Origin of the sequence: Nonomuraea sp. NPDC046570, from assembly GCF_040645915.1 — a bacterium.
Classification (GTDB): Bacteria; Actinomycetota; Actinomycetes; order Streptosporangiales; family Streptosporangiaceae; genus Nonomuraea.
Genome location: NZ_JBEYZF010000004.1, coordinates 284,041 through 398,098, shown reverse-complemented (window position 1 = coordinate 398,098; position 114,058 = coordinate 284,041). Strand labels below are relative to the sequence as shown.

The 114,058-nt window shown below is 71.6% G+C and carries 103 protein-coding genes and 1 pseudogene (2 of these 104 running past the window's edge); 64 read left to right on the top strand and 40 right to left on the bottom strand.

The annotated features are described in order from the left end of the window. On the bottom strand, positions 1-1,180 hold the 5' portion of the coding sequence (locus ABZ911_RS10095) for a hypothetical protein (RefSeq protein WP_358053993.1). It extends 26 nt beyond the left edge of the window; 1,180 of the gene's 1,206 nt are visible here — the first part of the coding sequence; it begins with the start codon at positions 1,178-1,180; its stop codon lies off the left edge, out of view. A gap of 74 nt (positions 1,181-1,254) precedes the next feature. Between ABZ911_RS10095 and ABZ911_RS10090 the strand changes: the two genes are divergently transcribed. Together ABZ911_RS10090 and ABZ911_RS10085 are read left to right on the top strand one after the other, a co-directional pair. Beyond that, positions 1,255-2,397 (top strand): DegT/DnrJ/EryC1/StrS family aminotransferase, encoded by a 1,143-nt coding sequence (locus ABZ911_RS10090; RefSeq protein ID WP_358053991.1) that lies wholly within the window; start codon positions 1,255-1,257, stop codon positions 2,395-2,397. Positions 2,398-2,591: 194 nt separating this feature from the next. Further along, positions 2,592-3,458 carry a sugar ABC transporter permease gene (locus ABZ911_RS10085; protein ID WP_358053989.1) on the top strand — a complete coding sequence of 289 codons (867 nt, stop codon included), beginning with the start codon at positions 2,592-2,594 and terminating at the stop codon, positions 3,456-3,458. Here the strand turns inward: ABZ911_RS10085 and ABZ911_RS10080 are convergent. Then, positions 3,409-4,685: pseudogene (locus ABZ911_RS10080) on the bottom strand (RNA-guided endonuclease TnpB family protein). The gene ABZ911_RS10085 and the pseudogene ABZ911_RS10080 sit on opposite strands and share 50 nt — an antisense overlap. A 119-nt stretch (positions 4,686-4,804) precedes the next feature. On the opposite strand from ABZ911_RS10080, the gene ABZ911_RS10075 reads away from it, so the two are divergent. Both ABZ911_RS10075 and ABZ911_RS10070 read left to right on the top strand, forming a co-directional pair. Then, positions 4,805-5,668 carry a carbohydrate ABC transporter permease gene (locus tag ABZ911_RS10075; RefSeq protein ID WP_358053987.1) on the top strand — a complete coding sequence of 288 codons (864 nt, stop codon included), beginning with the start codon at positions 4,805-4,807 and terminating at the stop codon, positions 5,666-5,668. Between the two features lie 72 nt (positions 5,669-5,740). Continuing rightward, complete coding sequence (locus ABZ911_RS10070) at positions 5,741-6,622, top strand: dihydrodipicolinate synthase family protein (protein ID WP_358053985.1); 882 nt, start codon at positions 5,741-5,743, stop codon at positions 6,620-6,622. 59 nt (positions 6,623-6,681) lie between these two features. Here the strand turns inward: ABZ911_RS10070 and ABZ911_RS10065 are convergent, their stop codons facing one another. The 3 genes from ABZ911_RS10065 to ABZ911_RS10055 all read right to left on the bottom strand — a co-directional run bounded on the left by ABZ911_RS10065 (position 6,682) and on the right by ABZ911_RS10055 (position 9,153). Next, positions 6,682-7,125, bottom strand: coding sequence for a hypothetical protein (locus tag ABZ911_RS10065; protein WP_358053983.1), 444 nt, complete (start codon positions 7,123-7,125; stop codon positions 6,682-6,684). Between the two features lie 562 nt (positions 7,126-7,687). Next, on the bottom strand, positions 7,688-8,410 hold the full coding sequence (locus ABZ911_RS10060) for an amidohydrolase family protein (RefSeq protein ID WP_358053981.1): 723 nt from the start codon (positions 8,408-8,410) through the stop codon (positions 7,688-7,690). Then, positions 8,407-9,153 carry a hypothetical protein gene (locus ABZ911_RS10055; RefSeq protein ID WP_358053979.1) on the bottom strand — a complete coding sequence of 249 codons (747 nt, stop codon included), beginning with the start codon at positions 9,151-9,153 and terminating at the stop codon, positions 8,407-8,409. The genes ABZ911_RS10060 and ABZ911_RS10055 overlap by 4 nt, the downstream gene beginning before the upstream one ends. A 214-nt stretch (positions 9,154-9,367) precedes the next feature. Here ABZ911_RS10055 and ABZ911_RS10050 point away from each other — a divergent pair, with 214 nt between their 5' ends. The 4 genes from ABZ911_RS10050 to ABZ911_RS10035 all read left to right on the top strand — a co-directional run bounded on the left by ABZ911_RS10050 (position 9,368) and on the right by ABZ911_RS10035 (position 12,814). Then, entirely contained in the window at positions 9,368-10,102 is a 735-nt protein-coding gene (locus ABZ911_RS10050; protein ID WP_358053977.1) for an amidohydrolase family protein, read from the top strand. Further along, complete coding sequence (locus tag ABZ911_RS10045) at positions 10,099-10,833, top strand: amidohydrolase family protein (RefSeq protein ID WP_358053975.1); 735 nt, start codon at positions 10,099-10,101, stop codon at positions 10,831-10,833. Before ABZ911_RS10050 ends, ABZ911_RS10045 begins: the two co-directional genes overlap by 4 nt. After that, complete coding sequence (locus ABZ911_RS10040; protein ID WP_358053973.1) at positions 10,830-11,999, top strand: DegT/DnrJ/EryC1/StrS family aminotransferase; 1,170 nt, start codon at positions 10,830-10,832, stop codon at positions 11,997-11,999. The genes ABZ911_RS10045 and ABZ911_RS10040 overlap by 4 nt, the downstream gene beginning before the upstream one ends. Before the next feature lie 131 nt (positions 12,000-12,130). Continuing rightward, entirely contained in the window at positions 12,131-12,814 is a 684-nt protein-coding gene (locus tag ABZ911_RS10035; RefSeq protein WP_358053971.1) for a histidine phosphatase family protein, read from the top strand. Here ABZ911_RS10035 and ABZ911_RS10030 read toward each other — a convergent pair. Further along, positions 12,811-13,368, bottom strand: coding sequence for a hypothetical protein (locus ABZ911_RS10030; protein ID WP_358053969.1), 558 nt, complete (start codon positions 13,366-13,368; stop codon positions 12,811-12,813). The two genes, ABZ911_RS10035 and ABZ911_RS10030, sit on opposite strands and share 4 nt — an antisense overlap. Positions 13,369-13,509: 141 nt before the next feature. On the opposite strand from ABZ911_RS10030, the gene ABZ911_RS10025 reads away from it, so the two are divergent. Further along, a complete protein-coding gene (locus tag ABZ911_RS10025; RefSeq protein ID WP_358053967.1) occupies positions 13,510-14,670 on the top strand; it encodes a CoA transferase in 1,161 nt (386 codons plus the stop codon). 70 nt (positions 14,671-14,740) lie between these two features. Continuing rightward, on the top strand, positions 14,741-16,231 hold the full coding sequence (locus ABZ911_RS10020; RefSeq protein WP_358053965.1) for a carboxyl transferase domain-containing protein: 1,491 nt from the start codon (positions 14,741-14,743) through the stop codon (positions 16,229-16,231). A gap of 3 nt (positions 16,232-16,234) precedes the next feature. Here ABZ911_RS10020 and ABZ911_RS10015 read toward each other — a convergent pair whose 3' ends face one another. The 6 genes from ABZ911_RS10015 to ABZ911_RS09990 form a co-directional block, all read right to left on the bottom strand. Further along, a complete protein-coding gene (locus ABZ911_RS10015) occupies positions 16,235-17,029 on the bottom strand; it encodes a hypothetical protein (RefSeq protein ID WP_358053964.1) in 795 nt (264 codons plus the stop codon). A 120-nt stretch (positions 17,030-17,149) separates the two neighbouring features. Beyond that, the gene (locus tag ABZ911_RS10010; RefSeq protein ID WP_358053962.1) at positions 17,150-17,545 is read right to left on the bottom strand and encodes a hypothetical protein; all 396 of its coding nucleotides are present in this window, start codon (positions 17,543-17,545) and stop codon (positions 17,150-17,152) included. After that, positions 17,542-17,991, bottom strand: a complete 450-nt coding sequence (locus tag ABZ911_RS10005) for a hypothetical protein (RefSeq protein WP_358053960.1) — start codon at positions 17,989-17,991, stop codon at positions 17,542-17,544. The genes ABZ911_RS10010 and ABZ911_RS10005 overlap by 4 nt, the downstream gene beginning before the upstream one ends. A gap of 10 nt (positions 17,992-18,001) precedes the next feature. Next, on the bottom strand, positions 18,002-18,793 hold the full coding sequence (locus tag ABZ911_RS10000; RefSeq protein ID WP_358053958.1) for a carbon-nitrogen hydrolase family protein: 792 nt from the start codon (positions 18,791-18,793) through the stop codon (positions 18,002-18,004). After that, entirely contained in the window at positions 18,790-19,695 is a 906-nt protein-coding gene (locus ABZ911_RS09995) for a DUF418 domain-containing protein (RefSeq protein ID WP_358053957.1), read from the bottom strand. Before ABZ911_RS09995 ends, ABZ911_RS10000 begins: the two co-directional genes overlap by 4 nt. After that, positions 19,683-21,401 (bottom strand): alpha/beta hydrolase, encoded by a 1,719-nt coding sequence (locus ABZ911_RS09990; RefSeq protein WP_358053955.1) that lies wholly within the window; start codon positions 21,399-21,401, stop codon positions 19,683-19,685. The genes ABZ911_RS09995 and ABZ911_RS09990 overlap by 13 nt, the downstream gene beginning before the upstream one ends. Before the next feature lie 25 nt (positions 21,402-21,426). Between ABZ911_RS09990 and ABZ911_RS09985 the strand changes: the two genes are divergently transcribed. Next, positions 21,427-22,602, top strand: a complete 1,176-nt coding sequence (locus tag ABZ911_RS09985; RefSeq protein WP_358053953.1) for a pyridoxal phosphate-dependent aminotransferase — start codon at positions 21,427-21,429, stop codon at positions 22,600-22,602. On the opposite strand, the gene ABZ911_RS09980 is transcribed toward ABZ911_RS09985, so the two are convergent. Continuing rightward, positions 22,599-23,543, bottom strand: a complete 945-nt coding sequence (locus ABZ911_RS09980; RefSeq protein WP_358053952.1) for a LysR substrate-binding domain-containing protein — start codon at positions 23,541-23,543, stop codon at positions 22,599-22,601. The two genes, ABZ911_RS09985 and ABZ911_RS09980, sit on opposite strands and share 4 nt — an antisense overlap. Positions 23,544-23,639: 96 nt before the next feature. On the opposite strand from ABZ911_RS09980, the gene ABZ911_RS09975 reads away from it, so the two are divergent. Together ABZ911_RS09975 and ABZ911_RS09970 are read left to right on the top strand one after the other, a co-directional pair. Continuing rightward, on the top strand, positions 23,640-24,191 hold the full coding sequence (locus ABZ911_RS09975; protein ID WP_358053950.1) for a peroxiredoxin: 552 nt from the start codon (positions 23,640-23,642) through the stop codon (positions 24,189-24,191). After that, entirely contained in the window at positions 24,188-24,724 is a 537-nt protein-coding gene (locus ABZ911_RS09970; protein ID WP_358053948.1) for a carboxymuconolactone decarboxylase family protein, read from the top strand. The genes ABZ911_RS09975 and ABZ911_RS09970 overlap by 4 nt, the downstream gene beginning before the upstream one ends. A 56-nt stretch (positions 24,725-24,780) precedes the next feature. On the opposite strand, the gene ABZ911_RS09965 is transcribed toward ABZ911_RS09970, so the two are convergent. After that, the gene (locus ABZ911_RS09965; RefSeq protein ID WP_358053946.1) at positions 24,781-26,289 is read right to left on the bottom strand and encodes an MDR family MFS transporter; all 1,509 of its coding nucleotides are present in this window, start codon (positions 26,287-26,289) and stop codon (positions 24,781-24,783) included. A gap of 81 nt (positions 26,290-26,370) precedes the next feature. Between ABZ911_RS09965 and ABZ911_RS09960 the strand changes: the two genes are divergently transcribed. The 4 genes from ABZ911_RS09960 to ABZ911_RS09945 all read left to right on the top strand — a co-directional run bounded on the left by ABZ911_RS09960 (position 26,371) and on the right by ABZ911_RS09945 (position 29,659). Continuing rightward, complete coding sequence (locus ABZ911_RS09960) at positions 26,371-26,934, top strand: TetR family transcriptional regulator (protein WP_358053944.1); 564 nt, start codon at positions 26,371-26,373, stop codon at positions 26,932-26,934. 135 nt (positions 26,935-27,069) lie between these two features. Then, positions 27,070-27,978, top strand: coding sequence for a carbamate kinase (gene arcC, locus ABZ911_RS09955; RefSeq protein ID WP_358053942.1), 909 nt, complete (start codon positions 27,070-27,072; stop codon positions 27,976-27,978). Further along, complete coding sequence (locus ABZ911_RS09950) at positions 27,979-29,070, top strand: ring-opening amidohydrolase (protein WP_358053940.1); 1,092 nt, start codon at positions 27,979-27,981, stop codon at positions 29,068-29,070. A gap of 52 nt (positions 29,071-29,122) precedes the next feature. Beyond that, positions 29,123-29,659, top strand: a complete 537-nt coding sequence (locus tag ABZ911_RS09945; protein ID WP_358053938.1) for an SseB family protein — start codon at positions 29,123-29,125, stop codon at positions 29,657-29,659. Here the strand turns inward: ABZ911_RS09945 and ABZ911_RS09940 are convergent. The 3 genes from ABZ911_RS09940 to ABZ911_RS09930 are packed head-to-tail and all read right to left on the bottom strand — an operon-like array spanning position 29,656 to position 33,926. Further along, a complete protein-coding gene (locus tag ABZ911_RS09940; RefSeq protein WP_358053936.1) occupies positions 29,656-30,243 on the bottom strand; it encodes a TetR/AcrR family transcriptional regulator in 588 nt (195 codons plus the stop codon). The genes ABZ911_RS09945 and ABZ911_RS09940 overlap by 4 nt on opposite strands. Before the next feature lie 9 nt (positions 30,244-30,252). Further along, entirely contained in the window at positions 30,253-32,553 is a 2,301-nt protein-coding gene (locus ABZ911_RS09935) for a PEP/pyruvate-binding domain-containing protein (RefSeq protein ID WP_358053934.1), read from the bottom strand. Continuing rightward, on the bottom strand, positions 32,550-33,926 hold the full coding sequence (locus tag ABZ911_RS09930) for an MFS transporter (protein ID WP_358053932.1): 1,377 nt from the start codon (positions 33,924-33,926) through the stop codon (positions 32,550-32,552). Before ABZ911_RS09930 ends, ABZ911_RS09935 begins: the two co-directional genes overlap by 4 nt. 148 nt (positions 33,927-34,074) lie before the next feature. Between ABZ911_RS09930 and ABZ911_RS09925 the strand changes: the two genes are divergently transcribed. The 7 genes from ABZ911_RS09925 to ABZ911_RS09895 all read left to right on the top strand — a co-directional run bounded on the left by ABZ911_RS09925 (position 34,075) and on the right by ABZ911_RS09895 (position 40,157). Next, a complete protein-coding gene (locus ABZ911_RS09925) occupies positions 34,075-34,722 on the top strand; it encodes an A24 family peptidase (RefSeq protein ID WP_358054027.1) in 648 nt (215 codons plus the stop codon). 48 nt (positions 34,723-34,770) lie between these two features. After that, the gene (aroC, locus tag ABZ911_RS09920; protein WP_358053930.1) at positions 34,771-35,952 is read left to right on the top strand and encodes a chorismate synthase; all 1,182 of its coding nucleotides are present in this window, start codon (positions 34,771-34,773) and stop codon (positions 35,950-35,952) included. Further along, positions 35,952-36,452 (top strand): shikimate kinase, encoded by a 501-nt coding sequence (locus ABZ911_RS09915; RefSeq protein WP_358053928.1) that lies wholly within the window; start codon positions 35,952-35,954, stop codon positions 36,450-36,452. Before aroC ends, ABZ911_RS09915 begins: the two co-directional genes overlap by 1 nt. Then, positions 36,445-37,533 (top strand): 3-dehydroquinate synthase, encoded by a 1,089-nt coding sequence (aroB, locus tag ABZ911_RS09910; RefSeq protein ID WP_358053926.1) that lies wholly within the window; start codon positions 36,445-36,447, stop codon positions 37,531-37,533. The genes ABZ911_RS09915 and aroB overlap by 8 nt, the downstream gene beginning before the upstream one ends. Beyond that, complete coding sequence (gene aroQ, locus ABZ911_RS09905) at positions 37,530-37,961, top strand: type II 3-dehydroquinate dehydratase (protein ID WP_358053924.1); 432 nt, start codon at positions 37,530-37,532, stop codon at positions 37,959-37,961. The genes aroB and aroQ overlap by 4 nt, the downstream gene beginning before the upstream one ends. A gap of 1 nt (position 37,962) precedes the next feature. Continuing rightward, entirely contained in the window at positions 37,963-38,721 is a 759-nt protein-coding gene (locus ABZ911_RS09900; protein WP_358053922.1) for an SGNH/GDSL hydrolase family protein, read from the top strand. Between the two features lie 218 nt (positions 38,722-38,939). Further along, the gene (locus tag ABZ911_RS09895) at positions 38,940-40,157 is read left to right on the top strand and encodes an MFS transporter (RefSeq protein WP_358053920.1); all 1,218 of its coding nucleotides are present in this window, start codon (positions 38,940-38,942) and stop codon (positions 40,155-40,157) included. A gap of 84 nt (positions 40,158-40,241) precedes the next feature. On the opposite strand, the gene ABZ911_RS09890 is transcribed toward ABZ911_RS09895, so the two are convergent. Both ABZ911_RS09890 and ABZ911_RS09885 read right to left on the bottom strand, forming a co-directional pair. Beyond that, the gene (locus ABZ911_RS09890) at positions 40,242-43,547 is read right to left on the bottom strand and encodes a BTAD domain-containing putative transcriptional regulator (protein WP_358053918.1); all 3,306 of its coding nucleotides are present in this window, start codon (positions 43,545-43,547) and stop codon (positions 40,242-40,244) included. A 181-nt stretch (positions 43,548-43,728) separates the two neighbouring features. Then, positions 43,729-45,804, bottom strand: coding sequence for an ATP-dependent DNA helicase (locus ABZ911_RS09885; RefSeq protein ID WP_358053916.1), 2,076 nt, complete (start codon positions 45,802-45,804; stop codon positions 43,729-43,731). 196 nt (positions 45,805-46,000) lie between these two features. Here ABZ911_RS09885 and ABZ911_RS09880 point away from each other — a divergent pair, with 196 nt between their 5' ends. From ABZ911_RS09880 to ABZ911_RS09870, 3 genes are all read left to right on the top strand, one after another. Then, positions 46,001-47,098, top strand: coding sequence for a hypothetical protein (locus ABZ911_RS09880; protein WP_358053914.1), 1,098 nt, complete (start codon positions 46,001-46,003; stop codon positions 47,096-47,098). A gap of 139 nt (positions 47,099-47,237) precedes the next feature. After that, positions 47,238-47,390, top strand: coding sequence for a hypothetical protein (locus ABZ911_RS09875; protein WP_358053912.1), 153 nt, complete (start codon positions 47,238-47,240; stop codon positions 47,388-47,390). Beyond that, complete coding sequence (locus ABZ911_RS09870) at positions 47,387-48,952, top strand: Na+/H+ antiporter (RefSeq protein WP_358053910.1); 1,566 nt, start codon at positions 47,387-47,389, stop codon at positions 48,950-48,952. Before ABZ911_RS09875 ends, ABZ911_RS09870 begins: the two co-directional genes overlap by 4 nt. Position 48,953: 1 nt before the next feature. Here ABZ911_RS09870 and ABZ911_RS09865 read toward each other — a convergent pair whose 3' ends face one another. Further along, positions 48,954-49,211, bottom strand: coding sequence for a UBP-type zinc finger domain-containing protein (locus ABZ911_RS09865; protein ID WP_358053908.1), 258 nt, complete (start codon positions 49,209-49,211; stop codon positions 48,954-48,956). Between the two features lie 121 nt (positions 49,212-49,332). Between ABZ911_RS09865 and ABZ911_RS09860 the strand changes: the two genes are divergently transcribed. From ABZ911_RS09860 to ABZ911_RS09830, 7 genes are read left to right on the top strand one after another with little or no spacing between them, the layout of a single operon-like run. Further along, a complete protein-coding gene (locus tag ABZ911_RS09860; RefSeq protein WP_358053906.1) occupies positions 49,333-50,118 on the top strand; it encodes an ABC transporter ATP-binding protein in 786 nt (261 codons plus the stop codon). Beyond that, positions 50,106-50,870, top strand: coding sequence for an ABC transporter ATP-binding protein (locus ABZ911_RS09855; protein ID WP_358053904.1), 765 nt, complete (start codon positions 50,106-50,108; stop codon positions 50,868-50,870). Before ABZ911_RS09860 ends, ABZ911_RS09855 begins: the two co-directional genes overlap by 13 nt. Further along, positions 50,867-52,714 (top strand): AMP-binding protein, encoded by a 1,848-nt coding sequence (locus tag ABZ911_RS09850; protein ID WP_358053902.1) that lies wholly within the window; start codon positions 50,867-50,869, stop codon positions 52,712-52,714. Before ABZ911_RS09855 ends, ABZ911_RS09850 begins: the two co-directional genes overlap by 4 nt. After that, the gene (locus ABZ911_RS09845; protein ID WP_358053900.1) at positions 52,711-53,598 is read left to right on the top strand and encodes a branched-chain amino acid ABC transporter permease; all 888 of its coding nucleotides are present in this window, start codon (positions 52,711-52,713) and stop codon (positions 53,596-53,598) included. Before ABZ911_RS09850 ends, ABZ911_RS09845 begins: the two co-directional genes overlap by 4 nt. Continuing rightward, complete coding sequence (locus tag ABZ911_RS09840; protein WP_358053898.1) at positions 53,595-54,734, top strand: branched-chain amino acid ABC transporter permease; 1,140 nt, start codon at positions 53,595-53,597, stop codon at positions 54,732-54,734. Before ABZ911_RS09845 ends, ABZ911_RS09840 begins: the two co-directional genes overlap by 4 nt. Before the next feature lie 12 nt (positions 54,735-54,746). Further along, positions 54,747-56,033, top strand: a complete 1,287-nt coding sequence (locus ABZ911_RS09835) for an ABC transporter substrate-binding protein (protein WP_358053896.1) — start codon at positions 54,747-54,749, stop codon at positions 56,031-56,033. A gap of 38 nt (positions 56,034-56,071) precedes the next feature. Further along, positions 56,072-56,458, top strand: coding sequence for a hypothetical protein (locus tag ABZ911_RS09830; RefSeq protein WP_358053894.1), 387 nt, complete (start codon positions 56,072-56,074; stop codon positions 56,456-56,458). A 4-nt stretch (positions 56,459-56,462) separates the two neighbouring features. Here ABZ911_RS09830 and ABZ911_RS09825 read toward each other — a convergent pair whose 3' ends face one another. Both ABZ911_RS09825 and ABZ911_RS09820 read right to left on the bottom strand, forming a co-directional pair. Then, complete coding sequence (locus ABZ911_RS09825; protein ID WP_358053892.1) at positions 56,463-57,869, bottom strand: extracellular solute-binding protein; 1,407 nt, start codon at positions 57,867-57,869, stop codon at positions 56,463-56,465. After that, on the bottom strand, positions 57,869-59,734 hold the full coding sequence (locus tag ABZ911_RS09820) for a hypothetical protein (RefSeq protein WP_358053891.1): 1,866 nt from the start codon (positions 59,732-59,734) through the stop codon (positions 57,869-57,871). Before ABZ911_RS09820 ends, ABZ911_RS09825 begins: the two co-directional genes overlap by 1 nt. A 97-nt stretch (positions 59,735-59,831) precedes the next feature. Between ABZ911_RS09820 and ABZ911_RS09815 the strand changes: the two genes are divergently transcribed. The 3 genes from ABZ911_RS09815 (at position 59,832) to ABZ911_RS09805 (ending at position 60,872) form a co-directional block, all read left to right on the top strand. Next, on the top strand, positions 59,832-60,167 hold the full coding sequence (locus ABZ911_RS09815; protein WP_358053889.1) for a DUF202 domain-containing protein: 336 nt from the start codon (positions 59,832-59,834) through the stop codon (positions 60,165-60,167). A 1-nt stretch (position 60,168) separates the two neighbouring features. Next, positions 60,169-60,504: a DUF202 domain-containing protein gene (locus ABZ911_RS09810; protein ID WP_358053887.1), complete on the top strand. Its 336-nt coding sequence runs from the start codon at positions 60,169-60,171 to the stop codon at positions 60,502-60,504. A 62-nt stretch (positions 60,505-60,566) separates the two neighbouring features. Then, positions 60,567-60,872 carry a hypothetical protein gene (locus ABZ911_RS09805; protein WP_358053886.1) on the top strand — a complete coding sequence of 102 codons (306 nt, stop codon included), beginning with the start codon at positions 60,567-60,569 and terminating at the stop codon, positions 60,870-60,872. Positions 60,873-60,935: 63 nt separating this feature from the next. Here the strand turns inward: ABZ911_RS09805 and ABZ911_RS09800 are convergent, their stop codons facing one another. Both ABZ911_RS09800 and ABZ911_RS09795 read right to left on the bottom strand, forming a co-directional pair. Continuing rightward, positions 60,936-62,768: an ABC transporter ATP-binding protein gene (locus tag ABZ911_RS09800; protein WP_358053884.1), complete on the bottom strand. Its 1,833-nt coding sequence runs from the start codon at positions 62,766-62,768 to the stop codon at positions 60,936-60,938. Beyond that, a complete protein-coding gene (locus ABZ911_RS09795; protein ID WP_358053882.1) occupies positions 62,765-64,555 on the bottom strand; it encodes an ABC transporter ATP-binding protein in 1,791 nt (596 codons plus the stop codon). The genes ABZ911_RS09800 and ABZ911_RS09795 overlap by 4 nt, the downstream gene beginning before the upstream one ends. 84 nt (positions 64,556-64,639) lie before the next feature. Between ABZ911_RS09795 and ABZ911_RS09790 the strand changes: the two genes are divergently transcribed. After that, positions 64,640-66,085, top strand: a complete 1,446-nt coding sequence (locus ABZ911_RS09790; protein ID WP_358053881.1) for a pyridoxal-dependent decarboxylase — start codon at positions 64,640-64,642, stop codon at positions 66,083-66,085. 54 nt (positions 66,086-66,139) lie between these two features. On the opposite strand, the gene ABZ911_RS09785 is transcribed toward ABZ911_RS09790, so the two are convergent. Beyond that, entirely contained in the window at positions 66,140-67,258 is a 1,119-nt protein-coding gene (locus ABZ911_RS09785; RefSeq protein ID WP_358053879.1) for a ferritin-like domain-containing protein, read from the bottom strand. Between the two features lie 81 nt (positions 67,259-67,339). On the opposite strand from ABZ911_RS09785, the gene ABZ911_RS09780 reads away from it, so the two are divergent. Then, positions 67,340-67,987: a TetR/AcrR family transcriptional regulator C-terminal domain-containing protein gene (locus tag ABZ911_RS09780; protein ID WP_358053877.1), complete on the top strand. Its 648-nt coding sequence runs from the start codon at positions 67,340-67,342 to the stop codon at positions 67,985-67,987. A 45-nt stretch (positions 67,988-68,032) separates the two neighbouring features. Here the strand turns inward: ABZ911_RS09780 and ABZ911_RS09775 are convergent, their stop codons facing one another. Beyond that, complete coding sequence (locus tag ABZ911_RS09775) at positions 68,033-68,548, bottom strand: transglycosylase SLT domain-containing protein (protein ID WP_358053875.1); 516 nt, start codon at positions 68,546-68,548, stop codon at positions 68,033-68,035. Positions 68,549-68,960: 412 nt separating this feature from the next. Here ABZ911_RS09775 and ABZ911_RS09770 point away from each other — a divergent pair, with 412 nt between their 5' ends. Beyond that, positions 68,961-69,449 carry a glutathione peroxidase gene (locus tag ABZ911_RS09770; RefSeq protein WP_358053873.1) on the top strand — a complete coding sequence of 163 codons (489 nt, stop codon included), beginning with the start codon at positions 68,961-68,963 and terminating at the stop codon, positions 69,447-69,449. Here ABZ911_RS09770 and ABZ911_RS09765 read toward each other — a convergent pair. Both ABZ911_RS09765 and ABZ911_RS09760 read right to left on the bottom strand, forming a co-directional pair. Then, complete coding sequence (locus ABZ911_RS09765; protein ID WP_358053871.1) at positions 69,446-71,404, bottom strand: protein kinase; 1,959 nt, start codon at positions 71,402-71,404, stop codon at positions 69,446-69,448. The two genes, ABZ911_RS09770 and ABZ911_RS09765, sit on opposite strands and share 4 nt — an antisense overlap. 64 nt (positions 71,405-71,468) lie before the next feature. Next, positions 71,469-72,521, bottom strand: coding sequence for a LacI family DNA-binding transcriptional regulator (locus ABZ911_RS09760; protein WP_358053869.1), 1,053 nt, complete (start codon positions 72,519-72,521; stop codon positions 71,469-71,471). Positions 72,522-72,682: 161 nt separating this feature from the next. Between ABZ911_RS09760 and ugpC the strand changes: the two genes are divergently transcribed. Further along, on the top strand, positions 72,683-73,900 hold the full coding sequence (gene ugpC, locus ABZ911_RS09755) for a sn-glycerol-3-phosphate ABC transporter ATP-binding protein UgpC (protein WP_358053867.1): 1,218 nt from the start codon (positions 72,683-72,685) through the stop codon (positions 73,898-73,900). Positions 73,901-74,058: 158 nt separating this feature from the next. Here ugpC and ABZ911_RS09750 read toward each other — a convergent pair whose 3' ends face one another. After that, complete coding sequence (locus ABZ911_RS09750; protein WP_358053866.1) at positions 74,059-74,811, bottom strand: SDR family oxidoreductase; 753 nt, start codon at positions 74,809-74,811, stop codon at positions 74,059-74,061. A gap of 54 nt (positions 74,812-74,865) precedes the next feature. Between ABZ911_RS09750 and ABZ911_RS09745 the strand changes: the two genes are divergently transcribed. Continuing rightward, positions 74,866-75,321 (top strand): flavodoxin, encoded by a 456-nt coding sequence (locus tag ABZ911_RS09745; protein WP_358053864.1) that lies wholly within the window; start codon positions 74,866-74,868, stop codon positions 75,319-75,321. Here the strand turns inward: ABZ911_RS09745 and ABZ911_RS09740 are convergent. Beyond that, entirely contained in the window at positions 75,308-75,694 is a 387-nt protein-coding gene (locus tag ABZ911_RS09740; RefSeq protein WP_358053862.1) for a carboxymuconolactone decarboxylase family protein, read from the bottom strand. The two genes, ABZ911_RS09745 and ABZ911_RS09740, sit on opposite strands and share 14 nt — an antisense overlap. A 274-nt stretch (positions 75,695-75,968) precedes the next feature. Here ABZ911_RS09740 and ABZ911_RS09735 point away from each other — a divergent pair, with 274 nt between their 5' ends. The 3 genes from ABZ911_RS09735 (at position 75,969) to ABZ911_RS09725 (ending at position 79,987) form a co-directional block, all read left to right on the top strand. Continuing rightward, entirely contained in the window at positions 75,969-76,244 is a 276-nt protein-coding gene (locus tag ABZ911_RS09735) for a helix-turn-helix domain-containing protein (protein WP_358053860.1), read from the top strand. Positions 76,245-76,512: 268 nt separating this feature from the next. Continuing rightward, a complete protein-coding gene (locus ABZ911_RS09730) occupies positions 76,513-77,208 on the top strand; it encodes a hypothetical protein (protein WP_358053858.1) in 696 nt (231 codons plus the stop codon). Positions 77,209-77,218: 10 nt separating this feature from the next. Next, the gene (locus ABZ911_RS09725; protein WP_358053856.1) at positions 77,219-79,987 is read left to right on the top strand and encodes an AAA family ATPase; all 2,769 of its coding nucleotides are present in this window, start codon (positions 77,219-77,221) and stop codon (positions 79,985-79,987) included. An 88-nt stretch (positions 79,988-80,075) separates the two neighbouring features. On the opposite strand, the gene ABZ911_RS09720 is transcribed toward ABZ911_RS09725, so the two are convergent. Beyond that, positions 80,076-80,834: an SDR family oxidoreductase gene (locus tag ABZ911_RS09720; protein WP_358053854.1), complete on the bottom strand. Its 759-nt coding sequence runs from the start codon at positions 80,832-80,834 to the stop codon at positions 80,076-80,078. 192 nt (positions 80,835-81,026) lie between these two features. Between ABZ911_RS09720 and lysS the strand changes: the two genes are divergently transcribed. The 11 genes from lysS to glnII all read left to right on the top strand — a co-directional run bounded on the left by lysS (position 81,027) and on the right by glnII (position 93,448). Next, on the top strand, positions 81,027-82,715 hold the full coding sequence (lysS, locus tag ABZ911_RS09715) for a lysine--tRNA ligase (RefSeq protein WP_358053852.1): 1,689 nt from the start codon (positions 81,027-81,029) through the stop codon (positions 82,713-82,715). Between the two features lie 32 nt (positions 82,716-82,747). After that, positions 82,748-83,230 (top strand): hypothetical protein, encoded by a 483-nt coding sequence (locus ABZ911_RS09710; RefSeq protein ID WP_358053850.1) that lies wholly within the window; start codon positions 82,748-82,750, stop codon positions 83,228-83,230. A 22-nt stretch (positions 83,231-83,252) separates the two neighbouring features. Then, positions 83,253-84,335, top strand: coding sequence for a hypothetical protein (locus tag ABZ911_RS09705; protein WP_358053849.1), 1,083 nt, complete (start codon positions 83,253-83,255; stop codon positions 84,333-84,335). A gap of 245 nt (positions 84,336-84,580) precedes the next feature. Next, on the top strand, positions 84,581-84,901 hold the full coding sequence (locus tag ABZ911_RS09700) for a hypothetical protein (RefSeq protein ID WP_358053847.1): 321 nt from the start codon (positions 84,581-84,583) through the stop codon (positions 84,899-84,901). Further along, complete coding sequence (locus ABZ911_RS09695) at positions 84,895-86,124, top strand: adenosylhomocysteinase (protein WP_358053845.1); 1,230 nt, start codon at positions 84,895-84,897, stop codon at positions 86,122-86,124. The genes ABZ911_RS09700 and ABZ911_RS09695 overlap by 7 nt, the downstream gene beginning before the upstream one ends. Next, the gene (locus tag ABZ911_RS09690) at positions 86,121-87,746 is read left to right on the top strand and encodes an ABC transporter ATP-binding protein (protein WP_358053843.1); all 1,626 of its coding nucleotides are present in this window, start codon (positions 86,121-86,123) and stop codon (positions 87,744-87,746) included. Before ABZ911_RS09695 ends, ABZ911_RS09690 begins: the two co-directional genes overlap by 4 nt. Further along, positions 87,743-88,312, top strand: coding sequence for an ECF transporter S component (locus ABZ911_RS09685; protein ID WP_358053841.1), 570 nt, complete (start codon positions 87,743-87,745; stop codon positions 88,310-88,312). Before ABZ911_RS09690 ends, ABZ911_RS09685 begins: the two co-directional genes overlap by 4 nt. A gap of 3 nt (positions 88,313-88,315) precedes the next feature. Further along, positions 88,316-89,137 (top strand): energy-coupling factor transporter transmembrane component T, encoded by an 822-nt coding sequence (locus ABZ911_RS09680; protein ID WP_358053839.1) that lies wholly within the window; start codon positions 88,316-88,318, stop codon positions 89,135-89,137. Further along, positions 89,134-90,396 carry an amidohydrolase family protein gene (locus ABZ911_RS09675; RefSeq protein WP_358053837.1) on the top strand — a complete coding sequence of 421 codons (1,263 nt, stop codon included), beginning with the start codon at positions 89,134-89,136 and terminating at the stop codon, positions 90,394-90,396. The genes ABZ911_RS09680 and ABZ911_RS09675 overlap by 4 nt, the downstream gene beginning before the upstream one ends. A gap of 49 nt (positions 90,397-90,445) precedes the next feature. After that, entirely contained in the window at positions 90,446-92,344 is a 1,899-nt protein-coding gene (locus ABZ911_RS09670; RefSeq protein WP_358053835.1) for a nitrate- and nitrite sensing domain-containing protein, read from the top strand. 84 nt (positions 92,345-92,428) lie between these two features. After that, on the top strand, positions 92,429-93,448 hold the full coding sequence (gene glnII, locus ABZ911_RS09665) for a glutamine synthetase (protein WP_358053833.1): 1,020 nt from the start codon (positions 92,429-92,431) through the stop codon (positions 93,446-93,448). A gap of 4 nt (positions 93,449-93,452) precedes the next feature. Here the strand turns inward: glnII and ABZ911_RS09660 are convergent, their stop codons facing one another. From ABZ911_RS09660 to ABZ911_RS09645, 4 genes are all read right to left on the bottom strand, one after another. Next, on the bottom strand, positions 93,453-95,462 hold the full coding sequence (locus tag ABZ911_RS09660; protein WP_358053831.1) for a CehA/McbA family metallohydrolase: 2,010 nt from the start codon (positions 95,460-95,462) through the stop codon (positions 93,453-93,455). Positions 95,463-95,618: 156 nt separating this feature from the next. Further along, positions 95,619-97,154, bottom strand: a complete 1,536-nt coding sequence (locus ABZ911_RS09655; RefSeq protein ID WP_358053829.1) for an aldehyde dehydrogenase family protein — start codon at positions 97,152-97,154, stop codon at positions 95,619-95,621. 95 nt (positions 97,155-97,249) lie between these two features. After that, positions 97,250-97,576, bottom strand: coding sequence for a hypothetical protein (locus ABZ911_RS09650; RefSeq protein WP_358053827.1), 327 nt, complete (start codon positions 97,574-97,576; stop codon positions 97,250-97,252). A 170-nt stretch (positions 97,577-97,746) separates the two neighbouring features. Continuing rightward, entirely contained in the window at positions 97,747-99,099 is a 1,353-nt protein-coding gene (locus ABZ911_RS09645) for a hypothetical protein (RefSeq protein WP_358053825.1), read from the bottom strand. Between the two features lie 663 nt (positions 99,100-99,762). Between ABZ911_RS09645 and ABZ911_RS09640 the strand changes: the two genes are divergently transcribed. Continuing rightward, on the top strand, positions 99,763-99,891 hold the full coding sequence (locus ABZ911_RS09640; protein ID WP_358053823.1) for a hypothetical protein: 129 nt from the start codon (positions 99,763-99,765) through the stop codon (positions 99,889-99,891). Positions 99,892-100,294: 403 nt separating this feature from the next. On the opposite strand, the gene ABZ911_RS09635 is transcribed toward ABZ911_RS09640, so the two are convergent. From ABZ911_RS09635 to ABZ911_RS09620, 4 genes are all read right to left on the bottom strand, one after another. Continuing rightward, the gene (locus ABZ911_RS09635) at positions 100,295-100,834 is read right to left on the bottom strand and encodes a cupin domain-containing protein (RefSeq protein WP_358053821.1); all 540 of its coding nucleotides are present in this window, start codon (positions 100,832-100,834) and stop codon (positions 100,295-100,297) included. Between the two features lie 87 nt (positions 100,835-100,921). After that, complete coding sequence (locus tag ABZ911_RS09630) at positions 100,922-101,731, bottom strand: carbohydrate ABC transporter permease (RefSeq protein WP_358053819.1); 810 nt, start codon at positions 101,729-101,731, stop codon at positions 100,922-100,924. Further along, positions 101,728-102,582, bottom strand: a complete 855-nt coding sequence (locus tag ABZ911_RS09625) for a sugar ABC transporter permease (RefSeq protein ID WP_358053817.1) — start codon at positions 102,580-102,582, stop codon at positions 101,728-101,730. Before ABZ911_RS09625 ends, ABZ911_RS09630 begins: the two co-directional genes overlap by 4 nt. Then, entirely contained in the window at positions 102,579-103,883 is a 1,305-nt protein-coding gene (locus ABZ911_RS09620) for a sugar ABC transporter substrate-binding protein (RefSeq protein WP_358053815.1), read from the bottom strand. Before ABZ911_RS09620 ends, ABZ911_RS09625 begins: the two co-directional genes overlap by 4 nt. Before the next feature lie 127 nt (positions 103,884-104,010). Here ABZ911_RS09620 and ABZ911_RS09615 point away from each other — a divergent pair, with 127 nt between their 5' ends. The 5 genes from ABZ911_RS09615 to ABZ911_RS09595 are packed head-to-tail and all read left to right on the top strand — an operon-like array spanning position 104,011 to position 111,093. Further along, complete coding sequence (locus ABZ911_RS09615) at positions 104,011-105,336, top strand: SWIM zinc finger family protein (protein WP_358053813.1); 1,326 nt, start codon at positions 104,011-104,013, stop codon at positions 105,334-105,336. Continuing rightward, a complete protein-coding gene (locus tag ABZ911_RS09610; RefSeq protein WP_358053811.1) occupies positions 105,333-106,679 on the top strand; it encodes a DUF5691 domain-containing protein in 1,347 nt (448 codons plus the stop codon). The genes ABZ911_RS09615 and ABZ911_RS09610 overlap by 4 nt, the downstream gene beginning before the upstream one ends. Beyond that, on the top strand, positions 106,676-107,740 hold the full coding sequence (locus ABZ911_RS09605) for an AAA family ATPase (protein ID WP_358053809.1): 1,065 nt from the start codon (positions 106,676-106,678) through the stop codon (positions 107,738-107,740). The genes ABZ911_RS09610 and ABZ911_RS09605 overlap by 4 nt, the downstream gene beginning before the upstream one ends. A 1-nt stretch (position 107,741) precedes the next feature. Beyond that, positions 107,742-109,970: a DUF5682 family protein gene (locus ABZ911_RS09600; protein WP_358053807.1), complete on the top strand. Its 2,229-nt coding sequence runs from the start codon at positions 107,742-107,744 to the stop codon at positions 109,968-109,970. Continuing rightward, positions 109,963-111,093 (top strand): VWA domain-containing protein, encoded by a 1,131-nt coding sequence (locus ABZ911_RS09595; RefSeq protein WP_358053805.1) that lies wholly within the window; start codon positions 109,963-109,965, stop codon positions 111,091-111,093. Before ABZ911_RS09600 ends, ABZ911_RS09595 begins: the two co-directional genes overlap by 8 nt. Before the next feature lie 3 nt (positions 111,094-111,096). Here ABZ911_RS09595 and ABZ911_RS09590 read toward each other — a convergent pair whose 3' ends face one another. Beyond that, positions 111,097-112,536, bottom strand: a complete 1,440-nt coding sequence (locus ABZ911_RS09590) for a DHA2 family efflux MFS transporter permease subunit (protein ID WP_358053803.1) — start codon at positions 112,534-112,536, stop codon at positions 111,097-111,099. A gap of 104 nt (positions 112,537-112,640) precedes the next feature. Here ABZ911_RS09590 and ABZ911_RS09585 point away from each other — a divergent pair, with 104 nt between their 5' ends. Together ABZ911_RS09585 and ABZ911_RS09580 are read left to right on the top strand one after the other, a co-directional pair. Further along, a complete protein-coding gene (locus tag ABZ911_RS09585) occupies positions 112,641-113,375 on the top strand; it encodes a TetR/AcrR family transcriptional regulator (protein WP_358053801.1) in 735 nt (244 codons plus the stop codon). 120 nt (positions 113,376-113,495) lie between these two features. After that, positions 113,496-114,058, top strand: partial view of an enolase C-terminal domain-like protein gene (locus ABZ911_RS09580; protein WP_358053799.1) — the 5' portion only. It continues 442 nt past the right edge of the window; the window shows 563 of its 1,005 coding nt (coding positions 1-563); its start codon is at positions 113,496-113,498; its stop codon lies off the right edge, out of view.

Below are 114,058 nucleotides of genomic sequence, written 5' to 3'. Positions count from 1 at the left end.
GCGGCCGGCCGCTGGATCCGCTGGTCAGGTTGCCGGTCCGCTCGGCCAGGCCGGCCAGCTCCAGGCGGTGCAGCATGCGGCGGGCCGTACGCTGCTGGACCGCGAGCCGTTCGGCGATCTCCCGGGTGGTCAGCGGCTCGCCGCCGGCCACGTCGCGGGCCTCCAGCAGCTTCTGCAGCGTCGGCACCGACAGCCCGACCCGCCGGGCGAGGACGGACAGGTTCTGCTCGCCCGCGGGCGTCGTGGTCACCGACTCCAGCACGATGTCGGTGTCGGCGCGCAGCGACAGCACCGCGGCGACGTCCCCGATGCGGCGGGCCCTGGCCAGCGCGCGGCGGGCCAGGCTCTCCGCCTCGGCCGCGCTGCGGCCCAGTCCGAAACCGACCCGCACCACCCGGTTGTGGCCGGCCAGACGGGCCAGCATGGGCAGGCCGGAGAAGCCGCCGGTCGCGTCGTACAGCGGGCCGCGGGTGGTGACCAGCAGGTGCGTGCCGCCGCGGAAGGCCGCGACGGTGCCGCCGAGCGCGGTGGCCTCGCGCAGCAGTCCCTCCTCGCTCTCCACCTCGACCAGCCCGAGCGCGATCTGCGCGTCCTCCTGGGCCTGGCCCTCGGCGGTCAGCAGGAGCTGGCGCAGCGCCACCCGCACCGAGTGCACCGACGGCACCAGGCGCAGTACCTGCATCTCGCCGCGCAGCGACTCGTGCACCGAGCTCAGGCAGGTGATCACGGTGTGCGTGGGGCCCCGGCGGTGGAAGGAGACCGCCTTGGCGGAGGTCATCTCGGGGCGGTAGGGGAGCGTGCGCACGTCATCGGCGGGCAGGCCCGCCTCGGTGAAGGTGGCGACCACGTCGGCGGTGGACAGCGTGTCGATGGACAGGCGGGTGACGTCGCGGCCCTGGTGCTGGAGCCGTACCAGGGCGCTGAGCAGTGTCGCGCCGGAGTAGTCGACGAACGCGGCCGGGCGGGTCAGCGCGTCCGCGTCACGGGCCAGCATGTACGGCACTATGCCGGTGAACAGCCAGCCCTCGACGGCGGTGGCGTGCGCCTCCACGATCGACGGCGCCTGCGACTCGTGGTCGTAGTCGAGGCGCAGTGCGCTGACCCCCGGCTGCTCCTCGCAGGTGGCGGCGACGTCGTCGACCAGATCGTGCGGTCCGACGACACCGATGACGATTCCCACCCACGCCTCCTTCTCTCTTATTACGGTCAAGACCGCAATCTTACCTTGTGAGGTGCTCGATGAAATTCCCTGGCATGGCCGAACCCGAAGGCCGCACGCTCGGTGACGAGGAGGTGGCCGCCGCCGAGCGGGTGATCCGCTCGGGCATGCTGAGCTCGGTCTGGGGCACCGAGGCCCGCGCGCTCGAACGCGAGATGGCCGACCTGTACGGCTCCCGCCACGCGATCACGTGCAGCTCCGGCACCGCGGCACTCCATCTGTCGGTCGTCGCGGCCGCGCCGGACCCCGGAGACGAGATCATCACTTCTCCGATCACGGACTTCGGGACGGTCGCCCCCATCTTGGCGCAGAACGCGGTTCCTGTCTTCGCCGATGTGGACCCGGCCGACGGCAATCTGGACCCGGACGCGGTCGCCGGGCTGATCGGACCGAGAACCCGGGCGATCATGGCCGTGCACCTGTTCGGCGCCCCCGCCCGGGTGGACGCGCTGCGCGAGCTGGCCGACCGGCACGGGCTCGCGCTCATCGAGGACTGCGCCCAGGCGTGGCTGACCGAGCTGCCCGGCGGACGCCTGGCCGGGACGGTAGGCGAGGTGGGCTGCTTCAGCCTGCAGCAGTGGAAGCACATCACCTGCGGCGACGGCGGCGTGGTGATCACCGACGACGACGTGCTGGCCCGCCGGATGCGGCTGTTCGCCGACAAGGGCTGGGACCGGGCCATCGGGCGTTCGCACGAGAGCCTCGGCCTCAACTACCGGATGACCGACCTGCACGCCGCGGTGGCCCGTGCCCAGCTCGCCAAGCTGGCCGGGGTGGTGGCCGCGCGCCGCCGTACCGCCGAACGGCTGCTCGCGGCGCTGAAGGGCGTCGAAGGGGTACGGCTGCCGCGCCCCGAGGGCCACGCCTGGTGGCTGTTCCCGCTGGTCCTGCCCGGTGGCGACGCGCCTGAGCTGGCGGCGCACCTGAGCGCGGCGGGCATCCCGGCGCGCATGGGCTACCTGCGCGAGACGCTCAACCACGCGCCGATCTGGCAGGGCCCGATCTACGGGACCTCGCGCTACCCGCTGGAGGGGGCGGAGGGGCCCACGCTGGCCTGCCCCGAGGCCGAGCGCCTGGTCGCGAACACGCTCGTGGTGATCGACTGGAACGAGAACTACACCGACGAGCACGTGGACCTGGTCGCCGCCGCGGTGCTGGACTACCGCGCGAAGCGTTGACGGCGCATCGGTCATGGGATTACGGTACAGGCCCATATTTCGGCGCCGGCCCTCTCTCGTTACGGTCATGTATCAGGCATTGACCCTTCGTCGGCCAGGTCGCTAGGTTTCGGTCTGGACCGGTATTACAGCGCCGGATGATGTTCTGGGGAGGTCGCCCGCGCGTCCTCCCCGCTCTCTTGAAAGGCTGAACTGTGCGACACCGGTTGCGGGACCCCGTCACGGGGCTGCTGTTCGTCCTGCCGATGCTCGTGCTCTTCGCGATCTTCCGGTTCGTGCCCTCACTGGGCGCGGCGGGCCTGAGCCTGACGGACTACCAGATCAGCGGCGAGTGGAGCTTCGTCGGCGCGGACAACTACGCCAGGCTCTTCCAGGATCCGATCTTCATGGGCGCCCTGCGCGTCACCGTGGTGTACGTGGCGATCTACGTCCCGCTCACCGTGCTCGTCGCCCTCGGCACCGCGCTGCTGCTCAACTCCGTGATCTTCATGAAGGGCCTGTTCCGGGGCATGCTGTTCCTGCCCTACGTGACGAGCTTCGTGTTCGCCGGCGTCATCTGGCGCTGGATCTACGACTTCGACGGCCTGCTGAACGGGCTGCTCGCCAAGCTCGACCTGGGGCCGGTCGGCTTCCTCGACGACACCGCGCTCGTCCTGCCCTCCCTGGCCGTCGTCCAGGTGTGGAAGGGCTTCGGGTACTCGATGCTCATCCTGCTCGCCGGGCTGAAGTCGATCCCCTCCTCCTACCTGGAGGCCGCCCGGGTGGACGGCGCCAACGCCTGGCAGCGCTTCCGGAGCATCGTGCTGCCGCTGCTGCGCCCCGCCCTGTTCTTCGTCCTGGTCATCGAGACCATCGGGGCCTTCCAGACCTTCGACATGATCTACGTGATGACCGGCGGCGGCCCGTCCAGAGCCAGCTACAACCTCGTCTACGCGCTGTACGACCAGGGCTTCAAGTTCTTCAACATGGGCTACGCGGCGACGATCGGCATCGTGCTGTTCGTCCTCGTCTTCATCGTCTCGATGATCCAGCGCCGCCTGCTCGATCGGAGCTCAACTTGACATTCTCCCCCTCGTGAACGAGGGGGATTCCCACGGTCGCCCGTGAAGTTTCCTGTTTCATCGCCGGTCGCCCGCCAGAGAGGACTCTGTGTGAGGTCTTACACCAGCTCCGCAGGCGTTTCGCCTCTCCGCCAGCCCAGCGGCGAGGATGTTCTTGGCCGCGTTCACGTCCCGGTCGTGGACCGCGCCGCAGGCGCACTGCCACGAGCGGACGTTCAACGGCAACGTGTCCTGCGGGATCCCGCAGGCCGAGCACAGCTTGGAGGAGGGGAACCATCGGTCGATCACGATCAGCTCCCGCCCGTACCAGGCTGTCTTGTACTCCAGCATGCCGCGCAGTTCCCGCCAGGATGCGTCCGAGATGGCGCGCGCCAGGCAGCGGTTCTGCACCATGTTGCGCACAGCGAGGTCTTCGATCACGACCGTTTGGTTCTCACGGACGAGCCGGGTACTGACCTTGTGCAGATGATCACGTCGGCGATCGGTGATCCGCGCGTACACACGGGCCACCTTCAGCCGGGCCTTGACCCGGTTCGCCGAACCTTTCTCTTTGCGGGCGAGCGCGCGCTGAGCCTTGGCCAGGTTGCGCCGGCCTGCCCGCTCATGCCGAGGGTTGACGATCTTCTCCCCGCTCGACAGCGTGACCAGCGCGGTGATGCCCGCGTCCACCCCGACCGCCCGCTCAACCGGATCCAGCGGGCGGATCGAGTCCTCGCACAAGATGGACACGAACCAGCGCCCCGCCGTATCCCTCGACACCGTCACCGTGGACGGCTGTGCCCCCTCGGGAAGCGCCCGCGACCACACGATGTCCAGCGGCCCCTCCATCTTCGCCAAAGTGAGCTCGCCGTCGCGGTACTTGAACGCCGAGCGGGTGTACTCCGCCGAAGCACGCGACTTCTTGCGGGACTTGAAGGTCGGATACTTCGCGCGCTTGGCGAAGAAGTTCGCGAACGCCGCCTGCAGATGCCGCAGCGCCTGCTGCAGCGGGACCGACGACACCTCGTTCAGGAACGCGAGCTCCTCGCCACGTTTCCACGCGGTGAGCGCGGCCGAGGACTGCACGTAGGAGACACGACGGCCATCCAACCTGTAGGCGCGAGCGCGCTCCTCCAACGCCCTGTTGTAAACCAGGCGGACGCAACCGAACGTCCGGGCAAGCTCGCAAGCCTGCTCAGGGGTCGGGTAGAAGCGGTACTTGAATGCCCGCTTCACGCACTGTGCCACGCCTCATGTTCTAACGCACGATCGATTCAGCGCGCGCGTGTTCGATCCAAGACATGCGGCTCGCCGCCGCGATTCCTCCCCCGCCTGAAGGCAGGGGTATCCACGCTTCAGGAGTTTCGATGACGCTGACCGCCACCCGGACGGTCGCCAAGGCCGCCGACCCGTCCGGCAGGCGCCGCCGTACCGGGCGGCAGTGGCCGCTCGCGGCGCTGCTCGGGGTCGTCTCGCTGCTGACCGTCAGCCCGTTCCTGGTGATGCTCGTGCTGGCGATGAGCCCGCCGCGCAAGCCCACCGTCCCACAGCAGTGGCCGGACTCGCTCACGCTCGACAACTTCGCGCAGACGCTGGCGGCGGCCGGGTTCCTCGACTGGACGATCAACTCGCTGATCTACGCCGGCGTCTCGGTGGTCATCATCCTGCTGACCGCCTCCATGGCCGGGTACGCCTTCGCCAAGAAGCGCTTCCCCGGCAGGGACGCGCTCATGTGGGCGTTCCTGGCCACCATGATGGTGCCCTTCCAGGCCACCCTGATCCCGCTGTTCGTACTGGTGGCGGACATGGACGGCCTGGACACCTTCTGGGGGATGATCGTCCCCACACTGGCCAACTCCCAGGCGGTCTTCCTGATGCGGCAGTTCATCAAGGACCTGCCCGACGAGCTGTTCGAGGCGGCCAAGGTGGACGGCGCCTCCGAGTGGCGCATCTACCTGCAGATCGTGGTGCCGCTGACCAAGCCCATCCTGGCCACCCTCGGCGTGTTCGTCTTCCTGTGGCACTGGAACGACTTCCTGTGGCCGCTGGTCGTGGCGCAGAGCGACGAGATGCGGACGCTGACCGTGGGCCTGACCACGCTGAAGGGCGAGGAGCACCCGCTGGCCATGGTGATGGCCTCCGCGGCCGTCTCGGTCGTGCCCTGCCTGATCGTGTTCTTCCTGCTGCAGCGCTACCTCGTCAACAGCATCGCGATGACGGGCCTGAAGTGACCGTCGCCGCCGTCTGCTTGAGCGCCCCGGGCGGTCGGGTGGCTTCGGGACGATACCCCCTAATCTGGGTCGATGGCACTTGACGCACGAGCCGCCCGCCTGCGTGACAGGCTGCGCGGCACCCTGATCGCGGCCCCCGCCACCCCCATGACGGCGACCGGGGAGGTGGACCTCGACCTGCTCTCCCGCTACTTCGCCGGGCTGGTGGCCGACGGCGCCGACGGCCTCGCCGTCCTGGCCCACACCGGCAGAGGACCCTTCCTGCCCCCGGAGACCAGGGCCGCCGTCATCGAGCGCGCGGTCGCCCTCGGCGTCCCCGTGATCGCCGGAGTGGGCGGCTCGGCGGTCGAGGAGGCCCAGGTGGCGGCCGAGCTGGGGGCCGACGGGGTGCTCGTGTTCCCCGCCGAGGGGGATCGGGTGGCCGGGCACGAGGCGGTCTGGGAGGCGGCGGGGCTGCCGATGATCGCTTTCGACCTGTACACGATGCCGTGCCCGCCCGCCGTACTCAGGAAGATCGTGGATCATCCCGGGGTGGCCGGGCTCAAGACCGCGCTGCTGGCGGACGCCATGGGCTGCCAGGAGACGATCGCCATCACCCGCCAGGCCGGGAAGCTGGCGATCACGGGGGAGGACCGGATGTTCGGCCCGTCGCTCCTGTGGGGCGCCGAGGCGGCGCTGGTGGGCATCGCGGCGGCGGCCGTGGAGGTGACCAAGGACGTGCTGCGCGCCTTCGCCGGCAGCGACCTGCGCCGCTTCGACCAGGCCTCGGCGAGGCTCGACCGGCTCGCGGAGCAGACGTTCACCGCCCCGATGGAGGGCTACGTGCAGCGCATGCTCTGGGTGGCCGCCGACGAGGGCCGCATCCCCGAATCCCACGCCTTCGACCTGTACGGCCCGCCCCTCGAGGCCAGGCGGCCGGTCGAGGCCGTCATCACGGCAGTTCAGGAGCGCTGACCCCCGGCCGTCCTGGGGTCAGGTCTGGGCGTGCCGGGCGATGGTCCGCTCGATGGCGGTCAGGGGAGGTTGAGCTCGTACACCCGGACGGCGACCGGACGGGCGGTCGCGTCGTAGACCACGCGCACGGCGAGGCGGCCCCGCTTGAGCAGCCGGTAGAGGTCGATCGGGTCGCACTTGGTCTTGCCGAAGCCCTTCTTGGTGAAGGAGTCGTACGGGTATCCGGCCGAACGCTTGCCGCACTTCTTGTTGATCTGGCGGAAGTCCAGCCCCTCGGTGTACGCGATGGTGAGCGGAGCGCCCTGCTTCTTGCCGAGCGTCCAGCCGGGCAGGCCGCTCTCGCCGATCTCGCCGAGCGTCGCCTTGGCGGGCGTGATGGTCATGGCGGAGTTCCCGGACTTCTTGGCCCAGCCGTACACGACCTTGAGGCTGGAAGCGTCGGCGGGGGCGGCGGTGGAGACCAGGGCCAGGCAGGTGACGGCCGCCAGTAAGGATCGCTTCATCGTCCCTCTTTCAGATCAAGAATGGGGGTTTGATCCTCGCACGCGGGGCCTGCGACGCCTACCCCGCCGCCCGCGGGCGGTTTGACCGTCAGGGCCTGCGGTTGAGCGCGATCCTGACCAGGTTGCGCCGGCGGATGGTGAACAGGGCCCGGCCGGACGGGTCCAGGGACAGCTTGGGCTCGCCGCCGAACCAGTCGCCCGCCATCGCCGCCCAGGGCGCTCACCTTGAGGGTCCGGGTGATCTCGCGCTCGCGGAGGTCGTACTCGAACAGGACGCCCGTGTTGGTCATGCCGTACACGGCCAGTGGGGTGTGCGCGAGGCCGGAGATGTAGCGCACGCCGGGCAGGGGTTCGAGCTGCCACTTCAGCTTGCGCGTGCGCAGGTCGAAGGCGGCCAGGCGGGCGGCGGGGGTGACCGGCGGCAGGCCCAGGCCCTCCTGGGTGTTGGTGCCCAGGAAGGCGGTGCCGAGCCAGGTTCCGGCTCGTCACGAAGCGCCAATGGGGGGCGGCTCTTCAGGGAATGCCGGTGGGGGGCGGCTCGTCGGGGAATGCCGGGTGATGGTCAGTTCGTCACGGGGAGGCGGAAGAGTTCCGCCGCGTTGCGCCAGGCGACCAGGTCGGCGACGTCCTCGTCCAGGTCCGCCGCGGCGATCGCGCCGAAGGCGGAGGACGGGTCGATGAGCGTCGCGTCGGTGCCGAAGAGCAGTCGGCGCGGATCCACCGCCGCCGCCACCTCGGCGATGCGGCCCGCCGGGGCGTGCGAGTAGCAGGGTTCGAGGTAGAGCCGGTCGCACCCGTTCGCCGCCTCGATCGCGTACCGGTGGCCGTCGGCGCCCATGTGCCCGGCGATCGCCCGCAGGCCGGGGGTGTCCCGGCAGGCCTCGGCGAGCTCCAGCACGGACGGGCCCCAGGTGTGCACGAGGGCGGGCACGCCGTGCTCGGCGACCAGGGCGAGCGCGTCGCGCAGGTGCGCGGAGGAGGGCGGCGACTTCGTGTAGTCGGTGTGGATCTTGACGCCGACGAACCGGCCGGTGGGCAGGTACTCGCGCAGGTCCCGCTCGGCCTCGGCGAGGCGGCGCGGGTTGATCGTGACGTAGCCGTAGAGGCGGTCGGACAGCACCGCGGCCAGCGCCCGGTTGCCCGCCGGGGCGTCGTAGATGACGGCCTCGGTGGCGGACACGATCGCCACGTCGATGCCGTAGCGGTCCATGGTGGCCAGGTTCACCTCGGCCACGTCCATGGTGAAGAACCACGGGCCCCAGTGGGCGTGCACATCGATGATCATGCGAGCAGCCTCCTTGCGTTCCCTCCGGCCACGGCGGCCACCTCGTCCGGCTTGAGCCCGCCGGTGGCCAGGCGCAGCAGTGGGACGACCGGTTCGTAGAGCGGGGTGCGGGAGCCGTACAGGAGGCGGTCGGCGCCGAGGATCGAGGCGACGGTCTCCAGCGCGTCGGGTGAGTTGAGCAGGCGGGTGGTGGTGTGGAAGCCCGGCTCGTCCTGGGCCGCGACGAGGAAGTCGCCCAGGTGGTAGAAGTGCGTGTCGAGGAAGACGACGCGGGCTTCGAGGCCGGTGAAGGGCTGCCAGAACCTGCGGACGTCGCCGCCGGTGAGGACGAGCAGGCCGAGGCGGGCCGCGTGCCGGGCGACGTGCCGTACCGATGGGAAACCGGCTTCGACGCCTTGTTCGTCGGGGAAGAGGCGGACGGCCTTCACCCCCGCGTCCGCCAGGCGCTCGAGCTCCGGTACCGCGCCGATGGGGTCGCGTAGGTCGACGGTGCCGACGGGGACGACCGAGGGCTGGGCGGCCGCCAGGGCGAGCACCTCGTCGTTGCCGGAGGTCACGTCGAACAGCGCGGACCGGATGGAGGCCACTGCCGCCGCCTCGACGCGGTGCGCGGCCAGCGTGCCGAGCACCGACTCGGGCGTGCCCGGTGGGCCGTCACGGTCGGGGTAGGCGCCGACGACCACGTCGATGTCGAGCGTTACCGTGAGGTCTCCGATCAGCCTCTGCGCGTCGAACGCGGTCACGAATGCCTCCAGCTCGAGATAGCGGACGCGACCATAATCGCCCATGAGCGTTAACGGGTCGCGCTCAAAAGATTACGGTCTGGGCCTTAATCGGGCAAGAGTGAACACACCCCCTGGAGGTGCGGCACATGCCGCGAACACGCCCAGCTGCCCGGCGGTGGACGCCTCCTCGTGAGCCTTGACGCCCTCTTGAAGCACTAATAGATTTCGGTCTGTGCCGAAATTAGACGACCATTCCGCGTCCGGGCGCGCGCCGTACCCCATCGTCGACGCCCACCGCCTGGTCGGCCCCGTGCCCTTCGACGACCTGCTGGTGGACCCGCGCCCCGAGATGGACCGCCTGGGCATCGAGCGGGCCTACGTGACCCACACGCTGAGCCTGTACTCCGAGGTCATGGCGGGCAACGAGGCGCTGTTCGCGCTGCGGGACCCCCGGCTGGTCCCGGTGCCCGTGGTGCTGCCGGGTGTGCCGGGGGCCGGTGCTCCCGGCACGCCGGAAGAGGTGCTGGAGTGGGGCGTGCGGATGGTCAGGCTCTGTCCCGAACGGCACCGGTTCGACCTGACCGGGCCGGTCGCGCTGCGCTGGCTGGCCGAACTGTGCCTGCCCGTCGCGATCGACCTGGAGGAGACCTCTCCCGGGCAGCTCCTCAGCCTGGCCGGGCGGCTCCCCGAGCAGCGCGTCCTGCTGCTCAACCCCGGCTACCGCAGGCTGCGGGCGATCGCCGAGCTGATGGCCGAGGCGCCCAACGTGTGGCTGGAGATGGGCACGGTCAACACCCAGCGGGCCGTGGAGTGGCTGGCCGAACGCTACGGCGCGGAGCGGCTGGTGTTCGGCACCGGCGCTCCCGTCCTCGACGACTGCGGCCCCCGCTTCCTGCTCGACCACCTGGAACTCGAACCCGGCGAGGTGGCGCTCATCGCCTCCGGCTCGCTGGAGGCGATGCTGTGATCCTCGACGCGCACGGCCACCTCGGCCCCTGGCCCGACTTCCTCATCCCCGACCCGACCGCCGACGGCATGGTCTCCCTGATGGACCGGATCGGCGTCACCGCCGTCGGGATCAGCCACCTGCTCGGTGTCGGCCCCGACGCCGAGCAGGGCAACCGGCTCGCCTTCGAGGCCGCCGCCCGCCACCCCGGCAGGCTCGGCGTCTGGCAGGTGTACAACCCGCACCACCGCACGCCGCTGGTCACCGAGGGTGTCTGGGGCGTGAAACTGCACCCCTCGGTACACCAGTGCCGCCTCGACGACCCGCTGTACGACCCGGTCTGGGAGCTCGGCCTGCCCGTGCTCTCGCACGGCCAGACCGACTCGCCGTGGGACGACCCGTCGCAGTTCGCCACCGTCGCGGCCCGCCACCCCGAGGTCCCGCTGCTGATGGGCCACGCGGGCCTGTTCCCGTACGGCTTCGCCAGGGCCGCCGAGGTCGTCGCCGACCACCCCGGCGTCCTGCTGGAGGTCTGCGGCTCGAAGATGACCGGCCGCTGGATCGCCCGCCTGGCCGCGCTGGCCGGGCCCGAACGGGTGGTCTGGGGCACCGACTCCTGCTTCCTCGACCTGCGCGTGGGCCTCGGCCGCATCGCCCTGGCCCCGCTCGGCGAGTCCGACCGGGCCCTCATCCAGGGCGGCAACCTCGCCCGCGTCCTGGGCCACCGAGTGACCGGAGGAACGCTGCCATGAAGCTCGCCATCGACGGCGGTACCCCTGTCCGCACCGACCCCTGGCCGGCCTGGCCGCCGCCGCTCGACGCCGCCCAGCGCGAGCGGGTCGGCGAGGTCCTGGAGAGCGGCCTGTGGGGCGCCACCCAGGGCGGCACGGCCTGCGCGGAGCTGACCGCGGCCTTCGCCGGGCTGTCCGGCGTGCCGTACGGCGTGGCGGTCGGCAACGCCACCCTCGGGCTGTTCGCCGCCCTGCGCGGCCTCGGCGTCAGGCTGGGCGACGAGGTGATCGTGCCCGCCTACACCTTCGTCGCCTCGGCCACCTCGGTGCTGCTCGCGGGCGCCGTACCGGTGATCGTCGACGTGGACCCGGTGGACCTGCACCTGTCGGCCGGGGCGGTCGAGGCGGCCGTCACCGAGCGGACCGCCGCGATCATGCCGGTGCACCTGGCGGGCAGCCCCGCCGACATGGACGCGCTGAACGCCGTCGCGGCCCGCCACGGCCTGGCCGTCGTGGAGGACGCCGCGCAGGCGCACGGCGCCACCTACCGGGGCCGCCCGATCGGCGGGCTCGGCGACGCGGGCGTGTACAGCTTCCAGGCCAGCAAGGCGATGACGGCGGGCGAGGGCGGGCTGATCGTGTGCCGCGAGGAGAGCGCCTACGAGGCGATCTGGTCGGTGTGCAACCTGGGCAGGAAGCTCGGCGGCCAGTGGTACGGCCACCCGTCGGTGGGCTGGAACCTGCGCCTGACCGAGATCCAGGCGGCGCTGCTGCTGCCCTGGCTGGACCGCCTCGACGGGGAGCTGGCCCGCAGGAACGCCTTCTGCGCCGCGGTCGAGCGGGAGATCGCCGGGCTGCCGGTCAGCGTGGTCCCGCGGCCCGAGGGCACCACGGGGGACTCGCGGCACCTGCTCATGCTGCGGCTGACCGAGCCGGTGGACAAGGCCTTCCTGGTCGAGGCGATGGCCGCCGAGGGCGTGCCGGTGGACGCCGGGTACCCGCCGCTCGGCACGATGGCGGCGCTGACGGACGCGGGCGCCAGGGCCGAGCCGTGCCCGGCGACCGAGGAGGCGGCGCGGTCGGTCGTCTGGATACGCCAGTCGATGCTCATGGACGACGTGGACCGGGCCGCCGACGTCGCGCGGGCACTGGCCAAGGTGCTCGAACATCGGAAAGCTCGGCCCTAGCCGAAACCTGGATTTCGGCCGCGACCCGGCGGGCAAGCGGGCCTACGACGTCTCCGTGCCCGGCGACCAGGGTGAGATCTACTTTGTAAAGGGCGGCGCCCTGCGAGAGTCCTCCATGGCAAGATATCCGCATGGCAGGCCCCTTGCGCATCGTCGCGGTACGGCACGGGCAGAGCGAGGCCAACCTCGCCTACCAGGAGTCGATGAACGTCCCCCTGGTCTACGACCGGAGCGACGACGAGGTGACGCTGACCGAGCTGGGCAGGCGGCAGGCCGCCGCGCTCGGCCGGGCGCTGGGCGCGCTGCCGGAGGAGGAGCGCCCCGAGGTCGTGTGGTGCTCGCCGTACCTGCGGGCGCTCGACACCTGGGCCGTCGCCCATGCCGCCTGGGGCGCCGATGCGCTGCCCGTCCGGATCGACGCGCGGCTGCGCGACCGCGAGTGGGGCGAGCTGAGCCGCTACAACCTGACCGCCATCGAGGAGCTCTTCCCCGAGGAGGTGGCACGCCTCCTGTCCGACGGCGAGTACGGCTACCGCCCCCCGGGCGGCGAGTCCTTCGGCGACGTGGCGATCCGCCTGCGCGACTTCCTCGGCGACCTGCGCGAACTGTCCGACGGGCGGCGGGTGCTGCTCGTGGCGCACGACTCGGTGGTGCTGATCCTGCGGCACGTCATCGAGGAGACGCCGGACGCCGACCTGGCGGCGATCGAGGAGCACGCCCCGATCTGGAACGCCTCGGTGTCGACCTGGCGCCTCACCGGCGACCGCCTGGAGCTGGTCGCCTTCAACGACACGGGCCACCTGCCGCCCGGCTAGCCGCCCAAGCCGGGCCCGGGGGCGGTGCCGTCCACGATGAGGTCGGCTCGCTCGCGGGTGGCGTCCTCGGCGAACCAGGCGGTCTCGGCGGCGAACCAGGTGCGCCACTGGGGTTCGAGTTCCGGGCCGTCGCGCTTGAGCACCCGCTGGAGGCGCAGCTCGCCGGGGGCCTCCACCCAGACGGTGAAGGCGAGCAGGGGGGCGGCGGAGCGGCGGGCCGTACCGACGCCTTCGATGATCAGGGCGGGGGCGATGGGTACGGTCACCCGCCCGGTGTAGCGGGCCGCCACCCAGTCGTAGTGGCGGAAGGCGCCGGGCCGTCCCCGGCGCAGCGGTTCGAGCACCTGCCGCGCCAGCAGGGCGAACCACGCGCCCGGTCCCTCCGACCAGGGGATGGGGAAGTCGTCGCTGTGCACCACCTGCGCGTTCAGGGCGGCGGCCAGGGCGGCGGCGTACGTGGTCTTGCCCGAGCCGGCGGGCCCGTCGACGGCGACGAGGCGCACGGGCCCGCAGGAGGGCGGCAGCGCGAGAATGCGCGCGGCAAGGGTCTGCACGATTCCGATCGTGCCAGGTGCATCCGGGTACATATGGGGCGGGACCTGACCGTGAGGCCGAGCCACTCACCTGACAGGCAGGCTGAATGCGCTTCTTGTCGCGTTTCGACTAGGCTCGGCCACCACCGATGGAGGTTGATCTTGCGCGGACCCCTGGGCGACATCGTCGTACTCGACCTTTCACGTGCCCTCGCGGGCCCGCACGCCGCACAGATGCTCGGCGACCTGGGCGCCAGGGTGATCAAGGTCGAACATCCCGAGGGAGGCGACGAGTCGCGCGGGTGGGGACCCCCTTTCGTCGGCCCTTCGCACGACATCTCGACCTACTTCCTGGCCGCCAACCGCAACAAGCAGTCCATCGCCGTCGACCTGAAGTCCGCCGAGGGCAAGGCCCTGATCGAGCGCCTGGTCCGGCAGAGCGACGTCCTCATCGAGAACTTCCGCACCGGCGTCCTGGACCGGCTCGGCTTCCCCGTCGAACGCCTGCACGAGCTCAACCCCCGCCTGGTCATCCTGTCCATCACCGGCTTCGGCCACGACGGCCCCGAGGGCGGGCGCCCCGGCTACGACCAGATCGCCCAGGGCGAGGCCGGCCTGATGTCGCTGACCGGGCCCTCACCCGACGAGCCGTACCGCGTCGGCGCCTCCATCGCCGACCTGCTGGCCGGCATCCACGGCGCGTACGGCGTCGCCGCCGCCCTGTACGAGCGCGAGCGCACCGGCCGGGGCGAGGTCGTGCGCACCTCGCTGCTGGCCGCCGTCACCGGCGTGCACTCCTACCACGGCACCGCCTGGACCGTCGGCGGCCAGGTGCCCGCCGCCAACGGCAACCACCACGCCTCCATCGCCCCCTACGGCGCCTTCCACTGCGCCGATGGGATGCTGCAGATCGCGGTCGCCAACGAGAGCCAGTGGCGTAAGGTGGCCGCTCTGCTGGACATCGACCCCGACGACGCGAGGTACGCGACGAACAGGCAGCGCTTCGCCCACCGCGACGAGCTGATCGCCGACATGGAGAAGACCCTCGGCGGCCACGACCGGGCGCACTGGCTGACCGCGCTCGGCGACCTCGGCGTGCCCGCCGGCGCGATCCGCTCCCTCGACGAGGTCTACTCCTGGGAGCAGACCCGCTCGCAGGGGCTGCTCGTCGAAGTCGAGCATCCCGTGCTCGGCCGCATCGAGCTGCCGGGGCCGCCGCTGCGCTTCGACGGCGCGCCGGTCCGGGAGCACACCGCGCCGCCCGCCCTGGGCCAGGACGGCGACGCCGTCCTGGCCTGGCTGGAGGATCGAGAAGAACGATGACTGCCGTACGGTGGCACCGAAAGCCGCTCCCGCGCGTCAACATTGCAGCACCCGTTGACAGTGAGGAGTCATGGTGAGTCGACCGGACGCGCGTACCCTGATCGAGACGGTCCTCGACAAGGGGTCCTGGAAGTCCTGGGACACGCCGCCCGCCGACCCCGCCGACCCCGGCTCCTCCTACGCCGACGAGCTGGCCGCGGCCCGGGTCAAGACCGGCTACGACGAGTCCGTGATCACCGGTGAGGGGTTCCTCGACGGCCGCCGGGTGGCGATCGTCGCCTGCGAGTTCTCCTTCCTGGCCGGCTCCATCGGGGTGGCCGCCGCCGAACGGCTGGTCACCGCGGTCGAGCGGGCCACCAGGGAACGGCTGCCGCTGCTGGCCGCGCCCGCCTCCGGCGGCACCCGCATGCAGGAGGGGGCGCTGGCGTTCGCGCAGATGGTCAAGATCACCGCCGCGGTGCAGGGCCACCGCAACGCCGGCCTGCCGTACGTCGTCTACCTGCGCCACCCCACCACCGGCGGCGTCTTCGCCAGCTGGGGTTCGCTCGGCCACGTCACCGCAGCCGAGCCCGAGGCGCTGATCGGCTTCCTCGGGCCGCGCGTGTTCGAGTCGCTGCACGGTTACGCCTTCCCCGAGGGCGTCCAGGTGTCGGAGAACCTGTTCACCCACGGCCTGCTGGACGCGGTCGTCTCGGCGGCCGACGCGCGCGAGATCGCGATCAGGGCGCTCACCGTCCTGTGCGCGCCGCGGGAGGGGCTGGTCGCGGGCCCCGAGCCGGAGGAGGACCTGCGGCCCGTCGAAGCCTGGGAGGCGATCACCCGCTCCCGCCGCGACGACCGCCCCGGCATCCGCACCCTGCTCAAGCTGGCCGCCACCGACGTCACCCCGCTCAACGGCACCGGCGAGGGCGAGAACGACCCCGGCCTGCTCCTCGCCCTGGCCAGATTCGGCGCGGCTCCCGCCGTCGTCCTCGGCCAGGACCGCCGCAGGCAGCGCACCGTCGCCCCGCTGGGCCCCGCCGGGCTGCGCGTCGCCCGCCGCGGCATGCGCCTGGCCGCCGAGCTCGGCCTGCCGCTGGTCACCGTGATCGACACCGCCGGGGCGGCGATGTCGAAGGCGGCCGAGGAGGGCGGCCTGGCCGCGGAGATCGCCCGCTCGCTGGCCGACCTGGTGATGCTGGACGCGCCGACCGTGTGCCTGCTGCTCGGCGAGGGCGCGGGCGGCGCGGCGCTGGCCCTGCTGCCCGCCGACCGGGTGCTGTGCGCCCAGCACGCCTGGCTGTCGCCGCTGCCGCCGGAGGGGGCCTCGGCGATCCTGTACCGCAGCGTCGACTTCGCCCCCGAGATCGCCCAGGCCCAGGGCGTACGCGCGACCGACCTGCGCAGGGACGGCATCGCCGACCGGGTCATCCCCGAGCGGCCGGACGCGGCCTACGAGCCGCGCGCGTTCTGCGAACGGGTGGGCCGGACCCTGGAGTACGAGATCGTCCACCTGCTCGCCACCCCACCCGAGGACCGCCTCGGCACCCGCCTGGCCCGCTACCGCAACCTGGGCGTCTAGCTCTCACCCGGAGGTGCGGAGCACCCAGGCGCCCAGGCGGGTCGAGCTCAGCCAGTGCTGGTTGAAGTAGTCGGTGAAGTACTTGGCCGCCTCGGGATCTTCCATGCTCATGCCGCGGATGGCCTGCCCGGTGGCGCCGGAGAAGGCGAGGAACACGAGTCTCTCGTCGACGATGGCCATGTTGAGCAGATCTGCCTTGATGTCCCATTCGACGATGTGAGCCTCATAGTTGAGGACCTGCCGGGTCTGCGCATGGTGGACGAAGGCCCATTGCCGCATTTCCTCTGAATTCACGCATATGAGGCGGCGGACCGACCTGGAGGAGTTTTCCCTGGCCCAGCGCAGCACGTTCTCGAAGTAGCGCTTGGCCGCTTTCTGGGCCAGGGTCGTGGGCGGCGCCTGCCGCACGTACCAGAGGTCGAGCTGGTTCTCGGCGCTGCCGAGCACCGCCTCGGAAAGGGCGGAGTAGAATTCGGCGTTGTTCGCGTAGTAGCGGAACTTCGGACATTGATGTCCGGCAAGTTCCGCTTTCACCTCGCCGAGTTCGGCCTGGGTCTGACGCAGCGTCTCGTGCATGCCCCTCAGGGGGAGCAGGTTGCGCAGGATCGCGTAGAGCGCCACGAAGATGAGCGGCAGCAACACGGTCGGAGGCCAGTCGTAGACGGCGCCGACGACACTGGCGCCGACGACGATCACGCAGATGACGAGGATGACCTTGTCCTCGACGCCGTCGAGCGACCGGGGAGCCTGAAACCTGCGTGGGGGACCCGCGACCATGGTGACCGCCTTCCTCGTCATACCAGTAGACGACGAGGATTAGGGAATGGTTCCGATTCAGTCGATCCGCGGCCCTTGAATGGCGACTCCAGCGTTTATGTCACGCGTTTATCTGGAATTCGCCTTGATTTCCCAGCCGTTTCAGGGAACGGGGATGCGCTCGACCCTGATCGAGAAGACCTCCTCGCGTGGCACGACCACCTCGTAGGCGCCGTGGTCGACCATCCAGTAACCCAGGGCCTCGGCCTTCATCCCGCTGTGCCCGGTGTAGGCGATGTGCAGGCCGTCCTCGTCCTCGTCGAGCACGATGCACGGCTCCCCGCCGAACGCCCCCACCGTGCGGACCAGCACCAGCCACTCCAACTCGGCGCGGGTCACCTCGCGCCGCCAGTACCCGGAGGCGGCCTCGAACCCGTCGAGCGCCTCCTCGCTGAACAGCACCACGTCGCCGCTGCCGGGCCCGATGGCGGCCGGATGGGTGCGGTCCCGGTATCGGGCCACGAAACCCGACGCGATCGGCACGATCTCGGAGGTCATGCGGCGGGCCGCCAGCTTAGCCCGTCGTACCCGGCGAAGGGCCGCTCGCCCGCCGGGTCGACGTGCACGATCTCGGCCCCCGCCGGAATGGGCATCGGCATGGTGTGGAACTGCGGCACGACATGCTCGCGCGAGGTGGTGAACCCGTTGCCCGCGAACGGCGCCGTGTCACTCCAGTCGCCGCCCATGTGCGGCCCGTACGGCACCGCGTACGTGTCGACGTCCCTGGCCAGCCAGCGCATCAGATAGACCTCCGGCACCTCCGCCGAAAGCTCCGAGCCCTCGAACGACAGATCGAGCCCCAGGTACAGCGCCCTGGGCGTGGTGAGCCGCGCGCAGTCCTGCACGCGGTAGACGTACCCGGAGATGACCGTCCGCTTGCCCGACAGGTAGGGGACGAGCAACCGAGGCGGCACCACCTTCTGCATCTGCGTCCTCGTGCTCACGGTCCCCACTTTACGATCTGTTGACCCCTAGTACGCGATGTTCGAGGCAGGGCAGGGTCGCTCGGGCGGCGAGGGTCTCCTCCGGGTCCACCTCGACGATCCGCACGCCCGGTGTGCTGCCCAGATCGGCCCGGATCACGCCCAGGGGGTCGACCAGGAGGCTGCGGCCGATGCCGAAGCCGTCGTGGGACTCCTCCGGGTTGGGGGCCTGGCCGACGGCGGCGGTCCACATGGTGTTCTCCAGGGCGCGGGCCCGGACCAGGGTGACCCAGTGGTCCTCCTTGAGCGGGCCCGAGCCCCAGTTGGCGATCACCGCGAACAGCTCGGCGCCCTGGTCGACCAGGGCCCGGGTCAGTTCGGGGAAGCGGATGTCGTAGCAGGTGACCAGGCCGATCCGGAGCCCGGCCAGCTCGACCACGGTCGGCTCGGAGCCGGGTTCGACCAGGTCGGACTCGCGGGCGCCGAAGGAGTCGAACAGGTGGATCTTGCGGTAGGCGGCCCGCAGCCCGCCGGACGCGTCGAGGGCGACGGCGGTGTTGCGGACCCGGCCGGGGCCCGCCTCCCAGACTCCGGCGATCACCGCGATCCCGTGCTCGCGGGCCGCCTCGGCCAGGCCGCCGACCCACGGCCCGTCCAGCGGCTCGGCCGCCTCGGCGACGTGCTTGCCGTACCTGGTCTGCAGGGACTCCGGGAAGATCGCCAGGTCGGCGCCCGAGGCGGCGGCGAGGGCCTCGCGGGCGCGCTGGAGGTTGACCTCGGGGGAGGGCGAGACGGGTAGCTGGCACAGGGCGATTCTCGTCACGGTGCCGACTCTAGCTCCGCTCCCCGCCGGTTCGGCACCCGTCGCAGCCTGGTCAGGCAGCGCCACACCCACTCCAGCGGGCCGTATCGGTACCTGCTGAGCCACCAGCCGCTGAACAGCACCTGGGCCAGCACGGTGGCCAGCACCAGGGCGACCACCGACCAGCGGGTCGGGTCGGTGCTCAGCAGCGGCGCGGTCAGGAAGATCACGAACGTGCCGGACACGTAGTTCGTCAGCGCGGTACGGCCCAGCGGTTCGAGCAGGGCCGACAGCCACGGCCGCAGCACCAGCAGCAGGCCGGTGGCGTAGGCGGCGGCCCCGGCCAGCGCGCCGGTCACGTTGAAGGTCCAGTCGCCGGTGCCCAGCCACAGCCAGGTGAGCGCCGCCGAGGCCGCTGCACTCACCACGAACGCGGGCAGCAGCAGCCGCCGGGAGGGCCGCAGATCCATCAGCGCCATGCCGATCAGGAACAGCCCCGGGATCAGCAGGATGCCGCCGCCCTGCGACACCCCCCACGCCAGGACGCCGAGGCCGAGCAGCAGGACCGGCGGCCCGCTGGACAGGAACGAGGCGGGCAGCAGCACGGCGAGCCCGAACAGCGCGTAGTCGGTCAGCACCTCGCCCGGGTAGAACGTGTGCTGCAGCAGGCCGAACAGCAGCAGCCACAGCAGCCGCCGCACCAGCGTCCAGCGGCCGTTCCCGCGCAGGAACAGCACGAAGCTGATGCCGAACAGCAGCGAGAAGATCGGGTAGAACCGCCCCTGCAGCGCGGTCTCGACGACCTGGTCGATCGCCGTCCGGCCGACCCGCTCGGTGTGCTGCCAGGTGTTGACCGCCATGATCCCGCACACGGCGAACCCGCGCAGCGCGTCCAGCTCGCCGATCCGCCTCACATCACCCATGCCCACCACCACGTCAGCGCCCCCGCCGCGACGAGCGCGGCGATCGCGTGCGGCCACCTGCGTCTCGCGCGCGCCAGCGCCACGAGGGTCAGTACGGCGGAGCCGGCCGCGACCCAGCCGATCCAGCCGAGATAGGAGGGTACCCCGACGGCGAGGACCGTCTCGTTGACCTTCGCCTGGCCGTACACGCCGTCGATCACGATGCCGGAGAAGGCGAGCCCGGAAAGGCCCGCGAACGCCGTCAGCGCGCGGCCCCTGATCGCCCCCGCCACGAGCTGGACCAGCGACGCCACCGCGAACAGCGCGAGCGGCGCGGCCCGCCAGGGTCCCCCGAGCACCTGGTACGGCGCGCCGGTGACGTGCAGGTCGCCGGGCCTGACCGGCTCGTAGGCGCGCCGGTCGGGGGCGCACGGCTGGGTGAAGCGCGCCGGGTCGGCGACGAAGGCGGCGATCGTCCGGGCGGCGCACCGGTGGGACAGGAAGACCGCGTGGCCGCCTCCGGCGAACTCGACGAACCTGGCGTTCGGCAGCTTCTCCGCCGCGGGCCTGCTGGTCCTGGTCGGGGTGGTCGGGTCGAACTGGCCGCCCACGACGAGCACGGGGGCGGTGGTGGTGCCCTCGGTAGGAGCTGATGTGGGGAGCTTCCACGCATCACACACCGCTTTATCGGCATTAACCGTGAAAAGTCGGGACTGGATGGGGGTGGCGGGCATCTCGTCCTGGCACTGGACCGCGTGGTACAGCCCGAACTCGTGCGAGGTCAGCCCCGGCCCGACCGCGTCGGCCAGCGGGCGCAGCAACTCGTCGTGACCGGCGGCGAGCGCCTCGACCAGTGCCGGGGCGACCGCGATCACCTCGGCCTCGTGCAGCGCCTCCGCCAGCACGGTCGCCACGTCGCCGCCGGTCAGCCGCGCGGTGAACGCCCTGCCGGTCAGCGGGTCGGTGGCCGGAACCCGAGCCGGTACGGCGTCCAGCCGCCTGACCAACGCCTCGAACCCGCCCGCGGCCCCGAGGGCGGTGAGGGTGGCGGTGAGATTGCGGTCGGCGTCGGCGTACCAGGAGACCTCCTGCGGCAGGAACGAGTCGAGCACCACCGACCGCACCCCCTCCGGATCGGCCGCCGCGGCGTCCAGCATGAGCCGGGTGGAGTAGCTGACCCCGAACAGGTTCCAGGACTCGTAGCCGAGCAGCCGCCGCAGCTCCACCACATCGGCCGCCATCTCCTTGGTGGTGTAACCGCGCAGGTCCACCCCCTGCTCGCGCTCCAGCCGGTCACGGCAGGCGGTGGCCGCCGCGGCCACCTGGCCCCCCGGCCCGCGCAACCGGTCCAGCATCGCGGTGACGGTCTCGGGACAGGCCAGCCTCGGCTCGGAGTAGCGGCTGCCCCGCTGCTCCAGCACCACCACGTCCCGATCCGGGAACATCGCGCTCAGATACCCGGTGAGCTGGATCGACGACGACGCGGGCCCGCCGCTGGTGTAGACGACGGCATCCGCCGCCCGCTCCCTGGACGCCGACTGATGGACGGCGTAGCCCACCTTGACCTGCTTGCCCGGCGAGTCCCGCCGCTCCGGGACGACCAGGAAGCCGCACGCGGTCCCGGCGGGCACCGCCACCGGGCAGGGGGCGGCCTCCAGGCGGGGTTCGTACAGGGCCGGTGGGGCCGGGAGGATCAGGGCGAGTGCGAGAACGGCCCGGAAGATCACGGGTCGAGACTAATAGGCTGGACCCGTGAGCGACCCCCTTGTTTCCCGAATGCGCGAGTTCGGCACGACGATCTTCGCCGAGATGAGCGCGCTTGCCGTCCGCACCGGCTCCATCAACCTGGGCCAGGGCTTCCCCGACACCGACGGGCCCGACTCCATGCTGGAGCGGGCGGTCGAGGCGATCAGGTCGGGCGCCAACCAGTACCCTCCGGGCCCGGGGACACCCGAGCTGCGCCAGGCGGTCGCCGAGCACCGCGAGCGGCACTACGGCCTCGGCTACGACCCCGACGGCGAGATCCTCGTGACCGTCGGCGCGACCGAGGCGATCGCCGCGAGCGTGCTCGCGCTCTGCGAGCCGGGCGACGAGGTGATCGCCTTCGAGCCCTACTACGACTCCTACGCCGCCTCCATCGCGCTGGCCGGGGCCCGCCTGTCGGCGGTGACGCTGCGCCCGGTGGACGGCCGCTTCACCTTCGACCCCGCCGAGCTGCGGGCCGCCGTCACCCCGCGCACCCGGGCCATCCTCGTCAACTCCCCGCACAACCCCACCGGCACCGTCTTCACCCGCGCGGAACTGGCCGAGATCGCCGCGCTCTGCCAGGACCACGACCTGACCGCGATCACCGACGAGGTCTACGAGCACCTCACCTTCGACGGCGTCGAGCACGTGCCGCTGGCCACGCTGCCGGGCATGCGCGAGCGGACCGTGATGATCTCCTCGGCGGGCAAGACGTTCTCCGTCACCGGCTGGAAGACCGGCTGGATCTGCGCCCCGCCGCGGCACGTCAAGGCCGTGCAGACGGTCAAGCAGTTCCTCACCTTCACCGCCGCGGCGCCCTGGCAGCTCGCCGTGGCCCACGGCCTGCGCCACGAACTGGACTGGGTGGCCGCGCTCAGGGACTCGCTGCAGGCCAAGCGCGACCGGCTGATGGGCGGCCTGGCAGCCGCCGGATTCGAGGTGCTCAAGCCGTCCGGCACTTACTTCGTGCAGACCGACATCCGCCCGCTCGGCTTCACCGACGGCCTGGAGCTTACCCGGCGGCTGCCGGAGCTGGCGGGCGTCGTGGCCATCCCCACGCAGGTGTTCTACGACCACGCCGAGCGCGGCAGCCACTTCGTCAGGTTCGCCTTCTGCAAGAAGGACGAGGTGATCGACGAGGCGGCCGACCGGCTGAAGCGCCTGTCGGCGGGCGAGGCTTAGGCGACCACCTTCACCGGCAGCCGCCTCGCCCGCACCGCGCCGCGCACCGCCTTGGCGAGCTGCGCGTACTCCGCCGCGCGCGCGGACGACCCCCGGTAGGCCAGCCCGATGGTACGGCCGGGCGCGGGCGCGGCGAACCTGCGCAGCGCCAGCCGCGCCCTCCTGCCCGTTTCCACCGGCACCGCCGACTCGGGCAGCAGCGTCACCCCCAGCCCGCCCGCCACGAGCTGCACCAGCGTCGGCAGGCTGGTGGCGTAGGTCGTGGCGGTGGCCCGCGCGCCCACCTCGCGGCACACGTCTATGGCCTGCTCGCGCAGGCAGTGCCCCTGGTTGAGCAGCACGATGTCGAGCCCCTTGAGCGCGTCCCGCCCGATCGGCGTGTCGTCCCCGGCCAGCGGATGGTCGGCGGGCACGGCCAGCAGGAAGTCCTCGTCGTACAGCGGCTCCTCCACCAGGCCGCCCACCTCCGTCGGCAGGGCCAGCAGCACCAGGTCGAGGCGCCCCTCGCGGACCTCCTCCACGATCGTCTCGGTCTTGGCCTCGTGCACGGTCAGCCGCAGGTGCGGGAAGCGCCGGGCGAACATCGGCAGCAGCGCGGGCAGCACGTACGGCGCGACGGTCGGGATGACGCCCAGGTGCGCGGGACCGCTGAACGGCTCCCGCGACTGCGCCACCTCGCCCATCAGCCCGTCCACCGCCGCCAGGACCCGGGTGGCGTGCTCGGCGACCCGCTCGCCCGCGGGCGTGAGCAGCACCTTGCGGGTGGTGCGCTCCAGCAGTTGGGTGTCCAGGATCTCCTCCAGGGCGGAGACCGCGCCGGACAGCGCGGGCTGGCTCATCCGGATCGAGGTGGCCGCCTCCCGGAAGTGCAGGTGCTCGGCCACCGCGAGGAAGGCCCGCAGCTGGGCGAGGGTGGGGGTGGGCTCACTGATAGGAATCACCTCTCAGATTGGTACGACTACTCGATTTCTCGGATCAATACTAGATAAGGCAAGGTGAGAGGCAGACAACGACGTCCTTCAGAAGGAGACACGGACTTGCTCACCGTCGGTGACAGCTTCCCCGAATACGAACTGACCGCCTGTGTCGCGCTCGACGCGGACAAGGCGTTCGAAGAGATCAACCACAAGACGTATGAGGGCAAGTGGCGGGTGGTGTTCTTCTGGCCGAAGGACTTCACTTTCGTCTGCCCGACCGAGATCGCCGAGTTCGGCCGCCTCAACGAGGACTTCGCCGACCGTGACGCCCAGGTGCTCGGCGTCTCCATCGACTCCGAGTTCGTCCACCACGCGTGGCGCAAGGACCACCCGGACCTGCGCGACCTGCCGTTCCCGATGCTGAGCGACATCAAGCGCGAGCTGTCCTCGGCGCTCGGCGTCCTCGGCTCCGACGGCGTCGCCCAGCGCGCCACCTTCATCGTGGACCCGAACAACGAGATCCAGTTCTCGATGGTGACCGCCGGTTCGGTCGGCCGCAACGTCAAGGAGGTCCTGCGAGTCCTCGACGCGCTGCAGTCCGACGAGCTGTGCCCGTGCAACTGGAACAAGGGCGAGGCCACCCTGGATGCCCAGAAGCTGCTCGCGCAGTGAGCGTCGCCAACCTGAAGGCCGCTCTGCCCGACTACGCCAAGGACACCAAGCTCAACCTGGGCTCGGTCACGACCACCTCGTCGCTGACCGAGCAGCAGCTCTGGGGCACGGTGCTGGCGTGCGCGCTGGCCACCCGGTCGGCGCGGGTCATCGCGGAGCTGTCGGAGGACGCGGGCGACAACCTGTCGGCCGAGGCGTTCACCGCAGCCAAGGCGGCCGCGTCGATCATGGCGATGAACAACGTCTACTACCGCGCGACGCACCTCATCGGCGACGAGACCTACGCCACGATGCCGGCCAAGCTGCGCATGCAGGTGATCGGCAACCCCGGCGTGGACAAGGTCGACTTCGAGCTGTGGTGCCTGGCGGTGTCGGCGGTCAACGGCTGCGGGCGCTGCCTGGAGTCGCACGAGCAGGTGCTGCGCGCGTCGGGCATGCCCCGCGAGCAGATCCAGGAGGCGATCAGGATCGCCGCGGTGGTCAACGCCACCGCCGCGACCCTGGAGGCCGAGGCCGCGCTCGTCACGGTCTGACCTGCCGTACCGAACGAAGAAGAGGCCCGGAGGAATCCGGGCCTCTTTGCTGTGCGCTACTTGGCGCTGCGCAGGGGGAGTTCCTTCAGGGCCAGTGCGGCGAGGGCGGCGAGCACCGCGATGGGCACGCCGACCAGGAACACGGTGTGGATCGCCCGGGTGAACGCCTCCAGGATCACGTCCATGACCGGGGCGGGCAGGTGCCGGATCGCGTCGGGGGAGCCGAGCGTCATGCCCGCGCCGCCGCCGGACAGCGGCAGGTGCGCGGCCTTGGCCAGCGCGGCCAGCTCGGTGGAGAGGCGGCCGGTGAGGATCGCGCCGAAGGCGGCCACGCCGACGGCGCCGCCCAGCGAGCGGAAGAACGACACGCCGGAGGTGCCGGCGGCCAGGTCGCCGCGGGTGACGGCGTTCTGCGCGGCCAGGATGAGGATCTGCATGCTGGCGCCGAGCCCGATGCCGAGCACCGCGACGTCCACGCCCACGATCACCAGCGAGGAGTCCACCTCCAGGCGCGACAGCATGAACAGCCCGACCGCGACCAGCACCATGCCGGCGACGGGGAAGGCCTTCCAGCGGCCGGTCCTGGTGACCAGGCCGCCGACCAGGATCGAGGAGAGGAGCATGCCGACGACCATGGGCAGCGTCATCAGGCCCGAGCCGGTCGGGCTCATCCCCTTGACGATCTGCAGGTACTGCGGCAGGAACATCAGCGCGCCGAACATCGCCGCGCCCACCAGCAGCGAGGAGAGCGAGGTGAGGACGAAGGTGCGGTTGGCGAACAGCCTCGGCGGCAGGATCGGGTCGGCCGCCCTGCGCTCGGCCAGCGTCGCCAGGCCGGCCAGCGCCACGGTGAGCAGGCCCAGGCCGTACGTCCAGGGGGAGTTCCAGGCGAATTCGTGGCCGCCGAGCGACAGCAGCAGCATCACCGAGGTGGCCGCGCCGGTGATGAAGGTGGCCCCCCACCAGTCGACCTTGGACTCGCGCCGGGTGAACGGCAGCTTGAGCACCTTCTGGATGACGGCGAAGGCCACCAGCGCCAGCGGCACGCTCACCCAGAACGTCCAGCGCCACGACAGGTTGTCCACGATGAATCCGCCGAGCAGCGGGCCGGCCACGGTGGAGACGCCGAAGACGGCGCCGATGTAGCCGGAGTAGCGGCCGCGCTCGCGGGGTTCGACGATGTCGCCGAGGATGATCTGCGGGAGGGCGGCCAGCCCGCCCGCCCCGATGCCCTGGACGGCGCGGGCGGCGATCAACTGCCCCATGTCCTGGGAGAACCCCGCCGCGAGGGACGACAGCGCGAACAACGCCAGCGAGAGCTGGAACATCAGCTTGCGGCCGTGCAGGTCGGACAGCTTGCCCCAGAGCGGCGTCGAGGCGGTCATGGTGAGCAGCGAGGCGCTGGCCACCCAGGCGAGCTGTTCCTGACCTCCGAGCGTGCCCACGATGGTCGGCAGCGCCGTCCCGACGACCGACATCGCGATCATCGAGGTCAGCATTCCGAGCATCAGCCCCGCGAGGACCTCCAGGACCTGCTTGTGAGTGAAGCGTTGTGCCTGGAGCACAAATCCCCCTAATTTGCATGTACGGTACAGGTAAAGTTAGTAGACGCTTGTTTACCGGTCAAATCTGGAAGGATGCGAGAGGTGGACGAGGGACGGCACCGCGACAGGGAAGGCACCTGCCTGCGCATACTCGAGGCCGCGCGCCGCCTGTTCGCCGAACTCGGCTACGACCAGGTGACGATGCGGCTGCTCGCGGCGGAGGCGGGCGTCAACGTCGCGCTCATCAACCGCTACTTCGGGTCCAAGCACGAGCTGTTCGCCAAGGTCCTCGCCCAGCAGGGCAGCTTCCCCGGCGTGCTCGGCGGCGGCGAGGAGGAGGGGCTGCCCAGGCTGCTGGCCGAATACGTGGCCGACCGGCTCAGATCGGCCGCCGGCAGCCCGGTCGTGGCCACCATCGCCCGCTCCTCCTCCAGCCCCGAGGTCCACGAGATCATGCGCGAACGGATCCGCGGCGCGATCATGGGACCGCTGCAGGCCAGGCTCACCGGCTCCGACGACACCGACACCCGCCTGCGGGCCGCCGTCGCCACCGCCCTCATCGTCGGCGTCGCCCAGCTCCGCAACGTCTTCGGCCCCATGGACGACCTCCCGCGCGAGGCCGTCGTCGAACGCCTCACCGAGGTCTTCACCGCCTGCCTGCGCTGAGACCGCCAGAGGTCTTTTCCGCCTGCCTGTGCTGTGACCCCCAACCGCAAATGGGCAGCAACCGCCCCATATGCGGCCGTTCGTCGGCAGACATTGCCCATGAAGCGCCGATATCGGCTGGGTAGCGTCGCGACCGTGGGTGAACGGGTACTGATCGCGCTCGGCGGAAACGCCATGACCGGCCCCGACGGCAGCGCCTCCGCCGAGGACCAGCGGACCGCCGTCGAGGAGGCGATGCGGCACGTCCGCGCCATCCTGGACGCCGGGCACCAGGTGATCCTCACCCACGGCAACGGCCCGCAGGTGGGCAACCTGCTGCTGAAGAACCAACTGGCCGCCGGGGTGGTGCCGCCGGTGCCGCTCGACTGGTGCGGCGCGCAGACCCAGGCCACCATCGGCACGCTCATCCTCAACGCGCTCGGCGGCAGGACCGCCACCGTGGTCACCCGCACCCTCGTCGACGCCGGCGACCAGGGCTTCCAGGACCCGGTCAAGCCCATCGGCCGCTACTTCGGCGAGGCCGAGGCGCGCACCTTCGAGAAGCTCGGCCAGCACTGGCGGCGCTTCGACCAGGGCTGGCGCCGGGTCGTCGCCTCGCCGGAGCCGCTGGAGATCCTCGACGCGGACGCGGTGAACACGCTGATGGCGGACGGCTTCACGGTCGTCGCCGCGGGCGGCGGCGGAGTCCCCGTCGTACGGCGGGCCGACGGCGGGCTGTCCGGGGTCGAGGCGGTCATCGACAAGGACCTGGCGGCGGCGGTGCTCGCGCGGGCCGTACACGCCTCCGTGCTGATCATCGCGACGAACGTGCCGAACGCCGTGATCGGGTTCGGCGGTCCCGACCCCAGGCCGATCGGCAGGATCTCCTCGGGAGAACTGCGTGTCCTGCACGCCGCCGGGCACTTCGCAGGGGGCAGCATGGGGCCCAAGGTGGAGGCGGCGCTGCGGTTCGTCGCGGACGGCGGCTCCCGGGCGGCGATCACCTCGCTGGCCGGGATCACCCAGGCCATGGCAGGAAATGCCGGTACGAGAGTGGAGAGATAGATGCCGGAACCGATCGAAGTGCGCAAGGTCGCCATCGAGAGCGTCACCGACGCCTCAGGGCTGGAGCAGCTCATCGACGACGGGGTGATCGAGGCGCACCGGGTGCTCGCGGTGATCGGCAAGACCGAGGGCAACGGAGGGGTCAACGACTACACCCGCATCCTGGCCGACCGCGCCTTCCGCGAGGTGCTGGCCGCCAAGGGCCACCCCGCGCCGGACAGCGTGCCGCTGGTCTGGTCGGGGGGCACCGACGGCGTGCTCAGCCCGCACGCCACCGTCTTCGCGACCACCGCGAACGCCGAGCCGTCGGACGAGCCGAGGGTCAGCGTGGGCGTGGCGATGAGCGAGGTCATCCTGCCCGAGGACATCGGCAGGCCCGCCATGGTGCGGAAGGTCGCCGCGGGCGTGCGCGAGGCGATGAAGATCGCGGGCATCGAGGACCCCGCCGACGTCCACTACGTGCAGACCAAGACGCCGCTGCTCACCCTGGCCACCATCACCGACGCCAAGAGCAGGGGCCAGGACACAGCCATCGAGGAGACCGGCCCCTCGATGGACCTGTCGAACTCCACCACCGCGCTCGGCGTCGCCGTCGCCCTCGGCGAGATCGAGATGCCGTCCGCCGAGCAGATCCACAAGGACCTGTCGCTGTACTCCTCCGTCGCCTCCTGCTCCAGCGGCGTCGAACTGGACCGCGCGCAGATCGTCGTGGTCGGCAACGTCCGGGGGATCGGCGGGCGCTACCGGGTCGGCCACTCGGTGATGAAGGACGCCCTGGACGCCGACGGCATCTGGGCGGCCATCCGCTCGGCGGGCCTCGACCTGCCCGAGCGCCCGCACCCGAGCGACCTGGGCGGGCGGCTGGTGAACGTCTTCATGAAGTGCGAAGCCGACCCGTCCGGGCGGGTACGCGGCCGGCGCAACATCATGCTCGACGACTCCGACGTGCAGTGGCACCGCCAGATCAAGGCCGCGGTCGGCGGTGTCGCCGCCTCGGTCACCGGCGATCCCGCGGTCTTCGTCTCGGTGGCGGCCGTGCACCAGGGCCCCTCGGGAGGCGGCCCGGTCGCCGCGATCGCCGACCTGGGCTGACGGCGGCGCCGGACGGGAGACCCGAGGGCCGCGGCCGGTAGGCTCGGAGGCTGTGCCGAGCATTCCGCAACCTCTGGTCCCCGACGACGACGGCGGCGCCGACGCGAACGTCGCCGCCGCCCTGTCCGCCTACGCCGCCGGTACGGCCGACGCCACCGCCGTGATGTCGGCGCTGAGCGGCGCCAGGCTGCTGGTGCCCGTCGTCGCCCTGCTCACCGAGTCCGAGATCGGCGAGCACGGGGTCAAGCAGGAGAAGGAGAGCGAGATGGCGCTCCCCAAGCTCGTCGGCAAGGACGGCCGCGAGGCGGTGCTCGCCTTCACCGGCACCGACGCGCTCACCCGCTGGCGCCCCGACGCCCGCCCTATCCAGGCGACCATGCCGCAGGTGTGCCAGGCGGCGGTCGGCGAGAAGACCGCCGCCGTGGTGGTGGACGTGGCCGGGCCGGTGCCGTTCGTCATCGAGGGCCCGCTGCTCGAGGTCATGGCCGCCGTCGAGTCCGGCACGCTGGACCAGGTGAAGGGCGCGACCGTCGCCCGCCTGGCGCCCGCCGCCGCCAAGCGCCGCTGGTTCTCCCGCCGCGCCCGCTAGGGGATGAACAGCGGCACGATCACCTCGTCCACGATCTCGACGATCACACTGTCGGGGATGGGCACCCCGTTGAACAGGAAGTGCTGGCGCAGCAGCGCCTGACCGGCCTCCAGGCGGCGCGCGGTGACGGCGCCCGCGTCCATCTCGCCGCGCTCGATCGCGCGGCGGGCGATCTCCCGCATCACCTTCATGCTGTGGCCCTGGGAGTGGCGGCGCAGATCGGCCGTGCGGGTCTGGTCGCTGAGCGCGTCGCTGAGCAGCCCGCGCATCGCCTCGCCCGCCGGGCCCGCCAGGAGTTCGGCGTTGTTCCGGAGCAGGGCGAGCAGGTCACCGCGCAGGCTGCCGGTGTCGGGCGGCGCGCTGGGGTCGGGCATCACGTGGTAGACGGCGTCCATCGCCAGCTCCATCCGGCTGGGCCAGCGGCGGTACAGCGACGCCTTGCTGGCGCCGGCCCGCTCGGCGACGCGCTCCATGGTCAGTTTGGCGTAGCCGACCTCGGCCAGTTCGTCGAGGGCGGCCTGGAAGATGGCGGCGTTGAGCGCCTCGCCTCGGCGCCGGGGGAGCTTGCGGTGGTCGGTGACCATGACCAGATCCTACGAATCGCCGGAGGTCACCAGGCCGGCGTCGCCGTCCACGGTCACCGTCTGGCCGTGGGCGAGCACGGACGTGCCGTCGGCCGTCCCCATGACGGCGGGGATGCCGTACTCCCTGGCCACGATCGCGGCGTGCGAGGCGATGCCGCCCGAGTCGACCACGACGGCCGCCGCGCGCTGGAACAGCGGCGTCCACGACGGGTTGGTGTACGGGCAGACGAGCACGTCGCCGGCGGCGAGCTTGCCGAAGTCGGCCGGTTCGCGGATGATCGCGACCGGTCCGGTGGCGGTGCCGCCTCCGGCCGGGGCGCCCGAGACCAGCGCGTCGCCGGTCGCACGCGACGGGAAGACCAGCTTGGGGTCGATGAGCCTGACTCCGGCCAGCTCCGCGCGCCTGGCCGACCGGTCGCGCACGATCTGGCGCAGCCGTTCGCCGGGCAGCCGGTCGACGTCCTCGACGCCCTCCAGCTCTTCGAGCCGCAGATGGAACACCTCCTCGGGCTCGGCCAGCACCCCCGCGTCGTGCAGGCGGCGGCCGATCTCCAGCAGCGACCGGCGCAGCAGCGGTAGCGGCTTGGTGAAGTAGAAGTGGCTGTCCTCGCGGAAGGCGAGCCCCGCGCGGGCCGCCCGTACCAGGGGGTCGAACCGGGGGCCGAGGGACGGCTCGGCCGGATGGCCGCCGCGCGGCTCGCTGACCAGCAGCCTGACCAGGTCGAGGACGGTGCCGGGGGACTCGCCCCAGGTGGGTGAGGTGACCAGGATCGGGCTGGCGGTCTCACGGTGGCCGTACTCGCGCAGGAAGTCCTGGAAGGCGGTGTGGAACTCGGGGAACTCGGCCACCCGCTCGGCGGCGAGGGCGTCCTTGAGCTCGGGGTTCTCGCGCACCAGGGCGGCCAGCGACTCCAGAGCGCGGTTGGTGTCCTGGGTGCGGGTGGGCGCGCCCATGAGCAGGTCGCCGAGCAGCGCGCCGCGCCCGCGCAGCTTCAGCGCCACCAGCAGCCGCAGCATCGCCAGGCCCGTGCGCGGCAGATAGGAGATGCGCAGGTCGGCGATGGGCCGCACCAGGTGGAGCGCCCGGCGTGGGACGCGGACCAGCTCCGCCCACGGCAGCGCCGCCAGGTCCACCTCCTCCAGCTCGCGCACGGCGGCCAGGAAGGCGGTGAAGCGCGGGTCCTCGGTCCACCGTGCGGGGTCGTGCCGGCGGGCCATCCGCGCCAGCCGGAACGGCGTCCGCAATATGCCGGGCGTGGGGTGCGGGGAGGGCGGGACGAGCCGGTCGACCACGCCGTCCACCTCCGGCAGGAAACCGTCGAAGGCGCTGCCGATGCCGTAGTACTCGGTCACCTTGGCCATCAGGCCCGCCGGGCCGTACGGCACCCACGTCGACATGTCCATCGGGTAGGGGCGGTAGGGGATGTACTCCAGGAGGATGGAGCCCAGTTTGCGCTGGGCGGGGCCGAGGCGGATCGGCGGTGGCGGGAGGGCGGTCATCGGGCGGGCCTGGACCAGCCAGGTACGGCCGTGCGCGCGGGCCCACTCGATGTCCTGCGGGCGGCCGAAGTGGCGGGCCACCTCGGTACCCAGCCGGGCCAGCTCGGTCAGCGCGTCGTCGGGCAGCAGGAGGCCGGCCCCGGTGTCGCCCGCCTGGCGGGTGAGGCCGCCGCCGGCCGTACCCCTGATGACGACCTCGCGGCGGCCGCGGGTGCGCTCGCGGACCCGGCCGGAGGTGTCGAGCACGTAGTGGTCGGGGGTGACCAGGCCGGAGACGACCGCCTCGCCCAGCCCGGCGCCCGCGTCGACGACGATCCGGTCGCGGGCGCCGGAGACCGGGTCGGCGGTGAACATGACCCCGGCGGTCTCGGCCTCGACCATGCGCTGCACGACCACGGCGATGCGCACCTCGTCCTCGCCGATGCCGAGCCTGTGGCGGTAGGCGACGGCCCGCTCCGTGCGCAGCGAGGCCCAGCAGCGGCGTACCGCGTCGATCAGGTCCGGCTCGCCGACGATGTTGAGGTAGGTGTCCTGCTGGCCGGCGAACGCCGCCCCCGGCAGGTCCTCGGCGGTCGCGCTCGACCGCACCGCGACGGGCCCGCCGCCGAGCTCGCGGTAGGCGCCGGCGATCCGCTCGCGCAACTCCTCGGGTACGGTCTCCGCCGCCGGATCGTAGGCCGCGGTGGTGACGACGAAGCCGTCCGGCACCGGGAACCCGGCCCTGACGAGCTCTCCCAGATTGGCCCCCTTGCCGCCCGCGAGGGCGAGGTCGGTCCTGCCGAAGGCGCGCAGGGGTTCGACGAGCGTCATGTCCTGTCCTCCACGTGTGAAGTGGTACGAAGGGGGCGGGCGGGCAGCGCGACCGCCAGGCCGAACGCGACGGCCAGCAGCGGTGCCATGATCCCGAACACCAGGGGGATCGCCTCGGCGAAGGCCGTCGCGGGCGTGTCCGCGCCGGCCAGCCGCCAGGTGATCAGGGCGCCGGCGACGGCCACCCCGGTCGAGGCGCCGATCTGGCGCAGGAACGTCACCGCCGAGGTGGCGGCGCCGAGGTCCGGGTAGGCGACCGCGTTCTGCGCGGCCAGCACCATGACCTGCATGACGAGCCCGACACCGAGCCCGACCAGCAGCACCAGGCCGCCGAGCGCGGGCGCCCCGCCGCTCGCGCCGACGAGCGCCAGGAGCGTCAGACCGGCGGCGGCGAGCGCCGTGCCGGCCACCGGGTACGGCTTGTAGACGCCGGTCCTGGTGATGAGCCGCCCGGAGATCACCGTGGTCAGCAGCACGCCCGCCATCAGCGCGGTCAGCACCAGGCCCGCGCGGGTGGCCGAGGCGCCCATGGCGACCTGCAGGAACGCCGGAAGGTAGGTCACCGTGCCGAACAGCGAGAAGCCGATGAGGAAGCTGATCGCCACCGGGATGGCGAAGGCCGGGTCGCGGAACAGGCGCAGCGGCAGCACCGGGTCGGCCGCCCGCCCGGCGCTCACCAGCCACGCCACGGCCGCCGCGAAGGCGAGCGCGAGGTAGGCCGGGTGCCGCGTCTGGCCGAGCAGCACCACGCCGACGACCGCGACGGCCAGGCTGATCGCGCCCGCGTAGTCGATCGGCGGGCGGGCGCCGCCCGGCCTGGGCAGGCGCAGGGTGAGCGTGAGCAGGACGAAGGCGAGCAGGCCGAGCGGCGGGTAGATCGCGAAGATCCACCGCCAGCTTCCCCGGTCGATGAGGAATCCGCCGAGCAGCGGGCCGCCGACGGCGGCGACGACGTACGCGGAGCCGATCAGGCCCAGGTATCGGCCGCGTTCGCGGGGGCTGACGATCTCGCCGATGATCGCCTGGGCGCCGATCATCAGGCCGCCGCCGCCCATGCCCTGCAGGGCCCGGAAGGTGATGAGCTGCGGCAGGGAGGTGGCCAGGGCGCAGAGGACGGCGCCGGTGACGAAGACGGCGATCGCCGCCTGCATGACCGGTTTGCGGCCGAACCTGTCGCCGAGCTTGCCGTACACGGGCATGACCACCGTCGCGGCGGCCAGGTAGGCGGTGACGACGGCGGGCATCGCGTCCAGCCCGCCGAGGTCCCCGGCCACCGCGGGGAGGGCCGGAGCCATGATCGTCTGGTCCAGTGCGCCGAGCAGCATGGCCAGCACCAGCCCCGGCAGGACGAGGGCGATCGGGGGTCGCTCCACACCGCCTCCTTAGAGAACGATTCGTTCTCTAAGGAGGCTACTCTTCACCCTTTAGAAACGCAACGTTCACTGAGGGCGGCTTCCGTATGGCGGCAAAATGCCAGGTCGGAGGACATGAGGGCAGGTCGCGGGCTATGGTCGAGACGTGATGTTGATCGCTGCGGTCATGGTCGTGGCGTTCGTCATTGGGATTTACGTGCGGACGTTCGCCACCGCCTTCGAGGAGTACCCGCCCGACGCCTGGGCCGAAGCGCGAGCCGCCGTCCGGCGGACGCTGCGCACGCCGCCAGTGCCCGCCCTGCCGCCCGTCGTCGAAGTGACCACGGCGCTGGCCTGCGGCCTGGTCGCCTGGCGGGTCGGCCCGGTCTACCTGCCCGCCCTCCTCTACGCCGCCGTGGCCGGGGTCGCCCTGGCCGTCATCGACTGGCGGACTTCCAGACTGCCCGACGTGATCACCCTCCCCTCCTATCCCGTCCTCGCCCTCCTGCTGATCCCCACCGGCGAACTGCCCCGGGGACTGCTCGGCGGGCTGGCGCTGGCCGGGCTCTACGGGCTGCTCTGGTTCGCCAGGCCGAGCGCGATGGGCCTCGGCGACGTGAAGCTGGCCGGGCTCATCGGCATGGTCACCGGCGCGCTGGGCTGGGACACCTGGGTCTTCGCCGCCATCGCCGGGCAGCTCTGCGGCGCCGTCTACGCCATCAACCTGCTGGTGGTGAAGAAGGCGGACAAGAAGACGGAATTCCCGCTGGGGCCGTTCATGCTGATCGGCGCGCTGGCCGCCGTCTGTCTCGCTTGATGAACACCGCGGCCATCGCACCCGGCCGCACATGGAAGACTTGTCAGCATGTTGCGCTGGTTGACCGCCGGAGAGTCCCACGGCCCCGAACTCGTCGCCATCATGGAGGGCCTGCCCGCAGGCGTGGAGGTGACCACGGCCGCGATCGACGAGGCGCTGCGCCGTCGCCGCCTCGGCTACGGCCGCGGCGCCCGGATGAAGTTCGAGCAGGACCAGGTGGCCATCGTCGGCGGCGTCCGCCACGGCCGCACGATGGGCAGCCCGATCGCCATCCGCGTCGGCAACACCGAGTGGCCCAAGTGGGAGCACGTCATGTCGGCCGACCCGGTCGATCCAGCGCTGCTCGAAGGCGTGGCGCGCAACGCGCCCAGGTCCCGCCCCCGCCCCGGCCACGCCGACCTGGCCGGCATGCAGAAGTACGGCTTCGACGACGCCCGCCCCGTGCTCGACCGGGCCAGCGCCCGCGAGACCGCCGCCCGCGTCGCCCTCGGCGAGGTCGCCAGGCGCTTCCTCAAGCAGGCGCTCGGCGTCGACATCGTCAGCCACGTGGTCTCCATCGGCGGGGCCGCCACCGCGAGCGACGTACTGCCCGGCCCCGGCGACCTGGCCAGGGTCGACGACGACCCGGTCCGCTGCGCCGACGCCGAGGGCAGCGCCGCGATGGTCGCCGTGATCGACAAGGCGCACAAGGACGGCGACACCCTCGGCGGCGTCGTCGAGGTCCTCGCCTACGGCCTGCCGCCCGGCCTGGGCAGCTACACCCACTGGGACCGCCGCCTCGACTCCCGCCTCGCGGGCGCGCTGATGGGCATCCAGGCGATCAAGGGCGTCGCCGTCGGCGACGGCTTCGAGACCGCCAGGCGCCCCGGCTCCCGAGCCCACGACGAGATCGAGTACACCACCGAGGACGGCGTCAAGCGCGTCACCAACCGCGCGGGCGGCGTCGAGGGCGGCATGACCAACGGCGAGATCCTGCGGGTCAGCGCCGCCATGAAGCCGATCTCCACGGTCCCCAGGGCACTGGCCACGATCGACGTCAAAACCGGCGAGGCGGCCAAGGCGCACCACGAGCGCTCCGACGTCTGCGCGGTCCCCGCGGCCGGCATCGTCGCCGAGGCGATGGTCGCGCTGGTGCTGGCCGACGCGGCGCTCGAGAAGTTCGGCGGCGACTCCGTGGAGGAGGTCGCCCGCAACCTGTCCGGCTACCTGTCATCGATGGTGATCAAGTGATGAAGGCCGTGCTGATCGGCCCGCCCGGCTCCGGTAAGACCACGCTCGGCCGCCTGCTGGCCCAGCGGCTCGGGGTCGCCTTCCGCGACACCGACGCCGACGTCGAGGCCGTCGCGGGCAAGCCGGTGAGCGACATCTTCGTCGAGGACGGCGAGGAGCGCTTCCGCGAGCTCGAGTCCGAGGCGGTGCGCCGCGCGCTGGCCGAACACGACGGCGTGCTGTCGCTCGGCGGCGGCGCGATCCTCGCCGAGGCCAACCAGGCCCTGCTCGGCGGCCACCCCGTCGTCTACCTCCAGGTCGGCCTCCCCGACGCGGTCCAGCGGGTCGGGCTCGGCTCGGCCAGGCCGCTGCTGGTGCTCAACCCGCGCAGCCAGCTCAAGAAGCTGATGGAGGAGCGCCGCCCCATCTACGAGCGCCTCGCGACGATCACCGTGGTGACCGACGGCCGCGAGCCCGCCGAGCTCGCCGACGAGATCCTGAAGGGACTCGGCCATGAGTGACGGGCGGGCCGCCACCAGGATCACCGTGCGCGGCGACAGCCCCTACGACGTGGTCATCGGGACCGGCGTGCTGGGCGAGCTGCCCGGCCTGCTCGGCCCCGGCGTGCGGACGGTCGCGGTGATCCACCCGGCCGGGCTGCCGGAGATCTCCCGCCCGGTGTGCGGCGCGCTGTCCGACGCCGGGTTCGACGTGGTGGCGCTGCCCGTCCCCGACGGTGAGCGGGCCAAGAGCGTCGAGGTCGCGGCCGGCCTCTGGTCCGCCCTCGGCCGGTACGGCGTGACCCGCTCCGACGCCGTCGTCGGCGTCGGCGGCGGCGCGACCACCGACCTGGCCGGCTTCGTCGCCGCCACCTGGCTGCGCGGCGTCAAGGTCGTGCTCGTCCCCACCACGCTGCTGGCCATGGTCGACGCGGCCGTCGGCGGCAAGAACGGCATCGACACCCCCGAGGGCAAGAACCTGGTCGGCACGTTCCTGCCGCCCGCAGGCGTGCTGTGCGACCTGGCCACCCTGCCGTCCATGCCCCGCCAGGACTACATCGCCGGGCTCGCCGAGGTGATCAAGGGCGGTTTCATCGCCGATCCGGCCATCCTGCTGCTGATCGAGGACGACCCGGAGGGCGCCACCAGGCCCGAGGGCGACCACACCCGCGAGCTGATCGAGCGCAAGATCCAGGTGAAGGCCGACGTCGTCGGCGCCGACCTGCGCGAGGCCGGGCTGCGCGAGGTCCTCAACTACGGCCACACCCTGGCGCACGCCATCGAGCGCGCCGAGCAGTACCACATCCGGCACGGCGAGGCGGTGGCCATCGGCATGGTCTACGCCGCCGAGCTGTCCCGGCTCGACGGGCGGATCGGCGCCGACCTGGTCGAGCGCACCCGCGCCGTCCTCACCTCGGTCGGCCTGCCCACCGCCTACCGCAAGGACGCCTGGCCGCGGCTGCGCGACCACATGCGACTGGACAAGAAGAACCGCGGCGCCAGGCAGCGCTTCGTCGTCCTCGACGGGCTGGCCAGACCCGGCCGCCTCGAGGACCCGTCGGAGGAGCTGCTGGAGGCCGCCTACGCCGAGGTGGCACGATGATCTACGTACTCAGCGGCCCCAACCTGCGGCGCCTCGGCATCCGTGAGCCGGACGTCTACGGCTCCGACACCTTCGAGGACCTGGCCGACCTGTGCCGGGCGACCGGCCGCGAGCTTGGTCTGCACGTCGAGGTGCGGCAGACCGACGACGAGGCCGAACTGGTCGGCTGGCTGCACGAGGCGGCCGACGGGAAGATCCCCGTGGTGCTCAACCCGGCCGCCTTCACCCACTACTCCTACGCGCTGCGCGACGCCATCGCCCAGCGCACCGCGCCGCTGGTGGAGGTGCACATCTCCAACCCGGCGGCCCGCGAGGAGTTCCGGCACACCTCGGTGGTCGCCGCCGTGGCCACCGGGACGATCGCCGGCTTCGGGCTCCGGTCGTACGTGCTGGCGCTCCGGGCGATCGCGGAGATGATCGAGAAATAGCATGGCGCACTACCGTTCCTTCGTCGCGCTCGGCGACAGCTTCACCGAAGGCCTCAACGACCCCGGAAAGGACGGCCACTTCCGCGGCTGGGCCGACCGGGTCGCCGAACGGCTCGCCGAGCTCGACCCCGCCTTCCGCTACGCGAACCTGGCCGTGCGCGGCAAGCTCATCGACCAGATCGTCGAGGAGCAGGTGCCGCAGGCCGTCGAGATGGCGCCCGGGCTGGTCAGCTTCTGCGCCGGCGGGAACGACCTGCTGCGGCCCGGGAGCGACCCGGACCGGATGGCCAAGAAGCTCGCCGGGGCCGTACGGCGGCTGCGCGGGAGCGGCGCCGAGGTGCTGCTGTTCACCGGCGTCGACCCGCGCGACACCCCGCTGATGCGCCGCATGCGCGGCAAGTTCGCCGTCTTCTACCTGCACGTGCGCTCCATCGCCGACCTGTACGGCTGCCGCGTGGTCGACCAGTGGTCGATGCAGGCCATCCGCGACTGGCGGGCGTGGAGCGAGGACCGCCTGCACATGAACGCCGAAGGCCACCGCCTGGTCGCCGCCCGGGTGCTGGACGTGCTGGACGTGCCGTTCGACGACTCCTGGCAGTACGAGTGGCCCGCCCGCACGGTGGATCCGCGGGTGCGCCGCCGGGAGGACGCGCAGTGGGTGCGCGAGTTCCTGGTGCCGTGGGTCGCCCGCCGCCTGCGCGGCACCTCCTCGGGCGACGGCCTCAGCGCCAAGCGCCCTGACCTGGAGCGGTGGAGCTGAAGCCCGTCCCCTATATGCGGTGAATACCGGATCCATATCGGCCCTTCGTAGTGTGCTGATCAACAGCAACGAAGGGAGGTGCGACATGCACGATCGCGACTGGGACGCTCCGGAACACGACTGGAACTGACGATAACTCGCACCTTCCCGCCGCGCCGTTCAAGGCGGCCACGGGGAGAGGCACACGGGGAGATCTGACGGCCAGTGCGGGGGGACGCGTGGGGCAGGCGACGGGGTTCCGGCAGGTTTTCGCCAACGCCGAGTTCCGGGGGCTGTGGGCGGGGGCGTTGCTGTCAAGGGGCGGTGACCAACTCGCACGCGTCGCACTGGCCGTCATCGCCTACCAGCGCACCGGTTCGCCCGCGCTGACCGCCGTCGTCTACGCCCTGACGCTGGTGCCCGCCCTGCTCGGCGGGCCGCTGCTGGGCTGGCTCGCCGACCGGCACCCCCGACGCGAACTGATCATCACGTGCGACGTGATCAGGACGGTCCTGATGGGACTGGTCGCGATCCCGGGCCTGCCGCTGCCGGCGCTCTGCGCGCTGGTCTTCGCCTCGCAACTGCTCGAGTCGCCGACCAGGGCCGCGCGCATCGCGCTGCTGCCGGACATCCTGCCCGCCGACGCCTACCCGACGGGGGTGGCGGCCAACCACCTGACCAGCCAGCTGCTCACGCTCATCGGCTTCGCGGGCGGCGGCCTCATCGTGGCGGCCGCGGGGCCGGGCGTCTCACTGGTGATCAACGCGGCCACCTTCGCCGCCTGCGCGCTGATCACCGCGCTGACGGTACGGCACCGCCCGGCGGCCGGACGGGACCGGGAGCAGTCCTGGCTCTCCGCCACCGGGGGCGGGTTCCGGCTGATCACGATCAGCCCGTCGCTGCGGGGGCTGCTCGGGCTGGCCCTGCTGGCCGGGTTCCACGTGATCCCGGAGGCGGTCGCCGTGCCGTACGCGGCCTCGCTGGGCAAGGGCGCCGTCGAGGCCGGGCTGCTGATGGCGGCGATCCCGGTGGGCAACGTGCTCGGGGTGTACGTGCTGACCAGGTTCGTGCCGCTGGAGCGGCGGCTGGGGGCGATGGGGCCGATGGCCGTCGCGGCGGCCGTGCCGCTGGTGGCCTCCCTGCTGCGGCCGGACTTCGTGGTGCTGCTGGTGCTGTGGACGGTGAGCGGGGCGTTCAGCGGCTACCAGGTGTCGGCCAACGCGGAGTTCGTCCGTCTCGTGCCGCAGGACCGGCGCGGCCAGGCGGTGGGGCTGGCCTCCTCGGCGCTGGTCGCCGTGCAGGGTCTGGGGGTCCTGCTCGGCGGCCTGCTGGTGGAGTGGGCCGGGCCGGCGGACGGGCTGGCGGTCGCCGGGATCGCGGGGGTGGCGGCGGGCATCCCGGCGGCCCTCGCCTGGCACCGGGCCAGGACCACCCAGGCGGCTAAACCGGTCGGCTAGCCGGAACCGATCGGAGGGTGGAACGCCTGGTCAGTAGGGGAACTGGTTGGCCAGGCGGGGCCGATGTGGGGGCGGGGCGGATGGCTAGGTTTCCCGTCTGATCGGGTCGGGGGTCGACGGGACGGGCTCGGCGAGAATGGCGTGTGCTTCGGTGGCCGTGATCAGGCCGATGTCGCGCAGAATCGACACGGAGTCCGTCCAGAGGGGGCGCGCCAGGTCCAGTCGGCCCTCCTCCTGCTCGATGCGGCCCAGCCCCCACAGGCACTCGGCCTCGCCGTACCGGTAGCCGCACTGCCTGATCAGTTCGAGCGCGGACCCGAAGCACTCGCGCGCCCCGGTGGTGTCGCCCTGGCGCCGGTAGGTCTCGGCCAGGTTGCCCAGCGCGGACCCGGCGCCGCGGGTGGCACCCAGCTCGCGACAGAGGGCCAGGGCGCGCAGCGAAGACTTGACGGAGTCGTCGAGGCGGCCGAGAGCGCGGTAGACGAGACCCAGGTTGTCGTGGATCTTCGCCTCCAGGCGGCGGTTGCCGAGCGCGGTGGCGATCTCCAGCGCCTCCTGGGCCCGGCCGAGCGCCTCTTTCAGGTGGCCGAGCCCGCGGTTGGGGGTGATCAGGTTGAACAGTGTGGAAGCCTCACGGTTCCGGTCGCCCAGCTCCCGCCACAGCGCCAGCGCCTGTTCGTACGACCGGCGCGAGGCGTCGTGGTCACCGAGCATCTGCGCGGCCACGCCGAGACCGCCGTGCGCGTGCGCCTGCCCCTCCCGGTCCCCGGAGGCCGAGGTGGCCCGCAGGCACACGGCCTGCAGGCCGCGCAGGTCCCGCCCCCAGCCGCGGTTGATGAACGGCAGCGTCATCACCCGGCTGATCTTGACCGTCGCGGCGTGCGCGGCCGGGACCGAGGCGAGCTGCCCGACCGAGGCGACCAGGTTCTCCCGCTCCCCGTCGAGCCAGGCGATGGCCGCGTCCCGGTCGGGCAGGTCCACGCCCGGACATTCCAGGGGGAAGTGGTCGAGTACCCCCTTGGCACCCACGTCGAGCAGGTCGGCGGCGCTGACCATGGTGGCCAGGTAGTGGTGGGCGGTCCTGCGCAGGGCCCCGGCGCGGGCCTCCTCGCACAGCTCCTCGAAGGCCAGCTCGCGGGCGTACAGGCGGACCAGGTCGTGCATCCGGTAGCGGCCCCGCCCCGCGTGCTCCATGAGCCCCGCCTCGACCAGGGTGTCCAGCGCGGACCTCGCCCGCTCCTGCGGCACGCGGGCCAGCGCGGCGGCGAGCGGCGGGGTGAGCGTGGTCGCGTCGAGCAGGCCGGCGTGCGCGAACACCAGCGCGCCCGGCGGGTCGCCGGGAAGCTGCTCGATGCTCACCGCGAAACTCGCCCGCACCGCCAGGTCGGCGTACGCGAGGGAGTCCAGGCGGGAACAGGCGGCGGAGAGCGGGACGGCCAGCTCGGCCAGCGACTGGCTCGGATGCGCGGCCATCCGGGCCGCGGTGATCCGTACGGCCAGCGGCAGGCGCTCGCACAGCCGGACGATCTCCCGCGCCGTCTCCGGCTCGGCCGCGACCCGGGCGGCGCCCGCCAGCCGGGCGAGCAGGCCGAGCGCCTGCTCGTCGTCCATGGGCCCCAGCCGCAGCGCGGTCGCGCCGTCGACGGTGGTGAGCGCGGGCCTGGCGGTGACGATGACCGCGCAGCCGGGCCCCGACGGCAGCAGCGGGCCGATCTGGGCCGCGCTCTCCGCGTTGTCCAGCAGGACCAGCAGCCGCCGCTCGGCCGTCAGCGTACGGAAGCGGCCCGCGGCCTCCGCCGTGTCCCCGGGAACCCGCGAGGCGTCCACCCCGAGCGACCGCAGGAACCTGCCCAGCACATCGAGCGGCTCCAGCGGCACCGCCCCAGGCGTGGACCCGCGCAGATCCACGTACAACTGCCCGTCGGGAAACGCCTTGGCGACCTGGTGAGCCGCGTGTACGGCGAGCGCCGACTTGCCCGTCCCACCACTCCCGGTGATCGCGACGATCGCCACCGGCCCGCCGGGACCACAGGTCAGCAGCTCCCCGAGGTGTTCGACCTCGGCGTCCCGCCCGGTGAAGGCCGGAGTCGCGGGCGGCAGCTCGGCGGGCACGGCCCAGACCTGCACAGGCACGCCCCCACCCTGGGACTCAGCGGAGTCACTGTCGGCCGGGATCCGAGCGGAGCCGGACGCGTCCGTGCCTTGGGCGGGATCGGGCGCGGTCGGACTTCGAGTGAGGTGAAGCGTCACTGGGCTGTGTGGGGAGCTCAGCGTGGCCGGGGTCCGGGTGGAGCTGTGGGGGGCCGAGCCGGGCATGCTCGAGGTTCGGGTGGAGCGGGGAGTGGCTGGGTTTCGGGTGGAACCGGGGGCGGCCAGGGTTCGGGTGGAACCCGGCGTGGGGTGGGCTCGGGTCGAGGCGGCGATAATGGTCGCGGGCGGGGCCGGGGGCAGCGCGAGGGCCGGGTCGTCGGCGAGCACCGCGCGTTCCATGCGGATCAGTTCGGGGCCCGGATCTATGCCCAGCTCCACGCTCAGCAGCTGGCGGCCGTCCCGGAAGGCCGCCAGCGCGTCGGCCCGGCGCCCCGACCGGTAGAGGGCGAGCATGAGCTGGGCCCGCGCCCGCTCGCGCAGCGGGTTCCCGGTGACGAACGCGGCCAGCTCGGCGGCGAGCTCTTGGTGCCGTCCCAGCGCCAGTTCCAGGTCGGCGCACTCCTCCATCAGGGTCAGGCGCAGCTCTTCCAGCCGCATGATCCCGGCGGCGAGCCCTGGGCAGTCCAGCCCCGCGAGCACCGGTCCGCGCCACAGCGCGAGTGCCTCGCGAAGCCCCACCGCGGCCTCGGCTGCCCGCCCGTCACGGGCCGCCGCCCGCGCGACCCTGATCCGCTCCTCCGCCGTCCGCGCATCCAGATACACCTCCCGCGCCGCGAACCCGCCGTCCCGCGCCGCGAGAGACCCGTCCTGTGTCTCGGATTCCCGGTCTCGAGCCCCGATCCCTCCGCGTTGTGCCGTGATCCCTCCGCGCCGTGTTCCAGCGCCCCCGCACTGCGCCCCAACCTCTTCGCGCTGCGCCGCAGCCTCTCCGTGCCGTGTCTCAGTCGCTCCGCGAGGCGTCGGGAGTCTCCTGTCGGGGCCGACCCGCAGCCGGTAGCCGTGGCCCACGGTTTCGATGATGTCAGGGTCGGCTCCGCCCGAACGCAGGGCTTTGCGCAGGACCGACACGGTGATCGCCACCTGGCCGCGTACCGAGGCGGGTGGGTCTTCGCCCCACACCGCGTCGACGAGCTGGCCCGGCGGCAACCCCCGCCCGCCGTCGAGGAGCAGGACCGCGAGCATGGTCGCGGGCCGCCGCCCGCCGATGCGGACCGGCCGGCCGCTGACTCTGACCTCCAACGGACCCAGAATTCCGAAGTCCACCCGAGCAGACGTCATGGCTCGTGAATGTAGCCCGGCACCCATGGCGAGGTCACGGGACTTCGGCCCGACCCGAAAGAGCCTGCTCAGCGCCACGCAGCTGACAACGAGCACGTCAACCCGGCCATAACCGCTCGTGGTGGTCCAGGGAGAGCTGGGCTCAGCTTTCGGTGGCGGTCAGGCGTTTGAGGGCGGTGCGGACCACGGCCGGGTCCGTGGTGCGCCAGAACGGTGGCAGGGAGCCCAGCAGGAAGCCGCTGTAGCGGGCGGTGGCGAGGCGGGGGTCGAGGACCGCCACCACGCCCTTGTCGTCCTGGGAACGCAGGAGCCTGCCCGCGCCCTGGGCCAGCAGCAGCGCCGCGTGGTTGGCCGCGACCGCCATGAAGCCGTTGCCGCCCTTGGCCACGACGTGCCGCTGCCGCGCGGAGGTGAGAGGGTCGTCGGGGCGGGGGAACGGCACCCGGTCGATGATGACCAGCCGCAGCGACGGCCCGGGTACGTCCACGCCCTGCCAGAGCGACAGCGTGCCGAACAGGCAGGTCGACTCGTCCTCGGCGAACTGCTTGACCAGCAGCATGGTCGAGTCGTCGCCCTGGCACAGCAGCGGCACGTCCAGCCGCTCGCGCAGCGCCTCGGTGGCGGCCTTTGCGGCGCGCATGGAGGAGAACAGCCCGAGCGTGCGCCCACCGGCCGCCTCGATCAGCTCGGCGATCTCGTCGAGGTACTGCTGGGGCAGCCCGTCGCGGCCCGGCTGGGGCAGGTGCTTGGCGACGTACAGGATGCCGGCGCGCGGGTGGTCGAACGGGGAGCCGACGTCGATGCCGGTCCAGCCGCGTCCGCGCCTGCTCTTCCCGTCCGCGCCCGAGCCCTCGCGCCCGCCCGTTTCGGCCTCTGAGCTCTCGCCGAGGCCCCACTGCCGGGCGAGGCCGTCGAAGGTGCCGCCGAGGGCGAGGGTGGCGGAGGTGAGCACCACGGTGCGTTCGCCGAAGAGCCGGTCGCGGAGCATGCCGCCGACGTTCAGCGGGGCCACCCGCAGGGCCGGGGGCCGCCGGTCGGTGCCGCCGTCGAGCCAGACCACCTCGGCCCGGTCGATCTCCGAGGCGTGGCCGTACGCCTCCAGCATGCGCACCGCCGTGTCGTGCACCTCGTCCAGCGCGGTGAAGGCCGCCTTGCGCTGCCCGGCCCGCTCGGGGTCGTCCTTGTCGGCGCCGCGCGGCCCCAGGGCGGTGACGCACCGCGCGGAGGTGTCGCGCAGCAGCGCCAGCGTCAGCCCGAGCACCTCGGGCAGCTCGTCGAGGCGTCCGGGCGGCGCGGCGGCCAGCAGCGCCTTGAGGTCCTCGCCCGCCTCCTGCAACTGGTCGGCGATGGGCTGCTCGATCAGCCTGCCCACCCGGCGTACGGCCATCGACACGCCGCTCTCGGACAGCTCGTCGGTCACCACCGACGTCACCCGGTCGACCAGTTCGTGCGCCTCGTCGACGACCACCACCTCGTGCTCGGGCAGCAGCGCGAACTCCTCCATCGCGTCGATGGCCAGCAGCGCGTGGTTGGTGACGACGACGTCGACCTCGCCGGCGCGGGCCCTGGCCAGCTCGGCGAAGCACTCCATGCCGCTCGGGCAGCGGGTGGCGCCCAGGCACTCCTTGGCGCTGACCGAGAACTGCCGCCAGGCCTGTTCGTTGACGCCGGGGACGAGCTCGTCCCGGTCGCCGGTCTGGGTCTCCTCGGCCCACTCCTGGATGCGCTGGACCATCCGGCCGGTGGCGCCGACCTCGCGCGGGTCGAAGAGCTGGTCGCCCTCGTCCTCTGGCCAGCCGGCGGTCGCCTTGTAGCGGCACAGGTAGTTGCGCCGGCCTTTGAGTATGGCGAACGTGGGCTCGTGCGGCAGCTCCTTGGCGAGCGTCTCGGCGAGCCTGGGCAGGTCGCGGTCGACGAGCTGGCGCTGCAGCGCGATGGTGGCGGTGGAGATCACGACGGGGCTGTCGGAGTCCATCGCGTGCCTGATCGACGGGACGAGGTAGGCCAGGGACTTGCCCGTGCCCGTGCCCGCCTGGACCGCCAGGTGCTCCTCCTCGTCGATGGCTCGCTGGACGGCTTTGACCATGGTGATCTGGCCTGGCCGCTCGCTCCCTCCGAGAGCGTTCACGGCCGCGCTCAGCAGGTCTTCGACTGGTGGGAGATGGGAGTCGGGCACAGCAGAAACCGTACCCGCTCCTGGAGGTGCCGATGGAGCCATCACTCAGACGCATACCGGTGTTCCGGCGCCTTTGCCGCATCTCGCGTGGCACACTGTCTGACGGAACCCGCCCAGGTCAAAGAAGATCTTCCCCTGGTGGCGCACGAGGCCCGAGGTGAGAATGAGAGTGCAGGTTCGGTAGGGTTTTCCGGGGTTGAGTGGACGAATAAAGGCTGGTTAAAGCAGTATGTCTGCCATGTCGGAAGTTGTCCCGTTGCCGTCGTTCGGCGAAGTGTTCTTCGATGCACGAGGTCAGGAGCGGTGTCTCCGGGTCACGTGGCACGAGGGCACCCTGGTCCTCAGCCTGTGGCGAGGGGAGATGTGCACCGGCAGTTTCCGCATGCCGATGGACGATGTCGGGCGCCTGCTCGACACCCTCGAAGACGGGTTCTCGGAGGCGTCGGGAGAGATCCCCGCGCCGGAGCCGGAACCGGTCGCCGCGGAGTATCCGGGCACCGGCCAGTACCACCGCCCGCCGCCCATCGAGCCCGAACCTCCCGCCCGGCCGCAGCACGACGACCGCCCCACGGCTGCGCTGTCGCCCAACGACGTCCTGGTGGCCAGGGGCGCGCCCGCCCAGCCCGACAAGCTCGTGGCCTCGTTCGGCGAGCAGCCGCGCGAGACGCTGATCGGCCCCGACGGCGTGCCGTACGGCCGGACGCAGCCGGTGGAGCCGCAGGGCCAGGGCGGCGCCGGGCCGGTCTACCAGATGCCGCCGCAGTCGACCGACCCGCTCGGCTTCCCCATGCAGCCCGCCGACCCGTACGCGTCGGTCCACCCCGACCCGTTCGCCACCCAGCAGCACCAGTCCTACCAGCCGCCGCCGCAGCACCAGGACCCGTTCGCGCAGCCGCACCAGTCCGACCCGTACTCCACCTCCCCGCAGCAGCCCAACCCGTTCGCCGCGCGGTCGGACGTGTTCACGCCGTCGTCGCAGCAGCAGCCGTACCAGTCCGATCCGTTCGCCGCGCAGCCGCAGCAGCCCGACCCGTTCGCGCCGCCGCCCCGCAGCGCGGTCAGCCCCGCGCCGGGCCTCGGCACGCCCATGCACGGCATTCCCGGCGCCGGGCGGCGTTCGGCGGCGCCCGTCCAGGAGCAGCACACCCAGCCCCAGGACCCCTACCAGCAGTCCTACCCGCAGGGCCAGGTCAACCCGGCCGACCCGCTGGGCCTCGGCGGCCCGTCCGAGCCCAGCATCTCCCGCCCGTACGTCGGCGACCAGCTCTTCGCCACCGGTGAGCGGTTGCGTCCCGAGCAGCACTACGAGGAGAGGAACGACCGCCGGGAGTGGTGAGCGGGTAGCGCGCAGAAGCGGCGAAGATCGCTTTCGTCCGGATCGGCGCATTATCTGCGGGCGTGCGTAGGGCTCTTGCGCCACGCACGAGGGCGCCATCGGCTGGTTCCGCTTCCGGCGAAGCGGGGAAGGCTGGCGGGTGTCGGCGGCGTTCGTACCGACCAGGATCACCGCGGGGCCGCCGATCCGGTTGCGGAACGCCGCCACCGACCCCCGCCTGCGCGGCACGCTGCGGACGATCACCAGGATTGTGCGCTCTCTGGGAGAGCATGTCCCTGTGGAGGGCGAGTGAACGCGACGACGGGGCTGCACTGGCTGCTCATCGCCGGTGGGGCCATCGCGGTCGCCGCCGTGGCCAGGCGCAGGGGGTGGCCTGCCCCGCTGATGCTGGTCCTGGCGGGCCTGGCGGTCTCGCCGCTGCTGCCGCCGTACGCGCTCGACCCCGAGCTCATCCTGTTCGTGTTCCTGCCGCCGCTGCTCTACTCGGCCGCACTGGACAGCTCCTACCTGCGGCTGCGCGACGTCAAGCGCGCGGTCGCGCTGCTGTCGATCGGCCTGGTGCTGTTCACCACGGCCGTGGTGGGTCTGGTCGTGCACCTGATGCTGCCCGACCTGAGCCTGGCCGCCGCGTTCGCGCTCGGCGCGATCATCGCGCCGCCGGACGCGGTGGCGGCCGTCGCGGTCGGCCGCCGCCTGGGCCTGCCGCGCCGGACGCTCACCATCCTGGTCGGCGAGAGCCTGTTCAACGACGCCACCGCGCTGACCGCCTACCGGGTGGCGATCGGCGCGGCCGTCGGCGGCACCGTGGAGACGCTGCCCGCGCTGGGCGAGTTCGTCTACGCGGCGCTGGGCGGCGTGCTCATCGGGGTGGCGCTGGCGCTGGTGTTCGGCTGGCTGCTGGAGCGGGTGCGCGACCCGCTGGTGGAGAACACGGTGATGCTGCTCATCCCGTTCGCCGCCTACCTGGCGGCCGAGTCGGTGCACGCCTCCGGCGTCATCGCGGTGGTGATCGTCGGGTTGTACCTGGGCAACCGCATGCACCGCACGGGGTTCGGCACCAGGCTGGTCTCCGACGCGGTCTGGCGGGTCACCGACTTCTTCCTGGAGACGATCGTCTTCGCACTGATCGGGCTGCAGCTCTACCCGATCGTGACCGGTCTGCACGGCTACGGGGCGGGGGAGATCGTCTTCTATGTCCTGGTGGTCTTCGGGGTGACGGTCCTGGCCAGGTTCGTGTGGGTCTTCGCCGCGACCTACCTGCCGTGGCTGCTGGTACGCGGCGACCCGCCGCCGTGGCGGGACACCGTGGTGATCGGCTGGGCGGGCATGCGCGGCGTGGTGTCGCTGGCCGCCGCCTTCGCCATACCGCCCGGTATGGCGGACCGCGACCTGCTGCTCTTCCTCACCTTCACCACGGTGATCGGCACCCTGCTGGTGCAGGGCCTGTCGTTCCCCATGCTGATCAGGCGGCTGAAGGTGTCCGCCGAGCGGGAGCAGTACGAGGACGACCTGGCGGAGGCCGCGGCGCAGCAGGCCGCGGCCCAGGCCGGCCTGGAGCGGCTGGAGGAGGTGCTGGCCCGCGACGGCGTCGACGAAACGCACGTCGAGGTGATCGAGCAACTGCGCGCCAAGTCGGCCCGGCGCGCCCTGACCGCGTGGGAGCGCCTGGGCGGCGGCACGGGCCAGGGCGGCGCCGAGACGCCGAGCGCGATCTACCGGCGGCTGCGCCGCGAGATGCTGGAGGCCGAGCGGGAGGTCTTCGTCCGGCTGCGCGACGAGCGCAGGCTGGAGGACGAGGTGCTCCGCCGGGTGATGGCCGACCTCGACTTCGAGGAGGCCATCCTGGAGCGCTGAGTCAGCCCATCACGTTGTCGAGGTAGCACCAGCGCCAGGTCTCACCCGGTTGGTAGGACTGGATCACCGGATGCTTCTCGTGGACGGAATGGGCCGTCGCGTGCTTGTTCGGCGAGGAGTCGCAGCAGCCGATGTGGCCGCAGTCCAGGCAGCGCCGCAGGTGGACCCAGCGTCCGCCGATGGCCAGGCACTCCTCGCACCCTTCAGGAGTACGGGGCGGCGGATCGCCCGCGCCGAGAATATGCTCACAGATTGCCATACAGGCAACTCTACGATTAGAGCAACATTCCAATTCGGGTGCGCCTATTGATCGAGCGCTTGGTTTCAGTGGACTCTGTCGTCATCGGGGGTGACGTAGGCCACAGTCACCAGGAGTCCGCGTGCTTGAGGTCCGCAACCTCGAGGTCGTCTACGACGACGTGATGCTGGTGCTGCGCGGGGTCAGCCTCACGGTGCCGCCCGGCGCGATCGTGGCCCTCCTCGGCGCCAACGGCGCGGGCAAGACCACCCTGCTGCGCGCCCTGTCCGGCCTGCTCGGCGTACACGACGGCGAGATCACCAAGGGGTCGGTCACGCTGGCGGGCCGCCCGATCCACCACCTGCGGCCCGCGCAGATCGTCCGCGGCGGCGTCAGCCAGGTGATGGAGGGGCGGCGCATCCTGGCCGAACTCACCGTCGAGGAGAACCTCAGGGTCGGCGCGCACACCGCGCCCGGCGAGGCCGCCGCCAACCTCGACCGCGTCTACGGCCTGTTCCCGCTGCTGAAGGAGCGGCGCAGGGCGGTGTCCGGCTACCTGTCGGGCGGCGAGCAGCAGATGCTCGCCGTCGGCCGCGCGCTCATGGCCGGACCCTCCTACCTGCTGCTCGACGAGCCCAGCCTCGGCCTGGCGCCCGCCCTGGTGGCGCAGATCCGCGACCTCATCGTGGAGATCAACCGCCAGGGCACCACGGTCCTGCTGGTCGAGCAGAACGCCACCATGGCGCTGTCCATCGCCGGCCACGGCTACGTGATGGAGACCGGCAAGATCGTCATGGACAAGCCCGCCGCCGAATTCCTCGCCGACGAGGACATCAGGGAGTTCTACCTCGGGCTCGGCGCCGAGGGGGCGGCCAAGTCCTTCCGTGAGGTCAAGCACTACAAGCGGAGGAAACGGTGGCTGTCCTAGAGGTGGCGGACGTCCGGCTGTCGTTCGCCGGGGTCCAGGCGATCGACGGCGTCTCCTTCGACGTACGGCCCGCCGAACTGTTCGCGCTGATCGGCCCGAACGGCGCGGGCAAGACCTCGATCTTCAACGTGCTGTCCGGCGTCTACCGCCCCCAGCAGGGCAGCGTCCGCTTCCTCGGGGCGGACCTGCTGGCCAAGCCCCCGCACCGGATCGCCGCGATGGGCCTGGCCCGCACCTTCCAGAACGTGGAGCTGTTCCACAACCTGACCGTCCTGGACAACCTCATGCTCGGCCGCCACCACCACTTCCGCTACGGCGCCCTGGCCGCCTTCCTCTGTTACGGCCGAGCCAGACGCGAGGAGCTCGCCGCCCGCGCCAGGGTCGAGGACGTCATCGACTTCCTGGAACTGGAGGCCTGGCGCCGACACCCCGTGCGGCTGCTGCCGTACGGGATCCAGAAGCGGGTCGAGCTCGGCCGGGCGCTGGCGATGGAGCCCAAGCTGCTGCTGCTCGACGAGCCGGTCGCCGGGATGAACCTGGAGGAGACCGAGGACATGGCCAGGTTCGTGCTGGACATCCGCGACGAGCTCGACATCCCCGTGGTGCTGGTCGACCACGACATGGGACTGGTGATGGACCTGGCCGACCGGGTGCTGGTGCTCGACTTCGGCCGCCCGGTCGCGCTGGGCACACCCGCGCAGGTGCAGCGCGACCCCAAGGTCATCGAGGCGTACCTGGGAGGTGCGGCATGAGCGTCGTACGGGAGCACACCGCCACCGAGACCATCGCGACCAGGGTGCGGCGCAGGGCCGGGAGCACGCCGGGCGCGGTCGCCCTGCGGCACAAGGACTTCGGCATCTGGCAGGAGGTGACCTGGTCGCGGTACTGGACGAACGTCGAACTGGTCGCGCACGCGCTGCTCGCGCTGGGCGTCGAGCCGGGCGACCGGGTCGCGGTGCACTCCGAGAACCGCCCCGAATGGCTGTACGCCGACCTCGGCGTCACCGCCGTCCGGGCCGTCACCGTCGGCCTCTACCCGACCAACCCGCCCGCCGAGGTCGCCTACCTGCTGGCCCACTCCGGGGCCAGGATCCTCATCGCCGAGGACCAGGAGCAGGTCGACAAGGCGCTGGCGGTCATCGGCGAGTGCCCGGCACTGGAACGCGTGGTCTACCTCGAACCGCGTGGCCTGCGCGGCAGGTACGCCGACCCCCGGCTGATGTCCTGGCCCGACCTGCTGGCCCTGGGCAGGGCCCACCGCGCCGAGCATCCCGAGGCCGTCGAGCGGCGACTGGGCGAGACGCTGCCCGGCGACGTGATGACGCTCATCTACACCTCCGGCACCACCGGACCGCCCAAGGGCGTCATGCTCACCGTCGCCAACGTCGAGTTCGCGGTGCGGACCCTGGTCGAGGGCGGCGGCTTCACCTCGCCGCCGCCGTGCGAGAAGGACCTCATCGTCTCCTACCTGCCGCTCTGCCACGTGGCCGAACGGGCCTTCACCGTCTGGTTCAACGCCGCGGCCGGCGTGCAGGTGAACTTCGCCGAGTCCATCGAGACCGTCCAGGCCAACCTGCGCGAGGTGCAGCCCACCATCCTGTTCGGCGTCCCGCGCATCTGGGAGAAGGTCCTCGCCGAAGTCGACATCAAGCTCGGCTCCGCCTCCCCGCTCAAACGCACGGTCACCCGCTTCTGGCTGCGGCTCGCCGACCGGATCGGCGACACGCTCGCCCGCACCGGCGGCGCCCACACCCCCGCCACCCGGCTGCTCTACGCGCTCGGCTGGGTGTTCTGCTACCGCTCGCTGCGCGAGCGCCTCGGCATGCGCCGCGTCCGCTACGCGGCCTCCGGCGCCGCCCCCATCGCCCCCGGCGTGCTCAAGTTCTACATGGGCATCGGCATCGCCATGCACGAGGTGTACGGCATGAGCGAGAACACCGCCGTCGCGACCGCCAACCGTCCGGGCCGGGTACGCCTCGGCACGGTCGGCGAGCCGCATCCCGGGGTCGAGGTGGTCGTCGACGAGACCACCGGCGAGATCCTGACCAGGCATCCCGGCACCTTCGCCGGATACTGGCGCGACCCGCGCGCCACCGCCGACGTGCTCGGCCCCGACGGCTGGCTGCACACCGGCGACGTCGGCGAGTGGCAGGGCGAGCACCTGCGGATCACCGACCGGATGAAGGACATCATCATCACCGCGGGCGGCAAGAACGTGGCGCCCAGCGAGATCGAGAACGCGCTGAAGGCGTCGCCGTACATCAAGGAGGCGGTGGTGATCGGCGACCGGCGGCCCTACCTGGTGGCGCTGGTCGGCATCGAGCTCGACACCGTGGGGGAGTGGGCGCGCCGGGGCGGGCTCAGCTACACCACCTACCGCGACCTGTCGGACAAGCCGGAGACCCGGGCGCTGGTGCAGGGCGTCGTCGACGCCGTGAACGAGCGTTTCGCCCGGGTCGAGCAGGTCCGGCGGTTCGCCTTCCTGCCCAAGGAGCTCGACCACGAGGACGGCGAGCTCACCGCCACCCAGAAGGTCAAGAGATCGGCCGTCGCCGCCCTGTTCGAGGAGCTCGTCGAAGGGATGTACCGCCGTTGAAGGGCCTGCTCGAGTCGGTCATCCGCGGGCTGGGCAACGGGTCGATCTACGCCCTGCTGGCCCTCGGCTTCGTGATCATCTACAAGGCCACCCGGGTGATCAGCTTCGCCCAGCCCGCGCTGATGCTGGCGGGCGCGGTCGCGGTCAGCTACCTCGCCGAGGTGACCGGCTTCCTCCCGGCCGTCCTGCTGGCCGCGCTGCTGATCGCTGCGGTGGCGCTCGGCATCGAACGGGTCGCGATCAGGCCCATGGTCGGCCGCCCGGTGTTCGTGGTGGCCATCATCACGCTCGGCATCGACGTGGTGGTCCGGGTCGTGGTCAACGCCCTCATCGGCAGGGACGTGCGGCAGATGCACGACCCGTGGGGCTTCTCGCTGGTGGAGTTCGGCGGCCTGGTGGTGCAGCAGCGCTGGCTGGCCATGCTCGCCACCACGGCCGTGCTGGTCGGCCTGCTGTACGCCTTCTTCCGCCACACCCGGTACGGCCTGGCCATCCGGGCCGCCGCCTTCGACCAGGAGACCGCCCTGGCCCAGGGCGTCTCGGTGGGCATGGTGTTCGCGCTGTCCTGGGGGCTGGCCGGGTTCCTGGCCGCGATCGCCGGGATGTTCGTCGGCACCGGGCAGGGCATCGAGCAGCTCACCTGGATCGTCGCGCTGAAGGCGCTGCCCGCGATCATCGTCGGCGGGCTGGACTCGCTCGGCGGCGCGGTCGTCGGCGGGCTGACCATCGGCGTGGTCGAGTCGCTGTTCCAGAGCTACCAGGGCGAGGTCGCGCCGTGGCTGGGGCAGAACTTCGCGGTGGTCACGCCGTACGTGGTGATGCTGGTGGTGCTGCTGGTCAGACCGTACGGGCTGTTCGGGACGCGGGAGGTGGAGCGGGTATGAGCGAGTCCGGCGTACCGACCGGCCGGTCTCGGCGGCCGCGCGGACGGCCGCTGCTCTACACCTCCTACGCCCAGGACATGGCGCTGCTCGACACCCGGGCCAAGCGCGGCTGGACGCTGGCGCTGGTCGTGCTCGCCTTCGCGCTGTCGGCGGTGCTGGTCGACCGTTCCCTGGAGGTGCTGGCCGGGGCGTACGTCCTGGCCATCGGGGCGATCGGCCTCAACATCGTCACCGGCTACGCGGGCCAGGTCTCCCTCGGCCACGCCTTCTTCGTGGCCATCGGCGCCTACACCGGCGCCGCCCTGTCCGGCCCGGCGGACGGCAGGACGCTCGGGTACGGCCTGACCGAGATCTGGATCTGGCTCCCCGCCGCGGGCCTGGTCGCCGCGCTGGCCGGGGTGCTGGTCGCCCCGCTGGCCACCCGGCTGCGCGGGCTGTACCTGGCGATCGTCACGCTCGGCCTGGTCTTCCTCGGCGAGCACGTCTTCAAGGAGTGGGACCACCTCACCGGCGGCCCCGGGGTCGGCCGCCCGGCGGCGGTGCCGGTGCTGTTCGGCGTGCCGCTGCACGAGGACGGGCCGCTCGGCACTCGGGAGCAGGCGCTCTACCTGCTGATGCTGGTCCTGCTCATCGTCTTCGCGGTCGCCGCGCGCAACCTGGCCCGCTCGCGGGTCGGCCGGGCGTTCATGGCCATCCGCGACCGGGACATCGCGGCCGAGGTCATGGGCGTGCCGCTGACCCGCTACAAGGTCCTCGCCTTCGGCATCTCCTCCTTCTACGCCGGGTGCGCGGGCGCGCTGCTCTACAGCATCACCGGTTTCGTGGAGCCCGGCTCGTTCAGCCTGCTGATGTCGGTGCAGTTCATCGCCATGGTGCTGATCGGCGGGGTGGCGACCGTCTCGGGGGCGATCGCGGGCGCGCTGTTCATCTCGCTGCTGCAGCCGCTCACCCGGGCGCTGCCGTCGCTGCTGCCGTTCATCAGCGCCGACACCACCCAGACGCCCAACGTCTTCCAGGTGGAGACGGTGCTCTACGGACTGCTGATCATCCTGTTCCTCGTCTTCGAGCCGCGCGGCCTGTTCGGGATCTGGATCCGCGTGCGCACCTACTGGAAGAGCTGGCCTTTCTCCTACTAGAGAGGATTTCTCATGAAGAGTCGCTATCTGGTGACCGGCGTCGCGGTAGTGGCACTTCTGTCCGCGTGCGGTGTCTTCCGGGGGGACGACCAGGACAGCAAGGCCGCCGTGTCGACGGGTGTGACCAGCGAACCCTGCCCCAAGGCCCTCGACAAGACCAAGGGCTGCGTCTACCTCGGCACGATCTCCGACCTGACCGCGGGGCCGTTCGCGGCCCTGGCCGTACCGATCACCGACGCCCAGAAGGCGTTCTGGAAGCGCGTCAACACCGCGGGCGGCATCGGTGGCAAGTACGAGGTCGACGTCGAGACCTATGTGCGCGACAACAAGTACAACCCCGAGGTGCACCGCCAGGTCTACAACGAGATGAAGGACAAGGTGCTCGGCCTGGCCCAGACGCTCGGCTCGCCCACCACCGCCGCGATCATCGGTGACCTCAAGGCGAACAGCGTCGTCTCCGCGCCCGCCTCGTGGACCTCGGCCTGGGAGTTCGAGGACGTCATCGTCGAGACCGGCTCCAACTACTGCGTCGAGGCGATGAACTCCGTCGACTACGCGATGGAGGTCTACAAGCCGAAGAGCGTCATGGCCGTGCACCTGGCCGGGGACTACGGCGCCGACGCCGCCGCGGGCGCGAAGGTCGCCGCGGAGCGGAACAAGCTCTCCTTCACCGCGGTCGAGACCCCGCCGGGCGCCACCGAGCAGGGCCGGGCCATCACCGAGATCACCAAGAACAAGCCCGACCTGGTGATCCTCACCACCGGACCGGCCGACGCGGCCGCCATCGTCGGCCAGGCCGCCGCCGCGGGCTTCAAGGGCCGCTTCATCGGCACCGGGCCCACCTGGAACCCGGCGCTGCTGAAGTCCCCGGCCGCCCCGGCGCTGAAGGCGCTGTACGAGCAGTCGGCGACGGGCAAGCCATGGGGCTCCGACACCCCGGGCCACCAGGCCATGCGCGCCGCGCTGCCCGGCGTGACCCCCAACGACGGCTACACCTCGGGCTGGGCCTGGGCGTACCCGATGAAGGCCGCGCTGGAGAAGATGGCGGCCGGTGGCGACATCAGCCGCAAGGGCCTGCTCGCGGCCGTGAAGACGCTCTCCACGGTCGACTACGAGGGCATGCTGCCGCCCGAGGCGGGCAACTTCGCCGGGGACCCCGACGCCGCCACCTTCCGGCAGACGCTGGTCAACAAGGTGGACGAGACGGCGCCGACCGGAGTGACGATCGTCAAGGACTTCTTCACCGGCTCGACCGCCCAGTCGTACAAGATGGACGGCCCCTGTTTCGGCAAACTCTGAGCCCGCGAGGGGCGCGGCTGTTGGGTAGGGTCACCCGTATGCGACTCACTACGAGCCGGTTCATGCCCCTCGCTGCCTTTTCCGTGATCGTCTTCGCCACTGGCTGCGGCGAGATCAACGCCACGGTGGACAAGGCGCAGGCCTGCCTGGAGGCACCCAAGATCATCACTGAGACCGTCGCCTCGATCGGCGCCCTGGTCGACGACCCGGCGGCGATGGAGAAGGAGCTCAACGCCGCCGGCAAGAAGCTGGGCGAGGTGGCCGACAAGGCGGCCGACACCACGCTCAAGGAGGCCACCGACGACCTGGCCAACAGCCTGAGCAAGCTGAACGTCAACACCGCCAACGAGGCCGTCGACGCGGTCCAGAAGGTCGGCACCGACACCGCCGCCTACCTGACCAAGCTCAAGAACGCCTGCAGCTGACCCCTCAGCACGGAGGCTCGGCGGTGATCCTGCCCTTCAGCGCCTCCCGCAGCATCTCGGCCGAGGCGAAGAAGGCCTCCTCGGAGACCGTTCCCGCCATCGCGCCACGCGCGCACCGCCGGAACGCCTCGCTGAAGCGCGCGTAGAACTCCGACTTGGGGCGGATGCGCGCGTCGTCGCCCGTCTCCGAGCCGCTCGCGCCCTCGATCGCCCTGCGGATCTCGGCGGCCAGGCCGCTCAGCTCAGCCGCCGAGATCGCCACCGGCTCGGAGTCGGGCTTGGGCTTGGCGTCGCTCAACAGCGCGGCGCAGTCCCTGGCACCCGCGCCCGCGTACGCGTCGTACACCGACGTGAGCACGGGCGCGTAGCCGCCGCAGGCGAACAGCTCGGCCTGCGCCCGATGGCCGGTCAGTTCCCTGATGAGCTGCATCGCCTCAGGCAGCCTGGCGGTGTGCCGCGAGACCGCGAGCACCGACCCGCCCAGCACGCCGCCCGGCAGCGCCCGCACCCGGAACCTGAGCGCGTCCTTCCGGGCCGGGTCGCGCATCGTCAGCGGGTCGGCGGCCAGCCGGTGGAAGGCGATCGGCCAGTTGCGCATGTAGGCGACCGGCTCCTTCGCGGCCGTCTGACCGTTCCTGAACGCCAGCAGGCTCTCGTCCTCGTCGTCGTCCAGCGACTGCTCGATCACGCCGACCCGCTGGTCGCCGGTCGTGCGCACCTTCCAGCCGCTGAGCGCCCGCCACGTCCGCTCGCGCTCCTCGCCCAGGGTGACGTCGGTGCTCTCGTCGCCGCCGACGATGTGCCCGCCGGCCGTCCCGATCATCTCCAGCAGGTTGATGGTGCCGCTCTCCGTGTCGCCGAGCTGGAGGGCGTACAGGCCGTCGGTCACGTCCGTCCGCTGGAACTCCAGCGGGGCGTCGGCCGCGAACGGCACGCCGTACAGCTCGCCGTCCACCATCGCCGTCTTCCGCAGGGCGGGCAGGAAGCCCCTGGGGTCGAAGGGGATCGGCTGGATGTAGCCGAGCCTGGCGAACTCCGCCACCCAGGCCACGTCGAGGATCAGCACGTCGTACTCGCAACTGCCCGCCTGGGCCGGCGCGGCCATCTGCGCCCGCCGCTCGTCGGTGCCGCCCGACACCTCGATCAGCGTCGCGTCCGGGTGGGCCTCGTTCCACTGCCTGAACACCTCACGCCTGAAACTGCCCGCGCTGATGTCGTCGCCCGTGGCCACCGACAGGTTCTTGCGCCTGACGCAATCCGGGTGCGGCGCGGTGGCGACCGGCGCGGGGGTGACGGGGACGTGGACGGGCGTGCCGGTCCGCTCCGGGCCGCCCAGCGGGCCGGGCAGCAGGTACCAGGCCACTACGGCGGCGGCCACGAAGGCGACGGCGGGCCATGGCGGGACCTTCATCAGCGCCCCCTGCTCGAAATGATCATTTTGGCCAGGTCCTCGCCCAGATCGTCTCCAGCCGTCAGGCAGGAGTACGGCTTGGCGGTGCCCTTCAGGCCCGTCACCGCGCAGGGACGCTGCCCGAGCACCAGCACCTGCAGCCCCGAGACGAGAGGCTCCCGCTCCAGCGCCGCGCCGAGGGCCGCGGCCGGATCGTCGCCCTCGTCGTCGAACAGGCGGCCGTCGGTCAGCACGATCACCCCCTGCGCCAGATTGCCGGGGATCGCGCCCAGCGCGGCGGAGACCGGCGCGTCCCAGCCGCTGAACCCCGCGGCCTCGATCTTCCTGGCCAGGACGTCGAGCTTGTCGCGGCCCCTCCTGTCCGCGATCGGGCGCAGCTCGGCGGAGCCGTGCTCGCGCCTGCTGGCCAGCCCGGAGACCCGGACGCCGTCCCTGGGGCCGAGCACGCCGGACAGGCCGCGCAGGCCCTCGGCCACCCGCGTGCCGACCGGGCCGAGGGCCGAGCCCGACTGGTCCAGCACCAGATGCAGGTCGCGGGCGGGGCGGAGGGTGTCCTGGAGGTCGCCGAGCGTCCTGGCCAACTGCTCGGCGTGCACCGGCGCGACCCCGTCCCGGGTGGTGTCGCCGTAGAGGGGCCTACCGGCGAGCCACTTCTCGAAGTCAGCGACGATCGCCTGGCGCTCGGCGGTCGTCTGGCCCGGCCAGTTCACCTTGACGAACGGGTAGTCGAGCACGCTCGCCCCCGCGGGACGGAATCCGGCGAGCTTGGCCCTGCCGTGCTGCCCGCCCGTGGGGCAACCGACGGCGTCGTCCTCCTCGGTGACCCGGCCGTCGTTGTAGTCGTCCACGCTGTGACCCGGAACGAGCAGGGCGACCCGCTCCTTGGCACGCGAGCCGTGGAAGGCGCACAACAACGAGGGGACCGTGTCGGTGCGCAGCGGCCCCGAGATCATCGCCTGCTCCACCTCCTTCCGCTCGGCGGCCGAGGTGAAGGCGGCGAAGAGGTCGGAGGTGCCGATCAGCGCCGCGCTGGAGGTCTCGGGGAACGGGCGGGCGATGGACATGCCCAGCTCGCCGACGGTCTGCCACACCTGGCGCAGCGGGTGCTCCTCCGGATCCGACAGCCGCAGGGTCAGGGCCTCGGCACTGGGCTGGAGCAGGGCGAGCACCAGTTGCTCCCGGCCCACCGACGCGCCGCCCGGCGCCAGCAGGTCCTTCCGCAGCGCCTGCGAGCGCACGTAGTCCGCCTCACCGGTGCTGGTGGCGACCCACGCGTCCGGCTGGAGCCCGTGCAGGCGGACGTACGGCTCGTACTCCTCGCGGTTGTCGTTGCGCTCCCACCCGGTGTCCAGGCCGTAGATCAGGTCGGTCACCGACGGCGCCGGCGCCACGGTCAGCCGTACGGCGGCGCAGCCGTCGCCGACATTCAGCCTCGTGTACTCCTCGGCCCGTTCCCTGAGCTTCAGCACGTTCTCCGGCGCGGTGACCAGGCGCAGCTCGGTGGCCGCCCGGCACGGCTTGTCGACGACCACCTGGCGCACACTCCACACCAGGCCGACCAATCCGGCGCCCGCCGCCCCCCAGGCGACGATCACGAGAAAGGACGATATTCGCGTCCAGATCCTGGGCCACGGCGGAACCAGGGAGATGCGCTTCCTCAACTCGTGGACCACCACAGCGATGACCGTGCCGATCACCAAAGGCAGAATTTGCCGGAACGGCGACGGAAACGGCTGGAACAGCTCAGTGAACGTGCTGAAAGCGTAGGTGCCGAGCACGCTGATCGTCGTGGAAGCCCACGGACCCCCCTCCTTGGCGGCAGGCTCGGCGGAGTTCTCGCCTTCGGGCGAGTTCCGTGCCGGCATGGGAAACGCCACCTCTGGTCTGACCGCGGGTCCGTTCGATCATAGGACTGTATCCCGGCATCTCTAGGGGAAATAGGGCTGAACTAGCGTCGAAAACATGAACGGCACCGAGCCAGATCCCCGGTTCACGCTCGCCAACGAGCGGACCTTCCTCACCTGGCTGAGCACCTCCCTGGCGCTCAGCGCCGGTGGGGTGGCCATAGCGGCCGTCTCCGGCGACGTCTTCGTCCCCTGGGTGCGCACCGCCCTGGCGGTCATGCTCGTCACCCTGGCCGCGCTGGCCGCGGGCATGGCCTACCCGCGCTGGCGCAACATCCAGCGCGCCCTGCGCAACCAGTCCCCGCTGCCGCCCCCGGCCCTCGCCGCCGTCTTCGGGTACGGCGTCGCCGCCGTCGCCGTGGTCGCGCTCGTCCTCATCCTGCTCGCGATCTGACATGTCCAGCGAGATCTGGGACCCCGGCCTGCAGAGCGAACGCACCCGCCTGGCCTGGGTGCGCACCGCGGTGGCGCTGTCCACGGGAGGGCTCGGCGCGGCGGGCCTGGCCGTCCGGGCCGGGCTGGCGGCTCCGATCACGGCCGCGTTCGCGCTCGCCGCGCTGTGCGGCGGGATCCTGCTGGTCAGGACCGGTGTGCGGTTCCGCAGGGTGCAGCGGGCGCTGCACGCCGGCGACCCGCTCGACGATCGGTTCGACGCCCAGCTCGCCTGGGTCGGCACCCTGTGCGTGGTGGCCGGGGCGGTGGTCTTCGTGGCCACCTCCAGCGGCCGGTGACGGGGCGGTTGCGCACGGCGGTGGACGGGCGGACACTCGAAAGTGAGAGTGGGGGTGATCCCGTGAACGAAGAGGTGAAGGTCTGGCCCTTCGAGTGCCGCAACTGCTGGCACGTGTGGGAGGAGGAGTACATCGTCAGGCGCGTGACCGATCGGCACGGCAACGAGGTCGACGTGTGGATGCGCTCCGGCGTGAGCGTCCAGCCGCCGTCCTCGGGCACCACCTGCCCGCACTGCGGGTCCGACGTGGTCACCACGTTCCCCGCGGGCTACCTGGCCACGCACCCGGAGCTCATTCCCCCGGCCACGCCCCCCGAGCCGGACGCCACACCACTGCTGAGCCCGGTACGGCGGCACATCACCTACTGAGGCTCCGGCCCGGTCGCGGCTTCGCCGTACCCGGGGAGGGACGGCGAAGCCGCGGGCGGAGGGTCAGCTCAGGCTGTCCAGCCAGGCCTGGTGGAGGTTGGCGAAGCGGCCCGAGGCCTTGATGAGGCGCTGTGGGGCGCCGTCCTCGACGATCTCGCCGCGCTCCATGACCAGGACGCGGTCGGCGATCTCCACCGTGGACAGGCGGTGCGCGATGATCAGGGCCGTGCGGTCGGCCAGGATCGTCCGCAGGGCCCGCTGGACCAGCCGCTCGCTGGGCACGTCGAGGCTGGAGGTGGCCTCGTCCAGGATGAGCACCGCCGGGTCGGCCAGGAACGCCCGCGCGAACGCCACCAACTGCCGCTGGCCCGCCGACATCCGCCCGCCGCGCTTGCCGACCTCGGTCTCGTACCCGTCGGGCAGCGCGGCGATGAACTCGTGCGCGCCGATCGCCTTGGCGGCGGCCTCCACCTCGGCCTGCGAGGCGCCGGGCCGGCCGAACCTGATGTTCTCGGTGATCGTGCCGGAGAACAGGAAGTTCTCCTGGGTGACCATCACCACGGCTCTGCGCAGCGTGGGCTCGTCCAGGTCGCGCAGGTCCACGCCGTCCAGCTCCACCCGGCCCTCGGTCGGGTCGTAGAAGCGGGCGATCAGCTTGGCCAGCGTGGTCTTGCCCGCGCCGGTCGCGCCTACCAGCGCCACGCTCTGCCCGGCGGGCACGGTCAGGTCCAGGCCAGGCAGGATCGGCATGGAGTCGACGTAGGAGAAGCGCACGCCCTCGAAGCGCACCTTGCCGCGCGAGCGGTCCAGCTCGGCCGGCCGCTTCGGCTCGGCCACCTCGGGCTCCTCCTCCAGCACGCCCGACAGCTTCTCCAGCGCCGCGCCCGCCGACTGCAGCGTGTTGTAGAACTGGCTGATCTCCTGCATCGGCTCGTAGAACTGGCGCAGGTACAGCAGGAACGCGGCCAGCACGCCGACCGTCACCTCGCCGGAGAAGGCCAGGTAGCCGCCGTACAGCAGCACGCCCGCCACGGTGACGTTGCCGATCAGCTTGACGCCCGGCATGAACAGCGCGACCAGGCGCATGCTGCTCTCGTTCGCGCCGCGGTAGTCGTCGTTGAGCTCCTTGAAGATCTCCTGGTTGCGCGGCTCCCTGCGGAAGGCCTGGACCGCGCGGATGCCGGTCATCGACTCCACGAAGTGCACGATGACCAGCGCCACCGTCTCCCTGGTACGCCGGTAGACGATCGACGACTGGCGCCGGAACCAGCGGGTGAACAGCAGCAGGATCGGCAGCGGCACCAGCGCGACCAGGCCGAGGTGCACGTCGAGGACGAGCAGCAGGCCCGCCGTGCCGAACATGGTCAGCACCGCCGTCACCAGGCCGTCGAAGCCCGACTGCAGCAGCTCGGCGATCGCCTCGATGTCGGAGGTGAGCCGGGAGATGACCCGGCCCGAGGTGTACTTCTCGTGGAAGGACAGCGACAGCCGCTGGAAGTGGTCGAACACCCTGCGCCGCAGCTCCAGCAGGATGTTCTGCCCGATCTTGCCGGACAGCTGCAGGAACACCTGCCGGGTCAGCGCCTGGGTCACCGCCGCCGCCAGGATCACCGCGACCACGGTGAGCAGCGTGCCCGGCCCCGTGCCCTTCAGCATGGGCGGGATGCCGGAGTCGATGCCGACCTTCACCAGATACGGGATGGCCAGACCGGCCGCGTTCGAGACCACGATGATCGCGGTCAGCAGCGCGATCGACTTGCGGTGCGGGCGCAGCAGGTCGCCCAGCAGCCTGCGGGAGCGCTCCCGCAGCAGCACCGACACATCCTCCGACAGCGAGTCCTGGTCCTCGGAGGCCACGCCGCGCCAGGCGTTGCCCTTCTCCGCCACCTGCGTCATCGGACCAGCCCTTCCGAGTCGAGGTCGGGGTCGAGATCGGCGTCCTGGGCGAGCAGCTCGCGGTATTCGGGCACCTCGGCCAGCAGGTCGTGGTGGCGGCCCACATGGGTGATCGTGCCGTTCCTCAGCAACGCCACCTTGTCGGCCAGCAGTACCGTGGAGGCGCGGTGCGCGACCACGATGCCGGTCGCCTCGCGCAGCACGTGCCGCAGCGCCTCCTCCACCAGGGCCTCGGTCTCCACGTCGAGCGCGGACAGCGTGTCGTCCAGCACCAGGATCTTCGGCTTGCTGAGCACGGCCCGCGCCAGCGCCAGTCGCTGCCGCTGCCCGCCGGACAGCGACATGCCCTGCTCGCCGATGCGGGTGTCCAGCCCCCACGGCAGGTCGTACACGAACGTGGCCTGGGCGACCTCCAGCGCCTCGCGCAGGTCGTCGTCGGTGGCCTCGCGGTGGCCGAGGGTGAGGTTCTCCCGCACGCTCATCGAGAACAGCGTCGGCTCCTCGAAGGCGGTGGCCACCACCGAGCGCAGCGCGGGCAGCGACAGCTCGCGCACGTCGTGGCCGTCGATGGTGATCCGGCCGCCGGTGACGTCGATCAGCCGGGGGACCAGCGAGGTGAGCGTGGTCTTGCCCGAGCCGGTGGCGCCGACGATCGCGACCGTCTCGCCGGGGCGCACGTCCAGCTTGACGTCGTGCAGGACGGGCTGGTCGGCGCCGGGGAAGCGGAACTCCACGTTCTCCAGGCGCAGGTGGCCGCGCGGCTGCTCGATCGTCTCGGTGCCGCCCTCGATCTCGGGCACCGTGTCCATGACCTCCATGACGCGGTCGGCCGAGGTCATCGCCTCCTGCGCCATCGCCAGGATGTAGCCGAGCGAGGCGATCGGCCAGACGAGCTGCAGCATCAGCGTGGTGAAGGCGACCAGCATGCCCAGCGTCAGCGCGCCCGACCCGACGGCGAGCGCGCCGAGCAGCAGCACCAGCGCGAGCGTGAAGTTCGGAATCACCTCCAGGAAGGTGAAGAACCGGGCCGACAGCCTGACCTTGTCCATCGACGTGGCGTGCACCTTGAGCGCCGCGTCGTCGAAACGGTCGTAGACATGGTGCCGGCGGCCGAACGCCTTGATCGTGCGGATGCCGATCGCCGACTCCTCGACCAGCGTGGCCAGGTCGCCCTGCTCGTCCTGGACCTGCCGGGAGATCCGGATGTACTTCTTCTCGAAACCCAGCGAGACCAGCACGATCGGCACCGCCGACGCGGCCACCAGCAGGCCGAGCGGCCAGTACATGTTCAGCAGCACCACCGTCACCGTGGTGAGCTGGATGACGTTCATGACCAGGAAGAGCATGCCGAAGCCGAGGAAGCGGCGGATGGTCGACAGGTCCGTGGTGGCGCGCGACAGTAACTGGCCGGACTGCCACTCGCCGTGGAAGCTCATCGGCAGGCGCTGCAGGTGCTCGTACAGGTCGTCGCGGATACTGGTCTCCAGCCCGAGCACCGGGCCGGTCTGGGTCCAGCGCCGAAGGAAGATCAGGAACGCCTCGACCACGCCGAGGGCGAGCGCGAGCAGGCCCAGCGGGAGCAGGCCGCCGGGGTCGCCGCCGAGCACGGGGCCGTCGATGACTTGCATGCCGACGAGAGGCAGGGCGATGCCGGTGCCGATGCCGGCGATCGCGGCCAGCCAGATGAGCACCAGCTTGGCGACGTAGGGGCGGACATAGGACTTCATCCGCCACAGGGAGTTGGAGGCGAGCATGGGACGACGGGGAGTGTTCGTATCGGGAGGCATCCCTTCCAGGCTAATACGTGGGATCAACCCATTTTCGGGCTGTCCATCCTTCCGAAAACGGTCGGAACGTGCTGTGCTGCGGTCATGAGTGATCCTTTGAACGAGCGGGACCAGGCTCCCGCGGCGCTGGAGTTGGTGGCCAAGGCGGCGGGGCCGTACCTCGGCTCGCTGGATGAGCGGCTCGTGCACGACAGCGGCGCCGACGGCCTGCTCGACCTGCTCGACGGGCCGCTGCCCGAGGACGGCGAGGGCACGCTGGCCAGCGTCGAGCGACTGCTCGCCGTCGGCACGGCCGCGGGCACGCAGACGTCCGGGCCGCGTTTCTACCATTTCATCGTCGGCGGCTCGACGCCCGCCGCGCAGGCCGCCGACTGGGTGACCGGGCTGCTCGACCAGGCGTGCGGGCTCTGGCTGACCTCGCCGTTCGCCACCAGGGCGGAGAGCGTCGCGCTGGACTGGCTGAAGGACCTGTTCGGGCTGCCCGAGGCGTACGGCGGCGTGCTGACCCCCAGCGCCACCTTCGCCAACCTCACCGGGCTGGCCTGCGCGCGGCAGTGGTGGGGCGAGCGGCTCGGCGTGGACATGGCCGCCGACGGCCTGTACGGCCTGCCCCGGATGCCGGTGCTGTCCAGCGGATACGTCCATCCGAGCAGCCGCAAGTCGCTGCAGATGCTGGGCTGCGGGCGGGACGGCGTGCAGGTGTTCGCCAGGGATGCGGCCGGGCGGGCGGACGTGGCGGCCATGGACCGGGCGCTGACCGAGCTCGGCGCCCCCGCTGTGATCATCGGGAACGCCGGGGAGGTGAACACCGGCGACTTCGACCCGATCGACGAGCTGGCCGACCTGGCCGAGCGGCACGGCGCCTGGCTGCACGTGGACGGCGCGTTCGGGCTGTTCGCCGCCGCCTCGCCGCGACTGGCGCATCTGGTCAAGGGGGTGGAGCGGGCGCACTCGGTGACCTCCGACGGGCACAAGTGGCTGAACGTGCCGTACGAGAGCGGGTTCGCGTTCGTGCGCGATCCCGCCTTGATGTACCGCACGTTCGGGGCGTGGGGGGCGCACTACCTGCCGCCCGCCGACGATCCGCACGTCAACTACAACAACCTCGGGCCCGAGTCGTCGCGGCGGGCACGGGCGCTGCCGATCTGGGCGACCCTGAAGGCGTACGGCAGGCAGGGCTACCGGGAGATGGTGGAGCGCCACCACGACCTGGCGCTCCGGCTGGGGGCGGCGGTGGAGGCGGCCCCCGACCTGGAGCTCCTGGCTCCGGTGAAACTGTGCGTCGTCTGCTTCCGCTACCGTCCGGCAGGAGTGCCGGAAGAGGAACTGAACGCCTTGAACCGCCGCCTCGGCGAAGCCCTGATCGCGGACGGCCGCTTCTTCGCCGGAACCACGACCTACCAGGGAATGACCGCCCTACGCCCGGCCATCCTCAACTGGCGCACCACCGAACCCGACATCGACCTCCTCCTCCAGGTCCTCAGAGAACTCATCGCCACCATCTCCAGCCCTTCGACCTCGGGGGCCTGAAAGCAAGGACAATGACCTCCTCCCCGTGGGGGAATCGCCCGCGGGTTGAGGAGATCAAGATGTGGTGGAGCCCAGGGCGATGGTGTCGGCTACCTCGGCGTGGCGTTCGGCTTCCTCGGTGGTGAAGCGTTCGGCGTCGAGTTTCTCGGCGATGTCCTCGTCCTGCTTCATCAGCGCTTCGAGGTTCTGTCCGGCCATCTCCAGGACGCCCATGTCCGCGTACGCCTGCTGCAGCCGGGGCGACCAGAGGCCGATGTCCTTCACACACGGCACGATGCGGCTGAACAGCAGGGAGCGGAAGATCTGCAGGTACTGCGAGCGGTCGGTCGCCTCCATCGCCTCGGCGACCTCGGAGGCGGACAGGCCGAGCGTCTCCCAGGTCTCCACCCCGCGCAGCCGGTCGCGCATCAGGTAGCAGCCCTCGATCACGAAGTCCTCGCGTTCGCGCCGTTCGGCCTCGCTGAGGTTCTTGTAGTAGTCGCGCAGCGCCATCCGCCCGAACGCGACATGCCGGGCCTCGTCCTGCATGACGTAGGCGAGGATCTGCTTGGGCAGCGGCTTGGTCGTCATGTCGCGCATCACGCCGAACGCGGCCAGGGCCAGCCCTTCGATCAGCACCTGCATGCCGAGGTACGGCATGTCCCACCGCGAGTCCGACAGCGTGCTGTCCAGCAGCGCCTTGAGGTGCCGGTTGATCGGGTAGGCGACCCCGACCTTCTCCTGCAGGAAGCGGGCGTAGGTTTCGGCGTGCCGGGCCTCGTCCATGGTCTGGGTGGCGGCGTAGAACTTGGAGTCGAGGTCGGGCACGGACTCCACGATCCTGGCCGAGCAGATCATCGCGCCCTGCTCACCGTGCAGGAACTGGGAGAACTGCCAGGCGGCGCCGTGCAGCCGTACCTCCTTGCGGGTCTTCTCGTCCATCCGCTCCCACAGCGGGGTGCCGTAGATCGCGATGGACTGGTCGGGGATGCCGAGGATGTTGTACGGGTCCACCTCGAGGTCCCAGTCGATCCGCTTGGTGGAGTCCCACTGCTTGTCCTTGCCCTTCTGGTAGAGGGCCAGCATGCGATCCCTGCCGTCGTCGTACTCCCAGGTGAACCGGCTGGCGCCGGCCATCTCCACGTTCCAGGTGGAGAGCTCGGTGGGGATGGTGTAGAGATCGTGCGTCGACATGCCGCCTCCCAGAGGGACGTACACCGTACGTATCACCTTGAGGCTGGCACGTACGGCGTACGTACGTCAATAGAATGAGGCATGACCTCCGAGCCGCTGTCCCGGGCGCGCATCGTCGCCACGGCCATCGACCTCATCGAGCGCGAGGGCGCGGAGGGGGTCTCGATGCGCAGGATCGCCGCCGAGCTCGGCGTCGGCGTGATGTCGCTCTACAACCACGTGCCCAACAAGTCCGCCCTGCTCGACGGCGTCGCCGAGGCGGTGCTGTCGCAGATCGAGTTCACCGACGACCCGGACGCGCACTGGACCGAGCGGGTCCGCATGCAGGCGCACGCCTTCCGGGCGATCACCCACCACTACCCGCGCTCGACGATGCTGGTCTTCGGCCGGCAACTGCACTCCAACGCGGGGCTGCTGCCGGTGGAGCGGGCGCTGGCCACCCTGCGCGGGGCCGGGTTCGACGGGCAGCAGGCGGTGCGGATGCTGCGCATGTTCATCGCCTACATCGTCGGCTCGCTGCTGCGCGAGGTGGGGGTGACGCCCACCTTCGCACCCGTGCACGGGTCGATGGTCAAGGCGGGGGAGGTCGATCCGGCGCTGTTCCCCGAGGTGAGCGAGCTGGCCCCGCTGCTGACGGCCTGCGACCACGAGGCCGAGTTCGCCTTCGGGCTGGAGCTGCTCATCGAGGCGATCGCCGTACACGCGAAAAACGGCGGCACCCGGGGCTGAAACGCCCCGGGTGCCACGGTAGCCGTCCCTTCCCCAGGCGGCTCCCTAATACCAGTTGTGCGATCTGAAATGGCCCCAGGCGCCGCACGGCTTGCCGTAGCGGCCCTTGATGTACTTCAGGCCCCAGCGGATCTGGGTGGTCGGATTGGACCGCCAGTCGCTGCCGACCCCTGACATCTTGCCCGCCGGCAGCGCCTGTGGGATGCCGTAGGCGCCGGACGACGGGTTCTGCGCCCGGTGGTTCCAGTTGCTCTCCCTGGTCCAGAGGCTGTCCAGGCAGTGGAACTGCTGAATCGACCACGACCGGCGGACGACCAGGTCGAGTGCGATTCCCTTGTTCCTGCCCTTGGGCCGCTCGACCCTGGCCTTCGGCTTGGCGTGGGTCTTCCAGGTGCCCTGATGGATCACCCGGGAGTCTCCCTCGACCGTCCATGTCCGCAGGTGGTGGACCTGCGCTCCTGCCTCGTCCTCGGCATGAGCGGGGGCCTCCGTCCCGCCGGTGAGCGCCACGGAGGCGATCATCGCGACGAGAGTGCTGCGCATCACGCGTTCGCTGTCCAACTCGATCCTTGCTGTCAGGTCGCGTGCGAGCGAGCACGTCGGCGGTCCGCCTCCGGTGCCTCTACCACCCGCGTCCGTGGCTCGGACGAGGAGGGCCCGCGTGGCCTGGCCAGGACCTTTCAACCGCCCGATCACGCTGGACGGCCCGGCCAGGCTCCACGACGAGTTCTCTAGCCGGTTTCTAATACGCGGGGGCGGCCCGGACGGAGAATCTCGACACGCGGCGGACAGGTGTTTGCCGGACCGTCGTGAACTCCTGGCCCTCTCGCAGGGCCGCCTTGAACGGCCCCGGCGCCCGCTCGCCCCGCGCTTGGCGGGCGCCCGTCCCGGGCTTGGGACGACCGCCCTCACGGCCCCGCGAGAGCCGGACCGCACGGCGAGCCGCACCGGCGCGGGTCGGTAGGCTCAGATCATGAGCCTTCGCGACATTCCGGTCCGCACCCTCGCGGACGCCCCCACCACCCTCGCCGAACTCACCGGCGACAGGGCCGTCCTGGTCGTGAACGTGGCCTCCAAGTGCGGCCTCACCCCGCAGTACACCGGCCTGGTCCAGCTCCAGCAGACGTACGGCCCGCGCGGCTTCACCGTCGTCGGCGTGCCCTGCAACCAGTTCATGGGCCAGGAGCCCGGCTCGGCCGAGGAGATCCAGGAGTTCTGCTCGACCACCTACGGCGTCGACTTCCCGCTACTGGAGAAGGCCGACGTCAACGGCGACGACCGCCACCCCCTGTACGGCACGCTCACCCAGACCCCGGACGCCGACGGCGAGGCCGGCGACATCCAGTGGAACTTCGAGAAGTTCCTGCTCGGCCGGGACGGCGAGGTCCTGGCCCGCTTCCGCCCGGGTGTCGAGCCGCAGGACCCGGCCGTGGTCGCCGCGATCGAGAAGGCGATCTCCTAGCGCGGCGACCAGTACGGCCACAGGTTCCAGTCCGCCGGGACCTCCTCGTTGGTGATCAGCGTCCGGCCCGGCGTGCCGTCGACGCCCACCAGCCGGACCTGGCCGGGCGTGCCGGAGGTGGCCGAGGTGTAGCCGATGACGTGGGCGGAGCCGTACCACGACATGAACCACAGGTTGGCCGGGAGTTCGCGCACGAACGTGCCGGTGCGGACGTCGAACAGCGTGGTGCGGTCCTCGCCGCCCTCTCCTTCGGCGCCCGCTATCCGGCTCTGCGTGGCGATCAGCTTGCCGTCGGGGGAGAAGGGGCAGCCGACGTTCGCGCCGGTGGACGGGTAGGTCCTGGTCAGGGCGCCGTCGAGGGTGTAGACGTGCAGCGTCTTGTCGGGCCAGTCGCCCTCGAACGAGGCGGCGGCCAGGGCGGTGCCGTCCTGGTTCCAGGCGAAGGCGCCGGGGTGCATCGGCCAGCCGTACATGCCGACGTGCGCCAGCGCCGGGCGCACCACCTTGGGGGTGAAGCCCTCGCCGGAGGCGATGGCGTAGCCGACCGCCTTGAGCGGGTTCGCCGGGTCTAGCAGGGTGACGAGCAGCCGGTCGGCGACCGGTGACCAGACGGGCGCCAGCACCGGCTCGTCGAACTCCAGCCGGTGCGTACGCCCGGTGTCCCGGTCCTCGACGGTGACCACCTTGGTGCCGCCGGGCTCGCCCATGACCCCGGCGACGTGGCGCAGGGACGGGGAGACGACCGCGTTGCGGTACCGGGTCGCCTCGAACGTGCCGCTCTTGCGGTCGAGGACGAACGCGTTGGAGTGCCTGCCGCGCACGACCGGCAGGTAGGAGGTCAGCAGCAGCGGGCCCGCGGGGTCGGGGTTCAGGCTGCCCCGCACGCCGGGCAGCGGGCCTTGCGGGAGCAGCTCCCGGGTGCCGCCCACCGTGGTGGTGCGCGGCTGCGGGAGCACCTCGTCCCGGGTGCCGCGCAGCACCGCGACGGTGCCCGCGGCGACGGCGGCCGTGCCCACCAGGGCGGCCAGCACCCGGCGACGCCGCCACAGGGGTGGCGGCGCGCCGGGCGGAGTGGCGGGCGGAGGCGCGGGCGGGGCGGTCAGGCTGGCTCTGGCCGAGCGCATCTCCGACCCGCTCTCCTGCGGAGGGGCGTGGTCGAGCAAGTCGAGCAGCACCTCGCGCGAACTCGGCCGCTCCCGCGGGTCCTTGGCCAGGCAGGCGGCCAGCAGGTCGCGCAGCGCGCCGTCGACGCTCCCGAGCGAGGGCGGCAGGTTCAGCACGCGGTTCAGGACCACGGCGTTCGACTCGTTGCCGAACGGCGGGCGGCCGGTGGCGGCGTAGACGATCGTGCACGCCCACGCGAACACGTCGATCTTCGCGGTCAGTTCCTCGCCGTTGAGCTGCTCGGGCGCCATATAGGCGGGAGTGCCGATCACGTCGGTGGACATCGCGGTGGCCAGGTCCAGGACCTTGGCGATGCCGAAGTCGATCACTCTGGGGCCGTCCGGGCCGAGCAGCACGTTGCCCGGCTTGAAGTCGCGGTGCACGACCCCCGCCTGGTGGATCGCGCTCAACGCGGTCGCGGTGCCGACGGCGAGCCGTACCAGGGCCGAGCCGCCTCTCGGCCCCTCCTCGGAGACGACCTCGTGCAGCGAGGGGCCCTCGACGTACTCGCTGACGATGTACGGCCGGTCGCCCTCGAGGTCGGCGAACAGCACCCGCGCGGTGCAGAACGCCGCCACCCGCCGCATCGCCGCCAGCTCGGTCACCAGGTGCTTCCTGGCCTTGGGGTCAGCGCCGAGATGGGTGTGCAGCAGCTTGACCGCGATCCGCTCGCCGCCGCCCGACTGCCCGAGGTAGACCACGCCCTGGCCGCCCATGCCCAGGCGGCCGAGCAACCGCCAGCCGCCGATGCTCTGGGGGTCGCCGTTCCGCAAAGGTGTCAAGTCCGCCATGCCTCGCCTCCGCGACCAGTGTCGCGAATCCACGCGCCCCGCGTAGGGGAGTCGGCGGCCGACTTTACCTGCGGGGCCCGCAACTGCCGCGGACGATCAGCTCGGTCGGCAGCAGCACGCTGCGCGGGCGGCGGCTCTCGGCGCGCAGCACCAGTTCGGCCGCCCGGTAGCCGATGTCCTGGCCCGGCTGGGCGATCACGGTGAGCGGCGGCGAGCACAGCTCGGCCCACGGCACGTCGTCGTACATGATCAGCGAGACGTCCCGGGGGATCCGCAGGTCCAGCTCTCTGGCCGCCAGTACGGCCGCCTCGCCCAGCATGTTGCCGCCGGCCAGCACGGCGGTCAGGTCCGGGCGGCTCTGGAACAGGCCCGAGGCCGCCGCGTAGGCGGAGTCGCGGCTGCCCCGGGCGAAGACGATCAGATCCTCGTCGACGTGCGGTTCCAGCGCCTCGCGGAAGGCCGCGACGCGGCGCGCGTGGCCGGGGCCGCCGAGGTAGGCGATGCGGCGGTGGCCGAGGCCCCTGAGGTACTGCACCGCCGTACGGACGCCGGACCTGTCGTCGGCGAGCACCGCGGGCAGGTCCAGGCGGCGTCCGGCGGCGCGGGCGGGGCGCAGGCCGTCGAGGGCCTCCAGGTCGCTCTGGGAGGTGCTCGTGGCCGAGGGGGCGGCGGGGGGCAGCCGGTCGGCGAACACCACCGTCATGCCCGCGCGGATCGCCGGATCCCAGGTGTCGGCGTCGCCCACCGGCACCGCGATCACCCGGTCGACGCTCTGCTCCAGCAGCATGCCGACCAGCTCCGCCTCCTGCTCCGGATCGTCGCCGGTGGAGCCGAGCACCACCGGCTCGCCCGCCGAGCGGGCGCAGGCGAGCACGCCCTCGGCGAGCCGGCCGTAGAAGGAGTCGGTCAGGTCGGGGAGGAGCAGCCCCATCCCGCCGGTACGGCGCTGGCGCAGGTTGCGGCCCAGGGCGCTGGGCCGGTAGTCGAGCTGGGCGGCGACGGCGAGCACCCGCTCGCGGGTCTGCGGGCTGGCCGATCCGCCGGACAGCACCCGGGACACGGTCGCGACTCCCACGCCCGCCGCCTCGGCCACGTCCTTGATGGTGGTCCTTTTCATGGAAACGATTCCATCATGGTTTCCAGCCGGTTTCCACTTCAAGCTTCCGCAAAGGCTGGTCACGCAAGGGCTCTTGACACGCATGTCCGTTTCGGGTGAGATGCATGAAAACGTATCCAAGGTAAACGACCGGGTGCTGCCCGGTGACGCGAAGGACTGTCATGGCATCCATCGTTCTGACCAATGTCGACAAGATCTACGCCGGCGGCGTGAAAGCTGTGAACGGGCTCAACCTGGAGATCAGGGACGGCGAGTTCATGGTGCTGGTCGGCCCCTCGGGGTGCGGCAAGTCCACCGCGCTGCGGATGATCGCCGGGCTTGAGGACATCAGCGGCGGTGAGATCGCCATCGGCGACAAGGTGGTCAACCACCTGCCGCCCAAGGACCGCGACATCGCGATGGTCTTCCAGAACTACGCGCTGTACCCGCACATGACCGTGGAGGAGAACCTCGCCTTCGGTCTGAAGCTTCGCAAGATGCCCAAGGCGGAGATCGCCAAGCGCGTCGGCGAGGCCGCCAAGATGCTCGGCCTCGACACCTACCTCAAGCGCAAGCCCGCCGCCCTGTCCGGCGGCCAGCGCCAGCGTGTCGCCATGGGCCGCGCGATCGTCCGCGAGCCGCAGGCCTTCCTCATGGACGAGCCGCTGTCCAACCTGGACGCCAAGCTCCGCGTCTCCATGCGCGCCTCGCTGAACACGCTGCACGAGCGCCTCGGCGTCACCACCGTGTACGTCACGCACGACCAGGTCGAGGCCATGACCCTCGGCGACCGCGTCTGCGTCCTGCGCGACGGTCTGCTGCAGCAGGTCGACACCCCGCAGAACCTGTTCGACAAGCCGGTCAACCTGTTCGTCGCCGGCTTCATGGGCTCGCCCTCGATGAACTTCGTCACCGCCGAGCTGGTCCGCGACGGCGGCGCGGCCGTGAGCTTCGCCGGCTACAAGCTGTCCATCCCGGACTCCACCTTCAGCGACAAGCCGGGCCTCGACCAGTACATCGGCAAGAAGATCATCCTCGGTATCCGCCCGTCCGACTTCGAGGACGCCTCGGCGGCCGGCAACCACGCCAACGGCTGGGCCACCGTACCGGTGAAGGCGCAGGTCACCGAGGAGCTGGGCTCCGAGATCAACGTGCTGTTCCTCATCGACGCCCCGCCGGTCGAGCACAAGGACACCGTCGCCGCGCAGGACACCGGTGACGAGGACGAGGCCGCGCTGCCGCTGGTGGGCGACAAGTCGCTGTGGACCGCCCGCGTCAACGCCCGCAGCCACGTGCGCCCCGGCCAGGAGATCACCCTGGTCCTCGACACGCACAACCTGCACTTCTTCGACCCGACCTCCGGCCTGGCCATCGGCCACGAGGCCAACATCGGCCGCTGACCCCAGCCGCCGACCACCGGCCCACGGGCCGCCGACCACCGGGAGTGAGCCCACCTCACGCCCGGCCCGGGCCCCTCGCCGCGACCCCCTCCCGCGGCGGGGGGCCGCTTTTCGTCCGTACGGCCGCTCCTGGTGATCCCGGATAGCCCGCGGGCCGGTCAGGCCTGGCGGAGGCTGGCCGAGATCTTGGCGGCCAGGCGGCGCGGGATGAGGCGGCCGACCGAGACGATCGCCTTGTAGCGCGGGTCGGGGATGGACGTCCACTTGCCCAGGGCCAGGTCGCGCATGGCCTCCCTGGCCACCGCGTCGGCGTCCAGCCAGAGGAAGCCGGGGACGCCGGAGATGTCCATGGAGGCGCGGTCGTGGAACTCCGTGCGCACGAATCCGGGGCACAGGGCCATCACCCGGACGCGCGGCTCGGTGATCTCGGCGGCCGTCGACTCGCTGAAGTTCACCACCCACGCCTTGGAGGCGCTGTAGGTGCCCCGGGTGAAGAACGCCGCCACCGAGGCCACGTTGATCACGCCGCCCCGGCCCCGGACGCGCATGCCGGGCAGGGCCGCCAGGGTGAGCCGCAGCACCGCCTCGCAGTGGACCTTCAGCATGCGCACCTCGTCCTCCACCGGGACGCTGAGGAAGGCGTCCGGGTGGCCGAAGCCGGCGTTGTTCACCAGGAGGTCCACGCCCTCGCGCAGGCGCGCCTCGACGCGGGCGAGGCCCTCGTCGGTGGCCAGGTCGGCAGGCAGGACGTCGGCGGTCACGCCGTACCTGAGCTTGAGCGCGTCGGCTGACTCGGCGAGCCTGGCCTCGTCGCGGGCCACGAGGACCAGGGAGAAGCCGTCTGCGGCCAGGCGCCGCGCGAAGGCGGCGCCGATGCCGGCGGTCGCGCCGGTGATCAGTGCTGTAGGCATGAGCGCAGACTAACGCGCCCGGAGCCGCACGCCGGAACGCGGCATGATGAGAGGATGACGCGGCTGCTCATCGTCCACCACACCACCTCGCCCGCCACCCGCGAGCTGTTCGAGGAGGTACGCCGCGGCGCCACCACCGACGAGATCGAGGGCGTCGAGGTGGTGTCCAGTGCCGCGCTGAGCACGACCGCCTGCGACGTGTTCGGGGCCGCCGCGATCGTGCTGGGCACCCCGGCCAACATCGGCTACATGAGCGGCGCGCTCAAGCACTTCTTCGACACCGTCTACTACCCGTGCCTGGAGGAGACCAGGCGCCTGCCGTACGGGCTGTACGTGCACGGGAACAACGACGTGTCGGGGGCGGTGCGGGCCGTGGAGTCGATCGCGGGCGGGATCGGCTGGGAGAGGGTGGTCGCCCCGGTCACGGTGACGGGGGCGGTGACGAAGCAGGACCTGGCGGCCTGCTGGGAGCTGGGCGCCACGGTCGCCGCGACGATCAGTCGCGGATGAGGCGGTCGATCAGGTCTTCCACCTGGGTGTTGAGCTTGGCGCCGCGCGGCCACCCGGCGTAGTGGGTGAGGAACACGGCGATCTCCCGGAGTTCCTCGGCGGTCAGGTCGCCGGTGCGCAGGGCGGCGTCGAGCTGGAGATTGATCTGCTCGTCCATGCCCTGCCCGACGAGCAGGCCGAGCAGCAGCAGGCGGCGGTCGCGGTCGCTGATGCCCTCCCGCGACCACACCTCGGCGAACAGGTGCTCGACCGTCATCGCGTAGAAGTCGCCTGTGCCCGCGCCGAGTTGGTCCCAGCCGTAGACCCTCTTCATGATCTCCAATCCTCTGGCCCTGCGCTCCGGAGTGTCGTCCGCGTGGTCGTTGTCGTTCATAGGCACTCCGTGTCCGTCGGCCAGCCGGTCGTGGGCGGGCGCGCCGCGCCTTCCCCTCCTCGGCCGGTCGCCCGACCAGGAACAGGGGCCTGCCCTGAGCCGGACATGTAATCGTATGTCTTGTCTGGGTCGTCCGGCGATACCGCATCCTGACCCAATCTCACCGAGCACCTACAGCATGGACTCCCCGTCCTTCAGGTCGGGGAGGAGTCGCGGGGCTTCGGGGCACTGTGTTCTCCTGATTCTGTCGGTGACGTTCGGTAGTTTGTTCGGCGTGTCCCGTTACCGGCTTCAGCCCTCGCCTGCTCAGGAGGCGGTGTTGGCCGAGCATTGCGGGCATGCGAGGTTTGTATGGAATCTGGCGGTCGAGCAGCACGCGCATTGGCGTCCCGGCTTCAAGTCCGGGCCGGGTTTCGCCGAGCAGTGCCGTCAGCTCACCGAGGCGCGGGCGGAGTTCGGGTGGCTGCGTGGCGGGTCGGTCATCGTGCAGCAGCAGGCGTTGAAGGATTTCGCGCAGGCGATGGCGGCGCCGGGTTGCCGGAGCCTGTGAACCGTGAACCTCAACACGATCTCCTCCCCGTGGGGTAGTCGCCGTTGGAATCCCCCCCTTCGGCGGGGGAGGATGTCAATCGATCCTGTCGGAGGTTGCGGAAAGGTTGCAGCGCCTCGCGCCGACCTAGAAAGTCCTGACGGATGGTCACGGATAAAGTCAAAAGTCGGCCAAGATTTGGTCAAGAGTTATGAGATCGAAAAGGAGGATTGGCCGCTAAAAACGGGCAGAACTATCTCGTTGGTCCGTAATGCGGAGGTAAGCCCTGGTGAAGACAGCACGGGCTTGGACGAGGCTGGCCGCGATCTCGATGGCGGCCATCGTGACCGCGGGGGTCGCCGGGTGCGGCGAGGCGGAGTTCACCTACGTACGCGACAGGGACGGGACCACCTACTTCAAGGTGCCCGCCTCCTTCGCGAAGATCGATTCCTCCAGGATCGATTCCCTGCTCAGCGGTGACCACCCGGATTCGGCGATCGCCGCACTGCGCAGGCAGCGCGTCTGGTCCACGGCCTTCGACCAGGCCGCCCAGCCCGACGTCAACCACCTGATCAGCTCCGGCGACCCGTTCGTCTACTCGACGGTCCACCAGCTCACCCCCGTCCAGCGGGACTCCGTCTCGCTGGACGCCATGCGCGACTTCATCCTGCCGGTGACCAAGCAACGCCGCGACGCCTACGTCATGCAGGTGGCGCAGGCCGGTCAGCGGCCCCTGCTCGGCGGCTTCGTGATGGTCAGCGACCAGCCGATCCAGCTCGGCGACGGCGCCAGGGGCGTGCGGATCAGGTTCGAGTACCAGGTGGGGCGGGACGTCCAGACGTTCGACCAGACCGCCTATCTGAACAAGACGGGCGAGACGGTCTCCGTCCTGCTCATCCGGTGCCCCTCGGCGTGCTTCGCCAAGCGCGGCGCCGAGTTCGACCGGATCGCCGAGTCCTTCAAGCTGCTCCGGACGCCCGGATGAGGGAGCACCCGTGACCACGACCCACCACGCGGGCCTGCGCGCCCCGGACAGCGGGCCCAACGACCCCGGCCTCGTGACCCGCAAGAAGATGCGGTTCTGGGATCGCGGCAAGTTCCTGATCGGCCTGACCGCCGCCTTCCTGGTGCTGACCTGGAAGACGATGGCCGACTTCGAGGGGGTCATGCCCTTCGGCGACGCGCTGCGGATCATCGCGCTGGATCACACGTGGATCTTCTGGCTGCTGGGGGCGGAAGCCGTACGGCAGGCGCACTTCCTGGTCAGTGAGCGTTCGGCGGGCTACCACCGGTTCTGGAGCCGGCGGGTCTTCGGCGGGTTCGAGCGGTGGACGCACCGCAGGTTCGACGACTGGGCCAGGTTCCGCCTGGCCAGGGCGATCAAGGTGCTGTTCTGGGTCGCGCTGATCGCCCTGCTGCTGGGGGCGGTGCTCGACGTCAGCCCGTTCCTCGCGCTGTTCCAGGCGCCGGCGCTGCTGGTGCAGGCCGCGCCGATGATCCTGCAGTTCGTCTTCCTGTTCTTCGTGATCATCATCCAGTTCGCCGGCCTGTTCTGGTTCCTGTCGCGCGGCGGCATCGAGACCTACTTCCCCGACGACATCAAGACCCGTTTCAGCGACGTGTGGGGACAGGACCACGTGGTCGCGCGGGTCAGGGAGAACATCGTCTTCCTGGAACGGCCCGACGAGATCGAGGTGCGCGGCGGCTACGTGCCCAGCGGGCTGCTGCTGTGGGGGCCGCCCGGCACCGGCAAGACGCTCATGGCCGAAGCGGTGGCCGGGGAGACCGGCAAGCCTTACGTGTTCGTCGACCCCGGCGCGTTCACCGCGATGTTCATGGGCATCGGCATCCTCAAAGTGAAGTCGCTTTTCAGGAAGTTGCGCAAGCTCGCCCTCCGGTACGGCGGCGTCATCGTCTTCTTCGACGAGGCCGACTCCCTCGGCCGCCGCGGCCGCCTCGCCCAGCAGGGCCCGCCCGGCCAGGGCTTCACCGGCTGCCACGGCCTGAACTACCTGTCGGAGTACTCCCGCTCCCTGGTCACCTTCAAGGACCGGGAACGCTTCTTCATGGGCGGCATGGGCGGCGGCCAGGGCGACACCGGCACCCTGCAGGCGCTGCTCACCGAGCTGTCCGGGTTGAAGAAGCCGCGCGGCTTCTTCAACCGCCTGGTCAGGCGGCTGCTCGGGATGCGGCCCAAGCCGCCGCCGAAGTACCGCATCCTCGTCATGATGGCCACCAACATGCCCGACGTGCTCGACGAGGCGCTGCTGCGGCCCGGCCGCATCGACCGCATCTACAAGGTCGGCTACCCGTCCAAGTCCGGCCGGGTGCGCACCTACCAGGGCTACTTCGACAAGGTCGACCACCAGCTCACCCCCGAGCAGATCGACAAGCTGGCCACCATCACCCCGTACGCCACCGGCGCCACCATCAAGGACCTGGTCAACGAGTCGCTGATCACCGCGATCCGCGACGACCGCGACGTCATCACCTGGTCCGACGTGCTGCGCGCCAAACGGCTCAAGCAGCTCGGCCCGCCCGAGGACGTGGAGTACATCGAGCGGGAACGGCACGCGGTCGCCGTACACGAGGCCTGTCACGCGGTCGTCGCCTACCGGACCAGGTTCCACCTGGAGATCGACATCGCGACCATCGAGAAGGGCGCCGACTACCTCGGCATGGTCGCCTCCATCAAGCCCGAGGACCAGTTCACCCGCTGGAAGTCCGAGCACGAGGCCGACATCATGGTCTCGCTGGCCTCGCTGGCGGGCGAGCGGATGTTCTTCGGCGACGACAACTCCTCCGGCGTGTCCGGTGACCTGATGTCGGCGACCTACCTGGTGGGGCTCATGGAGTCGCACTGGGGGATGGGCACCGGCATCGCCTCGCTGCCCGCGCTGCAGGAGTTGGGCATCCAGGCGGGCAAGGCGATGCGCAGCCCGGTCGGGCCGGGCTTTCTGCAGGAGGCGGGCGCGCAGCGGGAGAGCGCGCCCGACCACCTCAGCGAGCGGGTGGAGTTCAACCTGTCCAGGCTGCTCGACCAGACCGAGGAGCTGCTGCGGCGGCACCGGCGCGAGGTGCTGTGCCTGGCGCACGCGCTGGAGACGCACAAGACGCTCAACGGCGACGACGTGGTGGCGATCCTGGAGGGGCGGCCGGGGCCGCTCGTCGACGGGACCGTCTACCAGTCCGAAGAGCTGTTCCAGGACCTGGAGGAGTACCACCGCGACGCGGTGCGCGCGCACCGCGAGCACAATCGGGTCGAGAGGAACCTGCCGGGACCCGTGCCGGAGGCGGCGCCGGTCGAGGCGACCGCGGTCGCTCCGGCGATCACCGAGGCGGGGGACGGGCGGCCGGAGTTCGTGCCGTGGTCGCCCGGGACGCAGGCGGCGCCCGGCCACGCCGAGACACCGCCGGTGCGCAGGAGCGCGTCGGGGACGGTCTGGATCATCGTGGGCAGCGTGCTCGCGCTGGTGGCGGTGGTGCTGTTCGGGGCGATGGCCGCGACCGGCGTCGGCGTGGGCGGCCTGACGCCCGGCCTGCTGCTGGTGCTGTTCATCCTGGTGGTGGCGCTGATCGTGGGCGTCGCGGTGGCGGTCCTCGCGGTCAAGGGCGTGCGCGGCGCGCAGGCGCGGGCGGCGCGGGAGAGGGACCAGGCCAACGCCAGGGCCCAGCTCCTGGCGGCGGCCCTCGACCCCGAGACGGCGATGCGCCTGCTCGGCTACGACGGAAGGACACCGGAGGACGGCCACGGCCGGACCTGACCGGCCCCCGGCGAGGCGGGCCCCTTCCGGAGGCGCCCGCCTTGCGCATTCCTGTTGTGCCGCGCTGCGACAAGGGCCGTAGTGAAGGCTACTCCGGGTCGTGCGCCAGGACCGTGCGCCCGCCGTCGACGGGGACGGTCGCGCCGGTGATGAATGACGCCTCCTCCGACAGCAGGTACGCCACCGCCGCGGCGACCTCCTGGGCCCGCGCGACCCGGCCGAGCGGATGCACCCGCGCGATCAGCCGTTCGGAGGCCGCCGCCGCGGACGGCTCCTGGTCGGCCAGGAAGCGGATGTAGCGTTCGGTCTCCACCGAGCCGGGTGCCACGGCGTTGACCCGGATGCCGTTCGGGCCGTACTCGACCGCGAGCGCCCGCGTCATCCCCTCCACCGCCGCCTTGGCCGTGGCGTACGGGAACGCCCCCGGCACCGCCTGCTTGGCCTGGTGCGAGGAGAGGTTGACGATCGCGCCGGGGGTGCCCGCCGCGAGGAAGCGGCGGATCGCGGTGGCGCAGCCGGCGATGGCGGGCGCCAGGTTGCCCGCGATCAGGTTCATCACCTCGGTGGACGGCGTGGAGTGCAGCGCCGCGTCACGGAACAGCGCCGCGTTGTTCACCCACCCGGCCAGCGGGGCGAGAGCCTCGGCCGCGTCGGCCGCCCGGCCCAGCACCTCCTCCGAGCCCGCGTCACCCGCGACGCCCGCGGTCCGGGGGACCCCTTCGAGCCAGTCGAGCGCGCCGGGATCCAGCTCCACCACGACCACGGCCCCGCCGTCGTCGAGCAGCCGCTCCACGATCGCCCTGCCGATGCCTCGTCCGCCGCCCGTCACCACATAGGAGCCCTTCATGTCCCAATGAGAGGGGACTCGGTGACCCTATGTCAAAGATCGAGGCCGACAGGGGTGGCGGCGGACCTGTGCTGATGAACGAGAGGTGGAAGTTTGTGACGCAGTCGTGAACCCGTTGTCACCCGGGCGGACCGAGGTGGGCTCGCGGTCCGCGACAATGAGGAGTCGGATCAGTCGAGGAAAGGCGTTGTGATGGGCATCGAGGCCGACTGGGTCTCTCGCTTCGCTGACGAGGTCATCGCCGAGGCGGAGCGCCGCGCGCCCGGCGAGCCGATCGTCTGCGCGTCCGGCCTCAGCCCGTCCGGGCCGATCCACCTGGGCAACCTGCGCGAGGTCATGACACCGCACCTGGTGGCCGACGAGATCAGGCGGCGCGGCCACGCCTGCGTGCACCTGATCTCGTGGGACGACTACGACCGCTTCCGCAAGGTCCCCTCGGGCATCGACCCGGCCTGGAGCGAGCACATCGGCAAGCCGCTGACCTCGGTGCCCGCCCCGGAGGGCAGCGCGTACCCGAACTGGGCCGAGCACTTCAAGGCGCCCATGGCCGAGGCGCTGACCGAGCTGGGCGTCGACTACGTGCCGATCAGCCAGACCGAGCGCTACACCTCGGGCGGCTACCGCGAGCAGATCCTGCTGGCGATGCGCGAGCGGGCCCGGATCGACGAGATCCTGGGCCGCTACCGCACCAAGAAGGCGAAGGCCGCGCCGGTGGACGCCGACGAGGCCGCCGCCGCCGAGGGGTCGGGCGCGGCGAGCGAGGACGACGGCAGCGCGGCCGGGGGCTACTACCCGTACAAGCCCTACTGCGCGCTGTGCGAGCGGGACCTGACCACGGTCACCGGCTACGACGACGAGAGCACCGAGCTGGCCTACACCTGCGCGTGCGGGTTCGGCGAGACTGTGCGGCTGGCCGAGCACGACCGGGGCAAGCTGGTGTGGAAGGTCGACTGGCCGATGCGCTGGGCGCACGAGGGCGTCGTGTTCGAGCCGTCCGGCGTCGACCACAGCTCGCCGGGCTCGTCGTTCGTGGTCGGCGGCCAGATCGTCGGCGAGGTGTTCGGCGGCAAGCAGCCGATCGGGCCGATGTACGCCTTCGTCGGCATCAGCGGCATGGCCAAGATGAGCAGCTCCAAGGGCGGTGTGCCGACCGCGGCCGACGCGCTGGAGATCATGGAGGCGCCGCTGCTGCGCTGGCTGTACGCGCGGCGCAAGCCCAACCAGTCCTTCAAGATCGCCTTCGACCAGGAGATCCAGCGGCTGTACGACGAGTGGGACTCCCTGGGCCGCAAGGTGGCCGACGGCACCGCCCAGCCCGCCGACCTGGCCGCCCACGCGAGGGCCGTCGGCACGGCCGAGGGCGCGCTGCCGGTGACGCCGCGGCCGGTGCCGTACCGCACGCTCGCCTCGATCGCCGACATCACCACCGGCGACGAGGAGCAGACGCTGCGGATCCTGCGCGACCTCGACCCCGCCGACCCGGTGACGTCGCTGGAGCAGGTCAGGCCGCGCCTGGACCGGGCGCAGCACTGGGTCGCCACCCAGTTGCCCGCCGACCAGCGCACCCGCGTGCTGGACGAGCCGGACGCCGAGCTGCTGGCCGGGCTCGGCGAGGAGGCGCGCGAGTCGCTGGCCCTGCTGGTGGCCGGCCTCGACGAGCACTGGTCGCTCGACGGCCTGACGGCGCTGGTGTACGGCGTGCCGAAGCTGCGCGCGGGCCTGCCCGCCGACGCCAAGCCCACCCCCGAGCTCAAGGTGGCGCAGCGCGAGTTCTTCGCCCTGCTCTACCGGCTGCTGGTCGGCCGCGACACCGGCCCGCGCCTGCCCACGCTCCTGCTCGCCGTGGGCGAGGCCCGCGTCAGGAAGCTGCTGGCCGGCTGAACCCGGGCGGGGTGCGATACGTCTGTGTGGGTGTGCGCAGACTTGTGATGATCGTGCCCCTGCTCGCCACCCTGACAGCGTGCGATCCGCTGACTCCGCGCGCCTGCACGGAGATCGGTACCGCGGTCGGGGTCACCGTGACGGTGGAGGCGCCGCTGGCGGCCCGGGTGGAGCGCGCCGAGATGCGGGTCTGCTGGGACGGGGCCTGCCGGCAGCCGCAGGTGGTGATCTTCCCGTCCTCGGGCGCCGGGCGGGAGACGTGCGAGGGTGACTCCTGCGCGGCGTGGGCGACGCCCACCGGTGAGCGGTCCGGGATGGGGGAGGTGCCGGACCTGCCCGACAAGCCGGTCACCGTGACCTTGGCGCTGCGTGACCGGAAGGGCGACGAGCTCGCCGTGGGCCGGATCGAGGTGACGCCCGAGCGGCAGTATCCCAACGGGCGCGACTGCGGCGGGGACGGCCTGCAGGCCGGAGTGATCGTCGGAGGGGGCGGTGAGCTGCGCGAACGCCCGTGAACACCCCCATAGGGTTGTTCCCATGTCGCGTCACCGCCTGTTGCGTTGGACCGTTCTCGTTCCCCCTGTCGCCATCGTGGTGCTGGCCATGACCTGGGGTCGTCCTCTGCACAGCGGTCCGCTGGTGGTCGTCGTCGCCGCCGCGCTGATCGCCGCGGTGATCGCGGCCGTGCACCACGCGGAGGTGGTCGCGCACCGGGTCGGCGAACCGTACGGCACGCTCATCCTGGCGATCGCGGTGACGGTCATCGAGGTCGGCCTCATCCTCATGCTCATGGCCTCCGGCGGCGCGGGCTCGGACTCGCTGGCCAGGGACACCGTCTTCGCCGCCTTCATGATCGTCTGTAATGGCGTGATCGGGCTCTGCCTGCTGGTCGGCGCGATCAAGCACCGGGTGGTGGCGTTCCGGGTGGAGGGGGTCAGCGCGGCGCTGGCCACGCTGAGCGCGGTCGCCACGCTGGCGCTGATCGTCCCGTCGTTCACGACCACCACCAGCGGTCCGACGTTCTCGGCCGGGCAGCTCGCCTTCGCGGGGGTCGCGTCGCTGATCCTCTACGGCGTCTTCGTCTTCATGCAGACGGTACGGCACCGCGACTACTTCCTGCCGGTCGGCACCGGCGGCGACGACGACCACGCCGTCCCGCCGAGCGCGCGCACCGCGTTGTGGAGCCTCGGCCTGCTGCTGGTCTGCCTGGTCGGCGTGGTCGGCCTGGCGAAGACCGCCTCGCCCGCGATCGAGCAGGCGGTCAGTGCGGCCGGTGCGCCGAGGGCCACGGTCGGCGTGGCGATCGCGCTGCTGGTGCTGCTGCCGGAGACGGTCGCGGCGGTCCGGGCGGCGGCCCGCAACCGGGTGCAGACCAGCTTCAACCTCGCCCTCGGCTCGGCGCTGGCCAGCATCGGCCTGACCATCCCGTCGATCGCGGTCGCCTCGATCTGGCTCGGCGGGCAGCTCACCCTCGGCCTGGGCCCGAAGGAGATCGTGCTGCTCGCGCTGACCGTGGTGGTGACCACGCTGACCGTGGCCCCAGGGCGGGCGACGCTGATGCAGGGAACGGTCCATCTCGTGATCTTCGGAGCGTTCCTCTTCCTCGCCGTCAGCCCGTAGTGAAGCGAAGATTTCCCCGCAGTTATGGCCCTCAATACCGCGCCCACCTCGACCTGGGGGTGGACGCCTTCGTCACCGACTACCCCGACGCCGCCGCGCTGGCCAGGAGCGACCACAGCCGCCCGGGGCCGGGCCGATCGCGCCGAGCGAGAACGGGATTCCCGAGGAAGGTCGCGAGTAACCCATTGTCAAAGGGCGTGATCTCGGCCTTTAATCGGTAACCTCCGAAGATCGGATGGAGATCATTGACCCGGCTTCCCGGTGCGCAAGCGGTCATCCAGATCGTCCTGCGCCGTACCAACCTGCTGATGGCGGGTAAGCGCGTGGCGATTCTCGGGGAGGTCCCGGGGCTCGCCGCCCGCCTGCGCGCCATGGGCGCGCACCCCGGCGCGGATCTCGCCGGGGCGGATCTGGTCATCGCCGAAACCCCGCCCGACCTGTCCACGCTCAAGCCCGGCGCCGTCGTGGCGACCTGCGGATCGCGCGGGGTGCGGGTCAGGGAGGGCGTCGGCGCCGTCGAGGTGGCGCCGGGCCACGAGGTGTTCGTGCTGGACCTGACGTGTTAGCCGACATCCGCGACCCCGCCCTCTGGCCGGAAGGCGCCGAGCGCATCGCCTGGGCCAGACGCTTCATGCCGGTCCTCAACGCCTTGGGCGACGGGCGGTTACCCGGGGGCGCGGCTCAGGGCGGTGCCGAGGGCGGGCGGGTGGATCTGCGGGGGGCCAGGGTCGGGCTGGTGCTGGTGCTGGAGCCCAAGACGGCGAACCTGGCGCTGGCGCTCAGGGACGCCGGAGCCGAAGTGATCGTGACCTGCCCCGGCCGCGAGACCGCCGACGACGTGGCCGCCGCCCTCGTCCGCGAAGGCGTCGCCGTACTCGCCCGCTCCGACGCCACCCGGTCCCAGGACGACGACCTGGCCAGGCGCATGCTGGCGGAGCACCTGGACGTCCTCGTCGACGACGGCGCCCGCGTGGTACGGCTCGCGCACGCCGAGGACCGCCTGGCCGGGCTCCGGGGCGCCGCCGAGGAGACCACCAGCGGCCTGCGCCCCCTCCGCCGGATGGCCGAACAGGGCGACCTGCGCATCCCGGTGATGGCGGTCAACGACGCCCGCTCCAAGTACCTGTTCGACAACGTGCACGGCACCGGCCAGTCCTGCGTGCTCGCCGCCCTCGACCTGACCGGCCTCGACCTCGACGGCCTGACCTGCGTAGTCGCCGGATACGGGTACGTCGGCCAGGGCGTCGCCCGCTACGCCGCCGCCCTCGGCGCCCGGGTGGTCGTCACCGAGGTCGAGCCGTTCGCCGCGCTGCGCGCCCACCACGAGGGTTACGAGGTCCGCACCCTGCGCGCCGCCTGCCCGGAGGCGGACCTGGTCTTCTCCGCGACCGGTGTGGCGCACACGATCACCGCCGGGCACCTGGCGGCGATGAAGGACGGCGCGGTCGTCGCGGTCGCCGGGGGAGTGCCCGACGAGGTCGAGGTGCCGCCGGGCGGCGCCGAGGTCCGGCCGGGCGTGACCCGGCACGGGCACGTCCTCGTGCTGGCCGGAGGCGAGTGCGTCAACTGCGCCGCCGCCGAGGGCAACCCCATCGAGATCATGGACCTGTCGCTGAGCGTCCAGTTCCTCGCCGTCGAGTACCTGCTCACCCACGACCTGCCGCCCGCCGTCCACCTGATGCCCGCGCACCTGGACGAGCGGGTGGCCAGGCTCAAGCTCGGCGCGCTCGGCGTCGAACTCGATCTCCCGTCCGCCGAGCAGCGCGCGTTCCTGGGCAGGGGCCTGTGATCATCGACGTCAGCGACGCCTCCGTGCGCTACCGCTCCACCGGCAGGCAGGTCCTGCACGAGGTCGGGCTGAGCGTCCGGGAGGGCGACTTCGCACTGGTCAGCGGCCCCTCCGGGTGCGGCAAGAGCACACTGCTGCGGCTGCTGAACGGCCTGGTCCCGCACGCCTACCGGGCCGAGGTGACCGGCCGCGTGCACGTCGGCGGCAAGCCGGTCGCCGAGCAGAGCATCCGGCAGCTCTCCACCGTCGTCGGCACCCTGCTGCAGGACCCGCACAAGCAGATCGTCGGCACCACGGTCTTCACCGAGCTGGCCTTCGGCCCGGAGAACCTGGGCCTGCCCCGGGCGGAGATCCGCGAACGGATCGACGAGGTGGTGGCCAGGATCGGCATCGGCCACCTGCTGCACCGCCCGACCGCCGAGCTGAGCGGCGGCGAGCTGCAGATCGTCGCCTTCGCCGGAGTGCTGGTGATGCGCCCCCAGGTCGTGGTGGTCGACGAGCCGCTGGCCAACCTGGACCCGGCGGCCAGCCTCCGGCTGCTGGGCGAGCTGCGCGCCTTCGTCGACGGCGGCGGCGCGGCCGTGGTCGTCGAGCACCGGGTGGAGGAGATGCTGGAGTTCGGCCCCACCCAGGTGCTCTACCTGGAGGACGGCCGCGCCCGCTACACCGGCGGCGTCGGCGGATTCCTGCGCGAGGCGCCGGTCGCCCACGTGAAGCTGCCCTTCGAGGCGCTGGTGGCCAGAGCGGCGGAACTGCCGCGACCGGCCGACCTCCCCGCCACGCCGGACGAGGGCGGCCCCGCCCGCCTGGAGTACGACCACGCCACCCTCGGGTACGGCACGCGCACCGTCCTGCGCGAGGTCGGCCTGTCACTGCGGGCGCACGAGCGGGTGGCGATCCTCGGCCCGAACGGCGCGGGCAAGTCGACCCTGCTGCGCGCCGCCGTACGGCTGCTCGACCCGTCGGCCGGGCAGGTCCGGGTGGACGGCGAGCCGATCGGCGAGCGATCCGTGCTCAGCCTGGCCACCACGTTCGGCTACGTCTTCCAGAACCCCGGCCAGGCGCTGTTCTCCGCCACCGTCGAGGCCGAACTGGCCTTCGGCCCGCGCAACCTGGGCTGGCCACCGGAGAAGATCGCCGAAGTCTCCCGCGAAGCGCTCGACACCATGCTCCTGCTCCAGGAACCCGACATCCTGCAACGCCCCCCGCACACCCTGTCGTACGGCCAGCAGCGCCGCCTGACGGTCGCGCTCGCCCTCGCCATGCGCCCCAAGACGCTGATCCTCGACGAGCCCACCGCCGGGCAGGACCTGCACACCACCACCACGTTCATGGAACGCGTGCTGGCCGCCCTCGGCAGCGTCTACTTCATCACCCACGACGTCGACCTCGCGCTCACCTCCGCCGACCGCATCGTCATCGTGGACGGCGGCCGGATCGTCGCCGACGCCTCACCGGCCGAGCTGGCCCACCAGGAGCGGGTGTGGGCCGGTTCCGGACTGCGCGAGACCAGCCTGCTGCGGGCCATCCGCGACCGGCTGCCCGAGCGCGGCCCCATACCGCACCCGTTCCACCTGGCAAGAACCCCCCTCCACCGGAAGGAAGGACTCAACCCCCCATGAGTACCGACTCAGCGTTACCCAGAACCCCGATGTGGGAGATCTCCTCCAGGGTCGTCGTGTTCGCCGCCGTCGGCGCGGCGCTCTACGCGGTCCTGGGCCTGATCAGCTTCACCATCCCGGGCACGCAGAACGTCGACGTCCGGCCCGCCTTCGCCCTGGTGCCGTTCTTCGGCATGCGGTTCGGCCCCATCGCCGGATTCTTCACCGGCCTGGTCGGCAACATCGTCATCGACCAGATCAAGGGCTACGGCGCGCTCACCTACTGGAACTGGAGCCTCGCCAACGCCCTGACCGGCCTGCTGGCGGGCATCCTGTTCGCCGTCATCGCCTCCAGGATCCAGAAGGAGGGCCTGCGGCTCGTCGCGGTCGGAGTGATCGCCTGGGTGGCGACGTTCCTCGCCTTCCTGTCCACCATCACCGACATGTGGGTCCAAGGACTGACCCTTGAGGCCTGGGCGGCGGTGGCGTTCGGGCCGCTGCTGCTCAGCAACACCCTGGTCGCGCTGATCCTGGTCCCGGCGCTCGACGCCGTCTGGGAACCGATCTCCAAGCGCATCGGCAGGTAGCCGGTGGACGTCACGCCACGTTATCTGGGCGGGGACTCCTTCCTCGGCCGCCGCGACCCGCGCGTGCTCCTGCTGGTCCCGGTGCTCTACCTCGTGGCCGTGGCGCGCATCGACGACGTGCGGATGATGCTGGGCTGCGCCCTGCTGGCCCTGACCTACTACCTGTCCGCGGGCATCCCGTGGCGGGAGGTCAGGGCCAACTGGGCGTTCGTGCTCACCCTCATGACGATCACGGTCGGGGTGAACAGCGTCTTCACCGACGCGCTGCAGATCGAGACCACCGCCGAGGCCCCGCCGCTGTTCGACATGCCGCTGACCGGCAACCCGGTGAGCGTGGCGACGCTGTCGTACTCGGGGACGCTGCTGCTCCGGTTCGTCTCCATGGCCATGATGGGGTTTCCGGTCGCCTTCTGCATCGCTCCAGGCGACCTCGGGATCACCTTCGCCCGGCTCGGCGTCTCCCAGCGGCTGGCCTACGGCGTGGACCTGACGTTCCGGTTCCTGCCGTCCACCGCGGCGAGCATGCAGGAGATCATCGACGCCCAGCGGGTGCGCGGCTACGACCATCCGCGCACCGGCAACCCGGTCCGGCGGCTGAAGTCGCTGAAACCCGTCGTGATCCCGCTGACGGTGAACTCGCTCATCGACGCCGAGGACACCTCCAACGCGATGGACCTGCGCGCCTTCGGCGCCAAGCACCGCACCTGGATGCGGGAGCTGGCCTTCGGCCGTACCGACTACCTGCTGCTCGCCGGATTCGCCGCGCTCGCCGCGGCCCTGGTCACCTACAAGATCCTGGGGGCCGACGTCGTATGGGTGCCGTGATCCACAGCGCGCCGTTGGTCCTGCCGATGTCCGGGCCGCCCGTCGCGGACGGGACGGTGACCGTCGCGGACGGGCGGATCGTGCGCGTCGGGCGGGGGAGGGGCGACGTCCACTGGGACGGAGTCCTGGTCGCCGGGCTGGTCAACGCGCACACCCACCTGCAGTACACCGGCATGGCCGAGGTGGGGCGGCGCGTCTACGACTCCTTCGAGGAGTGGTCGCACACCTTCGACCGCGCCTACTTCGGCGGCGGGCCGGGAAGCTGGGACCCGCTCACCCGCAAGGGCGTGTGGGACTGGGCGGCCGGCGCCAGGGAGGGGATCGCGCAGAGCCTCAGGTACGGCACGACCGCGGTCGCCGACATCGTCACCGACCTGGAGGCGCTGGTCGGCTCCCCCCTCGGCGGCGTCACCTACCTGGAGACCCTGGGCGACTCCGACCAGACCTGGCGGGAGGCGGGCCGCGCGCACTTCCTGCGCCTGCTGGAGGGCTTGGACGGGCGGACGGGCGTCTCCCCGCACGCCCCCTACACGCTCGACTCCGGCGTCATCGCCGACGTAGCCGCGCTCGCCCGCGACCGCGGCCGGCGCCTGCACGTCCACCTGGCCGAGTCCGCGAACGAGCGGGAGTACACCCTGCGCGGCACCGGGCCGCTGGCCGACCTGGCCAGGAGCTACGAGTTCGACTTCTCGATCCTGCGCGACGGCGGCACCGGGCTGGCCCCCGTCGCCTACCTCGACAGCCTGGGCGTGCTCGGCCCCGACTGCCACATCGCGCACGGCGTCGACCTCGGCCCCGAGGACCGCGCGCTGCTGCGCGCCAGGGGCACGGCCGTCGCCCTGTGCCCGCGCTCCAACCGCACGCTCGGCCTGCCGGGGCCCGGCGTCGCCGCGCTGCTGGCGGAGGGCAACCGGATCGCGGTGGGGACCGACTCGCTGTCCTCCTCGCCCTCGCTCGACCTGCTCGCCGACGTCGCCGCGCTGCGCGAGCTGGCGCTCGGCCAGGGCTACCAGGGGGCCGACCTGGACCGCAGGCTCGTCGAGGCGGCCACGCTCGGCGGCGCCGCCGCGCTCGGCCTGGACGGGGAGATCGGCTGCCTGCGGCCGGGGTCGCGGGCCGACTTCGCGGTGTTCGACCTCGAACCGGACGGGCGGGAGCCGTACCGGAGGCTGGTCGGGCAGGGGCCGGGGCGGTGTGTCGCGACGGTCATCGGCGGGGAGGTGGTCTGGGTGTTGGGCTCGGCGGTCGTGCAGTGCTAGCCTCCCCTTCCTTCGTCCTGATCCACCGACTAGAAGCGGGTCCGGTGTCATGGCCTCCCAGAGCTTGCGCTTCAAGCTGTACTCCCTGATCAGCCTGCCGATCGTGGCGCTGATCGCGCTGTGGACGTTCGTGACGGGCCACATCCTGGGGGACTTCTTCGATCTGCGCAGGGCCAGCACGGTCTACGAGCACATGGCCGTGCCCTCGGCCGAGCTGGTGCGGGAGATGCAGACCGAGCGCAGGGTGTCGGCGATCTACCTGAGCTCCGCGCCGCCGGAGCGGGAGCCGCTCAACACCGCCCGCCAGAACACCGACCGGGTCGCCGAGACGTTCCTGGCCACCGTCAACTCCGACATGGCCGCGACCGTGACCACCCCCGAGATACGCGAGGACATCGACGGCATCACCCTCGAACTGGGCAAGCTGGCCGGTCTGCGGGAGCGGGTGGACGGCGGCGGCATCAACCGGCTCGACGCGGTGCTCGCCTACGGCAAGATCACCGACGCCGTCTTCGGCCTGTACGACAAGCTCCCGACGGTCGCCGAGGTCGGGCTCTTCCAGCAGGCGATCGGCCTGCGGAACGTCGTCCACTCCCGGGACCTGCTGTCCAGGGTGGACGCCCTGGTGGCGGGCGCGACCATGGCGGGCAGGATGACCGGGGACGAGCACGAGACCATCGAGGAACTGGTGCCCAACCGGAAGCTGCTGATGAGCGACGGGATGACCACCCTCGACGGTGAGTTGCGCGCGCCGTACGGGCGGATGCTGTCCTCCGTCGACTACAAGAACCTGGTGGCGCTGGAGCACGAGATCGTCGAGGAGCGGGGGCTGCCCCGGGACCGGGAGAAGTGGGCGGCGGTCGCCGGGCGCATCGGCGCGACCCTGGACCAGCTGCTGGTCAGCAGGTCGGAGGTGCTCAACACGCGCGCCGAGGCGTCGGCCGGCGGCATCATCGCCACGATCGTCGTGGTCGGCGGCCTCGGGCTGGTGGCGATCCTGGTGGCCGTCATCTGGTCGGCGCGGCTCGGGCGCGGCCTGGCCGAGGAGCTGGCCGGGCTGCGGGTGGCCGCCACCGACCTCGCCGACGTACGGCTGCCGAGCGTGGTGGAGCGATTACGCCAGGGCGAGCGGGTGGACGTCGAGGTCGAGGCGCCGCCCATCGCCACCGAGGACGCCACCCAGGAGGTACGCGACCTCGGCCAGGCCTTCTCCAGCGTGCAGCGCACCGCCGTCCGGGCCGCCGTCGGGCAGGCCGAACTGCGCCAGGGCCTCAACCGGGTCTTCCGCAACCTGGCCAGGCGCAACCAGACCCTGGTCCACCGCCAGCTCGGCCACCTCAACGCCATGCAGCGCAGGACCGCCGAGCCCGAGGCGCTGGACGACCTGTTCAAGCTCGACCACCTCACCACCCGCATGCGCCGCCAGGCCGAGGGCCTGATCATCCTGTCGGGCGCCCCCGCCGGGCGGAGCTGGCCCCAGCCGGTGCCGATGCTCTCCGTGGTCCGCGGCGCGGTCGCCGAGGTGGAGTCCTACCAGCGCGTCGACATCCTGCCGATCCCCGAGGCCACCCTGTCCGGCAAGGCCGCCGCCGACGTCATCCACCTGCTGGCCGAGCTGGTGGAGAACGCCACCGGCTTCTCCCCGCCGAACACCCCGGTGACGGTCGGCGGCGAGGTGGTCGGGCGCGGGTTCGTGGTGGAGATCGAGGACCGGGGGCTGGGGCTGACCGACTCCGAACTGGCCGAGCTCAACCAGCGCCTGGCCCACCCGCCGGAGTTCGACCTCGCCGACAGCGACCGGCTCGGCCTGTTCGTGGTGGGGCGGCTGGCCGTACGGCACGGCATCAAGGTGACGCTGCGCCGCTCGCCGTACGGTGGGACGACGGCGGTGGTGCTCATCCCGCTCACGCTCATGACGAGTGACCTTGCTCACACGAGCACTGATTAACATGGCGTTCACATATGGGCAAAAACCGCGAAACGCCTACTTGGCAGTCTCGGCGTGGCTGAGAAACACCATGAAGGGATCGCAGTGAGCATCAAGGCTGAGTACATCTGGATCGACGGCACCGAGCCCACCGCACTCCTCCGCTCCAAGACGAGAATCCTTGCCGACGGCACCGAGCCGCCGCTCTGGGGTTTCGACGGCTCCAGCACGAACCAGGCCAAGGGGCACTCGTCGGACCGTGTGCTCAAGCCCGTTTTCACCTGTCCCGACCCGATTCGTGGTGGCGCTCACATCCTGGTGCTGTGCGAGGTCTTCGAGACCGACGGCGACCCGCACAAGAGCAACACCCGTGCGCCGCTCCGCGAGGTCGCCGAGCGTTTCGCCGACCAGGAGTCCTGGTTCGGCATCGAGCAGGAGTACACCTTCTTCAAGGGCAGCCGCCCGCTCGGCTTCCCCGAGGGCGGCTTCCCCGCCCCGCAGGGCCCGTACTACTGCGGTGTCGGCGCCGACGCGATATTCGGTCGTGACATCGTGGAGAAGCACCTCGACTACTGCCTCGCCGCCGGCCTGGAGATCTCCGGCATCAACGCCGAAGTGATGCCAGGACAGTGGGAGTTCCAGATCGGCCCGGCCAGCCCGCTGGACGTCTCCGACCACATGTGGATCGCCCGCTGGCTGCTCTACCGCACCGCCGAGGAGTTCGGCGTGGAGGCCACCCTCGACGCCAAGCCCGCCCGCGGCGACTGGAACGGCGCCGGCGCGCACACCAACTTCTCCACCAAGGCCATGCGCGAGGGCTACGACGCCATCATCACCGCCTGCGAGGCGCTGGGCGAGGGCGACAAGCCGATGGAGCACGTCAGCCACTACGGCGCGGGCATCGAGAGCCGGCTGACCGGCGCCCACGAGACCGCCCCGTGGAACAGGTACAGCTACGGCGTCTCCGACCGCGGCGCCTCCGTCCGCATCCCGTGGCAGGTCGAGGTGGACAAGAAGGGCTACATCGAGGACCGCCGCCCCAACGCCAACGTCGACCCGTACGTCGTCACCCGCCTGCTCGTCGACACCTGCTGCGCCGCCCTGGAGAAGGCCGGCCAGGTCTAGCCGCTCACGGCAGCCGCGAGAGGTAGACCCGGCGCGCCTCCTCGATCACCTCGAGGTAGTCGCCGAGCTGCCTCTCGCCGTCGAGCGTCGCCCCCTCCCGGACGAGCTGCTCCAGCAGGTCGATCCAGCGCAGGCAGAAGTTCACGTCGTCCTCGCGGGCGACCCGGCGATGCTCGACGTCCAGGTAGACCGGGCTGGTGTGCGCGTAGACGTGGCTGAACAGCGAGCGCGGATGCGCCCCGCCCTCGGCCACCGCCACCACGTACGTCGGCCGCCGCACGGTGAGCTCGGCGCTGACCCGCGCCCCGTCCACCGCGGCCAGCTCCCCGTCGGCGGTCAGCAACGACAGCCGCCGCACCTCGGGCCCGATCGCCCTGGCGCTGACCATCACCGTCTCGCCCGGCAGCAGGTCCAGCGTGTCACCCGGCCCGTGCCCCTCGACGGCCAGCTCCAGGAACGGTCCCGTGGTGGCGAACGTACGGCCCGCGCGCACCGCCTCGGCGTAACTCGCGGCGCTCAGCGCACCCCGCACCCGCGCGTACGTGCGCTCCCAGCCGACCGGGCTGGCCACCATCTCCATCCGGTGCCGGGTCAGCGTGAGCACCGAGTCGGTGCCCGCGACCGCCGCGATCCTGTTGCCCGCCCCGATCAGCCGCCGGTAGGCGTTCGCCGAACCGTGCGCGCAGGAGAAGTGCAGCAGCTCGAACCCGTCCACCAGGCCGAGCGCCGCGTCCACCACCGCCATCCTGGCCGTGCACCCCGGCGTGCCGACGAGCTGCTCCGGCGTCTCGGTGGCTCCCCGGAAGGCGTGCGCGTAGCCGACCAGCGCGCCCAGCTCGCGCAGCTCCCGGAGCGCCGCCGTGGTCGGCGGCCAGTCGGGCGCCCCCTGGAAACCCGTCGAGTACAGGCTCGGCGGGGCGCTCGGCGCGAACGCGTGCAGGTGCCCGAACAGGTCGTTGCGATGCTCGGCGCCCATCCTGGCCACATGCGTGGCGTCCGACCACGGCAGGTCCTGGCCCGCCCAGTGCTCCAGCGCCTCCCGGTCCAGCACCCGGCTGCCCGAGACGTTGGCCGCCAGCAGGCTCAGCACGTGCAGGTCCTCGCCGAACTGGGCGTCGGCCGCCCACTTGGGCGGGGCCACCAGGTCGCCGGTGGCGTTGAGGTGCACGTGCAGGTCGGCGCCGTACCAGCCCATCGCGGCGGCGTCGTAGATGCGCTTCGGGGCCAGCTCGACCAGGGTCTCGATGTACTCCGGCGGGGTGAGCGTGGTCTCGGCGATGCCGTACTCCATGCCCCTGGCCACCCTGATCGTCAGTGGTTCGGCCGGGACGTCCACCACCAGGTCGTCGCCGTGGAAGTACGGCAGGCCGTGGTAGTCGCGCCTGGCCGGGGCGCCCTCCGGGTACCAGCCCTGGCCGTCGGCGGTCCAGATGCTCCACCGGCAGGGAAAGCCCGCCCGCAGGCGTACCCTGGCCCGGCGCGCGTCGCGGGTGAAGCCGCGCAGGTCGATGGTGCGGCCGTCCACCTGGACCGGGGTCGCGGTGTCGAGGTCGATCAGCTTGGCGCCCCTGGCGCCGACCTCGTACGGCCTGGTGCCCGCCACCACGGTGACCGGCTGGTCGCAGGCGTTGTCGACCAGCAGCGCGCACGGCAGCGGCCGGCCCCCGAGGGTGACCTGCGTCTTGCTGCGCAGGTCGTGCCCGTCGGGGGTCAGCCGGAGCACGGCGAGACCGGCCGGCAGCTCCTTGCCGAGGGTGTTGCGCAGCACCTCGTCGTAGTCGAGCTCCCGCTCCACGATCTCCCGATCGGCGGCGTCCCCTCCAGGGGCGAGCTCCCTGGCCAGGAGCCTGGCCTCGCGCCAGAACGGCCCCACCTCCATGAACCGTGACGGGCTCATCACCCGCACGTAGGAGAGGGGCGGTTCGCCCCACGTCATGCCGTGCTCCGCCAGCAGCTCCCTGTAGTCCTCCAGCATCCGGGCGACCGGTTCCGGCAACATCGGATCGTGACTCATCGGCTTCTCCCCGTAATCGCAGGCGAGGTCATCGTGACACGACGCGCTCGCCGCACCTCCGGGGAAGGGAGCGGTTTTCCGGGAGTGGTGTGGGTTTTCTGCCACCGAGGAGAAGGGATGTCTGCATCAGGTGAACACAGGAGTCACCCTGCCCTGTCAGATTCGGAACTCCAGGTCAGGGGTAATGTCGGCTACGTCCATCTGGGCCTTCTGGAGTTTGCCGGAATGATCCCAGTTCATCGCCTGCCAGCGGGTGAACTGGTCGAGAACCCACATTCCTGACTGGCGGCTGCCGTTGCCGGACTTGCCGTTGCCGCCGAAGGGCAGGTGGGCCTCGGCGCCCGAGGTGGAGTTGTTGACGCTGACCATGCCGGCCGAGATGCCCTCGCGGAAGCGGAAGGCGGCCGACGGGTCGGTGGTGTAGATCGACGAGGACAGGCCGTAGCCGGGGAGGTTGGCCAGGTCGATCGCCTCGTCGAGGGTGCTGAACGTGGTGATCCCGACGAGCGGGCCGAACGTCTCCTCCAGGAAGACGCGGTCATCCCGCCGGACGCCGTCCACCACCACCGGGTGGTAGTAGAGACCGCCCTCGCCGGTGAACTCGTGGTGCGGAGCGTCCTTGGTGATCTTGCCGGTGCTTCCGGAGATCACCTGGTGGTGGGGCTGGATCCAGGTGAGGTACTCCTCGAAGCGGTCGGCGAACTTCTGGTCCAGCAGAGGCCCCGCCAGCACGTCCTGGGCGGGGTCGCCGATCTTGGCGTTCTGTACGGCCCTGGCGAAGCGCTCGGTGAACTCCTCGTGCACGCTCTCGTGGACGATGATCGTGCCCAGGCTCGTGCAGCGCTGGCCGGCCGTGCCGAAGCCGGAGAACAGCGCACCCTCCACCGCCAGGTCCAGGTCCGCGTCCGGCATGATCACCATCGGGTTCTTGCCGCCCAGCTCCAGGCAGGCCGACTGCAGGTGGCGGCCGGTCAGCTCGCCGATCTTCCGGCCCACCTCGCTCGACCCGGTGAACCCGACCTTCTGCACCGTGCCCTCGCCGAGCGCGGCCTCCAGGCCCGCGAACGTCTGCGCGCCGTCGGCGAACACGATGTTGAGCACGCCGTCGGGCAGGCCCGCGGCGGCGAAGAGCCGGTACAGCGCGTGCGCCGACGCGGCCGCGTACTCGGCGGGCTTCCACACCACCGCGTTGCCGCACAGCAGCGCCGGGACCAGGTACCACGAGGGGACCGCGACCGGGAAGTTCCCGGCGGTGATCACCGCGGCGACGCCGATCGGGTTCCTGAAGGTGAACAGGTTCTTGTCCGGCATCTCCGACGGCACCGTCTGGCCGTACAGCCTGCGGCCCTCGCCCAGGAAGAAGTCGCAGGTGTCGACGATCTCGCGGACCTCGCCCAGCGCCTCGGCGTACGGCTTGCCGATCTCCTCGGTCACCTGCCGCGCCAACTCCTCCGCGTTGGCCTCCACCAGCCGCCCGATCGAGGCCACCACCCGCCCCCGCACCGGCGCGGGCACCTTGGCCCACTCCCGCTGCGCCCCCTTGGCGGTACGGCACGCGTCGGCGAACACGGCCGCGTCGGCGAGCCCTACCCGGGCGACCACCTCGTGCGTTCTGGCGGGATTCGTCGAGTCGTAGGTGGCGGTGCTTGCGGCATCCTTACCGCCGACGACGGAGACAATCTTACGGATCACCGGTGACCTCCTCGTAGTTCCTCCGCACAGACAATCATCTCGCCGGAAATTCCGCGATGCCAAGTCCCCGCCACCTCGATCCCGCCGCTCGCGGATCAGGGTGTGTGCACCTTGAAGCTCGCGAACTCGTTCTCCACCGACCCGCCGGGGATGGCGGAGCCGTTCGGCCGGCCTTCGCAGTCGGGGAAGCTGTAGATGGAGACGGCCGCGTCGGAGTGGTTGACCAGATGCTGTCCCACCGCCACGTCGTACACGGTCACGCAGCCGGTCGGGGAGTGGTAGGTGCGGGCGCCCATCTCGGTGTACACCTGCACGGTGCCCTGGGCCGCCTGGGCGGGAGCGGGGATCCCGGCGGCCAGCGTCATCCCGGCAGCCGCCACCGCTGTCCGGTATATCCAGTTCTTCCAGTGTTGTGCTTGCATAGGAGGTCCTCTGCTTTCGATGGCGTCCGGTGGGCCGGTCTCGTGCGGTGAGAATTCTTACGGCCTCGCACGAATATCCGTTCGTTAATGTCGCCGGTACATATTGAATGGCATGGAAAGCGCGTGTGCCGGGCCTGGCAGGCCCGGCACGCGCGTCTTATGTCGACTTACTAGTTAGCCGGAATGATGAGCGCGAAGATGCTGCAGTTGCTCCAGCCCCAGCCATTCACGACATTGAGGTTGCCGCAGCCGCGGTTGCTGTTGTAGACGTCCTCGATGGTGTTGCCGGACCACTTGGACTTGATGTTCTTGCTCCAGTTGGCGCCCTCGAAGTCGACGGCCTCCTCGGCGTTGCCGCCGCCGATGATGCCCTCGCCACCCTCGGTGGCCTGACGCGCCTCGCCTGCCGCGACGGTCTCGCTGCCCTCGGCGGCCTCGCCCGCCGCAGCGCCTTCGCCTGCCGCGCCTTCGATGGTCCCGGTCAGCACAGAGCCCTCGCCAGCCTCAGCCTCAGCAGCCTCGCCTGCGGCAGCACCCTCAGCCGCAGCAGCCTCGCCGGCCGCAGCGCCTTCGCCGGCCTCGCTCGCGGCACCCTCGCCCGCCGCAGCGCCCTCGCCTGCCGCAGCACCCTCACTTGCGGTCGCGGTCTCGCTGGCCGGTGCAGCCTCGCTCGCGGTCGCGGTGTCGCTGACCATCGCGGTCTCGGCACCCTCGCCAGCCGTTGCGGTCTCGCCGGCCGTAGCGGTGTCGCTGGCGGTCGCGGTCTCGTTCGCCGTAGCAGTGTCGTTGGCCGTAGCAGTGTCGCTCGCGGTAGCAGTGTCGCTGGCCGTAGCGGTGTCGCTGGCGGTCGCGGTCTCGTTCGCCGTAGCAGTGTCGTTGGCCGTAGCGGTGTCGGTCGCGGTCGCGGTCTCGCCGCCCTCGCCGCCCTCGCCCGTCGCAACGGTCTCGCTGACCGCGGTCTTACCAGTGGCGGCGACCTTGCCGGTCTCGGCGGCCTCGCCCGCGGCGGCGGCCATGTCCGCCGCAGCGGCGTCGGTGGCGGCGGCGGCCTCCCCGGCGGCAGCAGCCTCGTCTGCGGCGGCGGCCTCCTCTGCGGCAGCAGCCTCGTCTGCGGCAGCAGCCTCGTCTGCAGCGGCGGCCTTGTCTGCGGCGGCGGCCTCACCGGCGGCGGCGGCCTTCTCTGCCGCAACGGCCTCGCCGACCGTGCCGGCCTCGTTGGCCTGGCCGACCGCGACGGTCTCGCTGCCCTCGCCCGCCGCAGCGGTCTCGGCGGCCTCGCCGCCCTCGCCGCCTTCGCCGGTGTTGGTCTGCTCCAGGGTGGGAATGGGGTTGTCCGCCGCGCTGTGCAGCCCGTCAGCCTGGGCGGGCGTCGCCAGCATGGTGAATCCCATTACGGCGACAACGACAGCACCGGCAGCGCTAAATTCCTTGATCACTTTGGCTCCTTCGCCAAATTGGCGTTTTTTATCTGTGGCCAAATGGGCGGCTCGCATCACTTGTCGTCCGATGCGGTAATCGACCATTTGATGACAGCGGATCTATAGCCGCGCGCACTCGGTCGATAACCGAGAGCTACCTAAAGCTTGCGCCTCCAGATTGCACATCCGGCGTGTCGCGCAACGGATTCCGCTGGAGCCGCAGAACGGGAGGATTTCGGGCATCCCTGGCCAACTCGGGCGAGGTGTGGGACTCCTTCGGGATCGTACGGTTTCGTCCGTCTTGACCTTCGGCCCGAGCCGGGGAACCGGTGCTGGCTCAGAGGTTGAGGAGGCGTCCGGCGCGCGCCGCGTCCGCCAAGGGCGGAGCACGAAAACCGGCTCTTTGAAGTTGGGTGGGATTGCGGCATCTGTGACTGTGTCGGTGTAGGCACCATGGGTCCCGTGCGGCGATAATCCGGCGCTCCAGGTTGGGCCGGCCCTGGGGCTTGGCCGCGACGCGCGGTCAGGGGCGGGAACCGTGTTCCGGGGTGGGTGGTCTGGCCTGTCGGGCCGGCATCGCAAGCGTCGGCTCCGCAGGTGGGCGCGTTGATGAGGAAGGCTGTCTTTCCGCTTGACGCTGCTTCCAACTGTTTGCTATCCGTAGTCGAGACATGACTGTGCGTAGTGTCTACTGTCTCTAGCGCCACTGGTCGCGAGCGAGCTGTGGGCCTAGCGTCGCGGGTGACGGAACGACTACACGGAGGAGTCATGGCCAAGAACGAAGACGGGCCGGAGCCCTGCGGCACCTGCCAGGGCGCCCAGGGTGAGTGGATGGCGAAGAACGGCCGGGAGGAATGGGTGTCCTGCACGGCATGCAATGGGACCGGCGCCAAGTGACCGATCCCCTCGCCTGTCCCGAATGTGACGGCAGTGGAGGGGACCGGGTCGGCCCGATGTTTCTCGCCTGCCGGTTCTGCGCGGGGCGGGGATGGGTCGGCGGTGCGTTCGAGCCGGCCGAGGGCGGTGCCGTACCTCCGGAGAGGCGGCCCGCGTGGGAGGACAAGATCTGGAACGATCCGGACATAGCCGCCGCGTTCAAGTGCCGGCTCTGCCTGGACAGCAAGCAGGTGTCCCACGTCGACGACGTCGCACGAACCCTGGTGACGCTCCCCTGCCTGTGCGTGGCGCCTCCGAGAGGCCCGGACCGAACGGCCTGACCGCAGGGGGCGGCCGGGTGAGGCCGTCCCCGCAGAGGGTGTGCGTTCCGCCGGAGAGGTGGTGCCGCTCGACGGGGCGGGTGTCAGGTCGCGGTGAAGTCGGCGAACTCGAAGCCGGGGGAGACGACGCAGCTCACCAGGACCTCCTCCGGGCCGGCGGGGCGGGCTGACTGCCAGACCCCGCCCGGGACGATCGCCTGCGGGACCTGACCCTCCTCCACCAGCGGCCCCAGGGTGACGATGGTGTCGCCGATCGTCAGGGACAGGGGGCCGCCCCGGTGCCACAGCCACACCTCGTCGGACAGGACCAGGTGCGGGACGGACTCCTCGCCCGGTCGCAGCAGGAAGTAGATGCCGGTCGCGGTGGCCCGGGGCCCGCTGTAGCCCGCCGGCTCGAAGGTGACGGCGGACTTCCAGGTCTGCCGGAACCAGCCGCCCTCGGGATGCGGGAGCAGGTCGAGGGCCTGCGCGATGGGCGGACGCTCGACGAACGCCACGGCGGCGCCGGTGACGTCGCGGCGCAGGAAGCGGGTGCCGTCGAGGACGAGCTGCCCTTCGAGGTCGCTGGCCAGGGCCTCGCGCTCGTCGGCGACCTCGTGGACCGGGCCGTCAGGATAGATCATGAGCTCCACCCGCCGATCCTACGGTCCGGAGCCCCGGATCTTCACGACCCCGGACGAGAGGACCGCACGCCCGCGCCGCGCGGCCCGTCAACCCTTCACGGCGCCGCCGAGCAGGCCCGCCACGAACTGGCGCTGGAACAGCAGGAAGATCAGCATTAGGGGGAGTGTCGCCAGGAACGCGCCCAGCATCAGGCCCGCGTAGTCGACGTGGGACAGGCCGATCAGGTGGTTCAGGGCCACGGGCACGGTGTACCGCTCGGCGGAGTTGAGCATCAGCAGCGGCCAGATGAAGGCGTTCCACTGGGACATGAAGGTGAAGATGACCAGCGCGCCGAGCTGGGGCCGTACGCACGGCAGCACGATCCGGTAGAAGATCCGCAGGTCGCCGGCGCCGTCCAGGCGGCCGCTCTCCAGCAGTTCGTCGGGGAAGCCCAGGAACGCCTGGCGCATCAGGAAGATGCCGAAGGAGTTGGCCAGGAACGGGATGATGATCGACTGGTAGGTGTCCACCCAGCCGACGCTGGCCATCATCTGGAACAGCGGCACCAGCAGCACCTGGAACGGGATCATCATGGTCGCCAGCACCACGCCGAGCAGCAGGCCCCGGCCTTTGAAGCGGTATTTCGCCAGGCCGTATCCGCACATGGCGGACACCAGGCCGGACAGCAGCGTGTACACCAGCGCGGTCCACAGGCTGGTGGCCATCACCCTGGCGAAGTGCACGCTCTCCTCCAGGGAGCGCAGGTTCGCCATGAGGTCGTCGCCGGGCAGGAACGGCGGCGGCGAGGCGAACAGCTCGCCGCCGTCGTGGGTGGCCGCGACGACCATCCAGTAGAACGGGATCACGCTGACCAGCGCGCCCGCCGCCGCCACCAGCCACACCAGGAGCCGCTTCACCTGTCCTCCTTGCCGAAGTAGCGGAACTGCAGCCATGACAGGCCGCCGATGAGCAGCACCACGACCCAGGCGATCGCCGCCGCGTAGCCGAAGTCGAACTGCTTGAAGCCCACCTGGTACAGGTAGAGGATCGGGGTGAGCGTCGCGTCGCCGGGGCCGCCGCCGGTCAGCACCATCGGCTCGTCGAACAGTTGCAGCGTGCCGATCGTCGAGGTGATCGAGCAGAACAGCACCACCGGCTTGAGCTGCGGCAGGATCACCGCCCGGAACGTGGTCAGCGGGCCCGCCCCGTCGATCGCGGCGGCTTCGTACTGCTCGCGGCCGATGGCCTGCAGCCCGGCCAGCAGGATGATCGCGTTGTAGCCCGCCCACCGCCAGGTGATCGAGGCGATCAGCGCCACCCGGGCCCAGAACGGGTCGTTGAGCCAGTCGACCTGCACGCCGAGGATCTGGTTGACCGCGCCGCCCTCGGTACGCAGCAGCACCCTGAACACCACCGCGTAGGCGACCAGCGTGGTCACGGCGGGCAGGAAGTAGGCCGCCCGCAGCGTCGCCCGGAAACGCAGCCAGGAGGTGTTGAGCACGTACGCCAGCACGGTCGCCAGGCCGATCATGAGCGGGACCTGGACGACGAGGATCAGCCCGGCGTTGGCGAGCGACCGCAGGAACGACGGGTCGCCCAGCATGCGGGAGTACTGCCCGAGCCCGGCCCAGGTGGTGACGCCGCGCTCGGTGCTCTGCAGGCTCTGCACCAGCGAGGCGGCCAGCGGGTAGGCGAAGAAGACCACCAGCAGCGCGGCGGCGGGCCCGGCGAACACCCAGGGGACGGTACGGCGCCGCCACGAGGTCACGAGACCACCTGGCGCTTGGTGGCCGCCGCGATCTGCCCGGCCGCCTCGTCGAGGGCCGCCTTGGGGTCCTCGTCGTTCAGCAGTGTCGCCGAGATCGCCTTCTTCAGGAACTCCTGCGCCTGCGTGTCGTCCCCCGTCAGCTCCACCGGCGGGATCTGCTTCACCTGGTCGGCGAAGAGCCGGTTGACCCGCTGCCCGCCGAAGTACGGCTGCGCCTCGTCGAAGAACGGGTCGGCCAGCGCGGGCAGGTAGGCGGGGAACAGCGCCTCGGTCCGCATCATCGACACCTGCCGCTCCTCGCTCGCCAGCAGCCACTCGACGAAGGCCCAGGCCGCGTCCTGGTTCCGGGTCTGCGCGGTGATCGCCAGCGCCGAACCGCCGTTCGCCGAGGTACGGCCGCCGCCCGCGTCGAAGGCCGGCAGCGGGATCACCCCGAACTTGCCCGACAGCTCGGCCATCTCCCCGGTCAGCGTGCCGCTCCACCAGGCGGCGGTCGGCTGGGTGGCCGCCTTGCCCTGCTTGGTGGCGGTGACCCGGCCGTCCCAGCCCTTCTCGTTCTGCAGCAGGTCCTTGTCCTTGAGCGTCTTGAGCAGGGTGAGCGCGCGGACGGCGGCGGGGGTGTTCACGGCGACCTTGCCGCCCTTGAAGTAGCCCTGGCCGAGCTGCTGGAGCAGCGTGGTGAAGCCGGCGGCGGTGGTCAGGTCGGAGACGAACAGCCGCTTGCCGGTGGCCTGCTTGATCTTCTCCCCGGCCTTGACCAGGTCGTCCCAGGTGGCGACGGACTCCGGGCGCACCCCGGCCCGCTCGAAGTAGTCGCGGCGGTAGTACAGGCCGACGGGCGCGGAGTCCCACGGCAGGGCGACCAGCGCGCCGCTGCCGGCGGCCGCGGCCCACTTGGCCGGGTCGAAGCCGGCCTTGTACTTGGCGGCGACGCCGGTCAGGTCCACCAGGCCGCCGGGGAAGTTCTCGGCGTAGCCGGGGATCGCGGTGTCCTCCAGGGTGATCACGTCGGGCAGGCCGGAGCCGGACTTCAGGCCGACGGTGATCTTGTCGTAGGCGTTGTCGTAGCCGATGTCCACGACCTTGACCCGGACGCCGGGGTGCGCCTTCTCGAACTCGGGCGCCAGGCGTTGCAGGGCCTTGGCGGCGACGTCCCACGACCAGATGGAGATCTCTCCGGTGAGCTGGGCGGGTGCGCTCCGCGCGAGCTTCGGGGCGGGCTGGGCGGGGGCGCCGCCGGTGGCGCAGGAGCTCACCGCCAGCGTGACGAGCAGTCCGGCGACGAGGGGGGTGGTCTTCACCTGGAGCTCCTATGTAAACGATGGTATGTCACGTGATGAATATTGAGTTTTGAATACAGTAGACGTGCGGCAACCGATGCGCCAGAGCGCTCACGAAATGTCGGTCAATGTGGCTAATGTGCGGCAGGTGATCGAACGGTGGAGCCGGGATCAGGTGCTCGGGCTGGCGCCCGACGGGCCGTCGGGAAAGGCGGCGCAGGGGGTGGCGGCGCCGGGCAGGTGGCAGGCACGAGGTGTGACGGAGGAGGTGCTCTGGGGGGAGTGCGCGGGGAGTGGGGCCAAGCCGTACCTGGCGTGTGTCGATCTGGGCGGGCCCGCGTACCGGTGCTCGTGCCCGAGCCGGAAGTTTCCCTGCAAGCACGCGCTCGGCCTGCTGCTGCTCTGGTCGGCCGACGACGTGCCCGACGAGGACGTGTTGCCCTCGTGGGCGGCCGAGTGGATCACCCGGCGCGCCGCGAGGGCGGAGGCGGCACAGGGGGAGCGTGAGGCGCTGCCCCGGGCTGAGGGGGCGCGGGATGACGCCGGTTCGTGTGGGAGCGCTCCGACCGGGGTGGCCGCCGTGGGAATCGGGGACGGACAGGCCGGGCGGCGGGCTCGGGTGGCGGCCGGGCTGGCGGAGCTGGAGCGATGGCTCGCCGACCAGGTCCGGCAGGGGCTGCCGGGGGCGGAGGAGCGGGACTGGGAGGAACTGGGCAGGCGGCTCGTCGACGCGCAGGCGCCCGGGGTGGCGGCGGCCGTGCGACGGCTCGGGCGGGTGCGGGCCGGAGGGGAGTGGGGGCGGCTGCTGGGGGAGTACGCGCTGATCAACCTGCTGGCCGTCGGGTTCAGGCGGCGGGACGAACTGCCCGCCGAGCTGGCCCGGACGGTCATGATGCGGGTGGGTTTCCCCGTCACACGGGGGGAGGTGCTGTCCGGGCCGGTGGTCCGCGACCTCTGGGACGTGCTCGGCCGGCGGGACGAGGAACAGGACAGGCTGGTGTCCAGGCGCGTATGGCTGCGAGGGCGCCGGACGGGCCGGGCAGCGCTGGTCCTGTCGTTCGCGCCCGTCGGCCAAGCACTCGACGCCTCCCTCGTCACCGGCACCGCCGTCAACGCCGACCTGGCCTTCTACCCGGGCGCCACCCCGCTGCGCGCCCTGGTCGCCACCCGCCACCCCCAACCCGGCACGGGCCACGGGACACCGCCGGGGGTGCCGGTCGAGGAGGCGCTGGCCGAGGTGGCCTCGGCGGTGGCGGGCGATCCGTGGACGGACTCGTGGCCCGTGGTGCTGGCCGGGGTGGTGCCCGCCGTCGACCGGCTGGGCGGGCTGCCCTGGCATCCGCGGGTCGCCACGCCGTGGCGGCTGCTCGCCGTCTCCGGCGGGCACCCGGTCACCGTGGCCGCCGAGTGGACGCCCCGCGGCCTGATCCCACTCACCACCTGGTACGACGACGGACAGGCGGTACTGCTGTGAACGACGCGTGGGACGAGCTGGTCTCGGCGGCGCTGATGGGCACGCACCGCAGGCCGTACCAGGGGGAGTTGCTGGAGAGCGCCGCCGTGCACGTGGTGCGGCGGCGCGCGGGGCGCCTGGTTTCCGAGGCGGAGGCGGCGGGAGGTGCCGCGGCGGGGGAGGAGGCCGAGGCGGTGTCCAGGGCCGCCGGGGAGCGGCTGGCGCGGATTCTCGGCGGCGAGCAGCCGCGGCTGCTGCCCGAGTGGCTGCAGGCCGCCGCGAAGACCGGTCGCAGGGTGCCGCCGCACCTGGTGCCCGACCTGCTCGACCAAGGCGCCCGCGACCGCTCGATCAGGGCCCACCTGGGCGTGCTGGCCGGCCACCGGGGGCGCTGGCTGGCCGGGCTCAACCCCGGCTGGGCGTACCTGCTGGCGGAGCCCACCGGGGAGACCTGGGAGCTGGGCAGCGCGGGCGACCGGCGCGCCTACCTGCGCGAGCTGCGCGCCGCCGACCCGGCGAAGGCGCGCGGACTGCTGGAGGGCGGCTGGGAGAAGGAGACGCCCGACGACCGGGCGGAGTTCCTCGCGCTGCTGGCCGAGGGCCTGTCCATGGACGACGAGCCGTTCCTGGAGGCCGCCCTCGACGACCGCAGACGCGAGGTGCGCCAGCACGCCGCCGACCTGCTCACCAGGCTCCCCGACTCCCGCCTGTCGCACCGGATGGCCGAACGCGCCGCCGCCTGCCTCACCGTGCGCGCCAGGACGATCATCGCCGAACCGCCCCGCGCGTGCGACAAGGAGATGGAGCGCGACGGCGTCAGGGCCAAGCCGCCGCGCGGCACCGGCGAGCGCGCCTGGTGGCTGCAGCAGATCGTCGCCCGTACGCCGCTGGCCTTCTGGGGCGGCCCGGCCGAGCGGCTGGTCAGGAAGCGGATCTCCGACTGGGACCGCGAGGTGAAGGCCGGATGGGTGCGCGCGGCCGTCCTGCAGGGCGATCCCGGCTGGGCCAGGGCGCTGTTCGCCTGGGACCCGCTGGCCGACCTGCTGGCCGCGCTGCCGCCCGCCGAGCAGGAGGCCGTCGCGGCCGACTTCGTGAAGCGGCACGGCGTCGACGGGCAGTTGATCATGGTGCTGGGCGGGGTGTCGGTGCCGTGGGGGGCCGACCTGGCGCTGGCCGTACTCAAGAAGATCCTCAAGGTGGCGGGCAGCCAGCCGTGGAACCTCGGCGAGCTGACCAGGATCGCCGGCGAGTGCATCGACCCGGCGCTGCACGCCATGGCCGCGGCGCTCTCGCCCGAGCCGCCGGTCCAGGAGGTCGCCGCCCTCCTCCGATTCCGTTCCGACATGCTGAAGGAGCTCGCATGACCGTGCTGCGCGCGCACGCCGAGGATCACTACGCCGAGGAGCTGGAACTCCTGGCCAAGGACGACGACCGGGTGCGCCCGCCAGGCTGGAAACTGTCGCCGTGGGCGGTGACCACCTACATCCTGGGCGACGGCGAGCGCGTCAGCCCCAAGTACGTCGGGGCGCGGCGCATCGTCGAGGTGGCGGTCGCGACCCTGGCCACCGACCGGGCGCTGCTGCTGCTCGGCGTGCCCGGCACGGCCAAGACATGGCTGTCGGAGCACCTCGCGGCGGCCATCAGCGGCGACTCCACCCTGCTCGTGCAGGGCACCGCCGGCACCGCCGAGGAGGCCGTCCGCTACGGCTGGAACTACGCCAGGCTGCTGGCCGAGGGTCCCTCGCGCGAGGCGCTCACCCCGAGCCCGGTGATGCGGGCGATGGCCGAGGGGCGGGTGGCCAGGATCGAGGAGCTGACCCGGATGCCCTCCGACGTGCAGGACGCGCTCATCACCGTGCTGTCGGAGAAGACGCTGCCGATCCCCGAACTGAACCAGGAGGTGCAGGCCCGGCGCGGGTTCAACGTGATCGCCACCGCCAACGACCGCGACCGCGGCGTGAACGAGCTGTCCTCCGCGCTGCGCCGCCGCTTCAACACCGTCGTGCTGCCGGTCCCGGCCACCGCCGAGGAGGAGGTGGACATCGTCGCACGCCGGGTCGGCCAGCTCGGCCGCTCCCTGGAACTGCCCGAGACCACCACAGGCCTGGCCGAGATCCGCCGCGTCGTCACCGTCTTCCGCGAACTGCGCGACGGCGTCACCGAGGACGGGCGGACCAAGGTGAAGTCGCCCAGCGGCACGCTGTCCACCGCCGAGGCGATCTCGGTGCTGACCAACGGCATCGCGCTGGCCGCCCACTTCGGCGACGGCGTGCTGCGGCCCGCGGACGTCGCGGCGGGCATCGTCGGCGCGGTCGTGCAGGAGCCGGTGTCGGACCGGGTGGTGTGGCGGGAGTACCTGGAGACGGTGGTCCGCGAGCGCGCCGACTGGCGGGACTTCTACCGCGCCTGCCGCGAGGTCTCCTGAGGTGGCCGACGTCCGCGTCCTGGGCGTGCGCCACCACGGGCCGGGGTCGGCGCGGGCCGTACGCGAGGAACTGGCGCGGCTCGAACCCGACGCGATCCTCGTCGAGGGCCCGCCCGAGGCGGACCCGCTGCTCTCCCTGGCCCCCGACCTGGAGCCCCCGGTAGCGCTGCTGGCGCACGTGCCGGGCGAACCGTCCCGCGCCGCCTTCTGGCCGTTCGCCCAGTTCTCCCCGGAATGGCAGGCCATCCTGTACGGCACGCGAGCGGGCGTCCCCGTCCGCTTCTGCGACCTGCCCGCCGCCCACAGCCTGGCCGAACCCGCCAGAGAGCCCGGGGAGCCCGGGGAGCCGGACCCGCTGCGCGCCGACCCGATCGCCACCCTCGCCACCACGGCCGGATACGACGACCCCGAACGCTGGTGGGAGGACGTCGTCGAGCACCGCGGCGACACGCCCTTCGAGGTGATCGCCGAGGCGATGGCGGCCGTCCGCGAAGGGTACGAGCCGGACGAGCGGGAGGCCCGCCGCGAGGCGTACATGCGCAGGACCCTGCGCGCCGCGCTCAAGGAGGGCTTCGAGCGCGTCGCGGTGGTGTGCGGCGCCTGGCACGTGCCCGCCCTCACCCCGGCCGGGGGCGCGCAGCGTGACAACGCGCTGCTGCGCGGACTGCCCAAGGTGAAGGCTGAGCTGACCTGGGTCCCGTGGACGTACGGCCGGCTGGCCTCGTGGAGCGGCTACGGCGCGGGCATCACCTCGCCCGGCTGGTACCACCACCTGTTCACCGCGCCGGACCGGCCGATCGAGCGCTGGCTGGCCGAGGCGGCGGCCGTACTGCGCGAGGAGGGGCTGCCCGTCTCCTCCGCGCACGTCATCGAGGCGGTACGGCTCGCCGAGAGCCTGGCCACCCTGCGCGGACGCCCCCTCGCCGGACTGGGCGAGGTGACCGAGGCTGCGCTCGCCGTCCTCTGCGAGGGCGACGAACTGCCGGTACGGCTCATCGAGCGGCGCATGGTGGTCGGCGACCGGCTCGGGCACGTCACCGACGGCACACCGATGGTGCCGCTGCAGCGCGACCTGCGGGCCCAGCAGCGGCGGCTGCGGCTGCGCGCCGAGGCGCTCGACCGGGAGCTCGACCTGGACCTGCGCAAGCCGCTCGACCTGGAACGCAGCCACCTGCTGCACCGGCTGCGCCTGCTCGGCGTCCAGTGGGGCGTCCAGCGGGAGGCGCGCGGCAGGGGCACCTTCCGCGAGACGTGGCTGCTGGCCTGGCGGCCCGAGTACGACCTGTCGCTCATCGAGGCCGCCGCGCTGGGCACCACGGTGTCCGCCGCCGCCACCCAGCGCGCCCGCGACCTGGCCGCCCCGGGCTCAGGGGGCGGGTCGGGTTCGCTGGCGGAGCTGACCGCGCTGGTGGAGCTGTGCCTGCTGGCCGAGCTGCCCGAGGCGCTGCCCGACGTGCTGGACGCGCTCTCGGCGCGGGCCGCGCTGGACACCGACGTCACCCACCTGATGGCCGCGCTGCCCGCGATGGTCAGGGCGCGCCGGTACGGCGACGTGCGCGGCACCCCGGCCGAGGGGCTCGCGGTGATCGTGGAGTCGATGCTCGACCGGATCTGCGTCGGGCTGCCGGTCGCGGTCACCGGCCTCGACGACGACACGGCGGCGAGCCTGCTCAGCCACGTCGACGCCGTCCACGCGGCCGTCGCCCTGCTGGGCGACCTCCCCGCCGCCAGGCAGGACGGCCACGCGCATCACCCGGCCGAGCGGTGCCGGTGGATGACCACGCTGCGGACGGTGAGCGGGCGCGAAGGGCTGCACGGGCTCGTCGAGGGCAGGCTGACCCGCATCCTGCTGGACGCCGGGCAGCTCGACGCCGACGAGGCGGGCGTCCGCATGGCGCGGGCGATGTCGGGCGGCCACACCCCGGCCAGGGCCGCCGCCTGGGTCGAGGGGTTCCTGGCGGGCGGCGGGCTGCTGCTGGTGCACGACCCGCAACTGCTGGCGCTGGTCGACACCTGGCTGTCGGGGCTGAGCGGCGAGCAGTTCACCGCCGTGCTGCCGCTGCTGCGCCGGACCTTCGGCGCCTTCGCCGCCCCCGAGCGGCGGGCGATCGGCGCGAAGGTCAGCGCGGGGGAGGCGGTGGCCCGGGAGGAGGCCGACGAGGTGGACGAGGCGCGGGCGGCGCCGGCCGTACGGACGGTGCTGACGATCCTGGGGAGGGGCGATGGATGAGCGGCTGCGCAGGTGGCGGCTGGTGCTGGGCGGCGAGGCCGACGGCACGGGGTTCGGGCTGCGGGGGGTGGACGCGCAGATGGACGGCGCGCTGAGCGCCGTCTACGACCGGGACCCCGAGCGCGGCGCGGGGCTCGGCGCGTCGGCGCCCAGGGTGGCGCGCTGGCTGGGCGACATCAGGACCTACTTCCCGTCGAGCGTCGTCCAGGTCATGCAGAAGGACGCCATCGAGCGGCTCAACCTGACCCGGCTGCTGCTGGAGCCGGAGATGCTGGAGGCCGTGGAACCGGACGTGCACCTGGTCGGCACGCTGCTCGCGCTGAACAAGGTGATGCCCGAGCGGGCCAGGGAGTCGGCCCGCGCCGTGGTCAGGGCCGTCGTGACCGAGCTGGAGCGCAGGCTGGCGCAGCGGACCAGGGCGGCGGTCACCGGCGCGCTCGACCGCTCGGCCCGCACGCACCGCCCCAGGAGGGCGGCCGACATCGACTGGGACCGGACGATCAGGGCGAACCTGAAGAACTACCTGCCGGACCGGAACACGGTGGTGCCGTCCCGGCTGGTCGGCTACGCGCGCCGGCAGCGGGCGGTGCGGCGGGAGGTGGTGCTCTGCGTCGACCAGAGCGGGTCGATGGCGGCGTCGGTGGTGTACTCGGGGGTGTTCGGCGCGGTGCTGGCCTCGATGCGCTCGCTGAAGACGTCGCTGGTGGTGTTCGACACGGCGGTGGTCGACCTCACCGACCAGCTCCACGACCCGGTCGAGGTGCTGTTCGGCACCCAGCTCGGCGGCGGCACCGACATCAACAGGGCCATCGCCTACGGGCAGGGCCTGATCACCAGACCGGCCGAGTCGATCTTCATCCTGATCAGCGACCTGTACGAGGGCGGCGTCCGGCAGGAGATGCTGCGCCGGATCGGCTCGATGGTCCAGGCGGGCGTCCAGGTGATCGTGCTGCTGGCGCTGTCGGACGAGGGCGCGCCCGCCCACGACCACGACAACGCGGCGGCGCTCACGGCGATGGGCGTGCCCGCCTTCGCGTGCACGCCCGACGCCTTCCCCGACCTGATGGCCGCCGCGATCGAGCGGCGCGACATCGCGCGGTGGGTGGAGCACCACCTGTCCTGAGCCTCAGTGCGCGGACTCCTCACGCGCGTGCCGGGGCAGCAGGAAGGCCAGGGCGAAGGTCAGCGCCAGCAGCCCCACCTCCACCCAGATCGTCACCTGCAGCGCGTCCCCGAAGCTCCACCGGCTGCGCAGCAGATCGAAGAAGAGGGTGCCGAGCAGGGCGGTGCCGAACGCGCCGCCGAGCTGCTGCGCCGCGGTCAGCGTGCCCGAGGCCGAGCCCGACTCGTGCGGCTCGACCCCGGCCAGCACGATGTCGAAGAACGGCGCCATGGTCAGGCCCATGCCGATCCCGACCAGCAGCAGGCCGGGGGCGAGCTGCCACGGGGTGACGTCGAGCGCGGCCAGGTGGACGGTCAGGCCGAGCACGCCCGCGCCGGCCGCCATCACCGCGGTGCCGATCTGCAGCAGCGTACGGCCCAGCCTGGCCTGCAGGCCGGACATCGCGATGCCGAAGCCGATCACGCCGCCGATCGCCTGAGGCAGCGCGGTGAGGCCGGCCTTGAGCGGGCTGTAGCCGAGGCCGACCTGGGTGTAGAGGGTGAAGACCAGCGACAGGCCGATCAGGCCGGAGAAGAAGGCAAGCCCGGCGACCAGGCCGCCGGTGAAGGCGCGCTTGCCGAACAGGCTGGGCACGACCAGCGGGTCCTTGCCCGTGCGCTGGCGGCGCGCTTCGTACCTGCCGAAGATCGCGAACACCGCGATCGAGCCCGCCATCGAGACGAAGGTCCACGCGGGCCAGTCCAGCTCGGGGCCCTGGATCAGCGGGAAGACGAGCAGGAAGACGGCGGCCGAGACGAGCAGCATGCCGCCCAGGTCGAGCCGGGTGGCGTTGGACAGCCGGAACTCCGGCAGGAACCTGACCGCGCACAGCGCCGCGGCGAGGCCGAGCGGCAGGTTGATGAGGAAGATCATGCGCCAGCCGGTGCCGAACAGGTCGGCGTCGACGAGCCAGCCGGCCAGCACGGGGCCGCCGACCGAGGAGACGGTCATGACGGGCCCGAACGCCGCGAACGCCTTGCCGATCTCCTGCGGCGGGAACATCTCCTTGATCAGGCCCAGGCCCTGCGGGATCATCACGGCCCCGAACAGGCCCTGCAGGACTCGGCCGCCGATGAGCATCTCCGGAGTCGTGGCCAGTCCGCAGAGTAGCGAGGTGGCAGTGAAACCGAGCGCGCCGACGACGAACATGCGCTTGCGGCCGTACAGGTCGCCCAGGCGTCCGCCGGTGATCAGGCCGACGGCCATGGCCAGCGTGTATCCGGCGCCGAGCCACTGGACGAGGCTCTCCGAGCCGCCCAGCTCCTTCCGGATGGTGGGGGCGGCGATCGTGGTGACCAGGGCGTCGAGGAGGTCCATGACCTCCGCGGCCAGGATGACGAAGAGGGCGACCCAGCGCCAGCGGTAGGGCTGGACGTCGGTCACCGCCGGTGTGGTGACGGTCATGAGGGGGGAGCCTTTCTGGCGAACGGTGTTCGTTGCGACAAACACCGTTCTAAAGGCGAACGGCGTTCGTGTCAAGTACAGTGTTCGTAGCCGAAGGGAGCGTCATGAACGAAGAGGCGTCGGCCATCCCGACCCCGCCGTGGCGAAAGGCGCGCAGGGCGGCGCCGGTCAAACGGCAGCTCAGCCAGGAGCTCATCGTGGAGACCGGGCTGCGCGTGCTCGACGCCGAAGGGCTCGACGCGCTGAGCATGCGCAGGATCGCCCAGGAGCTGGACACCGGCCCCGCCTCGCTCTACGCCCACGTGGCCGGCAAGGACGAACTGCTGGAGCTGATCTACGACCGGGTGATGGGCGAGGTCAGGCTGCCGGAGCGCGACCCGGCGAACTGGCGGCGGCAGGTGCGCGAGTACGCCCGCGAGACGCACCGGGTGCTAGCCGCGCACTCCGATATCGCCAAGGTGGCCTTGGCCAGCATCCCCACCGGCCCGAACATGCTGCGACTGGCCGAGTTCGTGTTCGGCCTCCTGATCGAGGCGGGCTTCAGCCCACGCGACGCCTCCCTCGGCATGGACCGCCTGTCCCTCTACGTCTCCAGCGACGCCTACGAGGGATCGCTGCACTACGCCAGGATGCGCGACAGCGGTATGGAGCTGAAGGAGTACTTCCGGCACTTCGTCGGCCAGATCGACGGCTTCTACCGCGCACTGCCGCCCGACCGCTTCCCGCACCTGGCCGCGAACGTCGACGCCCTGATAGCCGACGGCGGCGAGGCCCGCTTCGAGTACGGTCTCGACCTGGTCATCGCCGGCCTGGAGACACGCCCGCGCGACCCGGCCTGAATTGCCTGGGACCGCCGTCCGAGGTGCTCGTCGGTCAGTGTGCCGGTCGTCCTGGCCCCCCCGTTTTGCGCAGTCCGCCACTACGGGCACCATGGAAGAGGTCCGTTCTTAGGGGGATACATGCCGCGTGTGCGGGAGCTTGAGGTGTTCCGGCTGGTCCTGCCGTACGGCAGGCGGCCGGAGAGCCTGCTGGTCCGCCTCACCGACCATGGCGGCATGACCGGCTGGGGGGAGATCGTCGAGCCCGGACCGAAACTGTGGAGCGCGCTGGAGGAGAGGCTCGGCAGGCAGCTCATCGGCGTCGACTGGGAGCACCCGGACCAGGTGCCCGGCGGCGGGCCCGCGGTGGACATGGCGCTGTGGGACCTGTGGACCCGGATGCGCGGCGTCCCGCTGGCGCACGCGATCGGCGGCGAGCGCACTTCGCTGATGGCCACCGTGCGCATCAGCCAGGACCGCTCCCTCGACTCCCTGGTGGCCCGTGTCAACCAGCAGGTGTGCGGCGGCTACGCGCACGTGACGCTGGACGTGCGCCCCGGCTGGGACATGGAGCCGCTGCGCGCGGTCCGGCAGGCCTACCCCGCGCTCAGCCTGGCGCTGGACTGCGGCGCCGCCTACACCTCGGCCGAGCAGCTCGTCGCCCTCGACTCCTACGGCGTGGAGGTGATCGAGCGGCCCTTCGC

What these genes read in the sequence shown, in the direction of transcription:
- ABZ911_RS09650 (WP_358053827.1), bottom strand. Translation starts at nt 97,576, where the DNA reads ATGCAAGCACAACACTGGAAGAACTGGATATACCGGACAGCGGTGGCG.
- ABZ911_RS09635 (WP_358053821.1), bottom strand. Translation starts at nt 100,834, where the DNA reads ATGATCTATCCTGACGGCCCGGTCCACGAGGTCGCCGACGAGCGCGAG.
- ABZ911_RS09865 (WP_358053908.1), bottom strand. Translation starts at nt 49,211, where the DNA reads ATGGCAATCTGTGAGCATATTCTCGGCGCGGGCGATCCGCCGCCCCGT.
- ABZ911_RS09830 (WP_358053894.1), top strand. Translation starts at nt 56,072, where the DNA reads ATGCGACTCACTACGAGCCGGTTCATGCCCCTCGCTGCCTTTTCCGTG.
- ABZ911_RS09885 (WP_358053916.1), bottom strand. Translation starts at nt 45,804, where the DNA reads ATGGCTCCATCGGCACCTCCAGGAGCGGGTACGGTTTCTGCTGTGCCC.
- ABZ911_RS10065 (WP_358053983.1), bottom strand. Translation starts at nt 7,125, where the DNA reads ATGAAGCGATCCTTACTGGCGGCCGTCACCTGCCTGGCCCTGGTCTCC.
- ABZ911_RS10010 (WP_358053962.1), bottom strand. Translation starts at nt 17,545, where the DNA reads ATGACCTCCGAGATCGTGCCGATCGCGTCGGGTTTCGTGGCCCGATAC.
- ABZ911_RS10040 (WP_358053973.1), top strand. Translation starts at nt 10,830, where the DNA reads ATGAAGCTCGCCATCGACGGCGGTACCCCTGTCCGCACCGACCCCTGG.
- ABZ911_RS09670 (WP_358053835.1), top strand. Translation starts at nt 90,446, where the DNA reads ATGGCCTCCCAGAGCTTGCGCTTCAAGCTGTACTCCCTGATCAGCCTG.
- ABZ911_RS10060 (WP_358053981.1), bottom strand. Translation starts at nt 8,410, where the DNA reads ATGATCATCGATGTGCACGCCCACTGGGGCCCGTGGTTCTTCACCATG.
- ABZ911_RS09925 (WP_358054027.1), top strand. Translation starts at nt 34,075, where the DNA reads ATGTTGATCGCTGCGGTCATGGTCGTGGCGTTCGTCATTGGGATTTAC.
- ABZ911_RS09815 (WP_358053889.1), top strand. Translation starts at nt 59,832, where the DNA reads ATGAACGGCACCGAGCCAGATCCCCGGTTCACGCTCGCCAACGAGCGG.
- ABZ911_RS09785 (WP_358053879.1), bottom strand. Translation starts at nt 67,258, where the DNA reads ATGTCGACGCACGATCTCTACACCATCCCCACCGAGCTCTCCACCTGG.
- ABZ911_RS09835 (WP_358053896.1), top strand. Translation starts at nt 54,747, where the DNA reads ATGAAGAGTCGCTATCTGGTGACCGGCGTCGCGGTAGTGGCACTTCTG.
- ABZ911_RS09685 (WP_358053841.1), top strand. Translation starts at nt 87,743, where the DNA reads ATGAGTACCGACTCAGCGTTACCCAGAACCCCGATGTGGGAGATCTCC.
- ABZ911_RS09705 (WP_358053849.1), top strand. Translation starts at nt 83,253, where the DNA reads ATGTCGCGTCACCGCCTGTTGCGTTGGACCGTTCTCGTTCCCCCTGTC.
- aroQ (WP_358053924.1), top strand. Translation starts at nt 37,530, where the DNA reads ATGATCTACGTACTCAGCGGCCCCAACCTGCGGCGCCTCGGCATCCGT.
- ABZ911_RS10020 (WP_358053965.1), top strand. Translation starts at nt 14,741, where the DNA reads ATGGTGAGTCGACCGGACGCGCGTACCCTGATCGAGACGGTCCTCGAC.
- ABZ911_RS09840 (WP_358053898.1), top strand. Translation starts at nt 53,595, where the DNA reads ATGAGCGAGTCCGGCGTACCGACCGGCCGGTCTCGGCGGCCGCGCGGA.
- ABZ911_RS10075 (WP_358053987.1), top strand. Translation starts at nt 4,805, where the DNA reads ATGACGCTGACCGCCACCCGGACGGTCGCCAAGGCCGCCGACCCGTCC.
- ABZ911_RS10090 (WP_358053991.1), top strand. Translation starts at nt 1,255, where the DNA reads ATGGCCGAACCCGAAGGCCGCACGCTCGGTGACGAGGAGGTGGCCGCC.
- ABZ911_RS09810 (WP_358053887.1), top strand. Translation starts at nt 60,169, where the DNA reads ATGTCCAGCGAGATCTGGGACCCCGGCCTGCAGAGCGAACGCACCCGC.
- ABZ911_RS09880 (WP_358053914.1), top strand. Translation starts at nt 46,001, where the DNA reads ATGTCGGAAGTTGTCCCGTTGCCGTCGTTCGGCGAAGTGTTCTTCGAT.
- ABZ911_RS09765 (WP_358053871.1), bottom strand. Translation starts at nt 71,404, where the DNA reads ATGGCGGACTTGACACCTTTGCGGAACGGCGACCCCCAGAGCATCGGC.
- ABZ911_RS09640 (WP_358053823.1), top strand. Translation starts at nt 99,763, where the DNA reads ATGGCCAAGAACGAAGACGGGCCGGAGCCCTGCGGCACCTGCCAGGGC.
- ABZ911_RS09825 (WP_358053892.1), bottom strand. Translation starts at nt 57,869, where the DNA reads ATGAAGGTCCCGCCATGGCCCGCCGTCGCCTTCGTGGCCGCCGCCGTA.
- ABZ911_RS09745 (WP_358053864.1), top strand. Translation starts at nt 74,866, where the DNA reads ATGACGCGGCTGCTCATCGTCCACCACACCACCTCGCCCGCCACCCGC.
- ABZ911_RS09940 (WP_358053936.1), bottom strand. Translation starts at nt 30,243, where the DNA reads ATGGTCACCGACCACCGCAAGCTCCCCCGGCGCCGAGGCGAGGCGCTC.
- ABZ911_RS09790 (WP_358053881.1), top strand. Translation starts at nt 64,640, where the DNA reads ATGAGTGATCCTTTGAACGAGCGGGACCAGGCTCCCGCGGCGCTGGAG.
- ABZ911_RS09820 (WP_358053891.1), bottom strand. Translation starts at nt 59,734, where the DNA reads ATGCCGGCACGGAACTCGCCCGAAGGCGAGAACTCCGCCGAGCCTGCC.
- ABZ911_RS09740 (WP_358053862.1), bottom strand. Translation starts at nt 75,694, where the DNA reads ATGAACGACAACGACCACGCGGACGACACTCCGGAGCGCAGGGCCAGA.
- aroB (WP_358053926.1), top strand. Translation starts at nt 36,445, where the DNA reads ATGAGTGACGGGCGGGCCGCCACCAGGATCACCGTGCGCGGCGACAGC.
- ABZ911_RS09915 (WP_358053928.1), top strand. Translation starts at nt 35,952, where the DNA reads ATGAAGGCCGTGCTGATCGGCCCGCCCGGCTCCGGTAAGACCACGCTC.
- ABZ911_RS09795 (WP_358053882.1), bottom strand. Translation starts at nt 64,555, where the DNA reads ATGCCTCCCGATACGAACACTCCCCGTCGTCCCATGCTCGCCTCCAAC.
- ABZ911_RS09660 (WP_358053831.1), bottom strand. Translation starts at nt 95,462, where the DNA reads ATGAGTCACGATCCGATGTTGCCGGAACCGGTCGCCCGGATGCTGGAG.
- ABZ911_RS09585 (WP_358053801.1), top strand. Translation starts at nt 112,641, where the DNA reads ATGAACGAAGAGGCGTCGGCCATCCCGACCCCGCCGTGGCGAAAGGCG.
- lysS (WP_358053852.1), top strand. Translation starts at nt 81,027, where the DNA reads ATGGGCATCGAGGCCGACTGGGTCTCTCGCTTCGCTGACGAGGTCATC.
- ABZ911_RS09760 (WP_358053869.1), bottom strand. Translation starts at nt 72,521, where the DNA reads ATGAAAAGGACCACCATCAAGGACGTGGCCGAGGCGGCGGGCGTGGGA.
- ABZ911_RS10015 (WP_358053964.1), bottom strand. Translation starts at nt 17,029, where the DNA reads ATGACGAGGAAGGCGGTCACCATGGTCGCGGGTCCCCCACGCAGGTTT.
- ABZ911_RS09645 (WP_358053825.1), bottom strand. Translation starts at nt 99,099, where the DNA reads ATGGTCGATTACCGCATCGGACGACAAGTGATGCGAGCCGCCCATTTG.
- ABZ911_RS09780 (WP_358053877.1), top strand. Translation starts at nt 67,340, where the DNA reads ATGACCTCCGAGCCGCTGTCCCGGGCGCGCATCGTCGCCACGGCCATC.
- ABZ911_RS10035 (WP_358053971.1), top strand. Translation starts at nt 12,131, where the DNA reads ATGGCAGGCCCCTTGCGCATCGTCGCGGTACGGCACGGGCAGAGCGAG.
- ABZ911_RS09770 (WP_358053873.1), top strand. Translation starts at nt 68,961, where the DNA reads ATGAGCCTTCGCGACATTCCGGTCCGCACCCTCGCGGACGCCCCCACC.
- ABZ911_RS09935 (WP_358053934.1), bottom strand. Translation starts at nt 32,553, where the DNA reads ATGACGCTCGTCGAACCCCTGCGCGCCTTCGGCAGGACCGACCTCGCC.
- ABZ911_RS09850 (WP_358053902.1), top strand. Translation starts at nt 50,867, where the DNA reads ATGAGCGTCGTACGGGAGCACACCGCCACCGAGACCATCGCGACCAGG.
- ABZ911_RS09720 (WP_358053854.1), bottom strand. Translation starts at nt 80,834, where the DNA reads ATGAAGGGCTCCTATGTGGTGACGGGCGGCGGACGAGGCATCGGCAGG.
- ABZ911_RS09900 (WP_358053922.1), top strand. Translation starts at nt 37,963, where the DNA reads ATGGCGCACTACCGTTCCTTCGTCGCGCTCGGCGACAGCTTCACCGAA.
- ABZ911_RS09950 (WP_358053940.1), top strand. Translation starts at nt 27,979, where the DNA reads ATGCCGGAACCGATCGAAGTGCGCAAGGTCGCCATCGAGAGCGTCACC.
- ABZ911_RS10070 (WP_358053985.1), top strand. Translation starts at nt 5,741, where the DNA reads ATGGCACTTGACGCACGAGCCGCCCGCCTGCGTGACAGGCTGCGCGGC.
- ugpC (WP_358053867.1), top strand. Translation starts at nt 72,683, where the DNA reads ATGGCATCCATCGTTCTGACCAATGTCGACAAGATCTACGCCGGCGGC.
- aroC (WP_358053930.1), top strand. Translation starts at nt 34,771, where the DNA reads ATGTTGCGCTGGTTGACCGCCGGAGAGTCCCACGGCCCCGAACTCGTC.
- ABZ911_RS09605 (WP_358053809.1), top strand. Translation starts at nt 106,676, where the DNA reads ATGACCGTGCTGCGCGCGCACGCCGAGGATCACTACGCCGAGGAGCTG.
- ABZ911_RS09750 (WP_358053866.1), bottom strand. Translation starts at nt 74,811, where the DNA reads ATGCCTACAGCACTGATCACCGGCGCGACCGCCGGCATCGGCGCCGCC.
- ABZ911_RS09995 (WP_358053957.1), bottom strand. Translation starts at nt 19,695, where the DNA reads ATGGGTGATGTGAGGCGGATCGGCGAGCTGGACGCGCTGCGCGGGTTC.
- ABZ911_RS09800 (WP_358053884.1), bottom strand. Translation starts at nt 62,768, where the DNA reads ATGACGCAGGTGGCGGAGAAGGGCAACGCCTGGCGCGGCGTGGCCTCC.
- ABZ911_RS09590 (WP_358053803.1), bottom strand. Translation starts at nt 112,536, where the DNA reads ATGACCGTCACCACACCGGCGGTGACCGACGTCCAGCCCTACCGCTGG.
- ABZ911_RS09595 (WP_358053805.1), top strand. Translation starts at nt 109,963, where the DNA reads ATGGATGAGCGGCTGCGCAGGTGGCGGCTGGTGCTGGGCGGCGAGGCC.